Annotated in this window: 108 protein-coding genes and 1 riboswitch (1 of these 109 only partly in view); of the genes, 44 read left to right on the top strand and 64 right to left on the bottom strand. The window is 61.9% G+C overall.

The genetic code is table 11. The annotated features are described in order from the left end of the window. Positions 1-612 carry the 5' portion of a pca operon transcription factor PcaQ gene (gene pcaQ / locus GTW23_RS04880; protein WP_252914842.1) on the bottom strand. Its footprint begins 342 nt before the window's first position, so only the first 612 of its 954 coding nucleotides appear in the window; the start codon lies at positions 610-612; the stop codon falls past the left edge of the window. A gap of 55 nt (positions 613-667) precedes the next feature. On the opposite strand from pcaQ, the gene pcaC reads away from it, so the two are divergent. Genes pcaC through GTW23_RS04835 form a run of 9 tightly spaced genes read left to right on the top strand, consistent with a single transcriptional unit; the run spans position 668 to position 9,001 of the window. Continuing rightward, positions 668-1,063: a 4-carboxymuconolactone decarboxylase gene (gene pcaC, locus GTW23_RS04875; RefSeq protein WP_152008046.1), complete on the top strand. Its 396-nt coding sequence runs from the start codon at positions 668-670 to the stop codon at positions 1,061-1,063. After that, on the top strand, positions 1,060-1,800 hold the full coding sequence (gene pcaH, locus GTW23_RS04870; RefSeq protein ID WP_252914841.1) for a protocatechuate 3,4-dioxygenase subunit beta: 741 nt from the start codon (positions 1,060-1,062) through the stop codon (positions 1,798-1,800). Before pcaC ends, pcaH begins: the two co-directional genes overlap by 4 nt. A gap of 1 nt (position 1,801) precedes the next feature. Further along, the gene (gene pcaG, locus GTW23_RS04865) at positions 1,802-2,428 is read left to right on the top strand and encodes a protocatechuate 3,4-dioxygenase subunit alpha (protein ID WP_252914840.1); all 627 of its coding nucleotides are present in this window, start codon (positions 1,802-1,804) and stop codon (positions 2,426-2,428) included. A 14-nt stretch (positions 2,429-2,442) separates the two neighbouring features. After that, entirely contained in the window at positions 2,443-3,297 is an 855-nt protein-coding gene (locus tag GTW23_RS04860) for a CoA transferase subunit A (RefSeq protein ID WP_252914839.1), read from the top strand. After that, positions 3,294-4,088, top strand: coding sequence for a CoA-transferase subunit beta (locus tag GTW23_RS04855; protein ID WP_152008042.1), 795 nt, complete (start codon positions 3,294-3,296; stop codon positions 4,086-4,088). The genes GTW23_RS04860 and GTW23_RS04855 overlap by 4 nt, the downstream gene beginning before the upstream one ends. After that, a complete protein-coding gene (gene pcaF, locus GTW23_RS04850) occupies positions 4,088-5,293 on the top strand; it encodes a 3-oxoadipyl-CoA thiolase (protein ID WP_252914838.1) in 1,206 nt (401 codons plus the stop codon). Before GTW23_RS04855 ends, pcaF begins: the two co-directional genes overlap by 1 nt. 1 nt (position 5,294) lies before the next feature. Continuing rightward, a complete protein-coding gene (locus tag GTW23_RS04845) occupies positions 5,295-6,353 on the top strand; it encodes a 3-carboxy-cis,cis-muconate cycloisomerase (RefSeq protein ID WP_252914837.1) in 1,059 nt (352 codons plus the stop codon). 5 nt (positions 6,354-6,358) lie between these two features. Next, positions 6,359-7,531 (top strand): 4-hydroxybenzoate 3-monooxygenase, encoded by a 1,173-nt coding sequence (pobA, locus tag GTW23_RS04840; protein ID WP_252915568.1) that lies wholly within the window; start codon positions 6,359-6,361, stop codon positions 7,529-7,531. A gap of 48 nt (positions 7,532-7,579) precedes the next feature. Continuing rightward, positions 7,580-9,001 carry a L,D-transpeptidase gene (locus GTW23_RS04835; RefSeq protein ID WP_152008039.1) on the top strand — a complete coding sequence of 474 codons (1,422 nt, stop codon included), beginning with the start codon at positions 7,580-7,582 and terminating at the stop codon, positions 8,999-9,001. A 333-nt stretch (positions 9,002-9,334) separates the two neighbouring features. On the opposite strand, the gene GTW23_RS04830 is transcribed toward GTW23_RS04835, so the two are convergent. The 5 genes from GTW23_RS04830 to GTW23_RS04810 form a co-directional block, all read right to left on the bottom strand. Next, positions 9,335-9,706: a VOC family protein gene (locus tag GTW23_RS04830; RefSeq protein ID WP_252914836.1), complete on the bottom strand. Its 372-nt coding sequence runs from the start codon at positions 9,704-9,706 to the stop codon at positions 9,335-9,337. 123 nt (positions 9,707-9,829) lie between these two features. Next, positions 9,830-10,723 (bottom strand): alpha/beta fold hydrolase, encoded by an 894-nt coding sequence (locus GTW23_RS04825; RefSeq protein WP_252914835.1) that lies wholly within the window; start codon positions 10,721-10,723, stop codon positions 9,830-9,832. Between the two features lie 94 nt (positions 10,724-10,817). Continuing rightward, a complete protein-coding gene (gene glpK, locus GTW23_RS04820; RefSeq protein WP_252914834.1) occupies positions 10,818-12,308 on the bottom strand; it encodes a glycerol kinase GlpK in 1,491 nt (496 codons plus the stop codon). 74 nt (positions 12,309-12,382) lie between these two features. Continuing rightward, positions 12,383-13,888, bottom strand: a complete 1,506-nt coding sequence (gene glpD / locus GTW23_RS04815; RefSeq protein WP_252914833.1) for a glycerol-3-phosphate dehydrogenase — start codon at positions 13,886-13,888, stop codon at positions 12,383-12,385. Positions 13,889-14,003: 115 nt separating this feature from the next. Next, positions 14,004-14,960, bottom strand: coding sequence for an AEC family transporter (locus GTW23_RS04810; RefSeq protein ID WP_252914832.1), 957 nt, complete (start codon positions 14,958-14,960; stop codon positions 14,004-14,006). Between the two features lie 189 nt (positions 14,961-15,149). On the opposite strand from GTW23_RS04810, the gene GTW23_RS04805 reads away from it, so the two are divergent. Beyond that, positions 15,150-16,262 (top strand): pyridoxal phosphate-dependent aminotransferase, encoded by a 1,113-nt coding sequence (locus GTW23_RS04805; protein WP_252914831.1) that lies wholly within the window; start codon positions 15,150-15,152, stop codon positions 16,260-16,262. Between the two features lie 210 nt (positions 16,263-16,472). Here the strand turns inward: GTW23_RS04805 and GTW23_RS04800 are convergent, their stop codons facing one another. Further along, complete coding sequence (locus tag GTW23_RS04800; protein WP_152008033.1) at positions 16,473-16,739, bottom strand: sel1 repeat family protein; 267 nt, start codon at positions 16,737-16,739, stop codon at positions 16,473-16,475. A 466-nt stretch (positions 16,740-17,205) separates the two neighbouring features. Between GTW23_RS04800 and GTW23_RS04795 the strand changes: the two genes are divergently transcribed. Continuing rightward, complete coding sequence (locus GTW23_RS04795; protein ID WP_152008032.1) at positions 17,206-17,553, top strand: DUF2147 domain-containing protein; 348 nt, start codon at positions 17,206-17,208, stop codon at positions 17,551-17,553. Between the two features lie 75 nt (positions 17,554-17,628). Here the strand turns inward: GTW23_RS04795 and GTW23_RS04790 are convergent, their stop codons facing one another. Both GTW23_RS04790 and GTW23_RS04785 read right to left on the bottom strand, forming a co-directional pair. Further along, positions 17,629-18,330, bottom strand: a complete 702-nt coding sequence (locus GTW23_RS04790; protein ID WP_252914830.1) for a glutathione S-transferase family protein — start codon at positions 18,328-18,330, stop codon at positions 17,629-17,631. 113 nt (positions 18,331-18,443) lie between these two features. After that, entirely contained in the window at positions 18,444-19,664 is a 1,221-nt protein-coding gene (locus tag GTW23_RS04785) for a GGDEF domain-containing protein (RefSeq protein ID WP_252914829.1), read from the bottom strand. A gap of 309 nt (positions 19,665-19,973) precedes the next feature. Between GTW23_RS04785 and GTW23_RS04780 the strand changes: the two genes are divergently transcribed. From GTW23_RS04780 to GTW23_RS04765, 4 genes are all read left to right on the top strand, one after another. Beyond that, positions 19,974-20,144: a hypothetical protein gene (locus GTW23_RS04780; RefSeq protein ID WP_193217209.1), complete on the top strand. Its 171-nt coding sequence runs from the start codon at positions 19,974-19,976 to the stop codon at positions 20,142-20,144. A gap of 24 nt (positions 20,145-20,168) precedes the next feature. Next, positions 20,169-20,342 (top strand): hypothetical protein, encoded by a 174-nt coding sequence (locus GTW23_RS04775; RefSeq protein ID WP_193217208.1) that lies wholly within the window; start codon positions 20,169-20,171, stop codon positions 20,340-20,342. Between the two features lie 118 nt (positions 20,343-20,460). Continuing rightward, a complete protein-coding gene (locus GTW23_RS04770; RefSeq protein ID WP_252914828.1) occupies positions 20,461-21,960 on the top strand; it encodes an AMP nucleosidase in 1,500 nt (499 codons plus the stop codon). Positions 21,961-22,046: 86 nt separating this feature from the next. Then, positions 22,047-22,943, top strand: a complete 897-nt coding sequence (locus GTW23_RS04765) for a heme-dependent oxidative N-demethylase family protein (protein ID WP_252914827.1) — start codon at positions 22,047-22,049, stop codon at positions 22,941-22,943. Between the two features lie 90 nt (positions 22,944-23,033). Here the strand turns inward: GTW23_RS04765 and GTW23_RS04760 are convergent, their stop codons facing one another. The 3 genes from GTW23_RS04760 to GTW23_RS04750 all read right to left on the bottom strand — a co-directional run bounded on the left by GTW23_RS04760 (position 23,034) and on the right by GTW23_RS04750 (position 26,927). After that, entirely contained in the window at positions 23,034-24,698 is a 1,665-nt protein-coding gene (locus tag GTW23_RS04760; protein ID WP_252914826.1) for an electron transfer flavoprotein-ubiquinone oxidoreductase, read from the bottom strand. 358 nt (positions 24,699-25,056) lie between these two features. Next, the gene (locus GTW23_RS04755; RefSeq protein WP_252914825.1) at positions 25,057-25,755 is read right to left on the bottom strand and encodes a PAS domain-containing protein; all 699 of its coding nucleotides are present in this window, start codon (positions 25,753-25,755) and stop codon (positions 25,057-25,059) included. A 446-nt stretch (positions 25,756-26,201) separates the two neighbouring features. Further along, a complete protein-coding gene (locus GTW23_RS04750) occupies positions 26,202-26,927 on the bottom strand; it encodes a Crp/Fnr family transcriptional regulator (RefSeq protein WP_152008025.1) in 726 nt (241 codons plus the stop codon). Positions 26,928-27,094: 167 nt separating this feature from the next. Between GTW23_RS04750 and hemN the strand changes: the two genes are divergently transcribed. The 7 genes from hemN to GTW23_RS04715 all read left to right on the top strand — a co-directional run bounded on the left by hemN (position 27,095) and on the right by GTW23_RS04715 (position 33,992). After that, complete coding sequence (gene hemN, locus GTW23_RS04745) at positions 27,095-28,444, top strand: oxygen-independent coproporphyrinogen III oxidase (protein WP_252914824.1); 1,350 nt, start codon at positions 27,095-27,097, stop codon at positions 28,442-28,444. A gap of 120 nt (positions 28,445-28,564) precedes the next feature. Beyond that, a complete protein-coding gene (locus GTW23_RS04740) occupies positions 28,565-28,849 on the top strand; it encodes an acyl carrier protein (protein WP_252914823.1) in 285 nt (94 codons plus the stop codon). A gap of 23 nt (positions 28,850-28,872) precedes the next feature. Then, the gene (locus GTW23_RS04735; RefSeq protein WP_252914822.1) at positions 28,873-29,358 is read left to right on the top strand and encodes a 3-hydroxyacyl-ACP dehydratase FabZ family protein; all 486 of its coding nucleotides are present in this window, start codon (positions 28,873-28,875) and stop codon (positions 29,356-29,358) included. Beyond that, positions 29,355-30,557 carry a beta-ketoacyl-ACP synthase gene (locus GTW23_RS04730; protein ID WP_252914821.1) on the top strand — a complete coding sequence of 401 codons (1,203 nt, stop codon included), beginning with the start codon at positions 29,355-29,357 and terminating at the stop codon, positions 30,555-30,557. Before GTW23_RS04735 ends, GTW23_RS04730 begins: the two co-directional genes overlap by 4 nt. Next, positions 30,554-31,840 (top strand): beta-ketoacyl-ACP synthase, encoded by a 1,287-nt coding sequence (locus GTW23_RS04725; protein WP_252914820.1) that lies wholly within the window; start codon positions 30,554-30,556, stop codon positions 31,838-31,840. The genes GTW23_RS04730 and GTW23_RS04725 overlap by 4 nt, the downstream gene beginning before the upstream one ends. Before the next feature lie 160 nt (positions 31,841-32,000). Then, a complete protein-coding gene (locus GTW23_RS04720; RefSeq protein WP_252914819.1) occupies positions 32,001-33,029 on the top strand; it encodes a zinc-binding dehydrogenase in 1,029 nt (342 codons plus the stop codon). 33 nt (positions 33,030-33,062) lie between these two features. After that, on the top strand, positions 33,063-33,992 hold the full coding sequence (locus GTW23_RS04715) for a lipid A biosynthesis lauroyl acyltransferase (protein ID WP_252915567.1): 930 nt from the start codon (positions 33,063-33,065) through the stop codon (positions 33,990-33,992). Positions 33,993-34,055: 63 nt separating this feature from the next. On the opposite strand, the gene GTW23_RS04710 is transcribed toward GTW23_RS04715, so the two are convergent. The 5 genes from GTW23_RS04710 to cobA form a co-directional block, all read right to left on the bottom strand. Further along, the gene (locus GTW23_RS04710; RefSeq protein ID WP_152008018.1) at positions 34,056-34,487 is read right to left on the bottom strand and encodes a L,D-transpeptidase; all 432 of its coding nucleotides are present in this window, start codon (positions 34,485-34,487) and stop codon (positions 34,056-34,058) included. 131 nt (positions 34,488-34,618) lie between these two features. Further along, on the bottom strand, positions 34,619-35,590 hold the full coding sequence (cbiB, locus tag GTW23_RS04705; RefSeq protein ID WP_252914818.1) for an adenosylcobinamide-phosphate synthase CbiB: 972 nt from the start codon (positions 35,588-35,590) through the stop codon (positions 34,619-34,621). Further along, complete coding sequence (locus GTW23_RS04700; RefSeq protein ID WP_252914817.1) at positions 35,590-36,612, bottom strand: threonine-phosphate decarboxylase; 1,023 nt, start codon at positions 36,610-36,612, stop codon at positions 35,590-35,592. Before GTW23_RS04700 ends, cbiB begins: the two co-directional genes overlap by 1 nt. A gap of 2 nt (positions 36,613-36,614) precedes the next feature. Beyond that, positions 36,615-37,916: a cobyrinic acid a,c-diamide synthase CobB gene (locus GTW23_RS04695; protein WP_252914816.1), complete on the bottom strand. Its 1,302-nt coding sequence runs from the start codon at positions 37,914-37,916 to the stop codon at positions 36,615-36,617. Further along, positions 37,913-38,758, bottom strand: coding sequence for a uroporphyrinogen-III C-methyltransferase (gene cobA / locus GTW23_RS04690; protein WP_252914815.1), 846 nt, complete (start codon positions 38,756-38,758; stop codon positions 37,913-37,915). The genes GTW23_RS04695 and cobA overlap by 4 nt, the downstream gene beginning before the upstream one ends. A 109-nt stretch (positions 38,759-38,867) precedes the next feature. Between cobA and GTW23_RS04685 the strand changes: the two genes are divergently transcribed. The 3 genes from GTW23_RS04685 to GTW23_RS04675 are packed head-to-tail and all read left to right on the top strand — an operon-like array spanning position 38,868 to position 41,897. Beyond that, complete coding sequence (locus tag GTW23_RS04685) at positions 38,868-39,974, top strand: cobalt-precorrin-5B (C(1))-methyltransferase (protein ID WP_252914814.1); 1,107 nt, start codon at positions 38,868-38,870, stop codon at positions 39,972-39,974. After that, positions 39,964-40,692, top strand: coding sequence for a cobalt-precorrin-6A reductase (locus tag GTW23_RS04680; protein WP_252914813.1), 729 nt, complete (start codon positions 39,964-39,966; stop codon positions 40,690-40,692). Before GTW23_RS04685 ends, GTW23_RS04680 begins: the two co-directional genes overlap by 11 nt. Next, positions 40,689-41,897 carry a hypothetical protein gene (locus tag GTW23_RS04675; protein ID WP_252914812.1) on the top strand — a complete coding sequence of 403 codons (1,209 nt, stop codon included), beginning with the start codon at positions 40,689-40,691 and terminating at the stop codon, positions 41,895-41,897. The genes GTW23_RS04680 and GTW23_RS04675 overlap by 4 nt, the downstream gene beginning before the upstream one ends. A 3-nt stretch (positions 41,898-41,900) precedes the next feature. Here GTW23_RS04675 and cobM read toward each other — a convergent pair whose 3' ends face one another. From cobM to GTW23_RS04630, 9 genes are all read right to left on the bottom strand, one after another. Further along, positions 41,901-42,683, bottom strand: coding sequence for a precorrin-4 C(11)-methyltransferase (gene cobM, locus GTW23_RS04670; RefSeq protein ID WP_252914811.1), 783 nt, complete (start codon positions 42,681-42,683; stop codon positions 41,901-41,903). Next, positions 42,680-44,530: a precorrin-3B C(17)-methyltransferase gene (gene cobJ / locus GTW23_RS04665; RefSeq protein WP_252914810.1), complete on the bottom strand. Its 1,851-nt coding sequence runs from the start codon at positions 44,528-44,530 to the stop codon at positions 42,680-42,682. Before cobJ ends, cobM begins: the two co-directional genes overlap by 4 nt. Next, positions 44,527-45,255, bottom strand: a complete 729-nt coding sequence (gene cobI, locus GTW23_RS04660) for a precorrin-2 C(20)-methyltransferase (RefSeq protein WP_252914809.1) — start codon at positions 45,253-45,255, stop codon at positions 44,527-44,529. The genes cobJ and cobI overlap by 4 nt, the downstream gene beginning before the upstream one ends. Next, complete coding sequence (gene cbiE, locus GTW23_RS04655; protein WP_252914808.1) at positions 45,252-46,493, bottom strand: precorrin-6y C5,15-methyltransferase (decarboxylating) subunit CbiE; 1,242 nt, start codon at positions 46,491-46,493, stop codon at positions 45,252-45,254. The genes cobI and cbiE overlap by 4 nt, the downstream gene beginning before the upstream one ends. Continuing rightward, a complete protein-coding gene (locus tag GTW23_RS04650) occupies positions 46,486-47,127 on the bottom strand; it encodes a precorrin-8X methylmutase (protein ID WP_252914807.1) in 642 nt (213 codons plus the stop codon). Before GTW23_RS04650 ends, cbiE begins: the two co-directional genes overlap by 8 nt. A 3-nt stretch (positions 47,128-47,130) precedes the next feature. Then, positions 47,131-48,363 (bottom strand): sirohydrochlorin chelatase, encoded by a 1,233-nt coding sequence (locus GTW23_RS04645; protein WP_252914806.1) that lies wholly within the window; start codon positions 48,361-48,363, stop codon positions 47,131-47,133. 3 nt (positions 48,364-48,366) lie between these two features. Further along, positions 48,367-48,600, bottom strand: a complete 234-nt coding sequence (locus tag GTW23_RS04640; RefSeq protein WP_252914805.1) for a DUF6732 family protein — start codon at positions 48,598-48,600, stop codon at positions 48,367-48,369. Positions 48,601-48,874: 274 nt separating this feature from the next. Continuing rightward, positions 48,875-49,297, bottom strand: coding sequence for a TerB family tellurite resistance protein (locus tag GTW23_RS04635; RefSeq protein ID WP_152008002.1), 423 nt, complete (start codon positions 49,295-49,297; stop codon positions 48,875-48,877). Then, complete coding sequence (locus GTW23_RS04630) at positions 49,294-49,743, bottom strand: tellurite resistance TerB family protein (protein WP_252914804.1); 450 nt, start codon at positions 49,741-49,743, stop codon at positions 49,294-49,296. Before GTW23_RS04630 ends, GTW23_RS04635 begins: the two co-directional genes overlap by 4 nt. 140 nt (positions 49,744-49,883) lie before the next feature. On the opposite strand from GTW23_RS04630, the gene GTW23_RS04625 reads away from it, so the two are divergent. Next, the gene (locus GTW23_RS04625; protein WP_252914803.1) at positions 49,884-50,669 is read left to right on the top strand and encodes a TSUP family transporter; all 786 of its coding nucleotides are present in this window, start codon (positions 49,884-49,886) and stop codon (positions 50,667-50,669) included. A gap of 4 nt (positions 50,670-50,673) precedes the next feature. Here GTW23_RS04625 and GTW23_RS04620 read toward each other — a convergent pair whose 3' ends face one another. The 9 genes from GTW23_RS04620 to GTW23_RS04580 form a co-directional block, all read right to left on the bottom strand. Then, the gene (locus GTW23_RS04620; RefSeq protein ID WP_252915566.1) at positions 50,674-51,105 is read right to left on the bottom strand and encodes an EamA family transporter; all 432 of its coding nucleotides are present in this window, start codon (positions 51,103-51,105) and stop codon (positions 50,674-50,676) included. Positions 51,106-51,121: 16 nt separating this feature from the next. After that, on the bottom strand, positions 51,122-51,760 hold the full coding sequence (gene cobO / locus GTW23_RS04615; RefSeq protein ID WP_152007999.1) for a cob(I)yrinic acid a,c-diamide adenosyltransferase: 639 nt from the start codon (positions 51,758-51,760) through the stop codon (positions 51,122-51,124). 59 nt (positions 51,761-51,819) lie between these two features. After that, positions 51,820-52,266: a GNAT family N-acetyltransferase gene (locus GTW23_RS04610; RefSeq protein ID WP_152007998.1), complete on the bottom strand. Its 447-nt coding sequence runs from the start codon at positions 52,264-52,266 to the stop codon at positions 51,820-51,822. A 62-nt stretch (positions 52,267-52,328) separates the two neighbouring features. Then, positions 52,329-56,066: a cobaltochelatase subunit CobN gene (cobN, locus tag GTW23_RS04605; protein ID WP_252914802.1), complete on the bottom strand. Its 3,738-nt coding sequence runs from the start codon at positions 56,064-56,066 to the stop codon at positions 52,329-52,331. 5 nt (positions 56,067-56,071) lie between these two features. Next, the gene (gene cobW, locus GTW23_RS04600) at positions 56,072-57,130 is read right to left on the bottom strand and encodes a cobalamin biosynthesis protein CobW (RefSeq protein WP_252915565.1); all 1,059 of its coding nucleotides are present in this window, start codon (positions 57,128-57,130) and stop codon (positions 56,072-56,074) included. A gap of 7 nt (positions 57,131-57,137) precedes the next feature. Beyond that, positions 57,138-57,662 carry a bifunctional adenosylcobinamide kinase/adenosylcobinamide-phosphate guanylyltransferase gene (gene cobU, locus GTW23_RS04595; protein ID WP_252914801.1) on the bottom strand — a complete coding sequence of 175 codons (525 nt, stop codon included), beginning with the start codon at positions 57,660-57,662 and terminating at the stop codon, positions 57,138-57,140. Beyond that, positions 57,659-58,372, bottom strand: a complete 714-nt coding sequence (locus GTW23_RS04590) for a CbtA family protein (RefSeq protein ID WP_252914800.1) — start codon at positions 58,370-58,372, stop codon at positions 57,659-57,661. Before GTW23_RS04590 ends, cobU begins: the two co-directional genes overlap by 4 nt. A 12-nt stretch (positions 58,373-58,384) precedes the next feature. After that, positions 58,385-58,564 carry a CbtB domain-containing protein gene (locus tag GTW23_RS04585; protein ID WP_152007993.1) on the bottom strand — a complete coding sequence of 60 codons (180 nt, stop codon included), beginning with the start codon at positions 58,562-58,564 and terminating at the stop codon, positions 58,385-58,387. Between the two features lie 50 nt (positions 58,565-58,614). Beyond that, positions 58,615-58,988: riboswitch (cobalamin riboswitch) on the bottom strand. 50 nt (positions 58,989-59,038) lie between these two features. Further along, positions 59,039-60,505, bottom strand: a complete 1,467-nt coding sequence (locus tag GTW23_RS04580) for a cobyric acid synthase (protein ID WP_252914799.1) — start codon at positions 60,503-60,505, stop codon at positions 59,039-59,041. A 191-nt stretch (positions 60,506-60,696) separates the two neighbouring features. Between GTW23_RS04580 and GTW23_RS04575 the strand changes: the two genes are divergently transcribed. From GTW23_RS04575 to bmt, 5 genes are all read left to right on the top strand, one after another. After that, positions 60,697-60,867: a hypothetical protein gene (locus GTW23_RS04575; RefSeq protein WP_252914798.1), complete on the top strand. Its 171-nt coding sequence runs from the start codon at positions 60,697-60,699 to the stop codon at positions 60,865-60,867. 636 nt (positions 60,868-61,503) lie between these two features. Continuing rightward, positions 61,504-62,511: an ABC transporter substrate-binding protein gene (locus GTW23_RS04570; protein WP_152007991.1), complete on the top strand. Its 1,008-nt coding sequence runs from the start codon at positions 61,504-61,506 to the stop codon at positions 62,509-62,511. 100 nt (positions 62,512-62,611) lie between these two features. Then, positions 62,612-63,499 (top strand): ABC transporter permease, encoded by an 888-nt coding sequence (locus GTW23_RS04565; protein ID WP_152007990.1) that lies wholly within the window; start codon positions 62,612-62,614, stop codon positions 63,497-63,499. Further along, positions 63,492-64,544 carry a quaternary amine ABC transporter ATP-binding protein gene (locus tag GTW23_RS04560; protein WP_252914797.1) on the top strand — a complete coding sequence of 351 codons (1,053 nt, stop codon included), beginning with the start codon at positions 63,492-63,494 and terminating at the stop codon, positions 64,542-64,544. The genes GTW23_RS04565 and GTW23_RS04560 overlap by 8 nt, the downstream gene beginning before the upstream one ends. Positions 64,545-64,694: 150 nt before the next feature. Further along, positions 64,695-65,705, top strand: a complete 1,011-nt coding sequence (bmt, locus tag GTW23_RS04555; protein WP_152007988.1) for a betaine--homocysteine S-methyltransferase — start codon at positions 64,695-64,697, stop codon at positions 65,703-65,705. A 105-nt stretch (positions 65,706-65,810) separates the two neighbouring features. On the opposite strand, the gene GTW23_RS04550 is transcribed toward bmt, so the two are convergent. Both GTW23_RS04550 and GTW23_RS04545 read right to left on the bottom strand, forming a co-directional pair. Then, positions 65,811-66,524, bottom strand: coding sequence for a ferredoxin (locus tag GTW23_RS04550; RefSeq protein ID WP_252914796.1), 714 nt, complete (start codon positions 66,522-66,524; stop codon positions 65,811-65,813). Between the two features lie 88 nt (positions 66,525-66,612). After that, positions 66,613-68,202, bottom strand: a complete 1,590-nt coding sequence (locus GTW23_RS04545; protein WP_152007986.1) for a trimethylamine methyltransferase family protein — start codon at positions 68,200-68,202, stop codon at positions 66,613-66,615. A 270-nt stretch (positions 68,203-68,472) separates the two neighbouring features. Here GTW23_RS04545 and GTW23_RS04540 point away from each other — a divergent pair, with 270 nt between their 5' ends. From GTW23_RS04540 to GTW23_RS04495, 10 genes are all read left to right on the top strand, one after another. Further along, positions 68,473-69,174 carry a corrinoid protein gene (locus GTW23_RS04540; RefSeq protein ID WP_152007985.1) on the top strand — a complete coding sequence of 234 codons (702 nt, stop codon included), beginning with the start codon at positions 68,473-68,475 and terminating at the stop codon, positions 69,172-69,174. A 282-nt stretch (positions 69,175-69,456) separates the two neighbouring features. Further along, positions 69,457-70,095 (top strand): DUF1638 domain-containing protein, encoded by a 639-nt coding sequence (locus tag GTW23_RS04535; RefSeq protein ID WP_152007984.1) that lies wholly within the window; start codon positions 69,457-69,459, stop codon positions 70,093-70,095. 134 nt (positions 70,096-70,229) lie between these two features. Beyond that, positions 70,230-70,874, top strand: coding sequence for an exopolysaccharide biosynthesis protein (locus GTW23_RS04530; RefSeq protein WP_152007983.1), 645 nt, complete (start codon positions 70,230-70,232; stop codon positions 70,872-70,874). 114 nt (positions 70,875-70,988) lie between these two features. Continuing rightward, entirely contained in the window at positions 70,989-71,759 is a 771-nt protein-coding gene (locus tag GTW23_RS04525) for a formyl transferase (RefSeq protein WP_252914795.1), read from the top strand. A 142-nt stretch (positions 71,760-71,901) separates the two neighbouring features. Beyond that, complete coding sequence (locus GTW23_RS04520; RefSeq protein ID WP_252914794.1) at positions 71,902-72,207, top strand: virulence factor; 306 nt, start codon at positions 71,902-71,904, stop codon at positions 72,205-72,207. Next, positions 72,200-72,790, top strand: coding sequence for a methylenetetrahydrofolate reductase C-terminal domain-containing protein (locus GTW23_RS04515; protein ID WP_152007980.1), 591 nt, complete (start codon positions 72,200-72,202; stop codon positions 72,788-72,790). The genes GTW23_RS04520 and GTW23_RS04515 overlap by 8 nt, the downstream gene beginning before the upstream one ends. Next, the gene (locus GTW23_RS04510) at positions 72,787-73,887 is read left to right on the top strand and encodes a methylenetetrahydrofolate reductase (RefSeq protein WP_152007979.1); all 1,101 of its coding nucleotides are present in this window, start codon (positions 72,787-72,789) and stop codon (positions 73,885-73,887) included. Before GTW23_RS04515 ends, GTW23_RS04510 begins: the two co-directional genes overlap by 4 nt. A 78-nt stretch (positions 73,888-73,965) precedes the next feature. Beyond that, positions 73,966-74,928 (top strand): methyltetrahydrofolate cobalamin methyltransferase, encoded by a 963-nt coding sequence (locus GTW23_RS04505; RefSeq protein ID WP_252914793.1) that lies wholly within the window; start codon positions 73,966-73,968, stop codon positions 74,926-74,928. 7 nt (positions 74,929-74,935) lie between these two features. Further along, complete coding sequence (locus GTW23_RS04500; protein WP_252914792.1) at positions 74,936-76,975, top strand: ASKHA domain-containing protein; 2,040 nt, start codon at positions 74,936-74,938, stop codon at positions 76,973-76,975. A 45-nt stretch (positions 76,976-77,020) separates the two neighbouring features. Next, entirely contained in the window at positions 77,021-78,196 is a 1,176-nt protein-coding gene (locus tag GTW23_RS04495; RefSeq protein ID WP_252914791.1) for an MFS transporter, read from the top strand. Between the two features lie 26 nt (positions 78,197-78,222). On the opposite strand, the gene GTW23_RS04490 is transcribed toward GTW23_RS04495, so the two are convergent. Together GTW23_RS04490 and GTW23_RS04485 are read right to left on the bottom strand one after the other, a co-directional pair. After that, positions 78,223-78,588, bottom strand: a complete 366-nt coding sequence (locus GTW23_RS04490) for a hypothetical protein (RefSeq protein ID WP_252914790.1) — start codon at positions 78,586-78,588, stop codon at positions 78,223-78,225. Between the two features lie 119 nt (positions 78,589-78,707). After that, complete coding sequence (locus tag GTW23_RS04485; protein WP_252914789.1) at positions 78,708-79,622, bottom strand: LysR family transcriptional regulator; 915 nt, start codon at positions 79,620-79,622, stop codon at positions 78,708-78,710. A gap of 118 nt (positions 79,623-79,740) precedes the next feature. On the opposite strand from GTW23_RS04485, the gene GTW23_RS04480 reads away from it, so the two are divergent. After that, positions 79,741-79,932, top strand: a complete 192-nt coding sequence (locus GTW23_RS04480) for a hypothetical protein (protein ID WP_152007973.1) — start codon at positions 79,741-79,743, stop codon at positions 79,930-79,932. Positions 79,933-80,046: 114 nt separating this feature from the next. Beyond that, positions 80,047-81,048 (top strand): GlxA family transcriptional regulator, encoded by a 1,002-nt coding sequence (locus GTW23_RS04475; RefSeq protein ID WP_152007972.1) that lies wholly within the window; start codon positions 80,047-80,049, stop codon positions 81,046-81,048. A gap of 40 nt (positions 81,049-81,088) precedes the next feature. Here the strand turns inward: GTW23_RS04475 and GTW23_RS04470 are convergent, their stop codons facing one another. From GTW23_RS04470 to GTW23_RS04445, 6 genes are all read right to left on the bottom strand, one after another. Beyond that, positions 81,089-81,946 carry a response regulator gene (locus GTW23_RS04470; protein ID WP_152007971.1) on the bottom strand — a complete coding sequence of 286 codons (858 nt, stop codon included), beginning with the start codon at positions 81,944-81,946 and terminating at the stop codon, positions 81,089-81,091. A 54-nt stretch (positions 81,947-82,000) separates the two neighbouring features. Then, a complete protein-coding gene (locus GTW23_RS04465) occupies positions 82,001-82,825 on the bottom strand; it encodes a response regulator (RefSeq protein WP_193217206.1) in 825 nt (274 codons plus the stop codon). A 305-nt stretch (positions 82,826-83,130) separates the two neighbouring features. After that, positions 83,131-83,964, bottom strand: coding sequence for a DUF1194 domain-containing protein (locus GTW23_RS04460; RefSeq protein ID WP_252914788.1), 834 nt, complete (start codon positions 83,962-83,964; stop codon positions 83,131-83,133). Between the two features lie 210 nt (positions 83,965-84,174). Next, on the bottom strand, positions 84,175-86,736 hold the full coding sequence (locus GTW23_RS04455) for a GcvT family protein (protein WP_252914787.1): 2,562 nt from the start codon (positions 86,734-86,736) through the stop codon (positions 84,175-84,177). 367 nt (positions 86,737-87,103) lie between these two features. Next, positions 87,104-87,334 carry a hypothetical protein gene (locus tag GTW23_RS04450; protein WP_252914786.1) on the bottom strand — a complete coding sequence of 77 codons (231 nt, stop codon included), beginning with the start codon at positions 87,332-87,334 and terminating at the stop codon, positions 87,104-87,106. 149 nt (positions 87,335-87,483) lie between these two features. Beyond that, positions 87,484-89,859, bottom strand: a complete 2,376-nt coding sequence (locus GTW23_RS04445; RefSeq protein ID WP_252914785.1) for a DUF3772 domain-containing protein — start codon at positions 89,857-89,859, stop codon at positions 87,484-87,486. Between GTW23_RS04445 and GTW23_RS04440 the strand changes: the two genes are divergently transcribed. Continuing rightward, a complete protein-coding gene (locus tag GTW23_RS04440) occupies positions 89,858-90,013 on the top strand; it encodes a hypothetical protein (RefSeq protein WP_252914784.1) in 156 nt (51 codons plus the stop codon). The genes GTW23_RS04445 and GTW23_RS04440 overlap by 2 nt on opposite strands. Before the next feature lie 257 nt (positions 90,014-90,270). On the opposite strand, the gene GTW23_RS04435 is transcribed toward GTW23_RS04440, so the two are convergent. From GTW23_RS04435 to GTW23_RS23370, 19 genes are all read right to left on the bottom strand, one after another. Continuing rightward, positions 90,271-90,816, bottom strand: a complete 546-nt coding sequence (locus tag GTW23_RS04435; protein WP_252914783.1) for a DUF924 family protein — start codon at positions 90,814-90,816, stop codon at positions 90,271-90,273. Positions 90,817-90,942: 126 nt separating this feature from the next. Then, positions 90,943-92,949 carry an acetyl/propionyl/methylcrotonyl-CoA carboxylase subunit alpha gene (locus GTW23_RS04430; protein ID WP_252914782.1) on the bottom strand — a complete coding sequence of 669 codons (2,007 nt, stop codon included), beginning with the start codon at positions 92,947-92,949 and terminating at the stop codon, positions 90,943-90,945. Next, the gene (locus GTW23_RS04425; protein WP_252914781.1) at positions 92,946-93,377 is read right to left on the bottom strand and encodes an ASCH domain-containing protein; all 432 of its coding nucleotides are present in this window, start codon (positions 93,375-93,377) and stop codon (positions 92,946-92,948) included. The genes GTW23_RS04430 and GTW23_RS04425 overlap by 4 nt, the downstream gene beginning before the upstream one ends. A gap of 36 nt (positions 93,378-93,413) precedes the next feature. Further along, positions 93,414-94,241 (bottom strand): alpha/beta fold hydrolase, encoded by an 828-nt coding sequence (locus GTW23_RS04420; RefSeq protein WP_252914780.1) that lies wholly within the window; start codon positions 94,239-94,241, stop codon positions 93,414-93,416. 4 nt (positions 94,242-94,245) lie between these two features. Continuing rightward, a complete protein-coding gene (locus GTW23_RS04415; RefSeq protein ID WP_252914779.1) occupies positions 94,246-95,862 on the bottom strand; it encodes a carboxyl transferase domain-containing protein in 1,617 nt (538 codons plus the stop codon). Positions 95,863-95,871: 9 nt separating this feature from the next. Continuing rightward, positions 95,872-96,426, bottom strand: coding sequence for a hypothetical protein (locus GTW23_RS04410; RefSeq protein ID WP_252914778.1), 555 nt, complete (start codon positions 96,424-96,426; stop codon positions 95,872-95,874). Further along, complete coding sequence (locus GTW23_RS04405) at positions 96,426-97,574, bottom strand: isovaleryl-CoA dehydrogenase (RefSeq protein WP_290128900.1); 1,149 nt, start codon at positions 97,572-97,574, stop codon at positions 96,426-96,428. Before GTW23_RS04405 ends, GTW23_RS04410 begins: the two co-directional genes overlap by 1 nt. 16 nt (positions 97,575-97,590) lie before the next feature. Then, a complete protein-coding gene (locus GTW23_RS04400) occupies positions 97,591-98,193 on the bottom strand; it encodes a TetR/AcrR family transcriptional regulator (RefSeq protein ID WP_152007961.1) in 603 nt (200 codons plus the stop codon). Between the two features lie 117 nt (positions 98,194-98,310). After that, positions 98,311-99,147 (bottom strand): ABC transporter ATP-binding protein, encoded by an 837-nt coding sequence (locus GTW23_RS04395; RefSeq protein ID WP_193217410.1) that lies wholly within the window; start codon positions 99,145-99,147, stop codon positions 98,311-98,313. 92 nt (positions 99,148-99,239) lie between these two features. After that, positions 99,240-100,556 carry an ABC transporter substrate-binding protein gene (locus GTW23_RS04390; RefSeq protein ID WP_152007959.1) on the bottom strand — a complete coding sequence of 439 codons (1,317 nt, stop codon included), beginning with the start codon at positions 100,554-100,556 and terminating at the stop codon, positions 99,240-99,242. Between the two features lie 153 nt (positions 100,557-100,709). Then, positions 100,710-101,789, bottom strand: a complete 1,080-nt coding sequence (locus GTW23_RS04385) for a branched-chain amino acid ABC transporter permease (RefSeq protein WP_152007958.1) — start codon at positions 101,787-101,789, stop codon at positions 100,710-100,712. After that, positions 101,789-102,163, bottom strand: coding sequence for a VOC family protein (locus GTW23_RS04380; RefSeq protein WP_152007957.1), 375 nt, complete (start codon positions 102,161-102,163; stop codon positions 101,789-101,791). Before GTW23_RS04380 ends, GTW23_RS04385 begins: the two co-directional genes overlap by 1 nt. A gap of 3 nt (positions 102,164-102,166) precedes the next feature. Then, positions 102,167-103,126, bottom strand: a complete 960-nt coding sequence (locus tag GTW23_RS04375; RefSeq protein ID WP_152007956.1) for a branched-chain amino acid ABC transporter permease — start codon at positions 103,124-103,126, stop codon at positions 102,167-102,169. After that, positions 103,126-103,950 carry an ABC transporter ATP-binding protein gene (locus tag GTW23_RS04370; RefSeq protein ID WP_252914776.1) on the bottom strand — a complete coding sequence of 275 codons (825 nt, stop codon included), beginning with the start codon at positions 103,948-103,950 and terminating at the stop codon, positions 103,126-103,128. The genes GTW23_RS04375 and GTW23_RS04370 overlap by 1 nt, the downstream gene beginning before the upstream one ends. Further along, the gene (locus tag GTW23_RS04365; protein ID WP_252914775.1) at positions 103,947-105,932 is read right to left on the bottom strand and encodes an AMP-binding protein; all 1,986 of its coding nucleotides are present in this window, start codon (positions 105,930-105,932) and stop codon (positions 103,947-103,949) included. Before GTW23_RS04365 ends, GTW23_RS04370 begins: the two co-directional genes overlap by 4 nt. Before the next feature lie 238 nt (positions 105,933-106,170). Next, on the bottom strand, positions 106,171-107,184 hold the full coding sequence (dgcN, locus tag GTW23_RS04360) for an N-acetyltransferase DgcN (protein WP_252914774.1): 1,014 nt from the start codon (positions 107,182-107,184) through the stop codon (positions 106,171-106,173). A gap of 110 nt (positions 107,185-107,294) precedes the next feature. After that, positions 107,295-109,004: a hypothetical protein gene (locus tag GTW23_RS04355; RefSeq protein ID WP_252914773.1), complete on the bottom strand. Its 1,710-nt coding sequence runs from the start codon at positions 109,002-109,004 to the stop codon at positions 107,295-107,297. A 149-nt stretch (positions 109,005-109,153) separates the two neighbouring features. After that, the gene (locus GTW23_RS04350; protein WP_252914772.1) at positions 109,154-110,284 is read right to left on the bottom strand and encodes a type 1 periplasmic-binding domain-containing protein; all 1,131 of its coding nucleotides are present in this window, start codon (positions 110,282-110,284) and stop codon (positions 109,154-109,156) included. A 233-nt stretch (positions 110,285-110,517) separates the two neighbouring features. Further along, positions 110,518-114,406: beta strand repeat-containing protein (locus tag GTW23_RS23370; protein ID WP_290128862.1), on the bottom strand; the 3,889-nt coding region annotated here is incomplete at its 5' end.

The following is a 114,406-nucleotide window of genomic DNA, read 5'->3' as shown; positions in this document are numbered from 1 at the left end:
ATCCGCCGCCACCTGCCGCTGTCCCGCCAGCGGATGCCTGCTGGAAACAATGAACACCACCCGGTCGCGGTAAAGCTGCTCGAAGCGCAGACTTGCCATGTTTTCGGGCGCCGGCATCCGGCCCATCACCAAGTCGAGATCGCCCTTGCGCAACTGGTCAAGCAGAACCCGGTTTTCCCCGGTTGTCACCATCAGCGGACTTTTCAGGCCGGATGCCAGGAAATCAGCCACGGCCCCGGGCATGATGGTGGCGGACACGGTCGGCAACGCACCGATGCGCACCGGCGGCCCGGCCACCGTGGCCACATTGGCAAGCGCCGCGATGCCGCCGCGCACCGCCGCAAGCCCGGAACCGGCATGGGACAGGAAAACTTCCCCCTGATGCGACAGGCGGATGCCGCGGCCATCCCGCTCGATCAGCGGCGTGCCGACAATCTGCTCCAGTTCGCGAATGGTGCGCGTTACCGCCGGCTGCGTCAGCGACAGGGTGATCGCCGCCCGGCCGACGCTCTTCTGCCGGGCCACTTCGACGAAAGCCTCCAGATGGCGGATCTTGATGCGTCGCGAAATATCCATATCGATGTCGCTATAATTATTGCGATGAAAAATCATTATTCATTTCCATTCCAATATGTAAACCTGTTCATGGATTGGCGGGGAGGAACTCATGACGGAAACCAAGTCCAGTGGTGAACGCACACGCCGTGCGGTGCTGGGTGACGCCCATGTCGACCGTGCAATAGCGGCGAAGACCACCTTTGATGCTCCCTTTCAGGACCTGATCACCGCAAGCGCATGGGAAGGCCTGTGGTCGCGCCCCAATTGGAGCAAGCGCGACCGCTCGATTGTCACCATTGCGCTGCTGGCTGCCCTCGGCCATGAGGAAGAGGTCGCCATGCATGTCCGCGCCACGGCAAACACCGGCGCGACGGAAGAAGACATTTGCGAGGCGCTGATGCACGTGGCGATCTACGCCGGCGTGCCTGCGGCAAACACCGCTTTTCGCATTGCAAAGCGAACACTGGCGGAGATGAAATCGACATCGGGAGGATCCGGGGCATGAAAAACAGCAGGCCACAAGCAGCCAATTACTTCCCCAGGGACCGGGCATGGCATCCGCAAGCCTACGCACCGGGCTACAAATCGTCAGTGCTTCGCGCACCCCAACGGCCGCTGATCGCTTTCGCCAACACGCTGTCGGAAACCACCGGCCCTGCCTTCGGCCACGACCTGATCGGGCCGCTCGACAACGACCTGACGCTCAATTTCGCCCAGCCCGGCATGAGCGCCATCGGCGAACGCGTGGTCGTCCAGGGACGGGTGATGGATGAACGGGGGCAGCCTGTCCCCAATGTCCTGCTCGAATTCTGGCAGGCCAATGCCGGCGGCCGCTACCGGCACAAGAAGGACAATTATCTGGCACCGCTCGACCCCAATTTCGGCGGTTGCGGACGGACCGTGACCGGCGATGACGGCACCTATGCCTTCCGCACCGTGCGGCCCGGCCCCTACCCGTGGCCGAACGGTCCGAACGACTGGCGTCCGGCGCACATCCACATTTCGGTCTTCGGCCACGCCTTTGCCCAGAGACTGATCACGCAGATGTATTTCGAGGGCGATCCGCTGATCCCGCGCTGCCCGATCGTTCGCACCATCAATGATCCCGCGGCCATCGACATGCTGGTCGCCCGGCTCGACATGGATGCATCCGCGCCGATGGACTCGCTGACCTATCGCTTCGACATCATTCTGCGCGGCAGCCGCTCGACCCTGTTCGAAAACCGCTTGGAGGGCAACTGACATGACCAATGTGACACCGGGACCGCTCTACCCCTTCAAGGAATCGCCGTCGCAGACTGCTGGTCCGTACGTGCATATCGGCCTTACGCCGAACTTCTGTGGCATTGAGGGCGTCTACGACCAGGATCTCGGCATCGCCATGGTCTCCGACAAGACAAGGGGTGAGCGCATCACCGTTGAAGGCCGCGTCTTCGACGGTGCCGGCACACCGCTCAAGGACGTTCTGGTCGAGATCTGGCAGGCGGATACCGACGGCCTCTACAATTCGCCAGCCGAGCAACGCGGCACCGCCGACCCCGCCTTCACAGGCTGGGGACGCTGTGCGGCGGACCAGACCACCGGGCATTTCCGTTTCGAGACAATCAAGCCCGGCCGCGTTCCGTTTACCGATGGACGTCTGCAGGCGCCGCACATCAACATCTGGATTGTCGCACGCGGCATCAATCTTGGCCTCAACACCCGGATCTATTTCGAGGACGAGGCCGATGCAAACGCCGCCGACCCGGTGTTCGAGCGTTTCGAGCACAAGGACCGGGTGGCAACGCTGATCGCCAGGGGCGGCAATGGCAAATACAGCCACGACATCCACCTGCAGGGTCCGCAGGAAACCGTGTTCTTCGATATCTGAAAGAGAAGCAGGCCATGGCACAATTCATGACGCTGTCCGAGGCGGTAGCGCAAAACCTCAACTCCGGCGACACCGCCGCGTTCGAGGGGTTCACCCATCTTATTCCCCATGCCAGCGCCCATGAAGCGCTGCGCCAGGGGATCAAGGACCTCACCCTGGTCCGGATGACCCCCGATGTGGTCTACGACCAGCTGATCGGCATGGGCGCGGTCAAGAAGCTGATCTTCTCCTATGCCGGCAATCCCGGCGTCGGTCTGCTCAGGCGCTTGCGCGATTCGGTCGAAAACGGCTGGCCGCACGCAATCGAGATCGAGGAACATTCCCACGCTGCCATGGCCAATGCCTATGAGGCCGGTGCCGCAGGTCTGCCCTTTGCCGCCTTCCGCGGTTACAAGGGCGCGGAACTGGCCAAGGTCAACCCGAACATCCGCTCGGTAACCTGCCCGTTTACCGGTGAGGAACTGGCAGCCGCGCCGGCGATCCGGCCGGACGTGACTTTCATCCACGCCCAGAAAGCAGACCGCAAGGGCAATGTGCTAATCGAAGGCATTGTCGGCGTGCAGAAGGAAGCCGTGCTCGCGGCCAAGCGCTCGGTCGTCACTGTCGAGGAGATCGTCGACGATCTCCACGCCCACCCCAATGCCTGCGTGCTGCCCGGCTGGGCCGTCACCGCCATCTGCCTCGTCCCCGGCGGCGCCCATCCGTCCTACGCCCACGGCTACTATTCGCGCGACAATGCAAGCTACATCGCCTGGGACAAGATTGCCGCGGACCGCGATACGTTCCTCGCCTGGATGAAAGACAATGTTCTCGACGCAAGGCCCGAGGATTTCGCCGACCGGATCAAACATCTCAGGAGCGCGGCATGAGCGACACCGACTTCACCTCCAATGAAATGATGACGATTGCGGCGTCCCGCGCGCTCAAGAACACCGATGTCTGCTTCGTCGGCATCGGCGCACCGTCGGCGGCCTGCAACATCGCCCGCCTCACCCATGCGCCGGACGTGACGCTTATCTACGAGAGCGGCACCATCGGGACCGCGCCGCAGGTGCTGCCGCTGTCGATCGGCGACGGCGAACTTTGCGACACGGCGGTCACCACCGTCTCGGTGCCGGAAATGTTCCGCTACTGGCTTCAGGGCGGACGCGTCACCGTCGGCTTTCTCGGTGCCGCCCAGATCGACCGTTTCGGTAACATCAACACCACCGTCATCGGCGACTACGACCAACCCAAGACCCGCCTCCCCGGTGGCGGCGGCGCACCGGAGATCGCCTCCTCCTGCGGCGAGATCTTCATCACGCTCAAGCAGTCCAAGCGCGCCATGGTCGACAAGATCGACTTTTATACCAGCTTCGGCCACGGCGAAGGCGGCGACCATCGCCAGCGGCTGGGAATTGCCACCAAGGGGCCAACCCTAATGGTTACAGACCTTGCGGTCTGGAAGCCTGATCCTGTAACACGTGAGTTCACCGTGGTCTCGATGCACCCCGGCGTGACGCGCGAAATGGTTCAGGCGGAATGCGGCTGGACCGTGCGGTTCGCCGACAAGCTCGAGGAGACCCCGGCGCCAACCGGGATCGAGCTGTCGACGCTGCGCGATCTCAATGCACGCACCAAAGCCGCCCATTCCGGCGGCAAAACCGGAGAAGCCGCCTGATGGCCGAAGCATTCATCTGTGATTATGTCCGCACCCCGATTGGCCGTTTCGGCGGCGCCCTGTCCAGCGTTCGCGCCGATGATCTGGGCGCGATCCCGCTGCGCGCCCTGAAGGAGCGCAACGCCGGTGTCGACTGGGAAGTCATCGAGGAGGTCTACTACGGCTGCGCCAACCAGGCAGGCGAAGACAACCGCAACGTCGCCCGCATGGCAACGCTGCTGGCAGGACTGCCGGTCTCGGTTCCCGGCACCACGCTCAACCGGCTCTGCGGCTCGGGCATGGATGCGGTGCTGGCAGCCAGCCGCATCATCCGCTCCGGCGAGGCAGAGCTGGTGCTCGCCGGCGGCGTCGAAAGCATGTCGCGCGCGCCTTTCGTCATGCCCAAGGCCGACACGGCCTTTTCGCGCAATGCCGAAATCTATGACACCACCATCGGCTGGCGCTTTGTCAATCCGCTGCTCAAGTCCCAGTACGGCGTCGATTCGATGCCCGAGACCGGCGAAAATGTCGCCGAGGATTTCGGCATCAGCCGCGAGGACCAGGATAGCTTTGCGCTGCGCAGCCAGACCCGCGCCGGCAAGGCCCAGGCATCCGGCCGCTTCGACAAGGAAATCGTCGCGGTGGAAATTCCGCGCCGCAAGGGAGATCCGATCGTTGTCGACACCGACGAGCATCCACGCCCGGATACCACGCTCGAACAGCTGGCAAAGCTCAAGGCCCCGTTCCGCGCCGGCGGCTCGGTCACCGCAGGCAACGCTTCCGGCGTCAATGACGGCGCGGCAGCGCTGATAATCGCCAGCGAAGCGGCTGCGAAGAAGCACGGGCTGACCCCGATCGCCCGCATTCTCGGCGGCGCCACCGCCGGTGTCGAACCGCGGATCATGGGCATCGGCCCGGCCCCGGCAACCCAGAAACTTTGCACCCGGCTTGGCCTGAAACCATCCGACTTCGGCGTGATCGAACTCAACGAAGCCTTCGCCAGCCAGGGCATCGCCGTCCTGCGCCAGCTCGGGCTTCAGGAAGACGCCGAGCACATCAACCCCAATGGCGGTGCCATCGCGCTCGGCCACCCGCTCGGCATGTCCGGCGCCCGCATCACCGGCACCGCCGCACTCGAACTTGCGGTCCGCAACGAAAAGCTGGCGCTTGCCACCATGTGCATCGGCGTCGGTCAGGGCATCGCCATCGCCCTCGAGCGGGTCTGATATGGACGCTGGCGAACACCGATGGGCGGCGGGGCTCTACAGCGATCCCAAGATTGCTGAATTGTTCTCGGACGCCCCCCTGTTCGCCAGCTTCTCACGTTTCGAGCAGGCCCTGATCAAGGGACTTGCCAAGGCAGGGCTGGTCGCAGCGGCCGACGCTGAGGACCTGGCGCGCCAGATCGGCGACTTCGCACCCGATGGCGCGGCGATCGCTGAAGCCGGCATTCGCGACGGCGTTCCGGTTCCGGAATATGTGCGCCAGTTGCGCGCCCATGTTTCCGGCCCGGCAAAACCGATGCTGCATCATGGCGCTACCAGCCAGGACCTGATGGATACGGCGACGATCGAGGCGCTGATATCGGTCAATGTCATTTTTGCGGAACGGCTCGACGCGCTGTTGCAGCAGCTTGACGAACTGTCCACCCGGTGCGGAAAGAATGAGCTCCAGGCCATCACCAGGATGCAACCTGCCGTGTTGTTCCATGCCTCCGAACGGATCGCCACGTGGCGGCAGCCCTTGTCGGCCCTGCGCGAACGGCTACCCGCGCTGAGAGAGCAGACCGGCGTGCTGCAATTCGGAGGCGCCGTTGGCGATCTCCAGGCGCTGGGAGACAACGCAGCGACTGTAGCCCGCTCGATTGCAAGCGAATTGGGCCTTAGCTGGCCCGGGCACAGCTGGCATTCCGACCGTGGTCCTGTCATCGCACAGGCCAACTGGATGTCTGAACTCACCGGCACCCTGGGCAAGATCGGTCAGGATGTGGCGCTGATGGCGTTGCGGGGGGCTGATGACATCCGCATTTCGGGTGGCGGCTCGTCATCGGCCATGCCGCACAAGCAGAACCCGGTCACCGCCGAACGTCTGGTTACCATGGCCCGTTTCAACGCCACGCTGATCTCCGGCATGCACCAGGCCCAGATCCACGAACTGGAGCGTTCCGGGGCTGCCTGGATGCTGGAATGGATGATCCTGCCGCAGATCTGCGAGACCACCGGGACCAGCCTTTCAGCAGCTCTCGCTCTCATCCAGTCGATTGAACACATGGGGAAATCCGCATGAAGACCTTGTCCACTCAAGTCTGCATCATTGGCGCAGGCCCCTCCGGCCTGCTGCTCGGCCAGCTGCTGCATGACATCGGTATCGAGACGCTGATCCTGGAGCGCTCGAGCCTCGATCATGTGCTCTCGCGTGTTCGCGCCGGAGTGCTGGAGCAAGGGACCGTGAAGCTGCTCGAAGCTGCCGGTGCAGGCGGACGGATGCATGCAGAAGGCCTGCCGCATGACGGCTTTGCCATCACCTGCGAAAACGACACCCATCGCATCGACCTGGCCAAACTGACCGGCGGCAAGAGCGTCATGGTTTACGGCCAGACCGAGGTGACCCGCGATCTCGTCGAGCGCCGCAAGGACACCGGCGGCATCAGCCATTACGAGGTCGAAGACGTCCAGCTTCATGATTTCGACGGCGACAAGCCCCATGTCACATGCCGGATCGACGGCGAGGACGTCCGCATCAATTGCCGCTTCATAGCCGGCTGTGACGGGTTTCACGGCGCCAGCCGCCGCTCTGTTCCCGAAGACTCCATTCGAACCTTCGAAAAGGTCTATCCGTTCGGCTGGCTCGGCATTCTCGCCGATGTTCCGCCGGTGAGCCATGAACTCATCTATGCCAGCCATTCCCGCGGCTTCGCGCTCTGCTCGATGCGTTCGAACACGCGCAGCCGCTACTACATCCAGTGCAATGCCGGTGACAGCATCGAGGCCTGGTCGGACGATCAGTTCTGGGCCGAGCTGCGCCGCCGCCTGCCCCCCGAAACGGCGGAAACCATGATCACCGGGCCGTCATTTGAAAAGTCCATCGCGCCGCTCAGGTCCTTCGTTGCCGAACCGATGCACTTCGGCAGCCTGTTTCTCGTCGGCGATGCGGCACACATCGTGCCGCCCACCGGCGCCAAGGGTCTTAACCTGGCTGCCTCCGATGTCCATTACCTGTTCGAAGGTCTGCGCGGCCATTTCCTCGAGCGCGACACCGACTTGCTCGATGCCTATTCCAGCCTCGCACTCTCAAGGGTCTGGAAGGCGGTCCGGTTCTCCTGGTGGATGACCACCATGCTGCACCGTTTTCCCGAGCAGGCCCCGTTCGAAGCTCGCATTCTCGAAACCGAGCTCGCCTACACGCTTGACTCCGAGGCGATGAAAACGGCGCTTGCGGAAAACTACATCGGCCTGCCTTACTGAAGCCGGTTTTCCAACGTTTGTTCAGCTTGCATTCAGCAGACCATGGCAATGATGGACACATTATTGTCGCTCAAGCCGCAGGTTGACCACATGACGACCAAGATCCGCATCCGCCCCGCTGCAACCTTCCTCGCCGTGGCACTGATGAGTGCCGCGCCGATATTTGCTGCCCCGGCCTTTGCCGATCGGTACGGCGGTCAACGCATGGTCCTTGTAACGGTCGACGGCGAGTTGATGCGCAACATCCCCGAAGCCGGCTCCGTGCGGATCATCATTGACAACCAGGGCCGCAGGCTGCTCGTCGACAACTGGAACCAGGTGATCGGCTTCGAGATCCCGGCCTGGCAGTATCAGGAGCAGAACGGCGGCAGCCAGCGTGACACGCGACGTGGCATGGACAACCTCATCGATCAGTCCGGTTTTCCGGAACCGCCATCGGCTCGCGAGCAGGCCTCGCAGGACATCTTTCCCGATGCACCGCGCGCCCGCATAGAGCGCCGCGACCTCAACCCGATGACCGGAACCGTGCCGACGCGGCCGAAAATCATCGAAGTCCCGGCAGTCGAGGAACCCGCGCAACCGCGTGCCGAAAAACCGGCCAAGCCTGAAAAGAAGGCTCCCGCCCTGTCCAAGGCGCAGGTCTCCGCACTCCAGGTCTATCTTGACCGCAACGGCATTTCGCCCGGCGTCATCGACGGCCGCATGGGCTCCAATGTGGCAAAGGCGCTCGACGCCTGGTTCGAGGCCACCGGCGAACGGCTCGACCCCGCCGACACCGACCTGATCGTCAGCCGCCTGGCCGCTGAAGGCGGACTGGCTTTCACCACCTATGAAATCACCGCCGAGGACGCCGCCGGTCCGTTCATCGCCTCGGTCCCCACCGACTACGCCGAGAAGGCGCGGCTGGAACGTCTCGCTTTCACCTCCACATCGGAGATGCTTGCCGAACGGTTCCACATGGACGAAGCCTATCTCAAGGAACTCAACCCGGGTGTCGATTTCAGCCTTCCCGGCGTCCGGATAAAGGTTGTGGCAACAGGTCGGAAGAAGACCGGAAAGGTCACGCGCATCATTGCCGACAAGGCCCGCAAGCAGGTTCGCGCCTATGACGCCGGCGGCAAGCTGCTTGCGGCCTACCCGGCCACCATCGGTTCCAGCGACACGCCTTCGCCATCGGGTGACGTGACCATCGAACGTGTGGCCCACAATCCCGGCTACACCTACAATCCCAAGATCAATTTCAAGCAGGGCAACAACGACAAGATCCTGCAGGTTCCGCCAGGACCCAACGGCCCTGTCGGAACAGTCTGGATCGCGCTCTCCAAGCCGACCTACGGCATCCACGGCACACCGGAACCCTCGGCCATCGGCAAGACCCAGAGCAATGGATGTGTCCGGCTGACCAATTGGGACGCCGAGGAACTCGCCGGCATGGTCACACCCGGCGTCACCGTCAGTTTCATTGAGTAAAGCGAAGCACCGGCGCGAACGAATATTCGCACTCGCTTGAATGCCTTGAAAAGCAGATGCATGGGGCTCTGAACGGAATCAGGATGCGAGCAAGAGCGAGGCCGGCCGGTCAAATGCCTCTCGCCCGACCTGCCCAACCGATTATGGCCAGGAAACACTGATCTCAGTGCGGCCAAGCGATAAAGCGCGTGCGCACTCAACCGTCGCTACCATGAACCATTCGCAATCGCTTGTATGAGAGTAAAATCAGGCACTCGCCAAGCTTGTCGGAATCAACATCGCAAGAAACGCGAGGATACACTTCCCACCATCAGGAGTTGATGTCTGCACTCTTCAGCGGTGCTGATCGACCAGGATCGGGTTGCCGTCAGGATCCATGATCATGAAGCTTGCCGGCCCGGTGCTCGCCTCATCCGCCTCCGCCTTGAACGCGACGCCCTTGCTCTTGAGCTGCTTCTGCAACTCGCGGACGTCGGTGAACTCTTCGAGCGGCTCTGCCTTCTCGCGCCAGCCAGGATTGAAAGTAAGCATGTTCTTTTCGAACATGCCTTCAAACAGACCGATCACGCAGCCGCCATTGTGCAGGATCAGCCATCCCTGCGCGGCGTCCCCACCGAAGGCCTGGAATCCGAGTTTCTCGTAAAACGCTCTCGATGCCGCCAGGTTCTTGACGGCAAGGCTGAGGGAGAATGCACCAAGCTCCATTGCATCGTTCCTTCCTGAGATCTGCAATCGGGATCGTCTCGGTCAAAGTGTAGACGCATGACATATCAATCGGCAAACCGATTGATGGGACCGGACTGGCAGCGAGGGCATGAGGTCTGCGGTTTAGCCCGGCTGGCTCTCGAGCCATGACCGGATCAGCCCCGCCACCAGATCCGGCTTCTGGTGGCAGATCCAGTGATCGGCGTCCCCCACATGCTCGACCGTCAGATCTGCCGCGTACTCCTCGAGCCCTTCGATGCATTGCGGCAGCAGCGCGGTGTCATTGTCACCCCAGATCAGGAGATGCGGGCAGCGCACCTGCAGCCTGTCCTTGCGCAAAGCCGGAACATCGCTCAGTGCCTCGCCCGGAAGCGCGACCTTGAGCGGCGAAGCCCTGTACCAGTTGATCATCGCCTTCAGGCGCCCGGGGCGCGACCATTCCGCCTTGTAGAGTTCCAGCCTCTCCCCGCTCAGCCAGCTCAGGTCCATCTTCGCGGAAAACAGTTTCATCAGGCTTTCGAAGTCATTCGCGGACAGCTTGTCTTCAGAGCCTTCGGCGCGCAGGAAGCGAATGTACTGGGAGGCGCTGGTCTGAGCCCCGCCGGCAGCCAGTTCGCGCTGGAATGGCGCCGGGTGGACACCGTTGATGATGATCAGCCGCGATACCAGCTCCGGGCGGAACATCGCCAGCCCGTAAGCCGTCGCAGCACCCCAGTCGTGGCCGACCACCGTGACCTTCTGGTCCAGGGTGTCAATAAGCGCAGCCATGTCTCCGACCAGTTCGCGCATCTCGTAGGCCTCGACCTCGGGCGGAGCCCAGCTCTGGCCGAAACCGCGCTGGTCGGGAGCGATACAACTATAACTGTCGGCAAGCCGGGACGCGACCTCGCCCCATGCTCCGCTGTATTCGGGAAAACCGTGCAGGAACAGCAAGACCGGAGTCTCTTCCCTGCCCCACTCGAGATAGTGGAAAGGCTGGCCGTTCAAGTCGACAAAACGATGGCTGGCGTCCTGCATCACATCTCCTGACCTATTGCTCCGGTCGGGCGGAGGTTACCGGCATACCGACGGTCTTTAAAGCCGGCCTGGCCTCAACGCCCAGGAAACCGGACTATTGGCTCAGTGTCCGCCGCACTGCATCGCGCCAGCCTTTCAGCTTGGCGTTGCGGGTCTTGTCGTCCATCTCCGGCTTGAACTGGCGGTCACGCGCCCAGGCCTTGGCAAAGGCCTTCTGCTTGGGCCAGACCCCGGCCCGCTGGCCTGCAAGCCATGCGGCACCCAGCGCCGTCGTCTCCAGGATTGTCGGCCGGTCAACCGGCGCATCCAGAATGTCGGCGAGCCGCTGCATGGTCCAGTCGGATGCGACCATGCCGCCGTCGACACGCAGCACCGTCGTCGCGCCCGAGCTTTTCCAGTCCTTGCGCATCGCATCGAGCAGATCGCGGGTCTGGTAGCAGACCGCCTCCAGCGCCGCCCGGGCAAACTCGGCCGGGCCCGTGTTTCGTGTCATGCCGTAGATCGCGCCACGGGCCTCGGCATCCCAGTGCGGCGCGCCGAGCCCCGTGAATGCCGGCACAAGATAAACATCCTGGGTCGGATCAGCCTCCGCCGCGAGATCACCGCTGTGCTCGGCCTTCTTGATTACCTTGATGCCGTCGCGCAGCCACTGGACTGCTGCGCCCGCGATGAAGATAGAGCCTTCCAGCGCATAGGTCACCTTGCCGTCGAGCCGGTAGGCCACCGTGGTCAGGAGACGGTTCTTCGAACGAACCATGTCTTCGCCGGTATTGAGCAATGCAAAACAGCCGGTTCCATAGGTGGATTTCAGCATGCCCGGCTCGAAACAGGCCTGACCGATGGTAGCCGCCTGTTGATCGCCGGCCACGCCGAGGATCGGGATCTCCGCACCGAACAGCGACTTGTCGGTGACACCGAAATCCGCCGCACAGTCTTTCACTTCCGGCAGCATGTCAGCAGGAATCCGAAGGATCTTGAGAAGCTCGGCATCCCATTCCTGGGTTTCGATGTTGAACATCAGGGTTCGTGACGCGTTGGTGGCGTCGGTAACGAAGGCCTTGCCGCCGGTCAGCCGCCAGATCAGGAAAGTATCGATGGTGCCGAAGCACAATTCCCCGCGCGCCGCGCGTGTCCTTGTCCCCTTCACGTTGGCCAGCATCCACGACAGCTTGGTTCCGGAGAAATAGGGATCGAGCAGCAGCCCGGTCTTGCGGGTGAAAGTCTTCTCGAGATCCTGCCGCTTGAGCTTGTCGCAATAGGATGCGGTCCGGCGGTCCTGCCAGACGATTGCGTTGTGGATCGGCTTGCCGGTTTCGCGTTCCCACACCACCACCGTCTCGCGCTGGTTGGTGATGCCGATCGCGGAAATGTCCGCGGCCTCGACACCGGCATTCTTCAGCGCCTGCCTGACCGACCAGACGACCGTTTTCCAGATCTCCTCCGGATCATGCTCGACCCAGCCCGATTGCGGATAGAATTGCGTGAATTCCTTCTGACCGGTGCCGGCGATCCGCATGTCCGCGTCGAAGACGATGGCGCGGCTCGATGTGGTGCCCTGATCAATTGCGAGAATGTATCCGCTCATGTTGTCCTCCCATGCTGGTCTCATATGAGCCGGATTCGGGCCGGGGGAAAACCCCGCCAGGTCCGGCTTCAAAACTATGCAGCCTGCTTTTCTTCCATATAGGCATCAAGTGCTGCCACCTGGTCCCTGTCGAGGCGGAGCCCGCGCTTGGTGCGCCGCCAGATCACGTCGGCGGCCTCCACCGCCCATTCATGAGCTATCAGGTAGTCAACCTCCAGCGCATAGAGGCCGTAACCGAAATGCTGCCCGAGATCCTCGCGACGCTTGGCGTCGCCAAGCATGGCCCACGCTCTTGTACCGTATTGCCGGACATAGCGCCTTGCCTGTGCGGGATCGAGCAGCGGATAGTCCTGTTGCAGCCGCGAAACCTCCCGGTCGAAGCCATCCGCAGCGAAGTCTCCGCCCGGCAAAGCGGCCCGATGGGTCCAGCGCCCCGATTTTGTGCCGAGCCGCTCCTCGATCAGTTCCAGCATCGATTCCGACAATTTGCGATAGGTCGTGATCTTGCCGCCGAAGATGTTGATCAGCGGCGCGCCTTCTGCCGGATCGGGCTTGAGCACATAGTCGCGGGTGGCTTCCTGTGCCGCCGATGCGCCATCATCATAGAGCGGGCGCACGCCCGAGTAGGTCCAGACGATGGAGGATCGCTTCACTGGCGTGGCGAAATACTCGCTCGCCGCCGCGCACAGATATTCGATCTCCGCATCCGTGATGGCGACGTCTTTCGGATCGCCCGTATAGTCCTCGTCAGTGGTACCGATCAGGGTGAAATCCTCTTCGTAAGGCAGCGCGAAGATGATCCGTCCGTCGCCATTCTGGAAGATGTAGGCGCGGTCATGGTCGTGCAGCTTCGGCACCACGATATGGCTGCCCTGCACCAGCCGCACATTATGCGCGTCGTTGCGGCCGACGACGCCCGACAGGATCCGGTCGACCCATGGACCGCCGGCGTTGACAATCAGCCGCGCCCTGACGGTTTCCTGCGCACCAGTTGCCCGGTCGGCAATCGTGACTTCCCACACGCCATCCTTGCGCTCCGCCGAAATCACCTCGGTCCGGGTTCGGATCACGGCGCCCCGATCCGCCGCGTCGCGCGCATTGAGCACCACCAGCCGCGCGTCGTTGACCCAGCAGTCGGAATACTCGAAGCCCTTGGAGAACAGCGGCTTCAGCGGCTTGCCAATTATCGAAGTCTTGAGGTCCACCGTTTTCGTGCCCGGCAGCAGCTTGCGGGTTCCGATATGGTCGTAGAGAAACAGGCCCAGCCGGAGCAGCCACGCAGGCCGCATGTCGGTGTGATGCGGCAACACGAACCTGAGCGGCCAGATGATGTGCGGCGCATTGGCAAGCAGCACTTCGCGTTCGCTCAAGGCTTCACGCACAAGCCGGAATTCATAATATTCGAGATAGCGGAAACCACCGTGGATCAGCTTCGACGACCAGGACGAGGTACCCGAGGCCAAATCATTCATTTCGGCGAGAAACACGGAATACCCCCGGCCGATCGCATCCCGGGCAATGCCGCATCCATTGATGCCGCCGCCGATGACGAAAACGTCGTAGAGCCTGTCGTCCGCCATTGGGGTCCCCTGTCCCGCGCCTCCTGCTCAAATTTTCTAATTCGAAACAATTGCGAATGTCAAAAGAAAACAAACGAAAGCGCTTCAATCCAGAGCGCCCTAAATTAGTGGAGTTTCAGAGCAGGGTTTCCGCAATCAGCAGCCAGAGACCGGTCGAAACCGCGGCCAGGGCGGTTCCGATCGTCATGGAGGTCGAGGCCAGCCGCTGTCCGGTCCCCAACCGGCTGGCGATCAGCCACGAGTTGACCCCGGCAGGCAGCGAGGCAGCCGCGACCGCGACCTTTGCCTGCAGCTCCGGCAGACCCAGCAGCAGGGCCATGCCAAGCGCCACGGCCGGCATCAGCAACAGCTTCAGCGACACCAGCGCCAAAGCCTGCCGTACCTGTCCGCGAATCCCGTAGCCCCAGAGCGAAACACCCATTGCAAACAGCGCAAGCGGTCCGGCAACACCGGCAAGGGTCGCGATCACGCGATCGGCGATCGCGGGAATTTCCAGTTCGGAAAGCCGCGCCAAAAGGCCCGCGACAATCCCGATGATCAGCGGATTGGAGATGAGCTGGCGGAAAAAGCCGGTCACCAGCGTGACCACCGATTTCGATGCCACGCCTGCACCATCGCGCTTGAGCGCCCACTCGAACAGGATGATCGAGGCCGCCATCATCACCGGTAGGTGGATCGACACGATCTGCGACAGGATCGCCAGCCCGGCTTCACCGTAAACACCCGACATGAACGGAATGCCGAGCAGCACCAGATTGGAAAACCCCGCCGTCACCCCGGCGACGACCCCTGAACGCGCATCCCGGCCGAAGCCCGACCGGATGACCATATGCGCCGAACTCCAGGTCACGAAGATCGCGGTGAAATAGGTCACCCACAGCGCCCACGGCGCCCCATGGTCGAATGTCGCCGTGGCGATGGTGCGAAACAAGAGCAGCGGCACCGCGATGGTGAAGACGAAATCAGACAACCCGTCACCGGTCTCGGGCTTCAGCACCCGAAACGCCGCCGCACCATAGCCAATGGCAATCAGCGTAAAGACAACGAGGATGGTTTCGGCAAAGGGAGGCATTGCGGGGGGACTCAGAAGCGTGGCGGGAGTTCCGTCATAGACCGTGTGGACCGTTGACGCAAAACACCGTCCGGCAAACCGCGAAAGTCAAATGGTTCTCGAATGAGCCGGGCCAGGTTGGGCGCGACTTGAAGCACCGCCACATTGCCGCTAGGGCTTTCTCATCACTGACACAGGACAGATCTCGCCATGCCCGCCTTCTCCCATTTCACCGCTCTCGCCCAATCGCTGCCGCCCACCGTGCCGTTTGTTGGGCCGGAAACCCAGGAGCGCGCGCGTGGCGCGGAGTTCAAGGCCAGGCTTGGCGCCAATGAAAACGGTTTTGGCCCGGCGCCGTCGGTGATCGAGGCGATCGCCCGCCAGGCCGAGCTCAGCTGGCGATACGCCGATCCGGAGAATCACGATCTGCGCGTCGCACTCGGCACCCATCTTGGCCTTTCGCCTGAGCGGGTGGTTGTCGGCGAAGGCATCGACGGTCTGCTGGGCCTGATTGTCCGCCTGATCGTCGAGCCCGGAACCCCAGTGGTCACTTCGCTCGGCGCCTATCCGACCTTCAATTTCCACGTCGCGGGCTTTGGCGGCCGGCTGGTAACGGTGCCCTACAGGGATGACCGCGAGGATCTCGACGCGCTGCTTGACGCCGTGCGCCGCGAAAACGCGGCCCTGGTCTATCTCTCCAACCCCGACAACCCGATGGGGACCTGGCATTCCGCCGAGGCCGTGACAGAATTTGCCAAAGCTCTTCCCGAAACCACGATGCTGGTGCTCGACGAAGCCTATGGCGAAACAGCGCCGGCTTCAGCACTCCCGGCCATCGCCGCTCTGGCCGACCTGCCCAACGTGCTGCGCTTCCGCACTTTCTCGAAAGCCTACGGTCTGGCCGGTCAGCGTGTCGGCTACGTCTTCGGTGTGGAAGAGACGGTGTCGATGTTCCACCGCGTAAGGAACCATTTCGGCGTCAACAGACTGGGCCAGGCGGCAGCCCTTGCCGCGCTGAAGGACCAAAACTGGCTCGCTCACGTCATTGCCCAGGTCGAGACATCGCGTGACCGGATTGCGGCCATAGCAAGCCGCCAGGGTTTTGCGCCGATCGCTTCGGCCACGAATTTTGTTACCATAGATTGCGGTCGGGATTCGGGTTACGCCAAGGCAATCCTCGACGGCCTTGTCAGCCGCGGCATCTTCATCCGCATGCCCGGTGTCACACCGCTCAACCGCTGCATCCGCATATCCACCGGACCTGCAGCCGAGATCGACCTGTTCGAGGCTGAATTGAAGAACATTGTCGCGGATCTGGGCTGAACTGACCGCTGCGGTCAAAACAATAGGCCGCGACCGACCCTTTCCGGTCAATCGCGGCCTATCTGAAAGCCTCTCCGGTTTGTCCGAAGTGAAGGCTCCCGCCTCGTTCCCCTCGAGGTAAAGTCATTTCGCAGGCTGCTTTGTGCCGCCCGGCAAGGTGCCCTGCCCTGCAAAGGCCGTTCCGGCGCGATGCCGGGAACAAAGCCCCAATCAATGCATGGTCATCCATTCGCGAGCAGCACGCAGCGCCGCTGCCAGTTCGGCCTTGCTCATGCTTTCGGCGAGCTCGGCGCGCAGCGTGGCAGCCCGGTCCGAACCCTTGATGGCGGCAATGTTGAGCCACTTGTGCGCAGCAACGAAGTCGACTTCGCATTCGCGTCCGGTCGCATACATCAGACCCATTTCACAAAAGACGTCGGCCTTGGCTTCGCCGCCGATGATTGCCTGATCCTGATCGTGAATTTCGTAACGTGCCATTTTTCCAGTCCCCGTATTCGGTTTCGTTTCGTTGTCCCTGTCAGCTCTCAAGAGCCAGCATTTGATGCCTTTGTCCGGTTTGGCCCGGCGCTGTGTTGTTGGATTGAAGTGTGCCGCTATCGATTAAAAAGCGAGTTAAATTGCATGCTTAACTGGAAACGAACAAAGTCCGAAGGCTTGGTAAACTTGGGATTCTGTTAAACATCAAAGCCGTTGCGTTCCGGCCAGACTGAGCGGATTCGGTGTTTTCGGAACAGGCGGAAAAGTTACGGACGGCTAACCAAACATGCATCGCATTTTCTGAAAACGCGGCGGGACCAGGGATGAGGCAGGCAGAATTGCCATCCCGGAGAGATCATCGAGAACCGTTCTTCGCCCCTCAGAAATCCCAGTTTATCTTTACCTAAATCCGAGTTAAGTAAGAAATGCGCTTGAGGAAGCGCTTCATATTCCTGGGAGGAACACCATGATCCGCAAACTGATTGTAGCAGGCGCGCTTTTTGCAGCCCTGTCCGCTCCTGCACTGGCAGACCCTATCGAAGGCAACTGGAAGACTGAGAGTGGCGAGACCGCTGCGATTTCGTCCTGCGGCGGCGCTTATTGCGTGACGCTGAAAACCGGCAAGCATGCCGGCAAGAGAATCGGAAAGATGTCAGGCAGCAATGGAAACTACAGCGGTACCATGACGGATCCCGCCGATGACAAGACGTACAAGGGCGATGCAAAGATTACCGGGAACAAGATCAGGCTCCGCGGCTGCGTTCTTGTATGCACTCCGCTGACCAGCAAATCGCAAACGTGGGCCAAACTCTGATCCAGGTCTCCGTTGATCCTTTGGAACAAGGGCCCGCGCCGGCATTTCGGCGCGGGTCTTTGTTATTGACCGCGGCTATCGCGCCTTCTGACCGAAAAGCACTTTCTGCGCATCCTTGTCGTCAGCCAGGTTCCGGCGGTACTCGATACCGATATTGCATCCCTTCTCTACTGCCGGCCGTGCCATCAACGTTTCGAACCAGCGTTTCAGATTGGGAAAGTCCGCCAGGTCCTGTCCCTGGTTCCTGTAAGGCCTGACCCAGCCGATCGCCGCCATGTCGGCGATCGAATAGTCACCAGCAAGATAATCGCGGTCGGCAAGCCTCCGGTCCATCACGCCATAAAGCCGGTTGACCTCATTGGTGTAGCGCTCGATCGCGTAGGGAACCTGCTCAGGCGCATATTGACGGAAATGGTGCGCCTGTCCGGCCATCGGCCCCAGTCCGCCCATCTGCCAGAACAGCCATTGATCGACTTCCACACGCGCCCGTTCCTCCGACGGATAGAACCGTCCGAACTTGCGGCCGAGATATTGCAGGATCGCGCCTGATTCAAAAACCGGTATCGGCTCACCGTCCGGCCCCTCCGGATCGATAATCGCCGGCATCCGGTTGTTCGGCGCAATCGCCAGGAAAGACGGCTCGAACTGCTCACCCTTGCCGATATTGACGTATCGGACCTCGTAGGGAACGCCGAGTTCCTCCAGCATGATGGTAATTTTCCATCCGTTCGGCGTCGGCCAGTAATACAGTTCGATTGCTTTGGTCTGCGGGGTCATCGCCATTCCTTTGGTTGCGCGAGGCAGGATGTGGAATGGAGCGCCGTTTGGCAATCCCCGAACAGGAGGATGCTTCTTGCGCTGCCTATACGAGAGTTTTCAGGAGTTGAGTGTCAGGGACTGACCGCGATCCTCGGATCGACAACGTCGTTGCGCATGACGAACCGGTTTCGTCCCGCGCGCTTAGCCTGGTAGAGCGCCTCGTCCGCCTGTGACAGCATCTCGTGTTGCGAGACCGGCCCTGATAGCGGGTTGAGCGCCACACCGACACTGACGGTCACCACCTCGACCCCGTCGCTGCGTCCCGGATGGGGAATACCAAGAGCCTCGATGGCCCGGACCACAGCATTTGCAAGATGGCGGGCATGAACCTCTTCGGTCTCCCGGATCGCCAGAATGAATTCCTCGCCGCCAAAGCGCGCACAGAACGCATCCGGTTCAGAGAACGCGCTTCGGAAAGCGTCCGCGATCAGCTTGAGGCATTCATCCCCCGCCGGATGACCGAGCGTGTCATTGAACAGCTTGAAATGATCGATATCGATCATCATCACTGCCGCCGCCGATCCGTCACCGGTAAACCATTCACCAAGCCGCTCATCGAGAAAGCGACGGTTGGGCAAGCCTGTCAACGCGTCGGTTTTCGACATTTCCTGGAACTGCTTTTCCGATGTTTCAGCCATCTCGGCCCGCATCATTGCTTCGAGCGATGTGCGGTAGTCCCGGCAGCGCCGACGCTCGACCACGTAGTTCGAGTAGGTGGTCAGCAAGCAGACGCTCGTGAACTGAAAACACAGTGCAATCTTCAGTTCGAGAGCAACTCCCTGCTTCATCAGCACCGCGGAAGCGGCCCAAAGGAGCACCAGAGACGAGTAGACAAGGGCATGCCGGAACCTCAGCGCCATCACCATGTTGGCAAACACGATGCACAGGATCACTTCCGTATTCATGTGGGTGCTGTGTGGTGCATCCGAATAATACATCATGAAAATCGGCAAGGCGGTCGCGGTAAGTATTGCTCCCGTGGCCAAGAGTTCCCTCGGTCCGGCGGAAACCCTGGCCATCATATGGGCCACTGCAAGCGAACAGGGAACGATCACAAACAGGGTCGCGAGCACGATGATCCAGTAGTGGTCCGGCAGCAGCAGATAGGTCGAGATATCGTGCAGGACATAAAGCAGGACACCGAAGATGATGGTGTGGCGCAAATGCGCCGCCCGCCAGCGCCCATGCTCCGCTTCATACCGGGCTTCGGTGCTGCGATCGAACCGCAGCAGGCGGTCGAGCACCGGCCGCTGGATCGTGCCATCCGTGGGGTTGTCCGTAGGCCTTCTCATATTTCAAGCCCTTTGATTAGCAGGGCCGAATATGAAGACTGTAGTTTTATTTTCTAATAATCTGGCAACAAAGCGCCCGGGCTTTCCTCAGACAGCATGACCAATCCGTAAACATTTCCGCCGCCTTTCAGTTCAGCGCATTACCGCGAGCCCGCTGCAACAGTGCATTCGGAACGGCAATCCTCACCCTGCCCTCCCTGCCCGCTCTGCCTGTTCGGTTAATCACATTGAACGCCAGATGAACGCCTGTCTCAGGCAGCGTTCAGCAGGGCTATGCGAATGTCCTCCCACAAGAAGGGAACAAGACGCATGAGCACCATCGCACGCCGCTTCATCATCATCTGCCTGGTCTTTCTGATCTTTGCACTGCTGATGGCTGCAGCCGTCGCCAACAGCGACCGCCGCCGGAACGGTTGGCACAACGGCGCGATCGATGCCTGCGTTTTTCATCCCGCCCTGACCTGCACCGCTTCGCGCTGACGCCGACTTCAAAGGACCGATTTCATGAGAGCTCGTATTCATCACTCGATCACCACCCTGCTGCGCATCACTGCTCTGGTCAGCTTTTTGGTTGGTCCCGTCGGCGCTTTCGCCTACGCCCAGACCGGCGACAAGGGGCCGGGACTGTCAGGCGCCGGGTACGTCCTTTATGTCACCCTGCAACGCAACAGCAACTGACCCGGACGAGGCGACCCAAGCCAAAAGCAATTGGCATCGGATATCCATCCGCGGAGCTGAAAGTCCTTTCGGCTCCGGTCGTCTTTTCCTTGCAATCATTTCTCGTATATAACGATGCATGAACCAACGAATCTCTTCCCACATCGCCAACGGCTTCATTTCACCGGACCCGGTCGAACCGCAGGAATTTTCCGACGCGGCGAGCGCGGTTGCCGCGCTTGAAGCCATATATGATCGCAACACACGTTTTTTGTGCGAGGCCTTTCAGGGCCTTGCAACGGAAAAGCCGGCAGGCCGCTATCGCGCCTTCTATCCCCAGATCAGCCTGGAGACGACCTCCTTCGGCATGATCGATTCCCGACTATCCTACGGCCACGTGGTCTCACCGGGGCGCTATGCCGCGACTATCACAAGGCCCTCGCTGTTCCGCGCTTACCTGACAACACAGTTCGAACTGCTGTTGCGCAATCACGGCACACCGCTGACGGTTTCTGAATCGGAAACCCCGATCCCGCTGCATTTCGCCTTTGGCGAAGGCGCTTATGTCGAAGCGGCCGTCGCCGAAAAGCTCGACATGCCGTTGCGCGACCTGTTCGACACCCCCGATCTTGCCACCACCGATGATGAGATCGTCAACGGACTTTACGAGCCGGCGCCCGGTGAATCGCAGCCGCTCGCCCCGTTCAAGGCGCAGCGCATCGACTATTCGCTGGCGCGCCTGTCGCACTACACCGCAACCGCACCGGATCATTTCCAGAATTTCGTGCTGTTTACCAACTACCAGTTCTACATTGACGAATTCTGCGCCCACGCCCGCACCCTGATGTCCGAAGGCAATAGCGACTACGAGTTCTTCGTTGAGCCCGGCAATCTGATCACCCCGACAGGCCACGGCAGCCCGACCGAAGGTATTGCCCCCGCTCGCCTGCCGCAGATGCCTGCCTATCATCTGAAGCGCAAGGATCACGGCGGCATCACCATGGTCAATATCGGCGTCGGACCGTCCAATGCCAAGACCATTACCGATCATATCGCGGTGCTGCGCCCGCACGCATGGCTGATGCTCGGCCATTGCGCCGGCCTGCGCAACAGCCAGAATCTCGGCGATTACGTGCTGGCCCATGCCTATGTCCGCGAGGACCACGTGCTTGACGACGACCTGCCGGCCTGGGTGCCGATCCCGGCGCTGGCCGAGGTGCAGGTGGCGGTTCAGGACGCGGTCGCCGAAGTCACCGGGCTCGATGGCTACGATCTCAAGCGGATCATGCGCACCGGCACGGTGGCCACCATCGACAACCGCAACTGGGAACTCCGCGACCAGCGCGGCCCGGTGCAGCGGCTGTCGCAATCGCGCGCCATTGCACTCGACATGGAATCCGCCACCATCGCGGCCAACGGCTTCCGCTTCCGCGTCCCCTACGGCACGCTGCTCTGCGTCTCCGACAAGCCGCTGCATGGCGAACTCAAGCTGCCCGGCATGGCGTCGGCGTTTTACAAGACCCAGGTCAATCAGCACCTGCAGATCGGACTGCTGGCCATGCAGAAACTCGCCGCCATGCCTCCAGAACGGCTGCATTCACGCAAGCTGAGAAGTTTCTTCGAGACGGCATTCCAGTAGCGATATCCTGCTTCGGCCCGTGGCGATGCAAGCCAATGGACCGAAGCACCGGGATTCTCCACAAGACGCATGACAGACCGGGAAACATGACGGACAAGGCAGAGCTTCACACGCCCTATGACGGCTCGGCACCACCCTTCGCCATCGGGCTCTCGCGGCTTGATCCGGCAACCTGGATCGATGTTGACGACCACCATTCCGGCTACATCGCCGAAAAGCTCCGCCTGACCAATGATCGTTTCGAGGATGTCTTCGTGGCCGAACCCGGCACTGAAGATGCCCAGCGAGAGGTTTATGACCTCATCCACACCCATCTCGGCTTGCACTTTGAACCGGACGCACACGCCTCACCGGACCTCGCGTTTTCAGCACCGGATGGTGCACCGCTGCCGCTCCTGCACCAGGCCGCTCTTCGGGTGCAGGAAGATCTGGTGCTGATGCGCAAGGGCGAAGCGGGATGGCGGCTTGCCGCAGCTTCGGTGTGCTTTCCCTCATCGTGGAATCTGCGCGAGAAATTCCGCCGCCCGATGCATGAAATTCATGCGCCGGTCCCTGGTTTTGCGGAAGGCACCCGCAATGCCGGACTGATCGAGCGCATGTTCGACAACCTGCGTGTCGACATGCCCGTGGTGCGCTGGAACTGGTCGGTTTACGGCGATCCGGAGCTGTTTCATCCGAACACGCACGCAACCGGGGAAGGACGCTTCGGCCCGGGTCCGGTCGCCAGGAATGTCTATCTGCGGCTCGAACGCCAGACCCTGCGCAAACTGCCCGTAAGCGATGACATCCTGTTCACGATCCGGATCTACATCGATCCGCTGTCAGCTCTTGAAGCCGATCCCGAAGGCCCAAGACTGGCCTCGGCCATCGCCGCCCAGGTCAAGGCTCTCAGCCCCGCCCAACGGACCTACAAGGGCCTTGCCACCGAGCAGGATAAGCTGCTTGTGCGGCTGGCCAAGATCGGTGAGAACCAGACCGGCTGAGGACCACCGGGAACGCCTCAAACGGAAAACGGCCGCGCGAACACGGCCGTTTTCACATGCGGTCGAGGCCGCTGATTCTCAGTCCTGCAATTACATGTTCGTGTAGACAGGCCCCTCGCCGCCCTGCGGCGGCACCCAGTTGATGTTCTGGTTCGGATCCTTGATGTCGCAGGTCTTGCAGTGCACACAGTTCTGCGCGTTGATCACGAAGGTCGGCGAACCATCGGTTTCCACCCATTCGTAGACGCCTGCAGGGCAATAGCGGTTGGAAGGCCCGGCATAGACCTCGAGTTCGGAGGTTTTCTGCAGGGCCGGGTCCTTGAGCTGCAGGTGCACCGGCTGGTCTTCCTCGTGATTGGTGTTGGACAGGAACACCGACGACAGCTTGTCAAAGGTCAGCACGCCATCGGGCTTAGGGTACTCGATCTTCTTGTGCTTGGCGGCCGGCTCGAGCGCCGCGTAGTCCGCCTTGCCGTGAGCCATCGTGCCAAATGGCGAAACGCCGAAGAGGGTGTTGAGCCACATGTCGAGACCGCCAAGCGCCACGCCGCCGATGGTGCCGAGTTTCGACCACAACGGCTTGACGTTGCGCACCTTCTTGAGATCCTTGCCGATCTCGGATGCCCGCCAGGCCGCATCGTAGCCGTCAAGCGTGTCCTGCGCGCGGCCCGCAGCGATGGCTTCGGCGGCATGTTCCGCCGCCATCATTCCCGAAAGCACCGCATTGTGCGATCCCTTGATGCGGGCGACGTTGACGAAACCGGCCGAGCAGCCGATCAGCGCGCCGCCCGGGAAGACCAGCTTCGGCACCGACTGCCAGCCACCTTCGGAAATCGCCCGGGCGCCGTAGCCGATGCGCTTGGCGCCCTCGAACACCGGCGCGATGGCCGCGTGCGTCTTGAAGCGCTGGAACTCCTCGAACGGCGACAACCAGGGGTTCTTGTAGTTGAGGTGGACGACGAAGCCGACGGCCACCTGGTTGTCCTCGAGATGATACAGGAAGGAGCCGCCGCCGGTCTTCATGTCGAGCGGCCAGCCGAACGAATGCTGCACCAGGCCCGGCTTGTGATGCTCCGGCTTGACCTGCCACAGCTCCTTGAGACCAATTCCGTATTTCTGCGGCTCGCGCCCCTCGTCGAGCTTGAAGCGGGAGATCAGCTGTTTGGCAAGCGACCCGCGGACGCCCTCGCCGATCAGCACGTATTTGCCCAGAAGCGCCATGCCGCGCGCATAGTTGGGGCCAGGCTCGCCATTGCGCTCGACACCCATGTCGCCGGTGGCCACGCCGATCACCGCCCCGTTGTCATCGGTCAGCACTTCGCTGGCGGCAAATCCCGGATAAATCTCAACACCCAGCGCCTCGGCACGCTCGCCGAGCCACTTGGTCACGTTGGACAGCGACACGATGTAGTTGCCGTGATTGTTCATCAGCGGCGGCATCATGAAATTGGGCAGCCTGATCGAGCCGGCCGGCCCGAGCACCAGGAAGTGATCCGCCTTCACCGGCGTCTTGAACGGATGATCCGGATCGTCGCGCCAATCGGGAATGAGCTTGTCGATGCCGATCGGGTCTACCACGGCGCCCGAGAGAATGTGCGCACCGACTTCGCCGCCCTTCTCCAGAACGACCACCGTCAGTTCGGGATCGAGCTGCTTGAGCCGTATGGCGGCTGACAGACCTGCGGGGCCTGCTCCCACGATCACAACATCAAATTCCATGCTTTCGCGTTCGGGAAGCTCATTCACATCAGTCATCGGACGTCCTCGCCTCTGTGATCCGGCGACGCCCTGTCGGGGCAAACGCACCAAATCAATTCAACACCGGTCCGAGTGCGCGACCGGAGCATTGCTGCCCACCCTCCTCGCCCACAGGCCGTTTCATCCTGTTTGACAAATGACACGCGCGAAGTCGAGCCGGGATGCGACAGGATTTGCATTGTTCCCTAGCAAATTCTGACGTTCACGTAAACGTCAACAATTGAGAGCACCGATGTCCCCAGCGGCTTTCCGTTGGGCGCGGGTACCGGCGTACGATCGCAACGGTGAAGGAGACCGGGGCCAATCCCTCACCGGCGAAACAGATGGAAAAACACGAAGAAGCGAATGAACCTTGTCAGGCTGTCTTGGCGAAAATCGGCTGCATGTTGAGAACAAGCACCGCGCCGGCGATCGTTTTGTCAGGTGCCGTAAACGGGGTCATCCGGCATTGGATGTCGAAAAGCCGGCCGTGCGCGTCGGCTGCCTCGTAATTGTAGGAAATTCGCGCGCCGCCGAAACACTGGTCCATTCGGGGCTTGGCCCTGCTCTGGAAACGTTTGTGGTCGATCATGTCGAGCAGGTGCCTGCCGATGAAGTCCGACGGGCGCTTGTTATGGAACTCGGCATTGCGCTGGTTGCAGTAGATGTAGCGGTAATCAAGATCAAAAACAGCAACCCGCTCAGGGATTGAATCAAGCACAAGTTCATGCAGAGAGGGGTCGTACCCATCGATCAGCGCGGGTTGTTTGATCTTTGGTGAAAGCGAGTTGTGAGCGCCACCAGGTTCAAGATAGCGAACAAACAGGTTCGACATCATCGTGGTATAGCGCCTTACACTGCTGTCATCCTCGCAGTTTTTCATCGCAAGCCGATTGAAGAATGCGATCTGCGCCACCACCTCGCTGTGGTCCCTGGCTTCGAACTCAAAGATCCGGCAAGTAAGTGGCTGCAACTGGGCATCGATGCGATTGATCTCTGCCTCATCGCCACGCCCCACGGCAACGAGCAATTCGTTGCCAAGCTGGTCGAAATTCTGGATCAGAGCAGACAGCATCGAGCCCTCTATTATGCTTCCGGCCTTTTTTAGAATTATCTGTATAGTGGCAATTTTGCTGCTTCTGCAAGTCAGCTTTTACACGCATTCACACGCAACCGGTTCACTAAAAGCCCAAAATCGCCGAGCGCAGGTGGCCGATGCTGCGCAATACAGTTTGCATAAAGTCGGTATTTTCGGAAGAAGCACCCCAAAATACTGAAATTAATGAGAAAAAATATCACTAAAGGGTGATCATGTAACCTGCGCTCTCTGGTATACGCAGCCTCGACCGGCAGACAGGATGAACACTGCCTCAAAAACCGAGTTCTCAAGACCGGCCAGAATATCAGGCGCAGACAGTCATTTGGCAATGACAGTCACCTTACAGAATCAATACCGCAATGGACATCAACTGACTGATCGAAACTACATCGGCAGAGCCGAACAGAAAATCTCACAAGGCTCTAGGCGGAAGCTCTTTCAACCAGCCGCGCAAGGTCCGGCACTTCCACCATACGGTTGTTGCGGATCACGATCACGCCTTCCTTGCGGAGCTTTGTCATCTGGCGGCTCACCGTTTCGATCGTCAGCCCCAGGAAATCGGCAATATCGGAGCGGGTCAGCGGCAATTCGAAGCTCAGTGGCCCCGATTCCCATTCCGGGTTGATGTGGGTGGCAATGAGGGAAAGGAAGCTCGCGACTTTCTCTGACGCGGTCTTGCGGCCCAATGTCAGCATCCAGTCCCGCGCCTCGTCAAGTTCCTTGAGCGTTTGTTCAAGCAGCTTGTGCTCCAGTTCCGGAGTGTCCTTGATCATCCGGTCGATCATGGCCTTGGGGAAACTGCAGATATTCACTTCCGTCGCGGCATCGGCGGTAATTCCGCTGTCGGAACGAAACGGGCGCCCCAGAAAATCAGGTGCAAATTGCAAACCGACAATCTGCTGGCGGCCGTCGGCCATCATCTTGGTCAGCTTCACCACCCCGGAAATGATGTTGGCATAGCTGTCTGTTCGCTGGGTCTCGCCGATCAGTTCAACGCCGGAATTCACGCGTTTGCGGGTGGATTGCTTGTTCAGGGAAACGAGTTGGTCTGTTGACAGCGCGCCGCAAACGCCCTGGTGGCGAGCCTCACAGGCCCGGCAAAGCAACGGAATGTCGGAATTGTGGATGTCTTTGCGCTTTGCGTCCATCAAGTCCTCACTGGCGCACGGGATGACCACCCGCTTGCCTCCGAAAGGCGCCGTCCGTGCCGTGCCGGCGCATGAAGTTGTGCTCAAAGAACAGCGCAGTTTGATCAAAGTCAAGGCGGGATGGCGCATGTCAGGCAAAGTACGGCTTGCTAGGAAAGAGGCAGCAAATGCAAAAAGATTTCGTCCGCAAGCACGGTGGTCCGGCTCCCCGCTACACCAGCTACCCCACCGCCCCGCATTTTCACGCTGGCATCGACGGCGAAACTTATGCGCGCTGGCTGCGCGGCTTGAAGCCGGGCCAGACGCTGTCCCTGTACATCCACATTCCGTGGTGCGATCGGCTTTGCTGGTTCTGCGGCTGCAACACAAAGCAGACCCTGCGTTACGACCCGCTGAAGACCTACCTGTCCGCGCTCGAAAACGAGATGGAAACGATCTCGGGTCTGGTCGATCCCAAATGCCGGGTCACCGCACTGCACCTTGGTGGCGGTTCGCCGACAATGCTGCGGCCCGACGACATGGTGGCCTTGAACCAGATGCTGCGCAGCAGGTTCAGCTTCGATGCCAATGCGGAAATCAGCGTCGAGATGGACCCCAACGATCTGACAGCCGAGAAATACGACGCGCTCGCCGAGATCGGCATGACCCGCGCATCCATCGGGGTTCAGGATTTCGATGAGAAGGTCCAGAAGGCGATCAATCGCGAGCAGACCTTCGAGCAGACCCGGGATGTTGTCGAGCAGGTGCGCGCACGCGGCGTCAGGTCCGTCAACTGTGATGTGCTTTACGGCCTGCCGCATCAAACCCGTCAATCCGTCGATCAGACCATCAAGCAGGTGCTTTCGCTTGCGCCGGACCGGATCGCGCTTTTCGGATACGCCCATGTTCCCTGGATGAAGACACACCAGAAAATGATCGATGAAGCAGCGCTTCCGGACCTCACCGAACGATTCGCCCAGATGAACCGCGCTGCCTCGACGCTGACCTCTTCCGGTTACACCGCCATCGGCATCGATCATTTCGCCCTGCCCGGCGACAGCCTGGCGATTGCTGCAGCATCAGGCAGCATGCGCAGAAACTTCCAGGGCTACACCAGCGACACCGCCGACGCGCTGATCGGCATGGGCGCTTCCTCGATCGGTCAATTGCCGCAAGGCTATGTCCAGAACCAGCCTTCCACCGGCGAGTACCAGCGGCAGGTCAATCTGGGTCAGCTTCCGGTGGTGCGCGGCTTCGAGCTATCGGAAGAAGACCGCATCCGGGCGCGCATCATCGAGTTGCTGATGTGCGATTTCGCCTTCTCCTTCGCAACCATACGCCATGAGTTCGGCGGCGCTGCGGAAAGCATCCTGGATGAGGCGGAATACCTGGCGACGTCAGACACAGATGGCATGGTCGAGTTTTCCGGCGGCCTGTTCCAGATCACGCCAAAGGGACAACCCTTTGTCCGCTCGGTAGCATCGGCCTTCGACGGATACTTCGGCACCGGTGTCGCGCGTCATTCACTTGCGGTGTAAGCACAGCGAACCCATTTGATCGACGGAACCGGCCGCTTCGGAAAATGCCGGGCAAAGAAGCCATTGGCTTTTGCGCCGGATTTTTCTATAGCTTCCGCCAAACTGTGATCCAATGAGGAAATGAGCGTGACCGCAACATTCGACAAGGTCGCTGACATCATCGCCGAGACAAGCGAGATTGACCGCGATTCCATCACCCCTGAGAGCCACACCATCGACGATCTGGGAATCGACAGCCTCGATTTTCTCGACATCGTGTTTGCTGTCGACAAGGAATTCGGCATCAAGATTCCGCTTGAGCAGTGGACTCAGGAAGTCAATGACGGCAAGGCTTCGACGGAAGAATACTTTGTGCTTGGCAACCTCTGCACCAAGATCGACGAGCTGAGGGCCGCCAAGGGCTGAAGCCCGGCACGGCGAGGCGTCTCATGCAGCTTGAATACTTCCAGATGATTGACCGGATCGAGGCGCTTGACCTTGATGCCGCAACGCTGGTCGCAAGCTCCACGGTTCCCGATGCCAGTCCCGTTTTCGAAGGTCACTTTCCCGGCATGCCGCTTGTGCCAGGGGTCTTGCTGATTGAAACCATGGCCCAGGCCAGCGGCTTCATGATCCTGGCCAAGACCGGATTCGCGGCGATGCCGTTCCTGATGGCGGTCGACGGTGCCAAGATGCGTGATTTCGTCAAGCCGGGCACGCCGTTGGAGATTTCGGCGACACTTGAGCACGAAGGCTCGGGCTATGCCGTCACCAAGGCGCGCATCACAAGCGCCGGCAAGAAGGTCGCAGACAGCCAGCTCAAGTTCAGGACAGTCGCGTTCGATCAGGTTCCGCTTGCTGATATTGTTCGCAAGAGAGCCGAAGAGGTGGGGCTTTTGACCGCCTTGGCGAACGCTGCAGGAGAACCGCAATGACAGATACGCGCCACCAGGTGGTCGTTACCGGCATCGGACTTGTTACTTCGCTCGGAGTCGGGCGCCAGGCCCATCGCGAGCAGTTGATGACGGGTGGGACCCCGCAGAAGGTGACCGACAGCGAGCGGTTTGCGCCCTACACCGTCTATCCGCTTCCCGAGATCGACTGGTCCACGCAGATTCCCCGCCGGGGCGATCAGCGCCAGATGGAAAACTGGCAGCGGCTGGGCGTTTATGCAGCCGGCCTCGCCCTTGATGATGCAGGCCTGAAGGAAGACGCCGAGGCGTGTGCCTCGATGGACATGATCGTCTCCGCTGGCGGCGGCGAGCGCGACATCGCCGTGGACAGCCTCATCGTCGAGGAAAGCCGCAAGCGCAACGACCGTGAGCAATTGCTCAACGAGAAGCTGACCACCGAGTTGCGTCCGACCCTGTTTCTGGCGCAATTGTCCAACCTGCTGGCCGGCAACATTTCCATTGTCCACAAGGTGACCGGCTCGTCCCGCACCCTGATGGGCGAGGAAGGCGCCGGCATTTCGGCGATCGAGACCGGCCATGCCCGCATTGCCGCCGGACAATCGACCCACTGCCTGGTCGGCGGCGCCTTCGTTTCCGAACGGCTCGACATGCTGATGGTGATGGAAGCCGTCCAGGGCCTCGGCAAGGACCCTGAAGCAGCCTTCTGGAACAGCGACGGCACCGCCAATGGCATGAACCTGGGCACTGCCGGCGCGTTCCTCGTTCTCGAATCGCTTGAGCACGCCCAGGCCCGGGGGGCGCATATCTACGCCCGGCTCGATGCAGTGCTGGGTGACCGCGGGTCACGCGAAGGCGAGCGCATGGAACAGCGCCTTGCCGGCCTCGCCGATGAAACCGGTGCTTCCGACGACGGCGACACGGTGGTGTTTTCCGGCGCAAGCGGCTACCCGGATCTCAGCGCACGAGAGCGAGCTTTCCTGAAGTCTCGGTTTCCCTCCGCGCCCGTTCGCACGGTTGGCGCATTGTTCGGCCATTCCATTGAAGCCCATTTTCCAACCGCTGTGGCGCTGGCTTGCATGGCTCTCGATGATGACGCCCCGATCAGCCCGTTTGCTGCTGGCGAGGACGCGCCCGCATCGACAGCAGCCAACGCTGCGATCGTGACCAGTGTCGGTCATTTCCGCGGTGAGGGCATCGCCCGACTGACGAGGATGTCATGAGCAAAGCAGCCTACAAGGACCATCTTGGCCGTCCACTGGTCGCCGTCACCGGCATGGGGGTCGTCTCTTCCCTCGGCCAGGGCGTCACAGACAACTGGGCAGCCCTGACATCGGGAAAATCCGGCATCCACCCGATCACCCGTTTCCCGTCGGAAGGCTTGTCCACCCGCATTTGCGGCACCGTTGATTTCATCGACATCCCCGCACCCAACGCGGTCGAGCGGTCTTTTGCATTCGCCCGGGAGACCACCATCGAGGCGCTCGCACAGGCAGGTATTTCGGGCGACTTCGGTGGCCCCCTGTTTCTGGCTGCGCCACCGATCGAGCCCGAGTGGAACGACCGCTTTAACCTTGGAGACAGGGTCAAGCCCGAGCAGGTGACCGGAAACGCCTATGAGCAGTTCCTCGCGGTGCTGCGCGAAAAGGCAGATCCGACCTACCATGAAGCCATCCTGTTCGGCTCGATCTCCGAGCGACTGGCCGACAGCTTTGGAACCCGCGGCCTGCCCGTCACGCTGTCGACCGCCTGCGCTTCCGGCGCCACAGCGATCCAGCTTGGCGTCGAGGCAATCCGGCAGGGCCGCACCGACCGCGCCCTCAGTGTCGCCACCGACGGCTCGGTAAGCGCTGAATCCCTGATCCGGTTTTCGCTGCTGTCGGCCCTGTCGACCAACAACGACCCGCCGGAAAAAGCATCACGTCCCTTCACCAAGGATCGGGACGGCTTCGTCATCGCCGAAGGTTCCGCCACCCTGGTGCTGGAATCTCTCGAGGCCGCGATCAGCCGCGGCGCAAGGGTTCTGGGCATCATCAGCGGCTGCGGCGAGAAGGCCGACGACTTCCACCGCACGCGTTCTTCGCCCAGCGGCGCGCCGGCCATTGCCACCATTCGCGCAGCCCTCGAGGATGCCGGGCTGTCGGCCGACCAGATCGGTTACATCAATGCGCACGGCACCTCCACGCCGGAAAACGACAAGATGGAATATCTTTCCTTATCCACCGTCTTCGGCGAACGCATGCCGGAGGTTCCCGTCTCGTCCAACAAGTCGATGATCGGTCACACGCTGACCGCCGCCGGTGCGGTCGAAGCCGTCTTTTCGCTGCTGACGATCAGCACCGGCACCCTTCCGCCCACCATCAATTACGACAATCCGGACCCGTCCATACCGCTCGATGTTGTCCCCAACGTCAAGCGAGATGCCACGGTCACCAGCGTGCTTTCGAATTCGTTTGGATTTGGCGGACAGAACGCATGCCTTGTCATGTCGGCGGAACCCGCTTAAGTCATCACCCGCTCCGGCAGGACGGCCGGCTCCGGACTGATCATGCATCCTTGGACCGGTGAGCGCACAATCATGAGGCTGAGCGCGGGGTGCGCGCCATGCAGGGCAACCTGTAGAATTTCTGGTGGCTCACGCCACCGAGCCGAGAAGGACACTATCCATGCGGGCACTGCAACTGATCGAGGATCGCAAGCTTGAAACGGTCGATCTGCCGCCGCCGCCGCCGCCGGGCATCGGTGAAGTCACCGTTTCGGTCAAGGCTGTCGCACTCAACCATATCGATGTCTGGGGATGGCGCGGCATGGCCTTTGCCAAGCGCAAGATGCCGTTGGTCATCGGCGCAGAGGCTTCAGGCACCGTCGACGCCATCGGACAGGGTGTTGCGGGTCTGGTCCCGGGACAGCTGGTCTCGATCTACGGCGCACGCACCTGCGGTCTGTGCCGTCCCTGCCGGGAAGGCCGCGACAACCTGTGCGAACATGTCAGCGGCGTGCACGGCTTCCATCTCGACGGCTTCGCCCAGGAAAAGGTCAACCTGCCGGCCCGGCTTCTTGTTCCCGCACCGCCGGGCGTCACCCCGGTCGGCGCGGCCGTTGCTCCCGTCACCTTCGGTACGGTCGAACACATGCTGTTCGACAATGCCAGGCTGGAGCCGGGCGAGACCATCCTGATCCACGCGGGCGGCTCCGGCATCGGTTCGGCTGCAATCCAGCTTGCCAAGAAGATCGGCTGCACGGTCATTACCACCGTCGGCTCCGACGCCAAGATCGAGCCGGCGAAAGCGCTGGGCGCCGATCACGTCATCAATTACCGCGAGGACCGGTTTGAAGGCGTTGTCCGCAAGCTCACCAAGAAGCGCGGCGTCGATGTCGTCTTCGAACATGTGGGCGCGGACACCTGGGCCGGCTCCATGCTCTCGCTCAAGCGAGGCGGCCGGCTGGTGACCTGCGGATCAACCTCCGGAGTCTCGACACAAATGAACCTGATGATGCTGTTCCAGCAGCAGCTCAAGCTGTTCGGCTCCTTCGGCTGCCGGATGGAGAACATGGCGGACGCCATGCAGAAGATGGCTGCCGGTCTGGTCCATCCGGTCATCGACACCGAGGTCGGTTTCGACGATATCGACACCGCCCTGGCGCGCATGGAAGGCCGGGACGTGTTCGGCAAGATTATCCTCAGGATGGATTGAGCCCGGCGCAAAGCGATGTCGCACACATTCCGCATGGCGCTGACGCGCATTGTCATTGCACTCAGGCGTGTCCGGGACTGGCTGATCGCAAGAGCCATTTTCGGGTTGCTGCGGATCATTTCGCTTTTTCCTGCCGACGGGGCAATCAACTTTGTCGATTACATGGCCCGGCGCATCGGTCCCATCACCCCGCGTCACAATCTGGCCATGACCAATCTTGCCAGGGCCTTTCCGGATATGCCGGAAGCCGAGCGGCACAAGATCGCCATCGACATGTGGGGCAACATGTCCCGCCTGGCTGCCGAGTACGTGTTCCTCGACCAGCTGTTCGATTTCGATCCGGACGCCACCGAGCCCGGGCGCATCGAAGTCGGCGGTGCCGACACCTTTCTCAAGCTGCGCGACGAGAACAAACCCTTCATCGTCTTCACCGCCCATACCGGCAATTTCGAACTCCTGCCGATCGCCGCCGCCACGTTCGGCCTTGATGTGATGGTGCTGTTCCGCCCGCCCAACAATCCCTACATCGCCCGGCGGGTCCTGGCTGCGCGGCGCACGAAGATGGGGCACCTTGTCCCCTCGCGGGCCGGCGCCGCGTTCGCCCTTGCCCGCAGGCTGGAAAGCGGAGACGGTGTCGGCGTGCTGGTCGACCAGAAATTCCACAAGGGTGCCAAGACCTCGTTCTTCGGTTTGGAGGTCAACACCAACCCGCTGCTGGCAAAGCTGGTCCGCCAGTATGATTGCGAAGTCTACCCGGCACGCTCCATACGCCTGCCCGGCGGCAGGCACCGGCTGGAAGTCGAGCCGGCAATGGAGATCCCGCGCAACGCCGATGGCAGCGTCGACGTCGTGGCAACCGCCCAGAAACTGAACGACAAGGTTGAAAGCTGGGTGCGGGAATATCCCGGTCAGTGGCAGTGGTTCCATGATCGCTGGGCGATCAAGCATTCACTGAAGACGTAAGACGCCACTTCACCCTCATCGAAAAGGCCCGGCAGAACCGGGCCAGATCAGTGATGCGGTTGCTTAGTGATTGATCACGATGCGCGTGTTCTTGTTGCCGGCCTGCTGCACCAGCGCGAAGAACTTGGCTGCATTTTCCGGAGCCAGGCGAACGCAGCCATGCGAGGCGGGGCGTCCGAGACGCTTGGTGTCGTAGGTCGCGTGAACCGCGTAGCCGCGATGATAGAACACCGCATAAGGCATTGGCGCGTTGTTGTACTTGCGCGAACGGTGATGCCGCGACAGCCACTTGGCCGAATAGCTTCCGGTGGGAGTGGAATATCCCTTGCGCCCGGTGGATACTGGCCACGTGTACTTCACCTTGCCGTTGTGCTTGACCACCATTGTCTGGGACGAGATGTCCACGCTGGCAATAAGCTTGGCAGCGAACGCCGAAACGGATGAGAATGGAAGGAGCGAAAAGGCCAAAAGCCCGGCCATGATCAGTTTTTGCATGATAAGTTCCCCAGTTGCCCTGCTGCTGTTTAAGCAAGCCGACGACTACTTTAGACAGATGATTTTTCAAGTTAAAGTTAAAATACAATATAAAATTTTCGACACAGATCTAAAGTGTTGTTTTTAATTGCTTAAAAAACCACAAGAAAAAGCAGCACGACCAGCAGAGCAAGGCTGTCGCATGCTCTCCAAAAGATCCCCAGCGCAGCGACAATGTCCGCGGACCCAGCTTGCCTGCGGCCGGCGGCGTTGAGGCTGGCCTCCATCACCAGCTCTCCGCCGTACTGCCGCGGCCCGGCCAGTGCCAACCCGGTCGCGCCCGCCATCGCAGCCTCTGGCCATCCGGCATTGGGAGACCGGTGCAGGCCGGAATCCGTGAGTGTCGTTTCCGCTGCCCGCCGCATCGCCGGCACACCCCTGCTCAAGCCAGCCCCGGCAGCAATCAACAGTGCCGAGAGACGGGCGGCAGGCCAGTTTGCGAAGTCGTCCAGCCTGGCCGCCGCGCGCCCGAAATCCCGGTGCCGCTCATTGAGATGCCCGATCATGGAATCCGCGGTGTTGAGCATCTTGTAGGCCAACAGCCCGGGCAGCCCGAAAACCGCATACCAGAGCGCCGGCGCAACAATTCCGTCGGAGAAATTCTCCGCCAGGCTTTCAATCGCTGCACGCGAGACCCCGGATTGGTCGAGTGCTTCGGGATCGCGCCCGACGATCATTGAAACCGCGGCTCGTCCGCCCGCCAGGCCGCCTTCGCGCAAGCCATGCGCCACGGCTTCCACGTGGTCGGCAAGGCTCTTCTGCGCCAGAAAGACGGCAACGACGATTACTTCCAGTACGATGCCGACAAGCCCCAGACGACCGAACAGGCTGGCCAGCACGCCCCCAATGATGGCAGAACCGATCAACAGAACCGCGATTGTCACGTTCCCGTTGCGCCGCCGCTTGCCGGCCATATCCGCTGGGCGATTGAACTTTCTGTCGGCGAAGCCGATGGCATGGCCGAAAAGCACAACCGGATGGCTGATCCGGCGCCAGAGCCAATCGGGATCCCCGATGATGCGGTCGACAATCAGGGCGATCAGCAGAACCGCGAGATGACCCATTACGACGTCCGCGGCTCCATCAGCCGCAAGGTTTCGCGAAGCCGGACGGCGGAAAGCTCGTCCGGCGCCAGTCCGATGCGGATCCGCGACGGGCTGTGATCAAACGCGCGCACCAGCAGCTTGTGGCTGGCAAGCATGTCGCGAACCGCGGCACCGTCGCCGACCTCGCAATAGAAGAACAGCGCGGTTTCCCCGACAATCGGTACCCGCGCCATCTTCAGCGCCGAACGCGTCATGATGTGGGCCTTGTCGAGCTTGCTGCGGATCTCGTTGATAAGATCGAGCCTGCTGAAGGCGTGCGCTGCAATAGCCAGCGACGGACCGGAGACGGCCCAGGGCCCGAGCCGCTCGCTGAGGATCTTCGCAAGCCCCGCTTCAGCGAACACAAACCCGAGCCGCAGGCCGGCAAGACCGAAGAACTTGCCGAAAGAGCGCATGACCACCAGGTTTGGCTCCATCCCGGCAGCCCCCACCATCGACAGGTCCTGCCGCATGTCGGCGAACGCCTCGTCCACGATCACCAGGCGATGTCTCTGTGACCGCACGAAGCCGAAGACATCATCGCGCTGTGTCTCCCGGCCATCCGGATTGTTGGGATTTGCCAGAATTGCAACACCGGCACGCGTGGCGGCCGCGGCGTCAAGCGTGCCGACCGGATCGACCGTCATGTCCATCCGCTCATAGGCCCGCGCATACTCGCCATAGGTCGGCGAAACAATGGCGACCTCGGAGGCGTTCGGCGCCAGGAAAGGCAGCAACTGGATCGCTGCCTGCGTGCCTGGCACTGCGACCGGCACCACCGAGGCACCGTAGTGGCGCTTTGCCAGTTCGCAGACCCGTTGAACCTCAGCCTGCTCGGGCAGACACCGCCAGCAATCAGCCGGAAGCTCGGGCAACGGCAGGCTGAACGGACTGATCCCGGTTGAAAGATCGAGCCATTCGGAAGCCGTGCCGCCAAACCGGGCGATGGCTTCGGACAGCGCGCCGCCATGGGCAATCGGTGCGTGGATTTCCTGTGCCATCTCTAGTCGATCCGATCGATCACATGCATGAAGGATCCCGCCACATTGCCGCGGCGCAATCCCGCATGGCCAAGATCGGCGCCCAGCGCATCACGCGCTGCGAAAAGCCGCCCGTCCGCTTCGCCTTCCGAGATCACCGAGGCGTAGTGAAATTCGTGTGCGGAAAGTTCCATGTCCCAGAAGAAGCCACGCGTCGGCGTCAGCCGGCGATAGCCCAGGTGCCGTTTGGGAGCGGCAAAACTCGTTACCAGCGGCAGCGCACCGAGCATCTCGTGGCGGACACCCTCGGCATCGACCAGGCCCTCGCCAAGCACCATGTAGCCCCCGCACTCGCCATAGACCGGAATGCCACGTTCAATCGCCGCCTTCATACCCGCCTTGAAACCACTTGCACCGGCTATGATACCTGCATGAAGTTCGGGATAGCCGCCGGACAGCACCACCGCGTCGCAATCCGATCCTGGCCCCTCGTCGTCAAGTGGAGAGAAAAAGCTCAGTTCCGCCCCGCGCCGCCGCCAGCCCAGCAGCATGTGTTCATAGGCAAAGGCAAACGCCACGTCCCGCGCCACGGCAATCTTTTGCCCCGGCGGCGGCAGCCGCAGGATGTTGGCCGGTGCCGGCTTGGTGTGCGCCCGCTGTGCCAGCCTGGTCAGCTTGTCGAGATCGATCTGGTTTTCCATCACATCGGCGGCATCGTCAATCAGTTCGGCCAGCTTCTCGTTCTCGCTGGCCTGAACCAGGCCGAGATGACGCTCCGGAAGCTTGAGCTTCTCGTTGCGAGGCAACGCGCCAACCACTTCGACGCGGGCATTTTCCAGTGCCTGGCGCAGCATTCCCTCGTGCCGGGGACTTGCCACATGGTTCAGAATGACGCCCGGTACGAGCACGTCAGGATGAAAATTGGCAAACCCGCGGGCAAGGGCTGCCACCGAATGCGACATGCCCGAGCAATCGATTACCAGGATCACCGGCAGCCCGAGAAGACCGGCGAGGTCCCCTGCCGAGCCGGAGCCGTCCGCGGCCCCGTCAAACAACCCCATCATCGCCTCGATCACCAGCATCCGCCCGCCCTGCGATTGCAGCGAGGCATTGGCCAGGAGCAAATCGCTGCGCATCGCCCAAGGATCATAATTGAGGCAGGCCTGGCCGCTGGCGGCAGCATGAAACGCCGGATCGATGTAGTCCGGCCCCGCCTTGCCCGGTGCCAGCGCGACACCGCGGCGCTTGAGCGCCCTGAGCAGTCCGAGAGTTACGGTCGTTTTGCCCGAGCCCGAACGCGGCGCGGCAATCATCAGGCCTGTCATGCACTGTCTTTCTGCGCATCAGCGCGATTTCCCAGGGGATCGGCAACCAGCACCCTGCCAGCGGCGGCACCCATCCAGTCAAGCGCCGGACGAAGCCGCACCACCTCGCCTACAACAACGATCGCCGGAGGCTGCAGGCCAGATGCCTCAACATCGTCGGCTGCCCGGGCCAGCGTCGTTTCAAGCACCTGCTGCGTGGAGGTCGAGGCATCGGTGACGAAAGCCACCGGCTCATCGGGACTGCGCCCGGCACCAATCAGCCGCGAGGTGATCGTCAGGATATGTTTCATCGCCATGTACATGACGATCACCTGGCTGCCCCGGGCCACGCCGTCCCAATCGATCCTGTCGGGTACGACACCCGTCGAATCATGTCCGGTCAGGAAGGTTACGGTGTGGTTGGTGTCGCGATGGGTCACCGGGATACCGGCATAGGCGAGCCCGCCGATACCGGCGGTGACCCCGGGTACGATCCGGAAGGGAACATGATGTTCGACCAGCGTCAGCGCTTCCTCGCCGCCACGCCCGAACACGAACGGATCGCCGCCCTTGAGCCGCAAGACCCGGTGACCTTCGCGCGCCAGCTCGACCAGTCTCAATGAAATGTCGCGCTGCTTGGCCGAAGGCTTGCCGCCGCGCTTGCCGGCATATTCGAGGACCGCGCCGGTGCGCGCGAGCTTCAGGCAATCGGCATTGACCAGCGCGTCGTGAACGATCACATCGGCCTGGGCCAGCGCATTGGCGGCGTGCAGCGTCAACAGCCCGGGATCACCCGGACCTGCGCCCACCAGCCACACCTCTCCGGGCTTCATCTGCGGCAGATTCTGTTGCCAGTCAGTCATGCGTTTCCGTTCGATCTTTTCAGGCGATTTCGGCAAATCACCATGGGTTACACCCGTACCAATCGCACTCTATAACGGCAACAGGCAAGACACGACCGGGAACTGCGACATGGACGCTGGCGAAAACGAAATCCGGCTGGAAAAACCCGCCACGGCGCTGCGCCGCGGCTGGACCACCGGGGCCTGCGCCACGGCCGCAACCAAGGCTGCCCTGACGGCCCTGCTCACCGGCGAGTTCCCCGATCCGGTCCAGATCACCCTGCCCAAAGGCGAGATCCCGAGCTTTGCGCTTGCCCGCGAAACCCTCGGCGGCGATCATGCAATGGCCGGCATCGTAAAGGATGCCGGTGACGATCCGGACGTCACCCACGGCGCACTCGTGATGGCAACCGTCCGCCGCCTGCCCGCGGGTTCCGGTATCGTCTTCAAGGCAGGAGCAGGCGTCGGCACCGTTACCAAGGCCGGCCTTCCTGTCCCCGTCGGCGAGCCCGCAATCAACCCGGTCCCGCGCCAGATGATGACGCAGGTGGTGACAGACCTTTGCACCGAGAGCGGCATCGCGCCCGACATCGAGATCGAGATCGCCATCGAGAACGGCGCCGAACTGGCGCTGAAAACCTGGAACCCGCGGCTCGGCATCGTCGGCGGCCTGTCCGTGCTCGGCACCACCGGCATCGTGCATCCATTTTCCTGCGCCGCCTGGATCCACTCGATCCACCGCGGCATCGATGTCGCCCGCGCCGAAGGCCTCAAGCACGTGCTCGGCGCCACCGGTTCGACCTCGGAAAAGACGGCACAGGAATTCCACGACCTTCCAGACATCGCCTGCCTCGACATGGGTGATTTCGCCGGCGGACTGCTGAAATATCTCCGCGCCCATCCAGTGCCGCGCCTGACCATTGCCGGCGGCTTTGCCAAGCTGACCAAGCTCGCCCAGGGCGCGCTCGATCTGCATTCCGGCCGCAGCCAGGTCGACATGGGGTGGCTTGCAAGCCAGGCGGATGCGCTGGGTGGAAACCACTTGAGGGAGCGGATTCTGTCCGCCAACACCGCGCTCGAAGTGCTTGAAATGACTCGGCTCGAGGGGATCGACCTGCCGTCTGTCATCGCCGGGAAGGCCCGCGCCGTCGCACTCGCAACCCTGCGCGGCGCACCGGTTGAAGTCGATGTCATGATCATGGATCGTGCCGGAGTTCTGCTCGCCCATGCCGAATAGAACCGAAGCTCCAGAGACCATCCTGATCCTCGGCGGGACCAGGGAAGCGGCTCAACTCGCCAAGGAGCTGGTCGCAACCCATCCCGACGCCCGCATCATCACCTCGCTTGCCGGACGCACGAAGGAACCCGCGCCGCTCGCCGGCGAGGTCCGCACCGGCGGCTTCGGCGGTGCCGACGGGCTCTCGCGCTATCTCGTCGAAAATGCCGTCACCCGCCTGATCGACGCCACTCACCCCTTCGCCCGCCAGATCAGCGCCAACGCGGTGGAAGCTGCCAGCATCGTCGGTGTGCCGCTCGAGATCCGCACCCGCAAGCCATGGGCCCGGCAACCCGGCGACATCTGGATAGGAGTGGAAACGCTGGAGCAGGCCCGCGACGCTATCCCGCCCCGCGCCCGGGTGCTGCTGGCACTCGGCTCCCAGCATATCGGCCTGTTCGCCAGCCGCGACGACGTGCATTTCGTTGTCCGCATGATCGACCCCCCAGCAACGCCGCTCGACCTGCCCGATCACGCCCTCGTGCTCGGCCGCCCCGGCGACACCGCGGCGGTGGAAACAATGCTGCTGATCGCCCACGCGATCACCCACATCGTCTGCCGCAACTCCGGCGGCACAGCCGCCTACGCCAAGATCGAGGCCGCGCGGGATTTGGGGCTGCCGGTGATCATGGTTGGGCGCCAGACTGTCGCTGCAGAGCGGGATGAAGGGTTATCATGAAAAAATCCTTGGATACGATTTTTGGTTTTCAGAAGAGACACTTCAAGGAAATGATTACGATCGGGATAGGCGAAGCCGTATCCCTCTCAGGTATCCCGCTTGTGGGAACAGCCGCTGGATTGGTCGTCAAGTTCGCCCTGAAGGTGCTGGAGGATACAGCCGAGATACGGGTGCCCGGAGTGCAGCCAAGCAAACACGGCCGGTTCATATCGGAGGACAGTTTCTTCCTCGAAACCATCTATCGTCATGAAAGACCGGTCTGGCGAGGCATCCCCTACGTTGAAATGCACAGTTTTATAGACGAGATCATCACAACCAAGCGCGCCAATATCCGAATCCAGGCATCTCGCGATTTCTTCGATCTCGCGCCATTCGAGGATCCGGACACAGAATCACTGCGTGATGCGGCTGAACACGAATTCCGCAATCAGCGCCGCATGACCCATGACAGCGACGTCATTCGGCTAGACAGCGTTTCCAAGGAGGGAGACACTCTGGTCCTCGACATCCGCAGAACCAGATACTCGCGACAGGTTCGATCAAACCTTGTCCTCGATTTCGTGCCGGACGGCCGGGAGACTTCGCTCAGAAAAGCCCTGTCGGACGAGCGTTTTGGCCACCTTCCACACCTATCTGATACCCGCCTGGCCAACACCATCGGTTTGGCCATTCTTGTTTTCTACAAAGACAATGGCAGGCTGACACCATTCTTTGTCCCACGCACACGCGAAGTTGCGATCTTCAACAAAGGTGAATGGCATTGCACTGCCAGCGGTGCGGCTGAGTGGCCCGTTGATCCTGAGCGGACCCCTGAAACCTTTGAAGCCTACATCCTGGATGATCTCTACACCGAACTTCGCGAAGAGGTCGGACTGGAACAGGACGAGCTGACCAACATCCTACCTTTGGCCTTGTGTCGCGAAATGGCTAGAGGCGGCAAACCTCAGATGTTTTTCATAGGCTTTACCGACCTAAGCCACGCTGACCTTGTGGAGCGGATGGAGACGGCCAGAAAGACCGCCCTGCCCAGAACCGAACCAACCGAAGTGTATCGCATGCCATTCTTCCGTTTTCCGACGCAGTTCCCGGATGCTGAGTCGATCGCGCGCTCCTTTGAAGGCAGCGGCTTCACGTCAGAAGGAGCGGCCAATCTCTATTATGCCGTCAGGTTCCTGCAATCCGCGGAGAAGGATGCCGATGGCTGAAGCTCAGACCACCTTCGCCTTCTTCTTTTTGCCCACGTTCCTGAGCACATGCGAATACTCGGAATTGTACAGATCGCTGTCGCGAAAATTGTTCTCGCCGAACACCTTGCCCACCAGGATCAGCGCCGTGCGGGTGATCTTGTGGGCGCGGACCTCTTCCTTCATGCCCTCGAGCGTGGTGCGGATGTAGAGCTCGTCCGGCCAGGTGGCGCGGTAGGCGATCACCACCGGGCAATCGGCGCCGTAATGGGGCTCGAGCGCCCGCTTGATGTAATCGAGATTGCGGATCGAGAGATGGATGGCGAGTGTGGCGCGCGACTGGCCGAGGATTTCCAGCTGCTCGAATTCCGGCATCGACGACGCCTTCATACCGGTGCGGGTGATGATCACCGTCTGGGCAATTTCCGGCAGCGTCAGTTCGGTCGCGAGCTTTGCCGCGGCTCCGGCAAAGGCCGGCACGCCCGGAACCACCTCGTAGTCGATACCGAGCGCATCGAGCCTGCGCATCTGCTCGGCGACCGCGCCGTAGATCGCCGGATCGCCCGAATGCACCCGCGCCACGTCCTGGCCCGCCGCATGCGCGGTCTTCATCGCTTCGATGATCTCGTCGAGATGCATCGGCGCCGTGTCCCTGACCAGCGCATCGGCGGGCGCCGCGTGCACGATCTCCTCGGGCACCAGCGAACCGGCATAGAGACACACCGGGCAGCGCTGGATCAGCTTGAGGCCGCGCACGGTGATGAGGTCTGGTGCGCCGGGACCGGCGCCGATGAAATAGACGGTCATGCCGCGTCTCCTGCAATCGTGTTGGTCATGGCCGTGCCTTCCTTCCGCGCATAGCCGCGCGGCGTGTAGACCCAGGTCCGGCCGTCGCCGGTTGTTACCGTCGAGGAGTTGGACGAGCCGACGACGACTACCGTCAGCATGTCAACATCGTCGACATTGAGCGAGCCTAGGGCCGCGATGCGGATCAATTCGCCCTCGCGTCCCAGATTGGTGGCGAGGATCACCGGCGTCGAGGCCGGACGGTGCTTGAGCAGCTTGTCGCGCGCCCAGGCGAGCTGCGTCCGACGCTTCTTCGACACCGGATTGTAAAACGCGATAACGAAGTCGCCCTCGCCAGCCGCCGTTACCCGGCGCTTGATGTCTTCCCAAGGCGTCAACAGGTCCGACAGCGAGATGGTGCAGAAATCATGGCCCAGCGGCGCACCGGCGCGTGCGGCGGCGGCCTGCAGCGCCGAGATGCCGGGCGAGACCGCGATCTCGATCCGCCGCGCCGCGTCCGTCAGTCCCTCCGGCCCCTCGGCCTTGTCGAGCAATTCGAACACCAGCGTCGCCATCGCGTAGATCCCGGCATCGCCGGAACAGACCAGCGCCACCGATCTGCCCCCGCCCGCGAGCTCCATCGCATGGCGCACCCGCGCCTCTTCCTTGCCGAGATCGAAATCATGCCGCGCCTTGCCCTTGGCCAGCGGCCCGAGCAGATCGAGATAGAGCGAGTAGCCGACCAGATCCGTCGAGGCCGCGACCATGGAGGAAACCTCCGGCGAGCGCCAGCCGTCGGATCCAGGCCCGATGCCGACCACCATCAGCCTGCCCCGGGCCCGCCCCGGCAGGGTCGCCTCTGTGAACGGCTGCGGCGCCTGGGCAATGGCGCAAGTGGCGCGGCGGCTCTTGCGTTTCTCCGCGATAAGTTCACCGGACGCACCCACTGCCGCGAGCGCCGCACCCTCCGCCACTCCATGGCAACCGACCTCGGCAAAGACGATGTCGGACGGGTTCTTCAGCCGCGGCGTTTGAGCTTCCAGCGTCGCTGCGTCGAAGACCCGCACCGGGCAGCCGAAATGCCGCGCCACATGGTGCACCGCTGTCTCGTCGGCCTTCACGTCGATCGACGCCACCAGCCCGACGGAGCGAGGCGACAGACCCGCCTGAGCAAGCGTGTCGAGCGCCAGCGTCAGGGCTTCATCGCCCGCGGCGCCGCGCTCACAGCCGATCCCGAGGACGAGATCTTTCGGGTGGTACAGAAGCCCGTTTGCGGGCGGCGAAACAACCTTGTTCGAGACGGCCAGGACAACGTCACCATCAGCCGACAGCGGCAGCCCACTCCCGGTGAGCCATCCGGCCTCGCCGTCGATCCGCGCCGTTTTGCCGGCAACCAGATCGGCCATCACCTGCTTGGCGTCCTCACGGTTGGCCAGCGTCCAGCCTTCCGGCGGCTGATCCAGCGCAACGCCTAACTTGAGATCTCCCGCGGTCGTGATCGCCGCGAAGCCATCTACGATGGATGCTATCTCGCGCGCCAGATCATTGCCGCCATGATGTCCCCCGAGAAGCGGCACGACCGCCGAGCCGTCTTCCGCGACCGCAACCACAGGTGGTTCTGCATGCTTGTCGGCAAGCTGCGGAGCCAGAAGGCGGATCACCGCACCTGACGCCATCAGCGCGACAATCGTCCGCCCCGCGCCGAACAGGCCCCCCAGATGTTGACCTATGTCCGTAAAGGTTACGTCAACGGTTTCAGTGATACGCCGGGCAAGTCCGTGCACCTCGCCGCCGGTCGCCCGGGCAATGCGCCTCGCCATCGGTAAGGCCGCCTCGGAGAGAATGATGATTGCGGGAGATTGGGTCATGGCTTGCTCCCGGGCAGCTTCTGGATCCAGTCCTCGCCGCCCTTGTAAATGAGAATCATCGAAAAATACGGGGCCGTGTCTTCAGGCACATCGGCAAGCGGCATCAGCCGCTCCGCGTCGAGCGAAACCCGTTCCACATAGATTGCATGAGGCAGGAGATTCAACTTTTCAATCAGCGCCCTCAAGCGCTTGAAATGCCTGCCTATCTTAATGATCGCTAATGCATCCGCCGCGTTGAATCGATTTGTGAGCTCTTCATCGCCAAGTGGACCCGGCACGACGCTCAAGACATCGTTGCGCGCCGCCAGCGGACGGCCCGCGGCGCTTGCCGCCGCCATCATCGAGGAGACGCCCGGCACCACTTCCGTCGGGTACTGTCCGGCCAACCGCTCGAACACATACATGAACGAGCCATAGAAGAACGGATCGCCCTCGCACAGCACCGCCACGTCGCGCCCCGCATCGAGATGCGCCGCGATCTCGCCTGAAGCCTTGTCGTAGACATCGCGCGCCGGAAACCGTTCGGTCCGCATCGGCACCACGATGGGAATTTCCGTCTGCCCGCCGGGCAGGTGCGGGGCGGCAATCGCGCGCGCGAAACTCGGGCCCGTATCCGGCGCCGGCCAGGCGATCACCGGCACAACCCTGAGGATACGGTGCGCCTTCAGCGTGATCAGGTCCGGGTCGCCGGGACCAAGCCCCAGCCCGTAGAGTTTTCCGGTCATGCATCGAGCCCCTTTGTCACCGACCATATTGTCACCGGCATCAGTGGCTTCCATCCGAGATAGCGCCCGACAGGTTCGGCCCGGCTCACCTGCAAGCGCACCAACTCACCGCCATGAACGGATTGCAGAGCGAACAACCGCGCCTCGCCCTCCACTGTCACAGCGTTCGCGACCAGCCGCCCGAAGGGCTTGAGCGCGTCCCATACGGCTTCAAACACACCGTCATTGGAAACGCCGCCGCCGATGAAAACCGCGTCCGGCATCTCGAGATCCGCGAGCGCATCCGGCGCGGTTCCGGCGACAATGTCGAGACCAGGCGCACCCAGCGTCATCGCGTTGTGCGCCGCCATCTTCCTGCGAGCCTCGTTGACCTCAATGGCAATCGCCCTGGCCCCGCGCGCCGCGCGGATCCACTCGATGCCGATCGATCCGCACCCGGCGCCGACATCCCACATCAAACCGCCGGGCACCGGTCCAAGCCGCGACAGGGTCACCGCGCGCACCTCGCGCTTGGTCAGTTGCCCGTCATGCTCGAATGCATCGTCTGGCAACCCCGGAACCGATGGCAGCAGAACCGTTCCCGGCTGCGCCACGCAAGAAATTGCCAGGGTGTTGAAGTCGGCGAAATGCGGCCTGTCGGCGGCGATCCGGTCGGCGCGGATCACTTTCGTGCGTTCGTCCGGACCGCCGATGTGCTCGAGCACGTGCATCTCGGAGCGGCCATAGCCGCGGGCGCTGAGGATCTGCGATGCCTCGATCACCGTCTTCCCGGTCGAGGTCAGCGCGATGATCCGCGCATCCGGATGAACATGCGAGGCCAAGCCGTGCACCGAGCGTCCATGCAGCGAAATCATCGCCACGTCCTGCAGCGCCCAGCCGAGCCGGGCGGCAGCCAGCGAGAAGGCTGACGGCGACGGGATCACCCGCATTTCGCTGGCATCGAGCTGGCGCATCAAGGTCGCGCCGACGCCGAAGAACATCGGGTCGCCCGTCGCCAGAATGGTCACCGGCGTTCCCCGCCGCGCCATTACCAGTGCGATCGTTTCCTTGATCCCGAAGGTCCAGGGGATGGTTTCGCGCGCCCCGCAATCGAACCTTGCCAGCACGCGCTCGGGCGCAATGATGGTCTGGGCCGCATCGAACAGCAGCCGTGCCGGCGGGGTCAGGCTGTCGAGGCCGTTGTCGCCGATGCCGATGATGGTGAGCCAGGGCGTTCGGTTGGCGGCATCGTCAGCCATGACCTTCGAGCCCCCCGGCAATCGCGTTCACGGCCGCGCTCGCCAGCGCGCTGCCGCCACGACGGCCCCTGACCGTCAGGAACTCGACGCCGCGCGGATCGGCAGCCAACGCTTCCTTGCTTTCCGCAGCGCCGACAAAGCCAACCGGTATGCCGATGATGGCAGCCGGCCTGGACGCCCCGGCATCGATCAGCTCGAGCAGTCGGAACAGCGCCGTCGGCGCATTGCCGATGGCGATCACCGCTCCGCCCATCAACCCGGCCCAGAGATCAACCTGCGCCGCCGACCGCGTGGTCGCATCGCGCGCTGCGATCTCGCGCACCTGCGGATCATTGAGCAGGCAGATCACATCGTTGCCCGCCGGCATCAGCCGCGCAATCACGCCATGTCGCACCATCTCCGCGTCGCAAAGGACCGGCGCGCCCGCTTCCAGCGCCGCCCGCGCGCTCCGGGCAAAACCGTCCGACACGACAATGTCGTCAGCCAGATCGACCATGCCGCAGGCATGGATCATCCGCACCACGACCGACCTTGTGTCCGCGCCAAAACGCGCAAGATCCGCTTCCGCCTGGATGATGGCGAATGACCGCCGGTAGATTTCCGCCGGATCACGGATGGGCGTTGACGCGGTCAAGGTTCAGCTCTTCTTTTTTTCCATCGAGCGCGGCCCATGCGGATGGTCGGCATGCGGATAGGGATGGTGATGATGATCGTGCGCATGGCCATGGCTGTGATCGTGATCATGCGAGTGGCCGTGCCCGTGATCATGGTCATGCGAGTGACCATGGGCATGATCGTGTGAGTGATCATGCGGATGGCCGTGATCATGGGAATGGTCATGCACCGGTTCGAGCGGCGCCGGGCTTGCATGGCTGTGCACCGGCGTCCACGGCAAGCCGTGCGCCTTGCAGAAATCCTCGTCCCGGCAGGAGGCATCGCAATCGCCCTTGCAGGGGCAGTTTTCCAGCCCGCCGCCAATGCCCTCGACGTGGTGGTGATGGCTTTCCTGCGGCAGCCCGACCTCGGCCTCGAAGCCCAGCACCTGCTCGCGGTACTTGCACATCTGGCAGTTCATCAGGGCCTGGCCTTCGACAATCTCCTGCACCCGGTCCTGGAAGGTGTCGAGCACCAGCGGATGATCGCTAAGATAGGACGCCTTGATGAACTGGATCTCGGGATGGTTGGCCGCCACCGCGTCGGTCTCCGAATAGATCCGCTTGACCAGCACACCGGTGAACAGGAAGTAGGGAAACACGATGATGCGCTTGTAGCCGAGCTTCGCCGCATGGCTGAGCCCGGGGCCGACGAGCGGAAAGGTGACGCCGGAATAGCAGGTTTCGCCCCAGCCGAAGCCGAAGCCTTCCCACAGCATCCGCATCACTTTCGACACGTTCGAATTGGCGTCGGGATCGGATGATCCCCGGCCGACCACCATCAGAAGCGTGTCATGAAGCGCCACCTCGCCCTGCTCCCGGTTGGCGGTGTCCAGTGCCTCCTGGATCCGCGCGCCTGCAGCCCGGATCATCTTCAGGTCGATGCCGAGTTCGCGGCCGTAATTGATCACCGTTCCGGGGTTTTGCGCCTGGTAGGTGTTGAGCACGGACGGAATGTCGTTCTTCGCGTGACCTGCGGCAAACAGCATGCCGGGAACAGCCAGAACGCGAGTGACGCCCTTGGCGCGCAAGCGGTCGAGACCTTCGGAGATCACTGGGTTGCAGAATTCCAGATAGCCATATTCCACCGGAACATCCGGATAGCGCGCCTTCAGGCCTTCCGCGACCGTTGCAAACTCGCGGGCTGCATTTTGGTTGCGGCTGCCATGGCCACAAACCATGATGCCGGTCATTTCGGGGATCCCGTTCTTGCTCATGATTCAGGCTTCCGCAGTTTCGGTTTCTTTGCCGTTATCGGCCTTGTCTGATGTGTCCTCGCCGGCAGCCTTGCTCTTGCTGCCGCGCTTGATGGCCCAGGCCGCGATCGCTCCCGCAGCCGCCGCGGCGGCCCAACCGACCCAGTGCGAATGTCCGGCAAGGTCACCGACATGGCCGCCATGGGCAAACGCGGACTGCGCTGTCAGGACAGAAACAAGGGCGGATAATACAAGCATGCGCATCGGGGCCTCCGGACAACGTGACAAAAACAGCACGATACGCCGGATGAAGGGACGCAGACTCTGAAGCCGCATCCCGTCCTACCGAACCGGACAGCACCGGAGTTGGCCCTTGATTTAAGTCGGCCGCACCGGAATATCTCTCAGCCTGTCATCAGGCGCCGTCGCACATGGGGCGAGTCATAGGCGTTCGGGATTTCGAGGTCAAACTCCGAATGCGCCAGCCATTGCCTGATCTGCGTCAGACCACAAACACCGGCAGAAACCCGGTTCAGGCAAAGCCCAGGCGCCGGGCGGTAGCCTCAAGCAGACGCCGCTCGCGCGCATCCACCTCACCGTCGGCCTTGGCAATGATGGCCAGGTGATCAAGGATCTCGCGTTTGCGTGCTTCATCGAGACCGGCCAGCATGGAAGCGGCCTGCGCGTCCGTTGTTTCGTATCCGAAATCATTGAGATACTTGAGGATATCCTTGAGTTCGTCCGCATGGAGTCCCAGCAGCCGCGTGCAGATTGCCGCGAAGGCATCGGCCTCCTCCGGTTCGACGGACTTGTCGGCAAACGACATCCGGACCAGGAGAAGCAGTTCCGCCGTCAGCACCGGGTCGTGAGCCACCCGGCTGAGTGAAGCGTGGCTTTCAACAAAAGCTCTGACCCGCTCCGCAAATCCCGCGCTCTTGCCCGCTGCATCATTCATGACCTGTTCCTTTTTTCCGCTTCGGCGGCCGCCAGGTCCAGACCCAGCAAGCTGGCCGTTCTGCGGATCAGCCTGTCGTCCCGCTCATCCCTGACGATATTGGCGTCGGCGATCCGTATCATGTCATCAAGAAGGCTGGTTCGCGCTTCGGTGTCAAGCTGACCCAGCAGCGTGAAAGCCTGGGTGTCATAGGAGCGGGCCCTGGGCGAATCGAGAAGCGTGTGCAATTCCGGCATATCCCGCCGGCTGATGCCGAAATGCTGTTCGCAGATCCGCTCGAAGGTGGTCAGTTGAGACGGTTGCACAATCCCGTCGGCAAGAACCATCCGGAACAGCACCAGGATTTCCGCCAGTGCGACCGGATCCTCGGAGAGTTCACCGAGTTTGCCGGGCAAATGCGGTTTGCGCTCGAACAAACCGGCAATCGAAGCAAAAAGCCCCTTCATCACGTCAGCCCCCTCAGGCCCGGGTGATTCCCCCTCTTCCAAAAAAAGTACCTCACACCGGTCGATTGTCCATAGCCGCCCGGCATGCAATAGGTCGCGCCGCGTTCCTGCATCCAACTCCCCGCCAGACAGGCTTGTCCATGGAAGACCTGACGCTCACACTCACCCTGTTGCTGCTTGCTGCTGCATTCATGGCCGGCTTTGTCGATTCGATTGCCGGCGGCGGGGGCCTGATTGCAGTTCCCGCGCTTCTGCTGGCTGGCTTGAGCCCGGTCGAGGCACTCGGCACCAACAAGCTGCAGGGACTGTTCGGCTCCGCCTCGGCCACCCTCGCCTATGCCCGCAAGGGCCATGTCGATCTCAGGACCCAGCTTGCACCTGCGGCACTCGCCGCACTTGGGGCCGCGCTCGGCGCGCTGCTCGCCACGGTCATTCCCGGCGATGTGTTCCGCGCCTTCCTGCCGTTCCTGCTGGTCGCCATCGCACTTTACTTCGCACTCAAGCCAAACATGGACGACATTGATCGTGCCCGGCGCCTCTCACCCTTCCTGTTCGGATTGCTTGTCGTGCCGCTGATCGGTTTCTACGACGGCGTTTTCGGCCCCGGTACCGGCTCCTTCTTCATGCTCGCCTTTGTAGCCCTTGCAGGCTATGGCCTGCTCAAGGCCACCGCGCATACGAAGCTCCTGAACTTCGCCTCCAATCTCGGCGCCTTCGCCGTCTTCGCCTTTGTCGGCGTCATCTCCTGGAAAATCGGGCTGATGATGGGCGCCGCTCAGTTTCTGGGCGCGCAGACGGGATCCCGCCTTGCCATGAAGAACGGCGCCAGAATCATCAAGCCGTTGCTGGTCATCACCTGCGTGGCGCTGGCCGTCAAACTGATCAGCGATCCGGCAAACCCGGCGCGGGTCTGGTTCGGGATCTGACCGGTTAGAACACCGCCAGAAAAATCGCGCCCGTAGCAATCAGGGCGACGCCGAACCAGTTCATCATCGAAAGGTGTTCGCCCAGAAACAGCACGCCGAAGATCGCCACCAGCACGATCGATAACTTGTCGAGCGGGGCTACGCGGGCGGCATCACCGAGCTTGAGCGCGCGAAAATAGGCAAGCCATGACGCGCCGGTGGCAAGTCCAGACAGAGTAAGGAACACCCAGGTCTTGACGGGGATGGTCTGCGGCGCTCGCCATTTCCCCATCGCCGTCAGGATGGCGCCCAGAACCAGGACAATCACGCAGGTGCGGATGAAAGTGGCCAGATCGCTGTCGATTTCGCTGATGCCGACCTTGGCGAAGATCGCCGTGAGGGCGGCGAAAACCGCCGCCACCAGGGCCCAGAACTGCCAATTTGCCGTAAGCCCCATCATCTGCCCTCGCCTGTCAGAATTCCACGCCGATCTGCGCTTTCACACCGGAACGGAAAGGATGCTTCACCATCTCCATCTCTGTCACCAGGTCGGCAAATTCGATCAGCTCTTCCTTGGCGTTGCGGCCGGTGATGATCACATGTTTCATCTCCGGCTTGGCCTTGAGCGTCTCGATCACCTCGTTGACATCGAGATAATCGTAGCGAAGCACAATGTTGAGTTCGTCGCACAGCACCATGTCGATTTCCGGGTCCATGATCATCTCGCGTGCCTTGTCCCAGGCTTCGCGGGCTGCGGCGATGTCGCGATTGCGGTCCTGGGTCTCCCAGGTGAACCCCTCGCCCATGGTGGCCATGGTCACCTGCTCGGGAAACGCTTCGAGCACCTTGCGTTCGCCGGTCGACCACTTGCCCTTGACGAACTGGACCACGCCGACCTTCATGCCGTTGCCGATGGCACGGAAGATCATGCCGAAGGCAGCCGTCGACTTGCCCTTGCCCTTGCCGGTGTGAACGATCACCAGCCCTTTCTCGATCGTCTTGGTGGCGATGATCTTGTCGCGCGCCGCCTTCTTCTTCTTCATCTTCTCGGCGTGGCGGGCATTGAGTTCTTCCTCGCTCATGCCGTCGGTGATTTTCCCGCGTTCGCTCATCTCGTATCCATCCTGTCCATCATCTCACCCGGCGAGCAGCATAGCTGCGGCGGGGGCTTCTATTGCGTCTTGGCAGTCCCGCTGAGATCAAAGGTCTTGGCAAACCAGATCCGCTGCGGTGCACCGTCATGGGCGGGCAACCGGCCGCACTCGTTATAACCCAGGCTCTCATAAAACCGCGGCGCCTGAAACTCGAACGTGTCGAGATAGATGCCGACGAGGCCGCGCTGCCGGGCAATCTCTTCCGCCCTGGCAAGCAGCTTTCGTCCAATCCCGCTGCCCCGCTGCTCCTCGGCAACGCCAAGCAGCTTGACAAACAGCCAGCGCTGCACCGAATGCGCGGTCAACCCGCCCGCCAGCCGGCCACCGGCGTCGACTGCCTTGAGGTGCAGCGGCACCGGATCGAACGGATGGCCCAGCCGGGCAGCCGGCTCGTCTACAATCGCCTCGACCGTTGCGGCAAATTCGGCATCCCCGCTTTCGTCCACGGTGATTTCAATCGTCATGCACTGCCCTCATTCCCTTGCGCTGCCATCTTTTCCGCTGTCGACCGCTGGCCTCGCCGCGGTCATTGCTGACCGGACACCTGTCCGGCGAACTCGCCAAGCGCAAACTTGGCCGAATTGCTCTTCGGCGTCCACAGCCCGCGCTCGATCGCCTCCTCGAACTTCGCCGCCATTTCCTCAAGTGCATCGGGATTCTTGGCGCGCAGGAACGCGAGCGTTTCCTCATCCATCAGATAGGCCTGGTAGACCGCGTCGAAATGCGCGTCGCGAACGGCCCCCGTGGTCGCGGCGAAGGCGAACAGATAATCGACCGTCGCCGCCATCTCGAAGGCGCCCTTGTAACCGTGGCGCTTGACGCCCTCGATCCATTTCGGATTGGCGGCGCGTCCGCGCACCACCCGCGCAATCTCTTCCTCGAGTGAGCGGATCACCGGACGCTCGGGCCGTGAATGATCATTGTGATAGATCGCGGGCCGGCTGCCGCGTGCGGCCTCCACTGCTGCCGTCATGCCGCCCTCGAACTGGTAATAATCGTCGGAATCCAGAAGATCATGCTCGCGGTTGTCCTGGTTCTGCACCACCGCCTCCACGGTCGACAGCCGCTGCTCGAACAACTCCCGCGCAGGCTTGCCCTCTTCTCCCGCGCCATAGGCATAGCCGCCCCAGACGACAAAAGCCTCGGCCAGATCGCCACGGTCGGTCCAGCCCCCCTCATCGATAAGGGCCTGAAGGCCAGCGCCATAAGCGCCCGGCTTGGAACCGAACACACGGAATGAGGCCCGCCGGTTCGCTTCGGCATCGTCCATCCCTGTTTCGATCAACCGCACGCTCTCAGCCCGTGCCCGTGCCGCGAGCGGATTGTCCGCCTCATCCTCGTCAAGCGCCGCCACCGCGCGCACCGCCCGGTCGAACAAGGCGATCTGGTCAGGAAATGCATCGCGGAAAAAGCCCGAAATCCGCAAGGTCACGTCGACCCGCGGCCGGTTCATCATCGCCATGGGAATGATCTCGTAGCCGGTGACCCGCCGCGAGGCCGGGTCCCAGACGGGCCTCGCACCGATCAGCGCCAGCGCCTGGGCGATGTCGTCCCCGCCGGTGCGCATGTTGGACGTGCCCCAGGCGGTCAGCGCCATCGATGTCGGCCATTCACCGTGATCCTGAACATGGCGCATGACCAGCAGTTCCGCCGATTTCTGCCCAAGCTCCCAGGCCGCCGGCGTCGGCACCGCACGGCTGTCGACCGAATAGAAATTCCGCCCTGTCGGCAGCACGTCCGGCCGCCCCCGCGTCGGTGCACCGGAGGGTCCCGGCACCACAAAACGACCGTCGAGAGCAGTCAGAAGCCCGTCGATCTCCGCATCGCCGCAAGCCTCGACCGATGGCCTGATCCGGGCTTCGATCTCGTCCATCACCGCCCGCGTGTCGGCCCATGCGGCGGGCACCGGAGTGCGGCCCGAGACGAGTTCGATGGCCAGGAGTTCGATGCGTTCGACGGTGTCGCCATTGCTGCGCCAGGAGTCGGCGGAGACGTCTTGAAGCTCTTCTGGCCTTGGGCCGGCCCAAGGCTCGGCCATGGCGCAGTCAAGCGGATCGAAACCATCAAGCCGCAGATCCCGCGCAATCGCCCTATGCAGACTGTCCTCGCCCGGCGTCTCGCCACGCTTGATTCGTGCCAACGCGACCGTCAGATCGGTCAACAATCCGCCTTCGGGCGATTGTCCGAAGATGTGCAGCCCGTCACGAATCTGCATTTCCTTGAGATCACACAGCCAGGCATCGAGCTTTTCGAGCGCCAGATCGTCGTCATCACCCTCAGCAATACCCGCATCGTGATCGAGCCCGATATCGCGCACCAGATCGAGGATCTGGCCCTTGAGCAGTTTCAGCCTGCGCGGGTCGTGACCGGAGGCCTCGTAATATTCATCGACCAGCGCCTCGAGATCCTTGAGCGGACCGTAGCTCTCCGCCCGCGTCAGTGGCGGCGTCAGATGATCGATGATCACCGCCGATGTCCGCCTCTTGGCCTGCGTCCCCTCGCCCGGATCATTGACGATGAACGGGTAGACATGTGGCATAGGCCCGAGCACCGCCTCCGGATAACAGGCCCGCGACAGCGCCAGCGCCTTGCCCGGCAGCCATTCGAGATTGCCATGCTTGCCCATGTGGATGACCGCATGGGCGTCAAGACTTTCGCGCAGCCAGGCATAGAACGCCAGGTAGCCATGCGGCGGCACCAGATCCGGTGCATGGTAACTTGCCTTCGGATCGATGTTGTAGCCGCGCGCCGGCTGGATGCCGACAACCACATTGCCAAAACGCAGCAACGCCAGGCGAAATGCCCCTTCACGGAAAAACGGATCAGCCTCCGGCGCCCCCCAGCGTTCAGTCACGGCTGACTGGATCGAGGGATCGAGCCCGTCGAAAAACGCCCGGTAATCCTCAAGCCCCAAAGCAACACCGCCGCTGCGGTCTTCGCGCAAGGCATTGGTCGGCCCGGCTTTCAGCGCCGTCACCAGCGCATCACCATCGCCGGGAAGCTCATCGGTCTGATACCCGTCCGCCTTCATGGCGCGCAGCACTTCAATCGTGCCTGCAGGCGTGTCGAGCCCGACGCCATTGGCAATGCGGCCATCGCGGTTGGGATAGTTGGCAAGAACGATCGCCACCCGGCGATCCGCCGCTTGCGCCCGGCGCAACCGCGCCCAACGCGCGGCAAGTTCGGCAACGAATTCTACCCGGTCGGGCTCCGGTGCGTGAGTGACGATGTTGGCCTCGACCATCTCGTCGAACCGCGCCGCGGACTTGAACGACACTGCCCTGCTCAACACCCGTCCGTCAACTTCGGGCAATGCCACATGCATCGCCAGGTCGCGCGATGTGAGCCCCTGCTGCGATCCCGCCCAGGTCTCGCGACTGCCGCCGGCGAACACCGCCTGCAGCACAGGCGCGCCGGTGGATTCGAGCACCGTACCCTTCGTCTCCCCGCCCGGAGAAGACACCGCGAAGCCGGTGGCATTGATCACCACATCCGGCGCCGCCTCAGCAAAGATCGCTTCCACCGTCCCCACCGACACCGGGTCCTTGAGGCTTGAGACAAACACCGGCAGCGCGTTGACGCCTTCATCCGCCAGCGCCTCGCACAGGGCCGCGACCGGCGCGGTCTGCCCGCTCTGCACCAGCGCCCGGTAAAAACAGATTGCCACCACCGGCGCACCGTCCAGCCAGCTCTTGCGAAGTTCCGCCAGCGTCGGGTTGCTTGCAGCCGGATGCCACAGCCCGGCCTTGAGCAGCGGAGCAGCAGGCGCGGGCCGTTCCGCCTCGGTGATCAATGCTTCGGCGTAGTCGATGAGCCCGCGGGCGTTCTCTGCCCCGCCTTCGATCAGGTAGCCCCACAAGCGCTCCCGCTCTGCCGGCTCGAGCGTCGACAGCGGCTCCAGTCCCGGATCGGGCCGGTCGTCGCCGGGAAGGGCCGCAATCTTGAAGCCATGTGCTTGGGCTGCGGCGTGCAGGCTTTCAAGCGCGTAGGAGAAATAGCTGGCGCCACCGAGCGCGCGGACGATCACCAGCTTCGCGTGCCGTGCCATCTTCGCAACGAAGGTATCGACCGACATCGGGTGTTTGAGATCGGACAGGCTTGCAAGTCGCCATTTCAGGCTGCCCGCCATCTGCCGGGCCGCGGCAATGCTGGCAAGTTCCGTGTCCGCCGCACTGAGAAACAGCACGTCACCCGGCGACTGTCCCAGGTCGACGGCTTCGTCGCCATCGCTCAGGCTTCCCTTCTGTGCGACGAGGAGATGCATTGCGCCTACCCGGCCAACGTGGCCAGGCTCGCGCGGATCGCCGTTTCGTCGATATCATGCAGGCCGATGACCACCAGCCTGGTCTGGCGCACTTCCCCGCCACCCCACGGCCGGTCGAAATGCGTGTCGATGCGGCTGCCGACCGCCTGCACCACCATCCGCATCGGCTTGCCGGGAATGTCCGCGAAGCCCTTGAGCCGGAGAATGTCGTGGCTGACGATCAGCGTCTTCAGCCCATCCATGAAGCCCGCGGCGTCGCCGACCGGTCCAAGTTCGACCACGAAGCTTTCAAATTCATCGTGATCATGATCATGCTCATGGCCATCTTCATGGTGAAGCTCGTGATGCGATTTCCGGTTGGCAATATCGTCCTCGGTTCCGACCCCGAGACCGAGCAGCACTTCCGGCGCAACCTCGCCCTGCCGCGCTTCGACAAAGACCGGCTTGCGCGACATGTGTCCAAGTATGCCGGCGCGAACCCCCTCGAGATCGCCGGCGCTGATCAGGTCGGCCTTGTTGAGGATGATCAGGTCGGCGGCGGTCAACTGGTCCTCGAAAAGCTCCTCGAGCGGGCTTTCGTGATCAAGCCCTTCGTCCGCCAAACGTTGCGCGTCGAGCTTGTCATGGTCATGGGCAAAACGTCCCGCTGCAACGGCGGCGCTGTCAACCACGGTGACAACCCCGTCCACGGTCACCTGCGTCTTGATGCCGGGCCAGTTGAAGGCCGCGACCAGCGGCTGCGGCAGCGCCAGGCCGGAGGTCTCGATGACGATGTGATCGGGCCGGTCCTTGCGCGCCAGCAGTTTCTCCATGGTCGGAATGAAGTCGTCTGCCACCGTGCAGCAGATGCAGCCATTGTTGAGCTCGACGATGTCGTCCTCGCTGCACACCTCGTCGCCGCAGCCCTTCAGAACATCACCATCGACGCCGAGATCGCCGAACTCGTTGATGATCAGCGCGATCCGCTTGCCCTTGGCGTTGGCCAGCATGTGACGGATCAGCGTGGTCTTGCCCGCCCCGAGGAACCCGGTGATCACCGTGGCGGGAATTTTTGAACCATTCAACATCGGGTCAACCCTTCATCTTGAGCGGCAGGCCGGCGGCGACGAAATAGACTTCGTCGGCGAGGCTTGCGATTGTCTGGTGAAGCCGTCCGGCATGGTCGCGAAACGTCCGCGCCATGGCATTGTCGGGCACGATGCCCAGGCCGACTTCATTGGAAACGAACACAACCGGGCCCGTGAGCCCCGGCAGCGCCTTGGCGAGATTGGCAAAGGCGGCGTCGATATCATGATCACCGAGCATCAGGTTGGTCACCCAGAGCGACAGACAGTCGACCAGCACCGGCCGGTCCGGCCGCGCCCGGGCTTCAAGCGTCCCGGTGAGATCGATCGGCGTCTCGATCGTCTCCCAACCCTTCCCGCGCCGATCCTGGTGGGCTTCGATACGCACGCGCATCTCATCGTCCCAGGCCTGGCCGGTGGCCAGATAGAGCCGCGAGCTCGCCTCCGCCTCCAGCATGTGTTCTGCAAAGGCGGATTTGCCCGACCGGGCACCGCCCAGCACAAGCGTTACCGGCCGAAGCCCGGCTGTCATGCCGTCTGCTCCTCGTCCACACGCGAAAGGAAGTGACCGAGCAGGCCGCCAAGCAAGAGCCAGAAGAACAGCGTTGTCGCAAGTGAAGCGGCGGCATAGGCAGAGGCGATATAGGCCGGAATATTGCTCGTCAGATCTTCCGGAACCGGCGACCCCCAGAGATGCGGCGCGACGATGATCGCAAGTCCCAGAATCTTAAGGAGCCATTCCGGCCGCATCGCGATGCACCACAAGCCCACAGCCGAGGCCGCGATCGTGATCACCCACCACCCCTGGCGGTCGCCGAGGTCGGCATAGGGGAAACCAGGCACCGCCGGCGGCAGGCTCATCGCTGGCGCAAGCTGGACACAGAACCATGCAGCGGCACCAAACAGCAGCCCACGCGTGACCCCTGCCGTGCCGGTCGGGAATTCGACGCCCAGAAGCAGTGCCACTGCGGCCAGCATCAGCGCGAAACCGGCGCCGGCGACAAGATTGGCGACGATCGTGTCACCGAGCCGTCCGAAGCCGAACATCGACTGGTCCGCACCATGGTCATGCGCCGCCTCATCCGAGGCGGCGGCATCGCCATGATGATGCCCGGCCCCGCCGTTCTCATAGGCTTCGGCCTGCATGATCAGCGGAATCGTCTTGACATATTGAGCGGGCGTCATCGCCATACCAGCAATGAGCCCGGCGGCGAGAGCCGCCAGGAGCAACCTGACAATCATGAGATCAATCCCTTAGTGGCAGGGAAAGCCGTAGGAATGCCTTGTGTCGTGCGCCGCGTCGTGCAGCGCCTGCGAGTTGGCAAGCCCAACCCCGAACACCAGTATCGAGCCGACAACGAGTGCCATCAACCCGGCAACAGCGCGCGCGCCGATGCGGTCGGTGAGTGAAAGCGAAGCAGTTTTAACAGCCATGACAACCTCCGTGAATGGCTTCGGGAGCATACCTCTCCCAAAGGTCCGGCTCTCAACCGGTGCGAATGGCAGGTCTCCTGGCTCGCGGGTCCAGCACGATGTTTCCATCGCGCAACGGCAAATGCCCACCTTCCCGGCGCGTCTGGCGGTCATGAAAGCGGGACGATTCGTAGAAAAAGAGGCGTCCACGCCGGTTGATCATGCCGCCACGCCAGTGGCCAGCCCGGTCCGGAGTTTCGGATTTGCGGAAAACACCATTGTCCCCCGTCATCCGGGCCTCCCGGGCCGGTGACATTTGCCTTGCCGCTCTACAGTCGCGGGGTCGGCTGCGATAAAGATGCCCGGATTGGGTCCATCCCGTCGCATTCCCTTTTGATCCGGAAAACCAGGTTGGTTTTCTGGAACCATTCGAGGTTTAACTGATAGGGGCGGCGCGCCTGACTGTCAATCGCAGCCGCGTCCTGGATCGTCCCCTCAGCGACGGATCTGCACCGAGGCCTGCATCAGCCGCTCGAAGCCGACAAGCCGGTCAAGTTCTTCGGCGATTTCATCCAGCGCCGCATCGACATCGGCCCTGAAACTGGTCTGGCCTCCGCGAATGCCGAACTCGGCCAGCAGCCTGGCACGATAGGCATCCGCCCCGAACAATCCATGCAGATAGGTTCCCGACACCTTGCCGTCAGCAGAGACGGCTCCGTCCGGGCGCCCATCGAGAGTGGTCATAGGGCGAACGCAATCCGGCCCGCGGCTGATGCCCAGATGGATCTCGTAGCCTTCGAGCGGCAAGTCCCATTCCGCCGAACGCGCGGCGATGTTGCGCACGGTCTTTTCGGGCGCCATCACGGTCTCGATGTCGAGCAGGCCAAGCCCCTCGGCGACAGGCGCGCCCCCTTCAATCCCCAGGGGATCGCTCACAGTCCGACCCAGCATCTGGTAGCCCCCGCAGATGCCTATGATCCGCCCGCCGCGCCGGTGATGCGCCCGCAGATCCTCATCCCAGCCCTGCCGGCGGAAATCGGCGAGATCGGAAATCGTCGACTTCGAGCCCGGCAGGATCACCAGTCCGGCATCCCCGGGCAGGCGTTCGCCAGGGCGGACAAACACCAGATCCACCTCCGGCTCGGCTCTGAGCGGATCGAAATCATCGAAGTTCGCAATCCGGGAAAGCACAGGTATCGCAATCTTGAGTAAGCCCGCCCGTCCCTGGACCAGCCGTTCGAGTGCTACCGAATCCTCGGCTGGCAGCCGGTTTGCCGCCTTGAGCCAGGGAACGACACCCAGGCAGGACCAGCCGGTGAAACCCTCGATGGCTGAGATGCCATCGTCGAACAGGCTGACATCGCCGCGAAACTTGTTGATCAGGTAGCCTGAGATCGTCGACCGGTCCTCGTCGGGCAGGATCGTGTGCGTGCCGACAATCGATGCGATCACCCCGCCTCGGTCAATGTCGCCCACCAGCACGACCGGCACTCCGGCCAATGTCGCAAATCCCATGTTGGCTATGTCGCCGGAACGCAGGTTGATTTCCGCGGGAGACCCCGCGCCCTCGACCAGCACAAGGTCTGCCTGATCTGCGATCCGGCTGAAACTGTCCATCACAGCAGCCATCAGCTGGGGCTTGAGTTTCTGGTAATCGCGCCCCCGGGCATGGCCAAAAACCTTGCCCTGAACAACCACCTGCGATCCGGTCTCCGACTGCGGCTTGAGCAGCACCGGGTTCATGTGCACGCTGGCCGGAACCCGGCAGGCCAGCGCCTGCAGCCATTGCGCCCGCCCGATTTCGCCGCCGTCGTCGGCCACAGCGGCATTGTTGGACATGTTCTGTGGTTTGAAAGGCATCACCTTCAGTCCGCGATTGGCCGCCAGCCGGCAGAAGCCCGCCACCAGGACTGTCTTGCCGACATCCGACCCTGTTCCCTGAAACATCAACGCCCTTGTCATGGAGCCGTCGATAGCACTGCGGAAGGCGGATCAAAAGGCCTTTTGCCAGTTGCCTTTTCACCTTCGATTTACTGTCATTTCACACAGGCCGGATTTTCTTTGAGCGACATCTGAATTGCGACATGCGGTGACGGGAACAATGCATCCCGGCAGCCATGATAGGCATAGAGCAGCGTCAGATGGTTCACGCCATGAACCGCAGGGAAACCAAAGGCTGGAAGGACACCACCATGCTGTACGTATTCAATAACGCCGACACCGTCCAGATCGCCTGGAACAACGTGCTGCCGGTCCAGAAGACCAACGAAAAACCCCGCTTCGGCGGTCTGAGGAATTTCGTCCGCACCCTCTCTGCAGGCTGAGCGGACTGCGCGGACACCGCGCTGGAGCGATTGAAACAGATCTGGGCCGGGCGGCACACGCCCGGCCTTTTCTTTGCCGGCCCACTGATCTGATCGAAGCGCAATAGCGAAGGCCGCCGGGACCTTGCGATCCCGACGGCCTGCCAAAATACACTGGCGACCTCACAAAAACGCGCGAGGTTCGCGACATCCCGGTACGCAATACCTGATCCGGGATGGTCGGCGGTTGTCCCCCGCCGTGCGAACAGGTTTAACCCGGACATCGTTACCGGAGAGTTATTGAAACCCTAAGCATTGGTGAATCCGGCAATTTATTTGAACTGGCCGGAGCGGACAGCGTGACCTGCCAGCATCTGCGGCGCCAATGACGAATTCTCAAAGCTACGGTTGATTTCTGCTGCCAAGTCCTTACCCTGAAAAACGGTAATTCAAACGACCGCCCGCCCGCGACAGAGTTCCGCGGGCACTTTTGCGTCGGTTGAGGTCGCTTCTTGCGTCTTGATGACGCTTGGATTGGTCGTGACGGCCATGATGTGACATGCCTTCAATTCCATCGGCTCCCGGTAAAAAGCAGTGACCGGGCCTGTCGAGCTTTGGAACAACCACTGCACCAAATAAGACTGGGAGGTCTTACATATGAAGAAGCTTCTCGCTTCCACCGTCCTTGCCGCTGGCCTCATGGGCTTTGCTGGCGTTGCTCAGGCTGCATCTCATGGCGAATGCGGCCGTGTGACCGTGGCCAACATGAACTGGGCATCCGCCGAAGTTCTCGCCAACATCGACAACGTGATCCTCACTGAAGGTTACGGTTGTGACGTAGAGCTCGTTCCGGGCGACACCATGCCGACACTGACCTCGATGATGGAAAAGGGTGAGCCTGACGTCGCCCCCGAAGCCTGGATCAACGCGGTCCGCGAGCCGCTCGACAAGGCTGTCGAGGAAGGCCGCCTGGTCTATGCAGCGGAATCGCTGTCGGATGGCGGCGTTGAAGGCTGGTGGATCCCCAAATACATCGCTGACGCCAACCCCGACATCAAGACCATTGATGACGCGCTTGCCCGTCCCGATCTCTTCCCGGCTCCGGAAGACGCCTCCAAGGGCGCCGTCTACAACTGCCCGTCGGGATGGAACTGCCAGATCACGACCGCCAACTTCTTCCGCGCACACGACGCCGAGGAAAAAGGCTTTGTCCTGGTTGACTCCGGTTCGGCAGCAGGCCTCGATGGCTCGATCGCCAACGCCTACGGCAAGGAAGAAGGATGGCTCGGTTACTACTGGGCACCGACCGCCATTCTCGGCAACTATCCGATGACCCTGCTCGGCTTCAACGCCGAATTCGACAAGGACGCATGGGACAGCTGCATCGTCGACGCCGAATGCCCCGATCCAGAAAAGAACGCCTGGCCCAAGTCGGAAGTCTACACCGTGGTGACCGACGACTTTGCCAAGCGTGCTGGTCCTGCGATCGATTATCTCAAGAGCCGCGCCTGGTCCAACGAGACCGTCAACTCGCTGCTGGCCTGGAAGGACAAGAACCAGGCAACAGGTGAAGACACCGCCTACTACTTCCTGGAAAACCGGGAAGACATCTGGGGCAAGTGGGTTTCGCCTGAAGTGGCGGAAAAGATCAAGGCAGCCCTTTGATCCTTTGAATATCCAAGGGGCGGTTTCAGACCGCCCCTTCCTTTTCCGGCCACGCGCGCGCCGGCAAGACCAATGAAAAGAAATGACAGGGGGTGGGCCAATGGAATGGCTGACTGAGTTTCCCGACCTGGGAACAAGTACCTTGCGCAACATACGCCTGACGGTGGATGGCGCATTTCGCGATTTTACCCGTGCGTATGGAGAGTCGATCGAACTGCTGTTTGAACCGGTCAAATGGTTTCTGATCAATTCCGAGAATTTCATGACCGACATGCCCTGGCCGCTGATCCTCGGCATCGTTGCCGTTCTGGTCTGGATTGCCAGCCGTTCCTGGAAGATCACGCTGAGCTCGGTCGTCGTGCTCATCGTCATCGGTCTGTTCGGCATGTGGGAAGACACCATGAAGACGATCGCGATGACCTTCGTGGCAACCGTCCTGGCCATCATTTTCGGCATACCGATCGGCATTGGAATGTCGCGTTCGAACCGCGTTCAGAGCGTCGTCAACCCCATTCTCGACATCATGCAGACCATGCCGAGTTTCGTCTATCTCATCCCGGTGATCATGCTCTTCGGAATCGGCAAGGTTCCAGGCCTGATCGCCGTTATCATCTATGCCATCCCGCCGATTATCCGTCTGACCAATCTGGGCATTCGCCTGGTCGACAAGGATGTGCTTGAAGCCGCCGACGCCTTTGGCTCATCGAGCTGGCAGCGGCTCAAGAATGTCCAGATGCCGCTGGCTCTGCCGACCATCATGGCCGGCATCAACCAGACCATCATGATGGCACTCGCCATGGTCGTCGTCGCCTCGATGGTTGGCGTTCAGGGTCTGGGCCAGCAGGTGCTCCGGGCCATCAACAACCAGTACTTCACACTCGGTGTCCTCAACGGTCTCGCGATCGTCGGCGTTGCCATCATCTTCGACCGTGCCAGCCAGGCCTATGGCCAGCGGCTTCAGCGCCATACGGAGGTGGTCCATGGCTGAGCAACACACCGGGATCGGCATCTCGATCAAGAATCTCTACAAGATTTTCGGATCGAATCCGGAAGCCTACATCGATGCCGTCAAGGGCGGCATGACGAAGACCGAGCTCAACGAGAAGCACAATCATGTGCTCGGTCTCAAGGACATCAACATCGACATGCCCGGCGGCAGCATCCAGGTCGTCATGGGCCTGTCGGGCTCGGGCAAGTCGACACTGATCCGCCACATCAACCGGCTGATCGATCCGACAGCCGGCGAGGTCATCGTCGGCGACGAGGATGTGGTCAAGATGAACGAGACGGAACTGCGCGAGTTCCGCCGCCACCGGACCGCCATGGTGTTCCAGAAGTTTGCGCTTCTGCCGCATCGCACGGTGCTCGAGAACACGGTCTACGGCCTGGAAATCCAGGGCGTCCCGCGTGAGGAACAGGAAAAGCATGCCCGCCGCTGGATCTCCCGCGTCGGCCTCGATGGCTTTGAGGACAACTATCCCAACCAGCTGTCCGGCGGCATGCAGCAGCGCGTCGGCCTTGCCCGCGCGCTGACCAATGACGCGCCGATCCTGTTGATGGACGAGGCCTTCTCGGCCCTCGATCCGCTGATCCGCATGGACATGCAGTCTGTTCTGCTCGATCTGCAGAAGGAAATCCGGAAGACCGTGGTCTTCATCACCCATGATCTGGATGAAGCGCTTCGCCTGGGCGACCGGATTGCCATCCTGCGCGATGGCGAAGTGGTGCAGCAGGGCACCAAGCAGGAAATCGTGCTGCGTCCGGCAGACGAGTACATCTCGAGCTTCGTCCGCGAGGTCAATCGCGGCCGGGTGATCTCTGTCGATATGGTCATGACCCCGCTTTCGGGCGAGCCTCAGGGCATGCCGATCAGGTCCGGCACGGTGCTGGAAGTTTCTGCCAAGAAAATGACCGACAGCAATGCCTCCTTTGCCCATGTCACAGACGCTGATGGCAAGCCGATCGGCGCCCTGGACATCCAGGAAGTCATCTCGGCCATGGTCACGCCGGTCGATCACGAGACCGCCGCCTGAGCACCAAACGCCTTTCTGGCAGACGACGGCGCAAAGACTTGAACCCGCAGGCAGACAAGTGCCTGCGGGTTTTTCGTTTCAGGAGGCACGCGTCTATTGCAATGACATAAAGATATCTTTATACGATATGCAACTTTACAGGAGACCTGAATGTCCGCTTCCAACCCGCTTGCCGACCTGCTGTCCGAAAAAGGCGTGCTGCTCGCCGACGGCGCCACCGGAACCAACCTGTTTGCCATGGGACTGGAATCCGGCGAAGCGCCCGAGTTGTGGCTGGAATCGGCGCCGGAGAAGATCACCAAGCTGCATCAGGATTTCGTTGATGCCGGGTCCGACATCATCCTGACCAACAGTTTCGGCGGCACCCGCAACCGCCTCAAGCTTCACCACGCCGACGACCGGGTCTTTGCCCTCAACAAGAAGGCGGCCGAGATCGCCCGCGCTGTCGCCGACAAGGCGCCGCGCAAGGTCATCGTCGCCGGCTCAGTCGGCCCGACCGGTGATCTGCTGGTGCCCTTGGGTGCCATGACCTACGAATCCGCGGTCGAATCCTTCGTCGAGCAGATTGAGGGGCTGAAAGCCGGGGGTATCGACATCGTCTGGATCGAAACCATGTCGGCCAGGGACGAGATCCGCGCGGCCGCGGAAGCCGCCGTGCGCTGCGGCCTGCCCTACGTCTATACCGGCTCCTTCGACACCGCCGGCAAGACCATGATGGGTGTCCATCCGCGCGATATCCATTCCATCGCCAGCGATATCGGCGAAGGCCCTGTTGCCGTCGGCGCCAATTGCGGTGTCGGCGCATCCGACATCCTGTCGTCGCTGCTCGACATGACCGCTGCCAATCCGGAAGCCATCGTTGTGGTCAAGGGCAATTGCGGCATCCCGGAATTCAAGGGCACCGAGATCCATTACTCCGGCACGCCGCCACTGATGGCCGACTACGCCCGGCTGGCAGTGGATGCCGGCGCGCGCATCATCGGCGGTTGCTGCGGCACCTCCTGTGACCACCTGCGCGCCATGCGCGAAGCCGTCGACAGCCACATCAAGGCCCAGCGCCCGACGGTGGACACCATCGTCGACCGCATCGGCCCGATGCGCAACACGGTCGCCACCGACAATCCCGCGCCCACCCGCGAACGCCGCGGCCGCCGGGGCTGATTCCCAAGGCCGTTCCGGCGCAGGAAGAAACCGGTTTTGTTTCCGGAAGTGTGAATTGCAACAGGATAGAGCTTCTCCAGCGCTTCTGGCCTCACCGGAAATGCCTTAGCCGCCGAATGCCGCCATATGAAACCGCACCTGGTCGGCGCTGTAGCGATGCCTTCGCCCCACGGGACATGCATCCCGCGCCTGGCAGCCCACGTCCATGCAGGTGCTCAACCCTGCTTCGGAAGCCAGAAACCTCCGGCAATCCGCGGCGGCAAACCCGCTTCCGGTGAAGGCGTTTACCGGGCAGGCAGAAAGGCAAGGCTTCTCCGCGCATCCCTCGCAGGGATGCATAGCCACCGGTGGACCGCTCGGTGCCCGGTTACCCAGCCGCTCAAGCGCAAACTCATCCATGAGCATCGCCCCGCGATAGCCGTGCCAAAGCCCGAATTCGGGATGAACGAGCATGCCCAGCGGCGACGCCTTTAGCCCTTCGGCGGCCATCGCCCATTGCTGGAACGGATACCACGGCCGATCCGAAGGATAGACGGCCTCGCAGCCGAGCGTTGCCGTAACCGGATCGATCACCGCCCGGGACCAACTGTCTAGCGGCTCGGAGAGCCCCGGGTGGTTCTGCCACCATGCCTTGAAGACCGGCCAGAAACCGCCGCCGAAATGGCCGACCAGACAGATGGCTCGGGCGGATGCTCCATCTGACAGCAATGGTGCCAAGCCCGGTTCGGTCACAAACCACCCGCGCGGCACAAGACCGCTCGGCTCCAACGCCGCCGCAATGGCGGAGACCGGGTCAGCGTCAGCCACCAGTCCCCCCATCCTTGAACGCAGATCGCCAGACCTCCTTGTGAATGAGGCTGGTAACCTTGTCCTGTCCGCCTGTCTCCCTGGCTTTAGCGGGCTGTGTTCAGGTGAAAGCGTCGGGCATCGATTCCTTGCGGCCGGTGATATAGGCCAGCAGCGCCTCGTCGATCGCGGGATCGAGCTCTGGCGCCACGTAGCCGTCAAGCCATGAGCGGCACAGCGCGCGGGCGCGTTCCTCGATGCGCTTTTCGCCTTCAGCGAGCCACTGCTCGTAGGAATTGTTGTCGGCCAGCGACGAACGGTAGAACGCCTGCTGGAAATTGGCCTGGGTATGGGCGCAGCCGAGATAGTGGTTGCCGGGCCCGACTTCGGCAATGGCGTCCATAGCCTGGCCGGTTTCCGAAAGGTCGACGCCTTCAGCGAACCGTTGCTGCATGCCGAGCTGGTCGACATCGATCATGAACTTCTCGTAGGAGGAGACAAGTCCGCCCTCGAGCCATCCGGCAGAATGCAGCGCAAAATTGGTGCCTGCCAGAAGCGTCATGTTCAGCGTCGATGCGCTCTCGTGTGCTGCCTGTGCGTCCGGCACCTTCGAGCCGCACAGCGATCCGCCGGTGCGGAACGGGATCTTCAGGCGTCGCGCCAGCTGTGCTGCCCCATAGGACACCAGCGCAGGCTCCGGCGTGCCGAATGTGGGCGCTCCCGACTGCATCGAGATCGAGGCGGCAAACGTGCCGAACAGAACCGGCGCGCCGGGACGAATCAACTGAGTGAACGCAGCTCCCGCCAGCACTTCGGCCAGGATCTGCGTCAGCGTACCCGCCACCGTCACCGGGCTCATCGCGCCGGCGAGAATGAACGGCGAGACCACGCAAGCCTGATTATTGCGCGCATAGACCTTCAGTGCGCCAAGCATGGTCTCGTCAAACACCATCGGCGAGTTGGCGTTGATCAGGTTGAGGGTCACGCAGTTCTGGTCGACAAACTCCGCGCCGAACAGGATCTTGCACATCTCGATCGTGTCTTCAGCCCGCTCCGGCGCGGTCACCGAGCCCATGAACGGCTTGTCGCTGTACTTCATGTGGCTGTATACCATGTCGAAATGGCGCTTGTTGACGGGCACGTCGACCGGCTCGCAGACCGTACCGCCCGAATGGTGCAGGGCCGGCGCCATGTAGGCGAGCTTCACGAAATTGCGAAAATCCTCGATCGTGGCATAACGCCGCTCGCCATCGAGATCGCGCACGAAGGGCGGGCCGTAAACCGGGGCGAACACGGTGGCCTTGCCGCCGATCTGCACCGAACGCGCCGGATTGCGGGCATGCTGGGTGAACACCTCCGGTGCTGTCTTGAGCAATTCGCGGCACAGTCCCTTGGGAAAGCGCACCCGCTCGCCCTTGATGTCGGCGCCTGCCTCGCGCCACAGCGCAATGGCTTCTGCGTCATCACGGAACTCGATGCCGATTTCCTCGAGCACGGTGTCGGCATTGCGCTCGATCAGGCTGAGCCCTTCCTCGTCCAGCACTTCGTAGTTGCCGAGCTTTCGCAGAATGAACGGCATCGACTGACCGGGGCCGCCGCCCGATCGTTGCGCACGCCGCGCTGCAGCGCCCCTGCCGCGCCGTCCGCCACCCGCCTCGGGTGCTGCATCTTGAACCAGTTCAGGGGTGGAGAGCGTATCTGGATGAGCCATCGAATGCCTGCTTGTTTTTGAACGGCGCACCATCACGCCGGTTATCCCATGCTAGCCAAAACCATGCCCGGCACATTCCTCAAAGCGCCAAGCCTTGGCGCAGCAGGAATATCGGGCGCACAACGGAATACCGCGGAAACGGCATCCCGTCGCTTTTTCCGATATGCGCGTCGCTTTCAAGGAACTTTTTGCAAACAATCACCTATATCGCTATGCACGATGGGTCCGGTGCGTCGAACCACCTGACAGGTGCATTCAAGGGAGAATCCGATGTCTGACGAAGAAATCATCCTGTCCGAACTCTCTGATGATGAACTTGTCCAGCAGATGCATGACGATCTGTATGACGGGCTCAAGGAAGAAATCGAGGAAGGCACCAACATCCTGCTCGGTCGCGGCTGGACTCCTTACGACGTCCTCACCGAGGCTCTCGTTGAAGGCATGCGCATTGTCGGCGAAGATTTTCGCGACGGCATCCTTTTCGTTCCGGAAGTGCTGATGAGCGCCAACGCGATGAAGGCCGGCATGTTCATCCTGCGCCCGCTGCTCGTGGAAACCGGCGCTCCCAAGCTCGGCAAGATGGTCATCGGTACCGTCAAGGGCGACATTCACGACATCGGCAAGAACCTTGTCGGCATGATGATGGAAGGCGCAGGCTTCGATGTTATCGACCTGGGCATCAACAACCCGGTGGAAAACTACATCGAGGCCATCGAGCGCGAACAGCCCGACATTCTCGGCATGTCCGCCCTGCTGACCACCACCATGCCCTACATGAAGGTCGTCATCGACACCATGAAGGAAAAGGGTATCCGCGACGATTTCATCGTTCTGGTCGGCGGCGCGCCGCTCAACGAGGAGTTCGGCAAGGCCGTTGGTGCCGATGCCTATTGCCGCGATGCCGCTGTCGCGGTGGAAACAGCCAAGGAACTGATCAAGCGCCGGCACAACCGGCTTGCGGCAGGCGCCTGAACGCGCTCTGCCTCAGGCTCTGGACGAATGAAGCGGTGAACTGGCGGATCGCATTGCCTGGCTTGAACTGGCGGATCGCATTGCCTGGCTGAAGCCGGCGAGACGAGTGCACGTCCGTTCACCGCATGTGGCACGCTCCGTCCCGCACGACTTGTCCATGCCGCATCCGAAGCTTAGGTTCGGGCCGAATTGCCGGGAACTTCGATCCCCGGACACCTTGGCGCGCCGGTTCTGCAACAGCCAGTTGGGTGGCGGCTCCTTGCCCAGGCGAAAGGCACCATCATGACCGGACATACCGAATCAGACCGAAGCCCCAATGATCCAGGCACCCCGCAAGGCAAACGGGTACGGGTCATCGCCTGTGGCATGATTGGCCGCGAAGTCCTGGCGGTCAACCGGCAGCTCGGTCAAGACCATGTCGACCTCAAATGCATCGATGCCAATTATCATCATTATCCGGATCGCATCGCACCGGCGGTTGATCAGGCCATCCGCAAGGCGCGCGAGGAAGGGTTCGAACACATTTTCATCGGTTATGCCGACTGCGGAACCGGCGGCGAACTCGACAAGGTGTGCGAAAGCCATGGGGTCGAGCGGATCGAAGGCCCCCATTGCTTCTCGTTCTATGTCGGCAACCAGGCCTTTGAAGAGGCTGGCGATGACATGATAACAACCTTCTTCATCACCGATTTTCTCGCCCGGCATTTCGAGACATTCCTGGTCCGTCCGCTCGGGCTGGACCGCTTCCCGGAGCTGCGCGACACCTATTTCGCCCATTACGAGCGGGCGCTCTATCTGGCCCAGACCGATGATCCTGAGCTTGACGCAAAGGCGCGCGCCGCCGCTGAACGGCTGGGCTTGCGGTTCGAACGGCGCTTTACCGGCTATGGCGATCTTGAGAAGGCCCTTGCCCCGCTATGATCGCAAAGGCTTCCGGGCCTGCCCGAATTGCCAATGAAAAATATTCGGTATGCGCTGCCATTGAGATGTTTGTTGCCACAATTTTTAAGCAATCCATGCTTATATGAAATGCATCGTCATCCAGGGTTTTCCCAGTGAGTCACCAGTCCGCCGCCGCAACCGTTCCCGCCATCGCCGCAAGCTCGCACAAGCATCCTGAAAAGCTGTCCGAACTGCTTGAACGACTGGCCCGCGACGCCGGTGAACGCGTGAGCATGCGCGAAATCGCCACTGCACTCGATGACCGCTCTTTCGGGGCCTTCCTTCTGGTCTTTGCCGTTCCCAATCTGATTCCACTGCCGCCGGGCGCGACCATGGTCCTCGGCCTGCCGATGGTGTTTGTCGCCTGGCAGATGGTGATGGGGTACCACAAGGTCTGGCTGCCCCGCGCACTTGCCGACTACACCGTAGACCGGGCCACGTTCCAGCGCATGGTGACAAAGGTTTCGCCCTGGCTTCGGGGTGCCGAAAACTGGGTCCGGCCACGCAACTGGCCTCTGGGCGGCGCGATCCGCGAACGGCTGTTCGGCATCTTTGCCCTGCTTCTGGCGGTCACTTGCGTCTTGCCGATTCCCTTCGGCAACTGGTTGCCGGCCTTTGCCGTCGCCATCCTCGGCGTCGCCCACACCGAGCGTGACGGCAATTGCCTGGCTCTGGGTGTCCTTGCCGGTTTGATCTCGTTTGCTGTTGCCGGCTTTGTCGTTACAGCCACCGGCGCGTTTCTGCTGCACATATTCTGAGATCGGGTTTCCGGGCTATGGCCCGTGATCCGCGCAGCCATCAGAATTGAATTCGGCATAGCCGGATCTTAACCCCGCCATACTAGCCTGCGATTTCAACTCGGTGGGATCTTCATGGCAAGTCAGCAGAAAATCATCGTCATCACCGCAGGCGGCGCCTATGCCTGGGTCATTGTCAATGCTCTCGCCTCCCGCTTCGAGAACCTTGAAGTGGTCCTCGAACAGCCGGAATCAAAAAGCCTTTTCCTCAAGCGCAGGGCCCGCAAGATCGGCTGGCTCCAGACCGCCGGCCAGTTCGGCACGATGGTCATTTCACGTTTCGGCAAGCGCTTTGCCGGGAAACGGACGCGTGAAATCATTGCTTTGAGCGGCGCCCGGGCCGATCTCTCACCGGAGGTTACGGTCACCCATGTTTCCTCCGCCAATGGCAGCGATTGCCTTGAGCTGATAACCGCCCGCAAACCCGATGTGGTTTTTCTCGCGGGCTGCCGCATGCTGTCGAAAGCGACGCTGGCGGCAATCCCCTGCCCGGTGATCAACTATCACTCGGGCATCAATCCGAAGTACCGCGGCCTGGCCGGCGGCTGGTGGGCCCGCGCCACTGGCGATCACGAAAACTACGGCACCACGGTGCACCTGGTCGATGCCGGCGTCGATACCGGCGGCACACTTCATCAGGCCATTCTCACACCGCATCCGGACGAAACACTGCTGACCGATTCGCTGGCGATGGCGGCGGGCTCCCGCGAGATGGTGGTTCGTGCGGTGGAAGACACACTCAATGGGAACCTGCAGCCCGTGACAAGCGACCTGCCATCCGTCCAGCGGTTTCATCCTCCGATCTGGACCTACCTTGCGACAGGGCTTACCAAGCGCATCTGGTAGTTTTCCACGGTCCCGGTTTGACCCCGGGCATCATCGCAAATACCTCCATCTTCGCGCAGGTCGCTTTTGATGCGCCGCACGTCGTCGTGAGCGAAGCTGTGAAAAATTCCCATGCGCATTGTAACTTTCAAGGAGACCTCAAATGGCCAACCGCATCGTCGTCTACTGGCGTGACATTCCCGCCCAGGTGATCATCAAGAAGGGACGCGCGACCGCCAAGCGGGAGCTGTCGCTCCGCTTCACCGAAGCGATCGATATGTGCGCCATGCGGACCGGCGCCGCCGAGACCGACGACTATCTGGCCGAATGGCGCCGGGCCGATCCGGTTGAAGTCTCCGACGATCTTGAAGCCGAGGCCGACAGGGCGGCGGCAGAGCTTGAAGCAGCCTACGACAAGGAGCGCCTGGTGGCCCTGGTCAAGGGCGGAGGCAGGGAGAGCCATGGCTGACCAACCGACCAAACCGACACAGGCGAGCCTCAACAAGAAGGCGGCGCAGACGACGTCCTACAAGCCGTCGGGCGTCTCTGCCACCGGCCGCAAGGCCCGCAGCTTTGCCATCAGGCTCTGGTCGGTGCGCAACGCCCGCTTCCTGGAATGGTTCTACGCCCGCTTTGCCGACGCCTTCCTGATGCTGCATCCGATGTGGAAGGCCGTCGGCTACGAGCGTGCCGAGGCGCCGGTCAAGTTCGTCGAAAAACACGTCAAGGGCTTCCTTTTCGATTGCCGCATGTGCGGCCAGTGCGTGCTGTCGTCGACCGGCATGTCCTGCCCGATGAACTGCCCGAAACAGCTACGCAACGGCCCCTGCGGCGGCGTCCGCGCCAATGGCAACTGCGAAGTCGAACCCGACATGCCCTGCGTCTGGGTTCAGGCCTGGTCCGGCGCAAACAGGATGAAAGGCCGCGACAACATCCTCAACGTCCAGAAACCGGTCGATCAGTCGCTGCGCGAAACCTCGTCCTGGTTGCGGGTCACCGCCAACGCCGCCGCCGAACGTGAAGCCGCGGCCAACCCGGGAATGCCACAATGAGCCAGGCCGACAGCAACCCGCTTGATCCCAGCGCCCTGCTCGAACCGCTGCCCGGCCATTCGTCCCTCGGCCGGCTGGAGCGCATCCTGCGGCGCGGCGAATTCGCGGTCACCGCCGAGCTCAACCCGCCCGACAGTGCCAATCCGCACGATGTCTATGAGCGCGCCGCCATCTTCGACGGCTGGGTCGATGGCATCAACGCCGTCGATGCCTCGGGCGCCAATGCCCACATGTCCTCGGTCGGCATCTGCGCGCTGCTCACCCGCATGGGCTATGCCCCGATCATGCAGATTTCCTGCCGCGACAAGAACCGCATCGCCATTCAGGGCGACGTGCTCGGCGCCTCGGCCATGGGCGTGCAGAACATCCTGTGCCTGACCGGCGACGGCGTGCAGGCCGGCGACCAGCCCGGCGCCAAGCCGGTGTTCGATCTCGACTGCATGTCGCTGCTGGAAACCATCCGCATCATGCGCGACAACTCGAAGTTCCTGTCCGGCCGCAAGCTGACCAGCCCGCCGACCGTATTCCTCGGCGCCGCCATCAATCCCTTCGCGCCGCCGCATGATTTTCGCCCGCACCGGCTCGCCAAGAAAATCGCTGCAGGCGCCCAGTTCGTTCAGAGCCAGTACTGCTACGACGTGCCGATGTTTAAAAAATACATGCAGCAGGTGCGCGACATGGGGCTCGACAAGGAGTGCTTCATCATGTGCGGCGTCGGCCCGCTGGCCTCGGCGCGCACAGCCAAATGGATGCGCTCCAACGTACCCGGCGTGCATATTCCCGACGAGATCATCAAGCGCCTCGAAGGCGCCGAGGACCAGAAGAAGGAAGGCAAGCAGCTCTGCATCGACATCATCAACGAGGTCAAGGAGATCGAAGGTGTCTCCGGCATCCACGTCATGGCCTACCGCCAGGAGGAATTCGTGGCCGAGATCGTCCACGAATCGGGCGTCCTCAAGGGGCGCAGGCCCTGGCGCAAGGAACCCAACCCGGTCGATGAAATGGTTGCCGCCCGCATGGAGGAAATCCTCGAGGAGCCCAGGCAGGTGCCCCATGAACTGGCCGGCGTGGCTGGTGACACAGAGCCATCCGAATAGAGCCGAAGGCTTGCATCTCCAACCAATAACCTATAACGACATAAACAATTCTTTATGTCACTACCGCAAGGATCGAACATGACCCGCACCATCGTTGCCTCCGCGACCCGCGAAGTGATCATCGGCTTTGACCAGCCCTTCTGTGTGATCGGCGAACGCATCAACCCGACAGGGCGCAAGAAGCTTGCCGCCGAGATGATCGAGGGCAATTTCGACACCGTCATCAAGGACGCGCTGGAACAGGTCGCAGCCGGCGCCACCATGCTCGACGTCAATGCGGGCGTCACCTCGGTCAACCCGAACGAGACCGAGCCCGGACTGCTGGTGCAGACCATGGAAATCGTTCAGGGCCTGGTCGACGTGCCTCTGTCCATCGACAGTTCGGTGACAGCCGCAATCGAGGCCGCGCTGAAAATCGCCAAGGGCCGGCCGCTGGTCAATTCGGTCACCGGCGAATTGGAAAAACTCGAAGCCATCCTGCCGCTGTGCAAGAAGTACGACGTCCCGGTGGTCGCCATCTCCAACGATGAAACCGGCATTTCCGAAGATCCCGACGTGCGCTTTGCCGTTGCCAAGAAGATCGTCGAGCACGCCGCCGATTACGGCATCAAGCCGCATGACATCGTGGTCGACCCGCTGGTCATGCCGATCGGCGCCATGGGCACCGCCGGCCAGCAGGTCTTCGCGCTGCTGCACCGGCTGCGCAACGAGCTCAAGGTCAACACCACCTGCGGCCTGTCCAACATCTCCTTCGGCCTTCCCCACCGTCACGGCATCAATGCCGGCTTCATTCCGATGGTCATCGGAGCCGGCATGACCTCGGCGATCATGAACCCCTGTCGTCCGCAGGAGATGGAAATGGTGCGCGCCGCCAATGTGCTCAAGGGCAACGATGCCAATTGCATGAACTGGATCAAGACCTACAAGGACTACCAGCCGCATGTCGCCGGCTCCGCCCCTGCCCCACAGTCCGCAGCCCCCTCCGGCGATGGCGGCGGACGCCGCCGCGGCGGCCGCGCAGCCCGCGCCGGTGGAGCATAACCCACCCATGACCGACCATCTCGTCCTGTTCATGCCCTCGGGCAAGCGCGGCCGTTTCCCGACAGACACGCCGGTGCTCGATGCCGCGCGGCAATTGGGCGTGCATGTCGAGAGCGTCTGCGGCGGCCGCGGCATCTGCGGGCGCTGCCAGGTCGATGTGCAGGAAGGCGTCTTCGCCAAGCACGGCATCACCTCGTCGAAGGAGCATATCTCGCCTTTCGGCGGAAACGAGGTGCGCTACGCCGAAAAGCGTGACCTCAAAGCCGGTCGCAGACTGTCCTGCTCGGCCAAAATCCTCGGCGATCTGGTCATCGACATCCCGCAGGATGCCGTGGTCAATGCGCAGGTGGTTCGCAAGGATTCCGACGGGCGCGTCATCGAGCGCAATCCAGCCATTCACATGTGCTATGTCGAGGTCGAAGAGCCCGACATGCACAAGCCGCTCGGCGACCTTGACCGGCTGCTGATGGCCATCGAGGCCGACTGGGGCTTCAAGGGACTTGCGATCGACGCCTATCTTTATGGCCAGGTACAGCAGATTCTCCGAAAAGGTGACTGGAAGGTCACCGCCGCGGTTCACGAACCCGTCGATGGCGGGGCAGCGACACTGGTCGCGCTGTATCCCGGCCTGAAAAACGAAGCCTACGGCGTCGCCTGCGACATCGGCTCCACCACCATCGCCATGCATCTCTCATCGCTCTTGTCGGGCCGCACGCTGGCCTCGTCCGGCACATCCAACCCGCAGATCCGCTTCGGCGAGGACCTGATGAGCCGGGTCTCCTACGTGATGATGAACCCGGAAGGCCGCGAGGGCATGACAATTGCCGTGCGCGAGGCGATCAACGGACTGATCGACAAGGTCTGCAAGGAAGGCGAGATCGACCGCGGCGACATCCTCGACGCGGTCTTCGTCGGCAACCCGATCATGCATCACCTGTTTCTCGGCATCGACCCGACCGAGCTCGGCGGCGCACCTTTCGCGCTGGCCGTCTCCGGCGCGGTCAATGTCAAGTCCTCCGAGATCGACATCCCGCTCAACCCCGGCGCCCGGGTCTACATGCTGCCCTGCATAGCAGGCCATGTCGGCGCCGATGCGGCCGCAGCGACGCTGACCGAAGGCCCGCACCGCCAGGACGAGATGATGCTGCTCGTCGATGTCGGCACCAATGCCGAGATCGTGCTGGGCAACTCGGCCCGCACCGTCGCTGCCTCCTCGCCCACCGGCCCGGCCTTCGAGGGCGCGGAGATCTCCTGCGGCCAGCGCGCCGCCCCCGGCGCCATCGAGCGCATCCGCATCGATCCGGAAACGCTCGAACCACGCTACCGGGTCATCGGCATCGAGCCGTGGTCGGACGAACCGGGCTTTGACGAAGCGGCGAAGAAAGTCGGCGTTACCGGCGTCTGCGGCTCCGGTATCATCGAGATCATCGCCGAGATGTACCTCGCCGGCATCATCACCGAGGATGGCGTCATCAACGGCGATCTCGCAGCCCGCAGCCCGCGGATCACCGGCAACGGCCGCACCTTCTCTTACCTGCTGCGTGACGGCGAGCAGCGGCTGATGGTGACCCAGACCGATGTCCGCGCCATCCAGCTCGCAAAGGCGGCGCTCTATGCCGGCGTGAAGCTGCTGATGGACAAGCAGGGCATCGATCATGTCGACCGCATCGGGCTTGCCGGCGCCTTCGGCTCCTTCATCGATCCGAAATACGCTCTCGTCCTCGGCCTCGTTCCAGATTGCGATCTGGAGAAGGTCAAGGCGGTCGGCAACGCGGCAGGCACCGGAGCCCGCATGGCGCTCCTCAACCGCAGCCACCGCCGCGAGATCGAACAGACAGTGACGCGTATCGAGAAGATCGAGACCGCGCTTGAATCGAAATTCCAGGAGCATTTCGTCAACGCCATGGCCTTCCCCAACAAGGTCGACGCCTTCCCGCGGCTGACGGAAGTGGTCAAGCTGCCCGAGCGCTCGATGGACACCGATGCCGCCGACGGCATCGAACCCGGCGCCGGACGAAGGCGCGGCGGACGCCGCAACCGCGGCTAGAATTTAGGCTTTACCCGAATCGGCGTTCGGTCTACGGGCTTTCGGGTGTCCTCCATCCTCCGCTCACCGCTGTTCAAGGTTCTGGCCCTGTGGGCCGCAGGTCTCGGGGCTGCGGCGCAGTTTGCCAAGATCGTGGTCATCTTCCCCGAACTGCAGGCCTATTACGGAGAGACCGGAGCAGCCTCCGGCTATCTCGTCTCGCTGATCTCAGTCATGGGCATGGTGCTCGGACTGGTCGCAGGCCTCATTGCCATTCAGCTCGGCGTTCGCCGCCTGCTGATCTCGGGGCTGTATCTTGGAGCCGCCGTGTCCGCATGGCAGACCATGCTTCCCGGTTTCGAGTGGATGCTGGCAAGCCGCCTGCTTGAGGGCGTTTCCCACCTGGCGATCGTCGTCTCCGCGCCGACGCTGATCGCCCAGCTCTCGACACCCCGGCATCAGCCCAAGGCACTCACCTTGTGGGGCACCTATTTCGGCGTGGCCTTTGCCGGCATTGCGCTGGCCGCGCCATTCGTTCTGCAAACCGCCGGATTGGGCGGATTGCCGGCGATCCATGCCGTCTATATGGCGTTCTTCGCAGTGCTTCTGACCTTCGCGCTGCCTACCGAGGATCATCGGGCTGCCCCGCCCTGGCCATCGCCGGCAGATATCTTCCGCCGCCATGTGGCGGCCTATGCCTCGCCCTTCATCGCAGCACCCGCGCTGGGCTGGCTGTTCTACACGCTGACTTTCGTGTCGATGCTGACGGTCCTGCCGACCATGGTCGATCCATCACAGCGCGCCTTTGCCGCCGCCGCCATGCCTATGGCCAGCATCGTTTCCTCCATGACACTCGGCAATCTGCTTCTCGGGCCGTTCAGGGCCGTCACGGTGATCATCACCGGCTTTATCATCGCCATCGCACTGATCCTGGTCTTCCTGTTCACCGGACCGGGCGTCTGGCTGTTCATCGCCCTGTTTGCAGCATTGGGCCTGGTTCAGGGCGCGACCTTCGCCGCTGTCCCACAACTCAACATCTCGCTTGAAGATCGCGCACTGGCCAATGGCGGCATCGCCCAGACCGGCAATATCGGCAATGCGCTTGGCACACCGGCCCTGCTGGCGGTCGCCTCGACCGACCCTGCCATCGGGCTTCCTGCAATGCTGATCGGCTGCTACGTCATCGCCATTGCCGTTCACCTGTACCAGGCCCGTAGCCGGATCAGGGCCCAGAAGGCGTGAGCTGAGCAAGAAGTGCCGGTCGCGCGTCACTCTGGCCAGATGTACTTGCCCCGTGCCCAGCCGAGTTCGGCATCGTCGGTCATCACCTGGCACCATACGTGAGCCTTCTTCATCCGGGAGTAATTCCATCCGGCACTGCCTCCCTCGTCGATCCGGAAGGAGACATTGGTGATGATGTTCTTGCAGCGCCCGGTCATGCTGACCGGCCGGTTGAGCTCGTATGCATCGATGATCTGCGATTGCGCCGATGGCCATTTGCGGATGTTGAGCGCATCGTCCGGCGCGATGGCCGTGATGCTGCCGGCGGTAAAGGCCGACGACCAGGCCGGAGTGGATTGCAAACTGACGGCTGCAGCGGCAAGCGCCAGAATGATGCGGACGGATGGTTTCATGGTCTTACCTCCCCTTCAGCCGCTCCGGGTTGGAGCCGCCGTACAGGCAAACTGAACCATCACGGCTGACCCCATCCTGAACAGGGTGTTCAGGCGGCATTCACCCCCTTGCGCAGGCATTACAAGGCCTGCGCATCAAAGGATCCTGACTGGTTGTATCGTTCAAAGCCGGCACGGAAATGATCGCTGAGCGCGCAAACCTGGGGCGACGGATCGGCCGCGACCTTGAGCAGCAACTCGTATTGTCCCGGCGCAGGAAGCCCGCAATTTTCGTCAAGAATCTGGATATCCGGCCCCACGAAGTTACGCCCCATCGGCGCTATCGCAAGATCCGCCAGGATCGCCGCCCGTTGCCCCGCCATGTGCGAGGTCATGAACGCCACCCGGTAGGCCCGCCCGACCCTGTCGAGCGCTGAAAGCGCGCTTTCGCGCCAGACGCAGCCCTCGTCCCACATCGACACCGGCAGCGGATCCATCAGGCAGGCTTGCCCGCCCTTGGCACCGGCCCAGACGATCTCGTCGGTCATCACAACCTCTTCGGGGGTCGGTGTGTGGTTCTTCATGCAGCTGACCAGGGCGATGTCCAGGTGTCCCGAAGCAAACCGCTTCAACAGGCTCGAAGACTGGTCGATCACCACGTCGACAACCACCGAAGGGTGGGATTTTGCAAACAGTTTCAGAACCCCCGGCAACACCGCCTCGCCATAATCTGACGGCGATCCGATCCGCACCACGCCTGAGACTTCAGACGTCACAAAGCGCGAGATCGCTTCGCGATTGAGAGCGATCAGCCGCCGCGCATAGCCAAGAAGGACCTCGCCGTCATGGGTGAGCGAGACATTGCGCGCATCGCGCAGGAACACCGATACCCCCAGTTGCTCTTCAAGCCGCTTGATCTGCATCGAAACCGCCGAGGGGGTGCGATAGATCCTTGCGGCAGCGGCAGTGAAACTACCGGTCTCGGCAATGGCAACAAAGCTGCGCAGGACATCGGGATCGAGCATCAGCAGCGGATGATTGACGGGTGCGTTCATAACATTCAAATCCATTGATCATTGAAGTCAATTCATTTCGTTTGATTGAATCATGCATCGGAGAGATGCTGTTGTCAATCCAGCAGGTCTGGACAACACAGGTACAGGAGACAGTACAATGTTCGGATATTCCAGCATCACCCGGCAGATCCGCAAGTGGCGCGTTGAACGCGACCGAATCGCGATCGAGAACATGCTCTCCGAGCTTCCGCTCGAGCTGCAGAAAGACATCGGATGGCCCGCTGCAAGAGCACGGCAGCCCAGGAACGGACCGCTGTCTGGCATGCAAGCGCGTGCAACCCGGATGTAACCGGTGGCTCATGTCGCAGGCCAAAGATTTTCGCTGCCATGACCGTGACAAAGCGCGAAATTTATGGCCTGATCGCGACATGGGCCCCTCGGGGCGCGCAATACGGGTTCAGGCATGCCCTTACAGACCAAACACAAGCGTTCCATCGTCTTTTTCATGGTTCCCGACTTTTCGATGATCGCGTTCTCGATGGCGATCGAGCCATTGCGTCTGGCCAACCGCATGCTTGGCTACGAGTGCTACAAATGGCGCCTGACCTCGGCTGACGGCGAGCCGGTGAACGCATCCAATCAGGTCGTGGTCAACGTCAACACCTCGCTCGCCGACGAGCGGCGCAGCCTGTCGAGCGAAAACCGCCCATCCATGGTCTTTGTCTGCTCAGGCGTCAACGTCGAGCGGTTTCAGAACAAGTCGGTGCTGGCCTGGCTGCGCGAGGAACACAATCGTGGCGTCGCCGTTGGCGGCCTGTGCACCGGCGCTCACCTTCTTGCCCAGGCAGGGCTGCTTTCGGGACGGCGTTGCGCCATCCACTGGGAAAACCTGCCCGGCTTCGCCGAAGCCTTCCCCAAGGCCAATGTCTTTGCCGATCTTTACGAGATCGACGGCTTGATCCACACCTGTGCCGGCGGCACGGCGGCACTCGACATGATGCTCAGCCTGATCGGAGAGGATCACGACGACACGCTGGTCAACCGCATCTGCGAGATGGCTCTGACCGACCGGGTCCGCAACGCTCACGATCGCCAGCGGCTGCCGTTGCGCGCCCGTCTCGGCGTGCAGAACGCCAAGGTGCTCTCCATCATCGAGTTGATGGAAGCCAACCTGTCCGAACCGCTGTCGCTGATCGAGATCGCCGATGATGCCGGCCTGTCGCGGAGACAGATCGAGCGCCTGTTCCGCCAGGAAATGGGCCGCTCGCCGGCCCGCTACTATCTGGAAATCCGTCTCGACCGGGCCAGACACCTGCTCATCCAGTCACCGATGCCGGTGGTCGAGGTGGCCGTTGCCTGCGGCTTCGTTTCCGCTTCGCACTTTTCCAAGTGCTACCGCGAACTCTACAACCGCTCTCCGCAGCAGGAACGCGCCGAACGCAAGCAGTATCTCAGCGCAGCCTGAGTGACCGCATTGATGTCACGGTTCAGTTGAGTGCCTGGGATCAGGCCGGAACGGCAACGGCCGAGTACCGGGCCGCGGCCTTCTTCAGCGCTTCCATCTTCATCAGGATCCCGATGTTCTGTGCAATCCGGCACTGGAATTCTTCCTGAACGAAGGGGCGATAAAGAAAATCGCTGGCGCCGGCCTTGAGAAAGCTCGCTGAAAGTTCGGGATCGTTAGAGTTCGAGATGCCGATGATGCGCAGCATGTCGTCGGTGTAGTCGCGGCGCAGTTTGCGGGTCAGCTGGTAGCCGTCCATGTCGCCCATGTGATAATCGGTCAGCACCAGCTTGATGTCGGGGTTTTGCGCAATCGCCTGCAGAGCCTGCTGCCCGGAAGCCGCTTCCACCACCTCGAATTTCTGCGCCCGCAGCATGGCCGAGAGAATGCTGCGCTGGGTCTTGGTGTCATCGACCACCAGGATGCGGTAGTCTCGATTGGAAATGATCCGTTGCACGGCGGTGACGATTTCGTCAAACGCCCGGTCGGTATCCTTGATCACATAGTCGAGCACGTTCTTCTTCAAGATGCTGGCACGCGTGTTGAAGTCGAACTTGCCGGTGAAGACGATGGTTGGCAGGTCGATGTCGAGTGCATAGTCGAGCGCCTCGCAATGCGGCGAATCCGGCAGGTTGAGGTCTGTGACGGCGACGAAGAACCCGTGGTCCGCATCGCTCGCCGCATGCCTCATCTCCGCCAGGGAGCTGCATGTGACGACATCCACACCCAGATCGGTCTCGAACCGGAATTTCAGCGCGGAGGTGAACATCCGCGAATCTTCCACCAGCAGAACACGCAGCCGCTCACCTGTTGTTGACCGGTTGGCCTGCATTTCGAGTTCATTCGAAGCTCTCGGCATCAACTACTCCATTGGGTGCGCAGGCCAACCACTTGGTGACGCCATCGGACCGGGCTATGCGACTTTCGCCGCCACTTTGTTTCCAATCATCCGCCGTGCGGACTTGATCTGGTCGAGCGTGTCCAGGTTCTGGTTCACGCGGCAGTAGAATTCTTCATCGACGTAAGGCCGCAGCATGAAATCATTGCCGCCGGCCTTCAGGAACCGCGCCGACAACAGGCGGTTGTCGGAGGACGAGACGCCGATGATCCGCAGCTCGTGGCTTCCGCGAACCGCACGAAGGCGGCGGGTCAGCTCAAACCCATCGATATCGGGCATGTTGTAGTCGGTGATCACCAGACCGATATCCGGCGTCACCTTCAGCAGGCTGAGTGCTTCCGCGCCGCTTTCCGCGGCACTGACCTTGAAATTGAAGCGCTCAAGCCGGGTGCGCAGAAGTGCACGCGCCGTCGGGCTGTCATCAACGATAAGCACGTGATGACGATGATTGGTCAGAAACCGGCAGACCGATTCCTCGAGCATGTCGATCGCCAGCGGGCTGTCCTTGATCACGTAATCAACGATGTCGCGGGCAAGGATGCCTTCACGGGTCTTTTCATGAAAGCTCCCGGTGAAAACGATGATGGGAATCGACAGTCCGGCCAGGTAGGCCAGTGCCTCGCCGTTTTCCGCACCGGGCAGATTGATGTTGGAAATGGCCAGCGTGATCGGCCGCTCGTTGTAGTCATAGGCGAGCTGCAGGTCTTCGAATGAGCGGCAGATTTCGATGTCTATGTCGAAGCTTTCCTTCAGCTTCTGCCCAATCATCGAGGTGAAGACATTCGAATCTTCCGCCACGATGATGCGGTGGTCGCGAAGCGACCCTCCCGTATACTGCATTCCCGATAGACCGATAAACATACATGCACCCCTCTGTATGCTTCAGGCTAAACATGGTGGCATTGAATTTCGGTTAACAGCATTAGAAAAACGCAATGTTTGAATGAATTCCCGCCGGTTCGGAACACCGGTAATCTGCCCGTTTGCCTGCTTGCTTGCGCGCGTGCAGAGCAGCCAAGCAAAGCTGTCCGTGTTGCTTGGCGGATAGTGTGGGACGCCATGACCCTTGCCGGCCGCGCCGAGCACTTCTGGCTAAGCCGCTGTTCCGGAGTTTCAATCAGGAGCGCCGCTGCTCCCCATCCCTGTTAGGGGTCATCGAACATCCATCGCCGCTGGTCCCAGATCTTCTCCCCGATGAGGCAGTCATAAGGCTCGGAAGATGGCCGGAAACCCAACCCGGGCGAGACCTGTGCCGGGACGACCGATTGTTCCATGGCTGGCAGTCCGCCGATCTCGAGAATGAGCTTGCGCCGGATCGCCTCGGGAAACTGATCCCAGCTCGTCACCGGAACCAGGAAACTACCGGGCCCGCCGATCACGCACTCGCTGTAATAGGCGTCCAGGTCGGCGATGTTGAATCCGCTGCCTGGCCCATCACTGGTCATCAGCGGCAGCCCGTTGATGACGATGCGATTGGCGAGAGCGATCTCACGGGCCGCCAGTACCGGCTGCCCCTGATTGTTGGGCCCGTCGCCGGAGATATCGATCACCTTGCGGAAACCGTCGACGGGGGCCTCTTCGAGCCGCCTCAATGCATGCAGAATGGCGCCCGATATCGAAGTTCTGCGCATACCGACCGGTTGGGACTTGCCGACGATCGCCGAGAGACGATCCGCATCGGCACCCGTCTCCACAAGCGTCCAGTCAAAGACTTCGCGTATCGTGTTGTTGCCGGCCCACTCGAACATCGTCACCGCGATCCGGCCATAAGCGCCCTGGCCAATGGCGCGAATGACGTCGGGATGGTTGAGTGCAGCGGCGTAACCGTCCCGCTGGATCTCCAGTTCCATTGCCGACATGGAGCGCGAGACATCGACCGCAAGAACCAGCGCCACATCGACCTGCTCTCGGGCATGTCCGCCAGACGACGTCATCAGCAAAGTTGCGGCTGCAAGAGCAGCCCTGATCCATCCTGTCATGCCTCAGTCTACCATGGCCCCAGACAAGGCTGAACCGGATTTTGCGATCGCCGTGGCGCAGATCACGGGCAACCTGTGCCTGATCGCATGGAAACCACTCATGTCTTGCCGCATGCAGTCAGCCAGAAACCTCCGGTGTCACAGCACGAAAAAACGACCGCCCAGTCGGCCTTGACCGCGCGGTCGTTCGCTGGCGTGACGCGGTGACGATCAGCTCCGCGGCTTGAGGTTCTCGGGATCGTACAACGGCGTGTAGCCCACTGCCGCAACTTCGACCGGATAGGTTTCGCTGAAATACTCGATGTTGAGCTTGCGCCCCCCTTGGCAATACTCCCATGGCAGATAGGCCAGCGCGATGTTCTTGCCGATGGTCGGGCCGTAGGCGATCGACGTCGTGTAGGAGCGGCGGCCGAGTTCATCGACAAGCGTCTCCCCGGTCTCGGGATCCATCACCGGCAGGATGCCGACCGGGTAGCGGGCCACGCCCTTGGCGTCGACGTTCTCGGTCATCACCAGCGTGCACAGCATCGCCGGCTGATGCGCGCGCGCCTTGTATTCAAGGTGCTTTTGCTTGCCGCGGAAATCGGCCTCCTTGACCTTCGGACGCGCCAGATCCGATTCAATCAGGTTGTACTGGGTCAGAAGATCGGCGTTCTGCAGCCGCAGGCTCTTTTCCATGCGCCGCGAGTTCGCATAGGTCTCGACACCAACCGGCGTCACTCCGGTTGACCGCAGCGCGTCCCAGACGGCCAGGCCGTCCTCATATTTCATGTGCAGCTCCCATCCCTGCTCGCCGACATAGGAGAGGCGGAAAGCGGACACCGTCTTGCCGGCGATCTCGATCGGCTTGATCGCGGCGAACGGGAAGTTCTCGATGTCCAGACCCGCCGGATCGGACACCACCTTCTTCAGCGTCTCGCGCGCATTCGGGCCCCAGATGCCGATGGTGGTGAACTTCTCGGTCACATCGGTAATGGTGACGTCGTAGCCCTTGTCCTCGGCGACGCGGCGCATGTAGTGGAAATCGCGCGGCCCCGCATCGGCACCGTTGATCAGCCGGCAGCGGTCTTCCATGCGGATGACGGTGAAGTCGGCGCGGACCATGCCCTCGTCATCGAGGAAGTGGGTGTAGATGCCCTTGCCGATCATGTTGTCGCCGCCGATCTTGGCAGCACACAGCCATTCCATCATCGCCACATGGTCGGGCCCCTCGATGTCGACCATGTGGAAATGCGACAGGTTGATGATGCCGCAATCGTCAGACAGCTGCAGATGCTCGGCATTGGAGACCCGCCAGAAATGGCGGTTGTCCCACTCGTTCTCACGAACCGGAACCCGGTCGCCGAATTTCTCCAGCAGATGCGCATTGGACGCGTAGCCATGCGCACGCTCCCAGCCGCCAAGCTCCATGAAATGGCCGCCGAGCTCGACTTCACGCTCGTGGAACGGGGAGTGCTTGACACCGCGGCTGGTGGCATAGGGCTCACGCGGATGAATCGCCGGGAAATAGATTTTCTGGGCCGCCTCGTAGCAACGGCTTTCGATGAACTCCTCGGTCATCTGGTGCGGATAGAACCGGGCGTAATCGATCGAATTGTGATCGATCTCGGTGCGCCCATCGGTCATCCAGTCGGCAATCAGCTTGCCGTAGCCGGGACCGTCCTTGACCCAGATGGCAACGCAGTACCAAAGCCCGCGCACCTTCTGGCTCTCGCCACAGGAAGCCCCGCCGGCGGCTGACACCTGCAGCAGACCGTTGAAGGAATGGCTCTCATTGTAGCCAAGCTCGCCGAGAATGGGCGTGAGCTCCATGGCGCGTTCGAGCGGCTCCAGGATCTGCTCCATGTCGAGGTCGCGCTGCGAGGGCGAGAGCCGCGCTTGGTTCTTTTCAAGAATATCGCGCGGATGACACAGCCGCGGCTCGTCGGTCTCGTAGTAGCCCCACTCGATCTGCCCGCCCTCGGCGGTGGTCGGATCGCCGGTGTCGCGCATATAGGCCGAATTGCCCTGGTCGCGCATCAGCGGCCAGCCGATGTCCTTGCCGGTGCCTTCGAACTCCTTGTATGGGCCGAAAAAGGTCAGCGGGTGATCGACCGGCATCACCGGCAGGTCCTCGCCGACCATTTCGGCGATCTGGCGGCCCCATATGCCCGCGCAGACGACGACATGATCAGCCATGATCGTGCCACGATGCGTGACGACGCCCTTGATGCGGCCGCCCTCGACGATCAGCGACTGGGCCGGCGTGTTGGCGAAGACCTTCAGCTTCCCGGTCTTCTCGGCCGCATCGACCAGCTTGCCGGCCACCGTCTGCGAGCGCGGAATGACAAGTCCTGCATCCGGATCCCAGAGCGCGCCGGCAACCATGTCTTCCTCGACCAGCGGAAACTTCTCTTTCACCTCTGCCGGGCCGATGAAGCTGGCGCGTGTGCCGAAGGCCTTGCCGGAGGAAATCTTGCGCTTGACCTCTTCCATCCATGTCTCGTCGCCGGCACGGACAATCTCGAGGCCGCCAATGCGGGCGTAGTGGCCCATCCTCTCGAAGAAATCGATCGAATACTGCGTTGTCCAGACCGACAGATAGTCATGGCTGGTCGTGTAGCAGAAGTCCGAGGCATGCGCCGTCGAGCCGATATCGGTCGGCACGCCGGACTTGTCGATACCGACAATGTCGTCCCATCCGCGCTCGATCAGATGATGCGCAATGGAAGCACCCACAATGCCACCCACGCCAATAATCACGACCTTTGCCTGCTTCGGAAACTCTGCCATTTTGATCTGCCCTGATTGTGCTTCGAACAGAATTTAGAAGCTGCCGCCCCAAAATTAGAGCCTGTCTACGACATAATCACAATGCAGGACGACCAGTGACATCGGGAACGGCATCGCCATGCAGGCCTGCCGGCGGGCTCCGGTGCTCAAGGCGTTTCAGAGGGCATCACCGAGCGCTTTGGCAAGGCGTTCGATCTCGCGTTCGGAAAACACCGCAATGCCGTGCTCGGCAAGGGCAGGAACGTTTCCCTGGTGAACAAATCACGACAGATTTGGTGCAATGAAAACGAGGTGGCTGCGGGCCGGCCGGTGTTCAAACCGGCCGGCCCGGCGGGACTGCCTTCACCTTGCACAGACGCGCCGGCGATTACTTGATAACCGCTGCGCCGTTGATGATCTCGATGCTCTCGCTGCCGGCAAATGTTTCGCGGTCGCCCGAAGGCATGGTCACGAAACATCCGGCCGGGCAGAAACTCACCGTGGCGCCGGCTTCCACCACCATTTCGATCTTGTTGCCGGCTTCGGTCACGATAAGCACCTGCGGCTGCGCATCCTTGTTGGTGATGCTTGCAGCATTGGCACCCGCAATCATTGCCATGCTGGTCAAAAATCCGAGGATATGTGTTTTCATCAGTGTCCGGCGGAAACTATCCGCCGCTCCCTGTTGGAACTGTGTCGAGCCGGTTTTGGCCCGGTATGGATGCTTTATTGCATTGCGAGAATGAATGCAGCCTGAATGAACCGGGATCACCGGTCACCCCCCTCGCCTTCGGCACCGTCCTCAAACGAATCCGACTTGCTCTTGGGCACATCCTTTCTTCTGGAGCGCTTTGGCTTCGGCGGGTCCCCGGCGGCAGCAGCGGCCGCATCCCGGCTCGCAGCTCCCTTGAACTTCGCACCCATCAACTTCTCCGCAATCACAGTCACCGGCTCATTGTCGTCGCCGAGCTTGATATTGAGATCGCGCTGCGGGAACGGAATCTCGATATTTTCGGCTTTCAGCCGCTCGAAGATGCGCAGGCTCAACTCCGTCTTGACACCAATGCCGGTGAGAACGTCGGCGACGTGGCATTTCAGCACGAAGTCCAGCGAGGACTCGCCGAAACCGGAAAAATGCACAACCGGTTCCGGATTGCGCAGCACCAGTTCGTGGCCCTGAGCAACCTCGATCAGGAGGTCGATCAGCCGGCGCGGATCCGAATCGTAACTCACGCCCACCGGCACGTCGACTCGGCCGAGCTTGTTGCGGTGGGTCCAGTTGCCCACCGGCGAATTGATCAGCTCGGAATTGGGAACGATGATCGACTGGCGATTGAAGGTCTCTATCTCGGTGGCCCGCACGGAGATTTTCTTGACGAACCCCTCGGTCGAACTGGTCGACACCCAGTCACCAACCTTGAAGGGCCGCTCGGCCAGCAGGATCAGGCCAGAAACGAAATTGCTGACGATGTTCTGCAGACCAAAACCGATGCCGAGAGAGAGTGCACCCGCCACAAGCGCAAGACTGGACAGGTCAATCCCCGCCGCCGAAATGCCGATCAGGCCGGCCACCGCCACCCCGAGGTAACCCACCCCGGTCTTGATCGAATTGCGGACACCGGCATCCATGCGGCCCCGCGCCATGACGCTTCCATCGAGCCAGCGCTGGAACCAGCGGGTGACCACCAGCCCCAAAAGGAACAGCAGGATGCCGAACAGGATTCCGACTATCGAGATTGAGATCCCGCCAATGCGGATTTCTGTCAGGAAACGGTAGAACCACAGCTCGATGTCCTGGATCTGGAACCCCCAGAGCAACAGGATCAGCGGCACACCGAAGAGCAGCACAAGCAGGCTGATCAGCAGCCCCGCGCCCAGCCCGAACTGGTCGAGAGCCATGCTTCCCAGCTTGAAACGCTCCCCGACACGCCGCCCGATCGCCGTGTGGGCGAAAGCCTCGGGCTCGGAGATCGCCTTGCCCGAGAGATAGCCGATATACATGGTGGTCAGGATGGCGCCGGTCACGACGATCTGCGTCGCTGCAAATCGGGCAAAACCGACATAGCCCATGAGCGCGGTCGCCATCAAGCCGACCCCCGTCACCAGTAGCGCGACCGAAATGATACGCGGCCAGGGCTGTCCCTGGTCCGACGGGTCACCCGATGCTGCCACCATCGGCCTTCCGAGCGCCATCGCCATCAGGATCAGCGCCATCAGAAACACCGACAGCAGCCCCTTGAAGACTGTCAGCACCACGGGCGATCCGAGCGATTGGCTGATCTCGTCTCCAACGAAATCGATACCGTTGACGACCACCATGGCCACGACGAGATAATAGAGCGTCCGCGCGCCGCCATTGGACAGGTTGACCAGTCGCCAGGCCGATGTCCTGGGCGCAAGAATGCCGCGCGCCAGCTTGCTGACAAAGAAGATCGCGACGAGGGTCATCAAGACGCTGGCCACAACCGGCGCAACATCCGGCCTTAGCACCGAAAAGCTTTGCCCGAGCACATAGATCGTCGCCGCCAGCGCCGTCATTGCCGCCGTCGGTATTACCGTCGACCAGAACGCCACCGACAGCCGGCTCGTATAGGGTGGATCGTCGTCTGCGGGATCACGGTCGATAAGCCCGCCGAACACACGGTATGCCCCGGGCACGAACACCAGCGCTGCAAGTAGGGAGAAGAACAGCCACCCCAGCAAAGCCTGCCACTTGAAGGCGATGACGAAATTAGCCCAGGAGCCGTAGATGCGCACCACATCGCCGCTTTCCGCATAAAAGGCGCTGAGCGCCTGCGACAGCATTGCCGGCCCGATTTCGGTCCGTTTGAACAAGGTGGTGGTAAACAGCTCCCGCCGCGCTTCGGTGATGCTGTCGCCAAGCTGGTTGGCTCTCACCGAAACCGCCTCGGCGCGTCCGGTCAGGGCATTGATCTGTGCGCGTTCCGCGGCCAGCCTTGTCCGCTCCGCGATGACCGAATCCGGTTCGGCCGGCTCGCCCTCGGCTGGAGGCGGGCCCAGTTGCTCAAGCCGCGCCTTGACCTCTGTCAGTCTCGGGCGCAGAGACACCCCGATGTCGAGCATGCTGCGGGCAAGTTCCTCGACCTCGACCTTCAGATCGACCAACGAGCTGTCGTCGGTCATGTTCTCCTCAACCCGGCGGGTCAGCCGCGTGATGCTGGTTTCCGCCGCCGTCAGCTTCTCTTCTGCCTGGCTGATTGCCGGCGAGACTGTCGGCTCCGCCGGCGTGGCCGCGACAGAGGTTTGCGCCGGAGGAGACGCCGGGGGAACGGTTTGATCAGGTGCCTGATCCTGTCCATCCGTTTGCACGGTCCCGGAAGGGGATGACGTTTGAGACTGCGCTGACACAGCCTGACCTGCCAGCATGAAGGCAACCAGCAGTGCCGCGATCAACCGGTCAAAACGCATGAAGTTCCTGTCCATTCACAAAGTACCCGACCATCCATAGCAGGCTCGCAGCGGTTCTCAAACGATGACCGCTCTGTCACCGCCAATGGACCGGCGCTGTGACAAGAGTAAGGCTTGCCAGAAAACTCAGAAGCCTGCACCGGGCTCGGCCAGATAGGCTTTCTCCTCCGGCGTTGACGTCCGGCCGAGGATGGGATTGCGGTGCGGGAACCGGCGAAAGCGCTTGATCACATCAAGATGCTGGTGGGCGTAATCGAGGTAGTTCTCGTTGCCGAGCGCCTCGAACAGCGCCACGCAACGTTCCTGTTCGTCCATGTCCTCGGCGTGTTCGAAAGGCATGTAGAAAAACGCCCGTCGGTTTTCATCGATGCTCTTGTCCGCTCCCACCGCCAGTGCCGCCTTGGCTTCCTTCAGCGCAAGGCCATCGGTGGCGAAGGCCAGCGGCGAACCACGATAGATGTTGCGCGGAAACTGATCGAAGACGATGACAAGTGCCAGTCGGGCGTCCGGCGTTGCCCGCCAGGCCTCGCCGACCTCGCGTGACAGGGCAAGGTGCAGACCGGAAAATCGCTCGGCAATTCGCTTGTCCAGTTCCTCGTTCTTGACGAACCAGTCTTTCGGGACCAGATCGTTGAACCAGAAATCGAGGACTGTTTCGGGTGTCTCGGTCATGAAGGATTCCTGCTTTCGTGGGTGTGTTTCCGCAGATCGAATCTGGTGTCTGCAGCTTCGCTGTCAACCAGCCATGCCGCAAACCGCAGACGCGCATATGCGGCCGTCAGGCGGAGATCCTGCGCCTCAGCCCGCAGCCGCTTCGCTCTGCAGCATCACCAGGCTGACGCCGTCGGATACCTGCGCGCCTACACTTACCAGAACCTCCCCCACCACGCCATCGCGCGGCGCAGACAGCGTCATTTCCATCTTCATGGCTTCCATGATCACCATCGCCTCGCCGGACTTGACCTCCTGGCCCTGAGCCACGAGCACCTGCTTGATGATCCCTGGCATGGCCGAGACCACCTGGTCTCCGCCGGATGCCAGATCATCGGCGCGGCTGCCCTGCGGCTTGGCGAACCGGTGGGTCAGCCCCTCATGGAACACCGCCACTTCCGTGCTGCCTTGAACCAGCCGGCAGCGCTGTGTCACGCCACCAGCGCGGAAAGCCCACTCATCATGTTTGCATTCAACTGCGTTCAACAGCATGTCGGACGATTGGAGACCGCTCCCGGCTATCCGCCACGCAGAATCGCCCTCCCGCAAAACCCGGAAGCCATGCGCCGCTCCGTTGGCCTCAAGCGTCACCGACCGCATCGGAGATCCCCAGTTTTCGAAGGGACCGATCTCCGCGACCGAACCGGTATTTGACCTCTCCGGCGGAACCATCCCCGACGCTGCGAGCACCGCCAGCGCCACGATGGCGTCAGGCGCTGAAACCTGCTCGGTCAGGCTGGCGATATTGCGGTCGATCAGCCCGGTATCGAGCCGTCCCGCCGCAAAATCCGCGTCCCGGCACAGCCGCGCGAGGAATGCCGTGTTGGTCACGGTGCCGGCAATCTCGGTCCGGCCCAGCGCGCCCGCCAGTTTGCCCAGCGCTTCAGCCCGGGTCTTGCCATGCGCAATCACCTTGGCAATCATCGGATCGTAGAACGGCGTGATCTCGTCGCCTGCCCGCACTCCGGCATCGATCCGGATGTCGCCCTCGGGAAATCTCAGATGCATCAGCCGGCCGACGGCGGGCAGAAAGCCCTTCTCCGCGTCCTCGGCATAGATCCGCGCCTCGACCGCATGGCCGTTGATCGAGAGTTCGTCCTGGCCCATCGGCAGTGTCTCGCCGGCGGCCACGCGGATCTGCCATTCGACCAGGTCCAGCCCGGTGATCAGTTCCGTGACCGGATGCTCCACCTGCAGCCGCGTGTTCATCTCCATGAACCAGAACTTGTCAGCCTTGAGCCCGTTCGAAGCATCGACAATGAACTCGACCGTCCCCGCACCCGAATAGCTGATCGCCTTGGCCGCAGCCACGGCGGCAGCACCCATTGCAGCCCGCATATCCTCAGGCATGTCCGGCGCGGGCGCTTCCTCGATCACCTTCTGGTGCCGGCGCTGCGCCGAGCAGTCGCGCTCGAACAGATGCACCACGTTGCCATGATTGTCGCCAAACACCTGGATCTCGATGTGCCGCGGGGTTGCGACATATTTCTCGACGAGCACCCGGTCATCGCCGAACGAAGCCTTGGCCTCTCGCCGTGCCGAAGACAGCGCCGCCGGGAAATCAGCCTGGACGTCGACCTTGCGCATGCCCTTGCCGCCGCCGCCGGCGCGCGCCTTGATCAGCACCGGAAAACCAATCTCGTTTGCCTTGCCCGCCAGCACCACCAGGTCCTGCGCCTCGCCGTGATAGCCTGGAACAACAGGTACATCGGCCTTTTCCATCAGCGCTTTCGCCGCATCCTTGAGGCCCATGGCGCGGATTGCCTTGGCCGACGGCCCGATGAAGATCAGCCCTGCCTTCTCGACCTTTTCCACGAATTCGGGATTTTCCGACAGGAAACCGTAGCCCGGATGGATCGCATTGGCTCCGGTGCGCTTCGCGGCATCGAGGATCACGTCGACCTTGAGATAGCTCTCCGAGGCCGCGGCGCTGCCGATCAGCACCGCCTCATCGGCCATTTCGACATGCAGCGCGCCTGCGTCGGCTTCGGAGTAAACCGCGACCGTGGCGATACCCATTTTTCGCGCCGTGCGGATGATCCGGCAAGCAATCTCGCCCCGGTTGGCGATGAGGATTTTGCTGATCGTGTTCATGTCGGCTCCTCCGCGGCGAAATCTTCAACAACTTCGAACCGCTCGTAGATAAAGATCATCTCAGGATCGAATGAGCCCTGGCGCTGGTAGTAGGCACGGTAGCCCCTGCGCCAGTCCTCCAGATCCTCGAATTCGCCCTGCGCCGGGATCCGACTCTCGTCCATCTGCGCGTAACTGATTGTCTCAAGGCTCAGTGTGCGCGTCGCCAGCGCTGGGTCGCTGTTCCAGTCAAGCGCGATGTCGATGCGTCCGACCACGGGACAGGAATCCGGATCATCGGCGAACTCATCGGGCACCGCGCAGGTCGCCGTCTTCCGGCCCGCGCGCATCAGGTCGATGATCAGGCGATTCAGCTTTTCTCCGTCACCGGGTCTGTAGGTCTGTGCGCTCGGATAGCGTTCCAGAACGGATTTCAGGTCAGGCTTCACAGGTTTCTCCAACATATGCCGCGGATATGCCAACCATCATGCCCGTCCTCTTGTCCGGAGGAACCTTTGGAGATGGAAGGCGATCGCTTCAGAAGCATCCTCCTGCACCAGGTGACCGGCCCCGGGAACGGAAATGAACTGCGACCCCGGAATCATTGCATGCAGCTCCCGTCCGCGCTCGATCGGGATCCATTCATCGTCCTCGCCCCAAAGGATCATGACCGGACAACGGATTTCCGAATATCGATCCTGCACCTCATCGGTGAAGCGCTGATCCATCTGCGCGATCTGCCTGTAGAACGAGGCCTGCTGGCACCCGCCAATCCATTGCTCGGCATAAGGCGCCAGAACCTCGTCCGTCGCTTCCCGCTTCATTGCTGATTTCAGATAGGCAGGCAGGATCGCTTCATGCATGTAGCCAGGCATACCGGCGAACGCCGCCTCATGATGTCTGACGTGCTGCACCAGCGGCGACCCCCAGGGACGGATGGCCACAGGATCAATCAGGGTCAGGCTGTTGTAATCCACCCGGTTGATCAGATGCGCCCGCAAGGCCGTCGCCCCGCCGAAATCATGAGCAACGACATCCGGCGCGTTGAGGTGCCAGTGCTTCATCAGCGCCGCGAACACCCGGTTCTGGACACCCAGCGACACATCCGCATCCGGCCGGTCAGAATTGCCGTAGCCAAGCATGTCAAAGAAATAGACCTTGCGCTCAAGCGCCAGCAGTGGCGCCAGCCGGGCCCATTCGTAAGACCAGAACGGCGTCCCGTGCATCAGCACAACAGGTTCACCTTCGCCAAGCGCACCCCAGCAGATGCGATGGCCCTCGAACATGAATGTCTCCGGTGTTTCCCAATTCATGTCATCACATCCGGAACACGCCGAACTTCGTGTCCTCAACCGGTGCATTCAGCGCCGCCGACAGGCTCAGCGCCAGGATCTCGCGGGATTTCAGCGGGTTGATGATGCCGTCATCCCATAGCCGCGCCGAGGCATAGAGCGGGTGCGACTGCCGCTCGAACATCTCGATGGTCGGGCGCTTGAACTCGGCTTCATCCTCAGTCGACCACTCGCCACCCTTGCGTTCGATGGCGTCGCGCCGGACCGTGGCAAGCACGCCCGCCGCCTGTTCACCACCCATCACCGAGATGCGGCTGTTGGGCCAGGTCCACAGGAAGCGGGGCGAATAGGCCCGGCCGCACATGCCGTAATTGCCCGCGCCGAAGGAGCCGCCGACAATCATGGTGATCTTCGGCACCTTGGTGGTCGCCACAGCGGTCACCATTTTGGCGCCGTCCTTGGCAATGCCGCCAGCCTCATACTTCTGCCCGACCATGAAGCCGGTTATGTTCTGCAGGAAGACGAGCGGGATCTTGCGCTGCGAGCACAGTTCGACGAAATGCGCCGCCTTCACCGCGCTTTCGGAAAACAGCACTCCATTGTTGGCGACGATGCCGACCGGCATGCCCATCACATGGGCGAAGCCGCAGACAATAGTGGTGCCATAGCGCGCCTTGAACTCGTCGAACCGTGAGCCGTCGACGATGCGGGCAATCACCTCGCGGATATCGTAGGGCTGGCGGGTGTCGGCGGGAATGATGCCGGCGATTTCCGCCGGATCGTAGAGCGGATCTTCGGGTGGCAAACAGTCCATCTGGCAGAGCCCCACCCTGCCCCTTCCGTTGAGATTGGCCACCGCCTGGCGCGCCAGTTCCAGCGCATGCGCGTCATTGTCGGCGAGATGATCGGCGACGCCCGACAGCCGCGTGTGCACGTCGCCGCCGCCCAGATCCTCGGCGCTGACCACCTCGCCGGTGGCGGCCTTGACCAGCGGCGGACCGGCAAGAAAGATCGTGCCCTGATCGCGCACGATGATGGTCTCGTCGCTCATCGCCGGCACATAGGCGCCGCCCGCTGTGCAGGACCCCATCACCACGGCAATCTGTGCGATCCCCGCGGCACTCATGTTCGCCTGGTTGAAGAAGATCCGTCCGAAATGGTCCCGGTCGGGAAACACCTCGTCCTGGTTGGGCAGGTTGGCGCCGCCCGAATCGACCAGGTAAACGCACGGCAGATTGTTCTCGAGCGCAATTTCCTGGGCCCTGAGATGCTTCTTCACCGTCAGCGGGTAATAGGTGCCGCCCTTCACCGTGGCGTCGTTGCACACCACCATCACGTCGCGGCCCCTGACCCGACCGATGCCCGCGATCACGCCAGCCGAAGCGATGTCTCCGCCATAAAGGTCGTGCGCCGCGAAACGTCCGATCTCGAGAAACGGCGAATCCGGGTCCAGCAGTGTCGCCACCCGGTCGCGCGGCAACAATTTGCCGCGTCCGACATGACGCTCGCGCGAAGCCTCCGGCCCGCCCAGCCCGTGCAGAGCGGCCGCCGCTGCCGTCTCGGCAATTTGCGCAGCCATCCGCGCCGCGTTGTCCTTGAAGGCTTGCGAGCCGGTGGAGATTTTGGATTGCATGATGGTCATGAATAATACTCACTCGTACTCCGGTGCAGAAAATTTGATCTGTCGTCCAGGTGACCCAAACCAAACACAACGAGCATCAAGCTCATCCGAGTATGGGAAATCTATCAGATCAGGCCATTCAGAGTGAGGACGCCTTTTTCGAGGAGTTACGTAGTCTGTCTTCCACCACCGGTTCAAAACAGACACACTTCTTTTTGGAAGAGACTTCTTATTCGCATTGAGAGGAAGGTCTAGAAAATACGAGTGCAACCATTCGGCATTATCCAGAGTTGCTCGGGTAACTTTCATCTTCGGCCCGGATGGCTCGGCTGTAGCAGGCTCGCCCATCCAGAGTTGAAAGTCACGAGTAATATTAAACAGTTTATGATGTGCACTTCCAATACGAGAGCCGAGAGACTCGCTTATTCCGACATATTGCAAATTTGAATCGCGCTCATAAGGTTGCTTACCGATCCCCATATAGAGTCCGTACCCGTAGTCCTCTTTGGCCGCTTTTGACGCTTCCTCGACTGAGAAATATGGTCCGTACCAATTGATCGCTATCATCAAGTGTTTTTGCGCCATCACGCCGTTTCCGCCATCATTTCGCGCCCGATCAGCATGCGGCGCACCTCGGACGTTCCCGCGCCGATCTCGTAGAGCTTGGCGTCGCGCAACAGCCGGCCGGTCGAATAGTCGTTGATGTAGCCGTTTCCACCCAGCGCCTGGATCGCTTCCAGCGCCACCTGCGTCGCTTTCTCGGCCGCGTAGAGAATACAGCCCGCCGCATCCTTGCGGGTGGTTTCGCCACGGTCGCAGGCCTGCGCCACCGCATAGACATAGGCCCGGCAGGCGTTCATCGTCGTGTACATGTCTGCGAGCTTGCCCTGCATCAGCTGGAAATTGCCGATCGGCTCGCCGAACTGCTTGCGCTCATGGCAGTAAGGCACGACGACGTCCATGGCCGCGGCCATGATGCCGAGCGGTCCGCCGGCAAGCACCACCCGTTCGTAATCGAGCCCGGACATCAGGATCCTGGCGCCCTGGCCCTCCTCGCCGAGCACGCTCTCGAACGGCACTTCGCAGTCCTCGAACACCAGCTCGCAGGTGTTGGAGCCGCGCATTCCGAGCTTGTCGAGCTTCTGCGCGGTCGAGAACCCGGCCATGCCCTTCTCGATCAGGAATGCGGTGATGCCGCGCGATTTCGCGTCCGGGTCCGTCTTGGCATAGACCACCAGCGTGTTGGCATCGGGCCCGTTGGTGATCCACATCTTGCTGCCGTTGAGCACGTAGCGGTCATTGCGCTTCTCGGCGCGCAGCTTCATCGACACCACATCCGAGCCCGAGCCGGGCTCGCTCATCGCCAGCGCCCCGACATTCTCGCCGGAGCAGAGCTTGGGGAGATACTTCTGCTTCTGTGCCTCGTTGCCCCAGCGGTTGATCTGGTTGACGCACAGGTTGGAATGCGCGCCGTAGGACAGGCCGATCGAGGCGGATGCGCGGCTGATCTCCTCCATAGCCACCACATGGGCGAGATAGCTCATGCCGGTGCCGCCGAAATGCGGGTTCGCTGTCATGCCAAGCAGTCCGAGTGCACCCATCTCCTGCCACAGATGCATGGGAAACTGGTTGTCGCGGTCGGTCTCGTCGGCAACCGGCGCGATCCGGTCGGCGGCAAAGCGCGAAACCGTATCGCGGAGCGCATCGATCTCTTCGCCAAGCCCGAAATTCATGCTTGCTGTGAACACGTCAGTCTTCCTTCTTCTGCCCCACCAGTCGCGCCACCAGACGGACATAGAGCGCTTCGATTTCATCCAGCGACAGCCGGCCGTTTTCGCGGTACCAGGTGGTCATGCCGTTGAGCATGGCAATGATCGCCATGGTGGTCACTTGCGGGTCCACGATGTCGAAGGTCCCGTCGGCAGCACCACGGTCAAGAATGGCGCGCGGAACGCTCTCATATCTGCGCCGCAACCCCTCAATGGCGCTGAAGTTCGCCGCTTCGAGGTTGCGCAGCTCCATGTAGGAGATGAACACCTCGCGCGACTTGGCCAGGTGATAGCGGATGTGGAATCGGACAAAATGTTCGAGCGCCTGCGGTGGCGTCAAGCCGGGCTCTTCGGCCTCAGACCAGGCATTCAGCAGCGTTTCCATGTGAACCTGCAGCAACTCGTTGAGCAGATCCTGCTTGGTCGGGAAGTGATTGTAGATCGCCCCGGCCTGCACACCGGTTTCCGCTGCGATCTCGCGCATCGACACAGCGGCGTAGCCGGAACGTGCGAACAGTTCGAGCGCTGCATTGCGCAGCTTCTCCGCTGTCTCAGCCCCCGTTGATCCCGCCCGTCGCGCCATGGCCCACACAATTAAATGAACGTTTGTTTATTTTATCGTCTTCCGCATTGATCCGCAAGTCCTGCATCGCAACGGCTGGAAAGCCGCCGCTCTCATCCGCATCCGTGCAACCGGCTGTCAGGCCAGCCAGCGCTTGCGCCGCTTGTAGTGCTTGACGTTCTTGAAAGATCGCCGTCCTTCGCCGCCAACACCGAGGTAGAATTCCTTGACGTCCTCGTTTTCACGCAAGTCCTTCGCCACGCCATCCATGACGATACGGCCGGATTCGAGAATGTAGCCATAGGTGGCATAGCGCAGCGCAATATTGGTGTTCTGCTCGGCCAGCAGGAACGACACGCCTTCCTGCTCGTTGAGCTTCTTGATGATCTCGAAGATTTCTTCCTGCAGCTGCGGCGCCAGTCCCATCGACGGTTCGTCGAGCAGGATCATCTTTGGCCGGCTCATCAGCGCCCGCCCGATGGCCGTCATCTGCTGTTCGCCGCCGGATGTGTAGCCGGCCTGGCTGGTCCTGCGCTCTCTCAGTCGCGGAAAATAGTCATACACCATCTCGATATCGCGCTTGATCGCGGCATTGCCGTCACGTCGCGTGAACGCGCCTGTGAGCAGGTTTTCCTCAACGGTGAGATGGCCGAAGCAATGCCGGCCCTCCATCACCTGGATGCAACCGCGCCGCACCAGCTCATTGGCTGTCTGCGCCTCGACACGCTTGCCTTCAAATTCGATAGATCCCTTGGTCACCTCGCCGCGCTCGGAACGCAGCAGGTTGGAAATCGCTTTCAGCGTCGTCGACTTTCCCGCGCCATTGGCACCGAGCAACGCAACGATCCCGCCTTCCGGCACCACCAGCGACACGCCCTTGAGCACAAGGATCACGTGATCATAGATCACTTCGATATTGTTCACCGCCAGGATGTTCGGCTGTGCGGTCGCATCGGTTGATACGGACGTGGACATCGACATGGACCCTCTCCGGTCGGGAATGAAACTTGGGGCAGTTGCCTGCCGCGCGCAGCCAGGGCCCGCGCGGCAGGTTTTCGGTGTAGCTGTTAGTTCAGGCAGGCTTCCGTCCGCTCGGGCCACGGCGCATTGCTCGCGGCATAGTCTTCAGCGGCCTTCTTCAGCAGCGGCTTGACCACGTCGACATCCGGCGAGAACCAGTCGCCTGATTTCTGCCAGTCCTTGCCGTCCCATTCGACCACATAGACCTTGTGATGACCGGAATGGTCGTCGCACGACAGCTTCATCGGCAGCGCGAAGCCTTCCATGCCCATTTCCTTGAGGCGGGCCTCTGTGATGTCGAGGTTCTCAAGGCCATTGCGCATATCGGTCGCGTCGATCACGGTCTTGCCCGTGAGTTCCTGCGCACGACGGATGCCCTCGGCGATCAGCATCGAGTTGTAGACGCCGCGGTTGTAGAGGTTATCAGCGAACTTGGCCGGATCGACCTCGCTCTTGCCGGCATCCACGACGTACTTCTTGATGTCCTGGATCACGCCGAAGTCGGAACCGACGCCGTGGAAGTTGAGGGTGCGGTAACCCTTGGCGGCTTCACCGCCGGCTGCCGCATCATCATTGCCGCCCGACCACCAGATGCCGTAGAACTTGTCCATCGGGTAGCGGATCTTGGTGGCTTCCTTGACGGCCGTCGGGCTCATTGCGCCCCAGCCCCACATGATCATGTAGTCAGGCCGGTCGCGGCGGATGTTGAGCCACTGCGACGACTGGTTCTGCATTTCCTTGCCCGGAACCGGGTACTGCAGCAGCTCGAAGCCCATGTCGCTGGCCATCTGCTCCAGCAGCGGAATCGGCTCGCGGCCATAACCGGCGTCAAGGAAGATGTAACCGATCTTCTTGCCCTTGAGGGCCTCTGCGCCGCCTTCACGGCGGGCAATGTCGGTCACGATCGCCGAAGCACCGTCCCAATAGGTGTTGGGCGGGTTGAAGACCCAAGGGAAGGTGTTGCCTTCCGCGGCAGCCGAAAGACCATAGGCCATCGACAGCACCGGGATCTTGTCGACCGAGGCCTTCGGAATCACCTGCAGCGTGATGCCGGTCGAATAGGGGCTGATGACCAGCGCGCCTTCGCCCTTCACCTGCTCGTAGCACTCCACACCCTTCTGGGTGTCATAGCCGGTTTCGCATTCCGAGACGCGGATCTTGACACCGTTGATGCCGCCATCGCGCTCGTTGAGCATGGTGAGATAATCATGCATGCCGTTGGCAATCGGGATGCCCGAGCCGGCAAACGGGCCGGTCCGGTAGCTGAACAGCGGTACAAACAGCTCGTCGGCGAAGGCCGGCAGCGCTGCGCCCGCCAGGGTACCGGCCATGATGGTTCCGGCAATCAGACGTTTCAGTCGCATTGTATTCCTCCCATGTGGCGTGGGGATCACGCCAGTTCGGGGACCCAATTCCTCCCGACATTTTGGGTCCGGACGGGTCCCGTGCCCGGACAATGCCTTATGTTCAACGCTCCCGGACAGCCTCCTCTGGCCATCGCGGGAAACGTCAGCCGGTCAGCCGTAGGGGAACGGCCAGACACGCAATTTCTCCTTGCCGAGCGACCAGAGCCTTGCCAGCCCATGCGGTTCGACAATGAGAAAGAAGATGATCAATGCGCCCACAACCATGGTCGCAATGTGAAACACGGTTTCAGCACCGATATCGATGCCCATCGCAGGCAGCACCGCGCGCAGCACGATCGGCAGGCCCCAGATGAAGGCCGCGCCGAAATAGGAGCCGACCAGGCTTCCCAGGCCGCCCAGAATGACCATGAACAGGATCTGGAACGACAGCGTGATCGAGAACGCCGAAGGTTCGGCCGCACCGAGATAGAAGAAGATGAACATCGCGCCCGCGACACCGCACAGGTAGGACGACACGGCAAAGGCCGAGAGCTTGGCGGTCAGCGGCCTGACCCCCATCAGTTCGGCCGCGATATCCATGTCGCGGATCATCATCCATTGCCGCCCGATGCGCCCGCGCACGATGTTCTTCACCGCCAGCGTCACCACCACGACGATGCCGAGCACGACAAAATACTGGGTCATTGCACCGGCGGCCGGGCCGGTCAGGATGATGTCACCGAAGCCGCGGCGCTCCGGCACTTCGATCGCGCCGGAGGAATTGTAGTTGTAGAGCCACGGAATGCGGATGAAGCACCACTCCAGAAAGAACTGCGCGGCAAGCGTCGTCACCGCCAGGTAAAGCCCCTTGATCCGGAGTGAGGGCAGTCCGAAGATCACCCCGATGCCGGCCGAAAACAGGCCTGACAACAGAACCAGAATGATGATGTTCACATCCGGAAAGATCGTCGTCAGCTTGTAGCAGCTGTAGGCGCCCACGCCCATGAAGGCACCGGTGCCCAGCGACAGCTGCCCGGCATATCCGGTCAGGATATTGAGCCCGATCGCCGCCAGCGCCAGGATCAGGAACGGCGTCATGATCGCGTTGAGAAAAAAGTCGCTTGCCACGAACGGGATCACGATCGCAATCACGCCGATGATGGCAATGCCGATGCGATCTTCCCGGATCGGGAAGATCGACTGGTCGGAAATGTAGCTGGTCTTGTACTGGCCAGATTCGCGATACAGCATTACTCGTCTCCCCAGACATTCCCGCTCGACGGCAGTATGTGCGAATGTGGCCCCGTCAGCCGGAACCGGTGCCCGGTCGGCGCTTCCATGATCACGGTGTGATCAACCACGCTGACCTTGCGCCCGCCCAGCTGTTCGATGCGGTGGATCTCCGCCGCAAGATCGTCGGTCTCGATGTCAAAATGGATCCGCGCCTCGTCGTGCACCGCTTCGATAACCAGCGACACGCCCTTGTCTGCCGCCATGATGGTGGCGCGCTTGCCGTCATCAATGTGCGACGGCTGGCCCAGAAGCTGGGACCAGAAACTGGCTGCATGCTCGATATGGTCGGTGTGACAGTCGACGACGATGGCTGAAAGTCTGCTCTTGTGCATCGCTTACACCCTTTCGATGATACGTTCGCCGAACAGGCCCTGCGGCCGGAACAGCAGGAAGATCAGCGCGATCATGTAGGCAAGCCAGCTTTCGATGCCGCCTCCGATCAGCGGCCCCCAGTAGATCTCGCCGATCTTCTCGCCAATGCCGATGATCAGTCCACCGACGATTGCGCCCGGGATCGAGGTGAAGCCGCCCAGGATCAGCACCGGCAGCGCCTTGAGCGCGATGATTTCGAGCGCGAACGACACATCCGAGCGCGCCCCCCACATGATGCCCGTCGTCAGCGCCACGATGCCCGCGGCAAACCACACGATGGCCCAGATCTGGTTGAGCGAGATGCCGACCGAAAGTGCTGCCTGGTGATCATCGGCCACCGCGCGCAGCGCTCGTCCGATCCGGGTCTTGTTGAAGAACACCGCCAGGCATCCGACCATGATGATCGCGATTACGGCTGCGGCAATGTCGATATGCTGCAGGATCAGAAGCCCGCCGTCGCCGATTTCGAGCGCAGTCGATCCGGTCGGCAGCCCCAGCTCCTCGGTGATCATCTGCTTGGGTTCGCCGCCGAAGATGAACTCGCCAAAGCCGATCAGGAAGTAGGTCAGTCCGATGGTCGACATCAGCAGGATGATGTCGGGCTGGTTGACCAGCGGCCGCATCACGAAACGCTCGACCGCAAGTGCCAGAAGCCCCATCACCCCGATCGTCAGGATCAGCGCCAGGTAGGCGGGAACGCCCTTCTCATGCAGGCCGACCAGCGTCAGCCCGGCAAACACCACCATGATGCCCTGCGCGAAGTTGAACACGCCGGACGCCTTGAAGATCAGCACGAAGCCCAGCGCGATCAGCGCATAGAGAACGCCCGCCACGAACCCTTCCCACAGCACCTGCAGCAGGAAGTCGGGAAGCTCGACCATCTGGATAAAAGGGTCGATGAAGATTGCGTAGAGAAAGTCCATCAGTGCGACACTCCCAGATAGGCGTCGATGACATCCTGGTTGTTCTTGACGTCGTCGGGCGGCCCGTCACCGATCTTGCGCCCGTAGTCGAGCACCACCACCCGGTCGGAGATGTCCATGACCACGCCCATGTCGTGCTCGATCAGCGCGATAGTCGTGCCCATCTGGCTGTTTACGTCGAGGATGAAGCGGCTCATGTCCTCTTTTTCCTCGAGGTTCATGCCCGCCATCGGCTCGTCGAGCAGCAACAGGTCGGGCTCCATTGCCAACGCCCGTCCAAGTTCGACCCGCTTTTGCAGCCCGTAAGGCAGCTTGCCCACCGGGGTCTTGCGAATGTGCTGGATCTCGAGGAAATCAATGATCTCCTCGACCTTGAGCCGGTGCTCGATCTCCTCGTCGCGCGCCGGACCGACATTGAGCACCTGCCAGAAGAAGTTCTTGTGCATCTTCAGCGTCCGCCCCGACATGATGTTGTCGAGCGTCGACATGCCCTTGAACAGCGCCACGTTCTGGAAGGTCCGGGCAATCCCGGAAGCCGCCGCCTCATAGGGCTGCATCCGCGAGCGGGCCTGGCCACGAAATGTGATCACCCCTTCCTGCGGATGATAAAAGCCGTTGATCACGTTGAGCATCGAGGTCTTGCCGGCCCCGTTCGGACCGATGATGGCACGGATCTCGCCCTTGAGAATGTCAAAAGAGATGTCCGAGATCGCCTTCACGCCGCCGAATGACAGCGAGACATTGTCCACCTTGAGCATCACGTCGCCGGGGTTCAGCCCGTCATCCTCGGCATGCAGCTCGACATGTTGGATCCGCGCGTTCATTCGGCTGCCTCCGGCATTGTGTTCGACACCGGCAGCACTTCCGCATCCGCCACCTTCACGGTGGCCCGGATCACACCCTTGCGGCCATCCTCGAAGGTCATTTCGGTTTCGATGTATTTCTCCGCCGATCCGTCATAAAGCGCCTCGATCAGCGGGCCGTAGCGGTCCGCCAGGAAGCTGCGGCGCACCTTCTGGGTCCGGGTCAGCTCCCCGTCATCGGCATCGAGTTCCTTGTGCAGAACCAGAAAGCGCTTGATCTGCGCGCCGGCCATCATCGGTTCGGCGGCGAGGTCCCGGTTCACCTGGTTGATATGGCCGGTCATCATCTCGTAGACCTGTGGCAGACCCGCCAGTTCCTGGTAGGAGCCGTAGGAGATGTTGTTGCGCTCGGCCCAGTTGCCGACCGCCGTCAGGTCGATATTGAGGAACACGGCGACGAAGTCACGCCCGTCACCGAAGGCCACGGCCTCCTTGATGTTGGGGAAGAACTTGAGCTTGTTCTCGATATATTTCGGCGCATAGAGCGCTCCGGTCGTCAGCTTGCCGACATCCTTGGCCCGATCGATGATCTTGAGGTGACCCTGGGCATCGAAGATGCCCGCATCGCCGGTCATCACCCAGCCGTCAGGCGTCAGCGTTTCCCTGGTCTTTTCCTCGTCGCCGTAATAGCCGGCAAACATGCCCGGAGACTTGAACTGGACCTCACCATTCTCGGCAATGCGGATCTCCACGTCGGGCGCAGCCGGCCCCACCGTGTCCGGACGGACTTCGCCATCCTTTTGCGCGGTGACATAGAGGAACGCCTCGGTCTGCCCGTAGAGCTGCTTGAGATTGATCCCCAGCGAGCGGAAGAACGAAAACAGGTCCGGCCCGATCGCCTCGCCCGCCGTATAGGCAGTGCGGATCCGGGTGAAGCCGAGAACATTGCGCAACGGCCCGTAGATCAGCTTGTCGCCGATCCAGTAGGATATCCGCCCCGAAAGTGGCACCGACCGGCCTTCGAGAATTTTCTCGCCGTATCTCTTGGCAACACCGAGATAATGGTCGAACAGCCACTTCTTCAACCGGCTTGCATCCTCCATCCGGATCATCACGCTGGTCAACAGGCCTTCAAACACCCGTGGCGGAGCGAAATAGAAGGTAGGCCCGATTTCGCGCAGGTTCTGCGCAACCGTTTCGGGGCTCTCGGGGCAGCTCATGCACAGCCCGACAGCATAGCCCTGGGCGTAGTTGAGATAGTGATCGCCGACCCATGCCAGCGGCAGATAGGCCAGCACCTCGTCGTGTTCAGTCATGTTGTCGAATTTCGCGGTGTCTTCCGCAGCCTTGACCGAAGCTGCCGCCGTCAGCATCACACCCTTCGAACGGCCGGTGGTACCGGACGTGTAGAGAATTGCCGAAATTTCGCTGCCGTCCGACGCCCAGATTCCGGCCTCCCAGTCGGATATGGCCGACGGATTGGCGGAGGCTGCCGCCCGGCCCTTCTCCTGCACATCGGCGAAATCATGAAGGTGCGTGCGCTCGTAATCACGCAATCCACGCGGCTCGTCGAAAATGATGTCGGTCAGCGCCGGGATGTCGGCTGCGACCGACTGGATCTTGTCCACCTGCTCCTGATCCTGGACCACGGCGAACCGCACACCGGCATGATCGAGCACATAGGCCATCTCCTCGGCCACCGAGTCCGCATAGACGGGAACCGGAATCGCCTTGAGCGATTGCGCTGCGCAGAATGCCCAGTAAAGCCGCGGCCGGTTCGAGCCGACGATGGCGATGCGCTCGCCCTCGGCCAGGCCCATCGCCTTCAGGCCCAGCGCGAATGCGCGGATCTCGTCACGCTGCTCGCCCCAGGACCAGGTTTGCCAGATCCCGTAATCTTTGATTCGCATCGCAGGCCGCTCTGCAAAACGCTTGGCGTTCAACAGCATGTACTGCGGAAACGTAACCGGCTTGCCGCCGGCGGTCACGCCTGTGGCTTCCATTCCTCCACTCTCCTCCCTGTCCGGACGGCTTGTCGCAATGTCCGGGCGCATGGCTCTCACCCCATGCAACTGGCCGTTCCCACTGGCCACATTCCCACCGGTTTCAGCCGGCGTTTTCATTTGCGGGACCAGCCCCTGTCCTCTCAGAAGCCGATCCGCAAAGCGACCATCAATTAAATGAACGCTCGTTTACCTTATTCGCCTTTGCTGCCGTTGCAAGTCCTACTTTTGGTGTTTCTCACGCATTTGCCCTGATTATTTCCAGCTGGTCGACCAGAGCGGAAACGCCAAAACGGATCGGATCCGTGGCCGGCACACCATACTCGCTCTCAAGCCCGGCCAGCAGCGCCCTCGCCTCTTCCTCGCCGAGCTTCTGCGTGTTGACCGCTATTCCGGTGCAGCGAATCGCCGGGTTGGTCAGCTTTCCACAAGCGATGGTCATGTCGATCACTTCGCGGATGCTCGGCAGCCCGTGTTTGACGCCGCGCATCATTGTCCGCGTCGGCTCATGGCAGACAATAAAGGCATCTGCCTGCGCGCCGTGCAGAAGGCCAAGCGACACGCCGGCAAAGCTCGGATGAAACAGCGAGCCCTGTCCCTCGACCAGATCCCAGTGGTCCGGCTCGGCGGCAGGCGCGATCCATTCCACCGCGCCGGAAATGAAGTCCGCGGCCACCGCGTCGATCGCCGCACCACGGCCCGAAATAAACACCCCGGTCTGCCCGGTCGCTCGGAAATCCGCCTTCATGCCGCGGGCACGCATTTCGCGTTCCAGCGCGAGCGCCGTGTATTTCTTGCCGACCGAACAATCCGTGCCAACCGTCAGGCAGCGCAGGCCGGGACGCTTGGTTCCCTTGCCGGTGTCAAACCGCTGGTCCGAGAACCGCACGTCGTGCAGCTTGGCGCCGCTGCGCGCCGCGGCATCGCGGATCTCGTCAATCGAGGCAAGCCTTGTGTGCAGTCCGGTCGCCACGTTGAGCCCGGCGTCGAGTGCCGCGACGATCGAGGCAATCCAGTGCGCCGGCAGCACACCGCCGGCATTGACCGCGCCGACCACCATGGTCTTCACGCCTTGTGCCACGGCCTCTTCAATCGAAAGGTCGGGAATGTTTGCGTCCGCCTGGCATCCGTCGAGCCGCAACTGGCCGATGCACCATTCCGGCCGCCAGTCGACAATCCCCAGTCCCGTCTTCGCCGCAAGCGCATCCGGCACGTCGCCGAGAAAAATCAGATAGGGCGGATCGATGACCATCACATACTCCGGACGTTGGGACTGGCTTTAAGCCCCACTGTCCTGCGCCATGCCGGAGCCGTCAAGATGCCATTTGCCGTCTTTGCAGCTTTACCCGCAGCCAACGCTGCTCAAGGGGTGCGCGGCAGGATGAACGCGTCGTAGCAGGGTGTGAGCGTGATCCGCTCGTGTCCGCCCAGAGCCGGCGCATAATGCTCCAGCAGCACGTTCCTGGCATGATGCGTCGGACAGGTCGGCAGCAACACCAGATCGGTCTCGGCCACCGCGTCGCGCGCCTGCCCGTCAAGCTCCGGCACGGCCCTGTTCGGATCAGCGCCGATCGAGACATACCGGGTCCCCTTCCGGTTCAGGATATAGGGAAACGGATTGGCGAAATCGAGACTGAGGATGGTTTCGAACCGCCGCCGGTTTCTCAGCTCATAGGACTTGATCGCCTCGGTCACGCCCTGCATTTCCTGAAGCAGCAGGTACTGGTAGTCCGGGTCGGAAAACAACAGGAACGACGGCAGGATGCCTTTCTCCGCGATGTCCTCGAAGGTCTCGCGCCGGTCGATATAGACCTGCCGGATCCGCTCCGCCCGCGTGACGAAAACATCCTTGGCCGAGACCCGCCCCAGCGGGCCGAGATCGGGCGCATCAAGCGCGACATAGCCCGGCGCCACCGCCAGTGCCCGCGCCGCCTTGTGCAGCACCGTGCTGACATTGGGCAGCACGGTCAGCCCGACCAGCACCACGATGGCCGTGCCAAAGCGCCCGTAACCCGATCGCGGCCTGAGCAGGATTGCCAGCAGTGCCGGCCAGACCATCAGGAAGGCCTGGCTGCCCGTATTCTGCGTCTCGTAGAACAGGCCGCACAAAAGAAGCAGCCCAACCCAGAACCAGTCGGCATCGATCATCCGTGCAACCGGATTTCCATCGGCCCGGCCGCGGGCGGCCGCATGTCCGGCGAGAGCGGCAATCAGCAGCACGATCGCAAGCACCCCGCCGGCGCCGAACACGTTGAAGTGCAGCGATGCCGCCGTCAGGAAGCGCGGCAGCAGCGCATCGGTGTTCTGCGAGGCCAGCACGATGATGTCCTGAACGTAAGGCACGACCAGGCCCGTCGTCAGTTCCGCAATGCCGGTCACACCCACACAGACGAGTGCCGTGGTGACGGCTGTCGACAGCCGGATACGCCCGAGCACGAGGCCGAACAGCAGGATCGGCCCGGCAGCGAGAAACGCGGTGATCTTGCAGAACGCCAGCGCCAGCAGCAGCACGCTCAGCAGCACCGTCTGCAGCACCGGTCCGCGCACGAACAGCACCGTTACCGCCACCAGGTAGATCAGGTGCGCGCCGTGACGGTTGTAGATCCCGAAGGCGTCGGTGCCCGGATAGGGATAAAAATCGACCACATTGTAGGGCAGCGCCGTAAACAGCATCCACGGCGCGAGCAGCCAGAAGGCGGCCCTGCCGCCCTGGCGGCCCGCCACGTCCCAGAGAATCAGCGCCATGACCGGCACGGTCACCGGCAGCCAGATCCATTGCGTCAGCAGCACAGGGTTGGCTTGCGGGAACAGGAAGTCGGAAAAAGCTGCCAGGAAGTACTCGCCCGGCCCCACCGGTGCGAAGAAATCGATCGCCGGCCACTGGCCGTTGGCGATCCGGCCGATGGCGTCGTAATAGACCAGAACATCCCAGTACATCGGCCCGATCGGCAGCACCAGCGGCAGCGTCTGCAGCACGACAAGCACCAGCGTGAAGACGATGAGGACCGGGTAGAGCCATATCAGCGCGCGGTGGCCGCGGGCATCCCTACCATCCATCACATTCGTGCTCATGTCGCATCCCGCCCTGATTCTGTCTGCCCCGATACTCGGCGCAATCGAGCGGCAAGGTCAATCGCGCGACTGCCGCAACCGCTCTCCTGTCACGGGAAAGGCAAGAGCCCTGACGGCCCGGCCGGGGGCCGCGATCATGAGGAAAGAACCTAGAAGCCCTCGCCCTCTTCCTGAATGATTTTCAGGCTGCCGTTTTCGATCCGATGCACGATCATCCGCCGCTCGATCCGGCCATCGGGCCGGAACCGGAACAGGCCCGTGGCGGCGCGGAACCCCTGGCTCGAGGTCAGATTTTCGACCGTGATTGCATCAGGCCCTGCGGACCGAACCAGGCCCGCGGCGATAGCGATGGAATCATAACCGATCGCCGCGTCATAGCTCGGCGCACGCCCATACTTGGCCTTGAACCGCTCGGCGATCACGCTGACATCGGTGGTCGAGGGAACGGCCACCATCAGCCCCTGCGCCGAGGGCCGCTTGTAGATCTCTTCGGGAATAAGCGACGTGGCAATGGCGGTGGCGATCGACTGCCCGAACTCGCCCGCCGCAAGAATGTCGATCACCTCGCCGATGGCATCGCCGCCGCCCAGCAGCACGATCGTGTTGGCCTTGGCAAACACCAACTGCCCCTTGGCGAAGGCCGCGCGCAGGTTGATGCCGCTTGCGGGATAGGGCACGAAGCCGATGGTGGTTCCACCCTTGAGCTTGATCCCCTCGCGCAAACGCAGCAGGTTTTCCGCCGGGAACCCAGCCTCGTGCACCACCACGATGTTCTTCTGTTTGGCCGCGACCGCGACGCCGACGCCCTCGAGCGCGCTGTCGATGGCGTCGCCGTAGAGCGGCCAGATATGCGTGCCACCGGCCGAATTGTTCGGCACCAGCGCCAGGATCGGCGGCCGCGGCAGGCTGGTGCCGGAGATGATCCGCGACACTTCCCCGTTCGTCGCCGGCCCGATGATCAGCTTCGACCCCGCCGCGCTCGCCGCCTGGACCTTGCTCGCGGCCTGTCCGGAAGTGGACGCAGACGCCTGGAAATCGATCCTGAGCTGCCCCGCGCCAAGGTCGTCCAGCGCGAGCTTCGCGCCATCGGAGATATCGGCGGCCTTTCGTCTCAGCGAAGCGTCGGTCGGCAGCAGCATGGTCACCTGCACCGGCCCGTTGCCATAGGTTGAGTTCCCCAGCGCCGCGACACCCGAATTGGAGGCCGACAGGCCATCCCCGAGGTTCGACGCCTGGCACCCTGCAAGGCCGAGACAGGCCGCCAGGAAAACCGAGCGCACAGACCTTCTCAGCCAGCCCCGCCCGGCGCTCGCCGTACCGTTACTCGAAACGCTTGTCACTGCACCACCCCGACCAATCCGCATACCCGAAACAACCTGTATCATGGCACTACAGCGCCACCTCAATCATGACGCGACGCTGTAGCATTTTGAAACCCGCTGCGTAAGCCCGGCCCTGATCCGGCCCTGATCCGGCCCTGACCCGGTTCGGGTCAGGGCCGGATCATGCCGGATCAGATGGTCACCGTGGAGCCTGTGTCGTCATCCACGAGGATCTTGAGCGCTTCGGCACCCGGAGCGGCAGAGAACTGGGCGATCTCGACGAAGTTCTCACCGCCCGTTGTCCCATTAACATCGACCGTCAGGACATTGCCGTCCATTCTGACATAGTCGGTCTCATTGGTGTCATTGACGACCTGGCCGTCAAGCAGCGCCGAGAGATCCACGACATCGCCTTCGAGGATGTCGTAATCGGCGATGAGATCCTGGATGCCGTTGTTGACCGCATCCGAGAGCGCATCCGCATCGAAGACGAAGGTGTCGCCACCGTCCCCGCCAGTCAGGGTATCAAAGCCCAGACCGCCATTGAGGATGTCGTCGCCTTCACCGCCGAACAGCAGATCGTCGCCGCCCAGTCCGAGCAATGTGTTGTCACCACCATTGCCGGTAAGGGTGTTGGCAAGATCATTGCCCGTCCCGTCGGCACTGTTGTGAACCGACATCTGCAGGTCGTCGAACAGGAAGCCCTTGTTCTCGCCGCCGGGTCCGTCCACCGGTGCGCCACCGGCGCTCGGACGGAAGAAGATGCGGCTGGTCTGGTTGGCTTCCGCATTGTCCTCATGGGTCCCGCCGACAGTATCGCGATAGTTCTCGAAAGTCGTCGTTGTCCCGATGTGGGCGCCATCGAGGTAAACCTCGATCACGTCGTTGTCCGGGCCATCGGCATAGGTCAGATGGAGTTCGATGTCGTGCCAGTTGCCCAGGCTGACACCGTCCGCTAGCGTCACATTGCCGGTGAAGGCAGCGAAAGCATTGTTGGTCCAGTTGCCATCCAGGAGTGGCTCATTGACGGCAATCCGAATGCCTGCCGCTGTCGCCTCAAGAACCATGAAGTTGTTGCGGTCCGTGGCATTGGCCCGACCAAAATCCACTTCCAGGCGGGAATTGTCGCCTGCCGGATCAACCGGCTTGAAGCGGAACTTGATCGTATGACCATTGAAGTCTGCCGATGTTCCCGGTTCTCCCGCCGTCGCCGGCAGAGCCGCGGAATACGGCCCCGCGAAATCGGTGATCGATGGATCGCTCGACATCCGGAACACCTGGTTGCCGCCATCGTCGACAATGTTCTGATCGCGACCCGGGCCACCGGCCACTGCCCAACCATTCTCGCCATTGGCAATCGGGCCAAGATCGAAGCCTTCGAAATCCTCGAAGCTGCTGGCGCCGTCAAGCAGCGTCAGGGTCTCGACGTGATCCGGCAGGATGTAGCTGTCGGTGGTCCGGACCTCGTCCGTCCCCTCGCCAGCGGCTTCCACAACCGTGTCGTTGCCATCGACGAGATAGACGTCATCGCCATCCCCGCCAACCAGCGTGTTGCCGCCGATACGGCCCGATGCGGTGCTGTCGTCGCTTAGCGTGTCGTTGCCCGCCGTCCCGTTGAAGGTGTTGCCTTCAACCAGGTCGGTGGCAAGGGCCGGATCGTAATTGAACACCCCGGCGCCGTTGAAGGTATTGCCGGAAATGTCGCCGGCCCAGGAGGCGCCGCCCACGGATCCGATTCCCATGCCTTCGAGAACCTGGTCGGTAAAGGTGTTGCCATTGACCGCCAGGCCGGTTGCACCGGCATAGGCATCGAGCGACATCCCCACGAGATTGCCCTCGTAAAGGTTGTTCTCGACCGTCACATCGGTTCCGCCATTGACATAGGTGCCGGTGTGCCAGCCGGTAAACGCATTACCGCTCACCGTCAGACCGTCGCCCGAGCCCACCGAATGGGTTATACCGCGGGAGACGTCGGCATCGACCACACCGTCTCGGTAGAACACCGAGTTCTCGATGGTCACGTTTGCCGCCTGGACGTGGATGCCGGCATTTTCGAAAGCGCCGCCGGAATTGCCGTTGAGCACCCGGACACCGTCGATGGTGACATCATCGTGAAGAACGATGATCCGGCCATCGATGGTGCTTTCGCCTGCACCGCCAGTCAGATCGCGTGCTGCATCAGTACCGACCACGCCGCCATTGGCGCCAATGATCGTCACCAGCTTGCTGATCGTCAGGTCCTCGGTGAAGGTGCCTGCCCGCAGCATGATGGTGTCGCCGTCCGATGCATTGTCGATCGCTTCCTGGATCGACATGCCTTCGGCCACAATGAAGGTGGTGCCGAGTTCCGCATCGACATCGTCCGGACCAAGCGGACCGGTGATCACCGAGGCGGTGTTCCCGCCACCCAGAAGCTGCAGGTTCAGTGCAAAGGCAACCGCATCCGCTTCGGAGCCGAAGAAGAAGGTGAAGTCTTCGCCGCGGTTGTCTCCACCATCGCGATGCGCTTCGTTCTGCACCGCATAGACACCGCCGGGGAAGATGCCGCCAAAGTCGATGTTCCCGACCGAGGTGACACCCTCTTCGTCCGCGTAGATGCCGATCGGCTCACCATGGCTGTAGCTGCCATTGAAGGTGACGTCGTTGGTGCCGGGATCGTAGCTGCGGCCCGCCGAATAAAGACCGACCGAACCCCAGTTGTTGCCGGTGGTCGTGATATCGGTGAGCACGATACCGGTCGAGTCCGACAGGGCGATGCCGACGCCGGCAGTCCCCATGCCGTCAGCCGTCACATTGGTCAGGCTCGAGTTGTCAACGCCGTTCAGATCGATTTCGGACCGTCCCGCACCCTGAACCGTAACGTTTTCCAGCTGGAAGCCGGTCAGCGTGTCGGCTGGAATGCCGGTTCCCGGGTCAACCTTGAAGCCGTAATGCGTCGTCGCCGATGCATCCAGCGTCAGGTCGCTGATGTGGACATTGTCGGCAGTCACGTGAATGCCGTAGCCCGCAGTTGCGGTCTTGAGCGTCACCTCTCCTTCGCCGGCGCCGATGATGGTCAGCGACTTGGAGATGTTGAGCTGTCCTGCCAGCGTGTATTCGCCGGCCGCGATCCGCACGGTGTCACCCGATGTCGACGCGGCAATCGCCGCCTCGATCGTGGCATAGCTGGTCACTGCACCTGACGTGCCGTTGATCACCTGGATCGGATCGATGGTCACATCGCCATCCGCAAAGCGGACGGTCTCGACGCTGGTGGTGATGGTCGTCACGGCTCCGGTAGCAGGAACTGTTCCGCTACCCGTGTGGGTGATGGTGACGGTTCCGTCTCCGTTCACGACGCGTGTGTACTCGGCCTCATTGCCCGAAAGCACGACCCGGTCATTGCCAGCACCACCATCAAAGCTGTCGTTGCCGTCACCGGTGACAAAGACATCATCGCCCGCACCGCCGGAGAACTCATCATCGCCGCCACCCGAGGTGAACGTGTCGTTGCCGTCACCGCCGTTGAAGACGACGCGGTGCCCGCTGGTGATGCCCGAGGCATCGACCGTGTCGTTGCCGACACCGCCGTTCACGGTAATGGTGTTCACATTGAGCGCCGTCGTGCCAAGCGGTGTGGTTATGTTCACAAAGTCGCCGCCCGAGCCGAGATTGAGGACGATGTCCTCGATCTCGTCCATGCGGACGGAGCCGCCGCTGCTCACAGACACCTCGATGTCCGTGTTGTTGACGCCCGGCGCCTGCGGTGTGATTTCCGATCCGCCGGCAACCGCGCCGACCGTGAACGTCGCCGAAGCCCCCGTGTTGGTGAGAACCACCGTATCCGTGTCGGAATCGGGGCCTGCACCTGTACCGGCATTGCCGCCGTCAACGCGGTCAGTGCCGTCGCCGGTTGACCACAGGAACGTGTCGTCGCCTGCACCGCCGATCAGCGTGTCGCTGCCGGTACCGCCGCGGATCACGTCATTGCCGGAAGACCCGGTGATCGTGTCAGAGCCGCTCTCGCCGTCAATCCGCACGATGCCGCTCAGCATGGTCTGGCTGAAGTCCAGATTGTTGTTCGAATTGTCGCCGCGGATC

Origin of the sequence: Parahoeflea alexandrii (assembly GCF_024105735.1) — a bacterium.
GTDB classification, from domain to species: domain Bacteria; phylum Pseudomonadota; class Alphaproteobacteria; order Rhizobiales; family Rhizobiaceae; genus Hoeflea; species Hoeflea alexandrii.
The sequence above is the reverse complement of the archived record's forward strand: the minus strand, read 5'-3'. Positions and strand labels throughout refer to the sequence as shown.

Excerpts from the sequence above, each read along its gene's own strand:
- GTW23_RS04770 (WP_252914828.1), top strand. The coding sequence starts at position 20,461 with ATGAACCAACGAATCTCTTCCCACATCGCCAACGGCTTCATTTCACCG.
- GTW23_RS04775 (WP_193217208.1), top strand. The coding sequence starts at position 20,169 with ATGAGAGCTCGTATTCATCACTCGATCACCACCCTGCTGCGCATCACT.
- GTW23_RS04760 (WP_252914826.1), bottom strand. The coding sequence starts at position 24,698 with ATGACTGATGTGAATGAGCTTCCCGAACGCGAAAGCATGGAATTTGAT.
- GTW23_RS04525 (WP_252914795.1), top strand. The coding sequence starts at position 70,989 with ATGGCAAGTCAGCAGAAAATCATCGTCATCACCGCAGGCGGCGCCTAT.
- GTW23_RS04390 (WP_152007959.1), bottom strand. The coding sequence starts at position 100,556 with ATGCGACTGAAACGTCTGATTGCCGGAACCATCATGGCCGGTACCCTG.
- GTW23_RS04545 (WP_152007986.1), bottom strand. The coding sequence starts at position 68,202 with ATGGCTCATCCAGATACGCTCTCCACCCCTGAACTGGTTCAAGATGCA.
- GTW23_RS04535 (WP_152007984.1), top strand. The coding sequence starts at position 69,457 with ATGACCGGACATACCGAATCAGACCGAAGCCCCAATGATCCAGGCACC.
- GTW23_RS04830 (WP_252914836.1), bottom strand. The coding sequence starts at position 9,706 with ATGGAGCTTGGTGCATTCTCCCTCAGCCTTGCCGTCAAGAACCTGGCG.
- pcaF (WP_252914838.1), top strand. The coding sequence starts at position 4,088 with ATGGCCGAAGCATTCATCTGTGATTATGTCCGCACCCCGATTGGCCGT.
- GTW23_RS04695 (WP_252914816.1), bottom strand. The coding sequence starts at position 37,916 with ATGACAGGCCTGATGATTGCCGCGCCGCGTTCGGGCTCGGGCAAAACG.
- GTW23_RS04375 (WP_152007956.1), bottom strand. The coding sequence starts at position 103,126 with ATGGACTTTCTCTACGCAATCTTCATCGACCCTTTTATCCAGATGGTC.
- GTW23_RS04640 (WP_252914805.1), bottom strand. The coding sequence starts at position 48,600 with ATGCTTGTATTATCCGCCCTTGTTTCTGTCCTGACAGCGCAGTCCGCG.
- GTW23_RS04750 (WP_152008025.1), bottom strand. The coding sequence starts at position 26,927 with ATGGACGCAAAGCGCAAAGACATCCACAATTCCGACATTCCGTTGCTT.
- GTW23_RS04785 (WP_252914829.1), bottom strand. The coding sequence starts at position 19,664 with ATGAGAAGGCCTACGGACAACCCCACGGATGGCACGATCCAGCGGCCG.
- GTW23_RS04490 (WP_252914790.1), bottom strand. The coding sequence starts at position 78,588 with ATGAAACCATCCGTCCGCATCATTCTGGCGCTTGCCGCTGCAGCCGTC.
- GTW23_RS04835 (WP_152008039.1), top strand. The coding sequence starts at position 7,580 with ATGATGGACACATTATTGTCGCTCAAGCCGCAGGTTGACCACATGACG.
- GTW23_RS04440 (WP_252914784.1), top strand. The coding sequence starts at position 89,858 with ATGTTCTCCTCAACCCGGCGGGTCAGCCGCGTGATGCTGGTTTCCGCC.
- GTW23_RS04675 (WP_252914812.1), top strand. The coding sequence starts at position 40,689 with ATGAAAAAATCCTTGGATACGATTTTTGGTTTTCAGAAGAGACACTTC.
- GTW23_RS04765 (WP_252914827.1), top strand. The coding sequence starts at position 22,047 with ATGACGGACAAGGCAGAGCTTCACACGCCCTATGACGGCTCGGCACCA.
- pcaG (WP_252914840.1), top strand. The coding sequence starts at position 1,802 with ATGACCAATGTGACACCGGGACCGCTCTACCCCTTCAAGGAATCGCCG.
- cobO (WP_152007999.1), bottom strand. The coding sequence starts at position 51,760 with ATGAGCGAACGCGGGAAAATCACCGACGGCATGAGCGAGGAAGAACTC.
- GTW23_RS04795 (WP_152008032.1), top strand. The coding sequence starts at position 17,206 with ATGATCCGCAAACTGATTGTAGCAGGCGCGCTTTTTGCAGCCCTGTCC.
- GTW23_RS04395 (WP_193217410.1), bottom strand. The coding sequence starts at position 99,147 with ATGTCCACGTCCGTATCAACCGATGCGACCGCACAGCCGAACATCCTG.
- cbiB (WP_252914818.1), bottom strand. The coding sequence starts at position 35,590 with ATGGGTCATCTCGCGGTTCTGCTGATCGCCCTGATTGTCGACCGCATC.
- cobI (WP_252914809.1), bottom strand. The coding sequence starts at position 45,255 with ATGACCGGAAAACTCTACGGGCTGGGGCTTGGTCCCGGCGACCCGGAC.
- cobM (WP_252914811.1), bottom strand. The coding sequence starts at position 42,683 with ATGACCGTCTATTTCATCGGCGCCGGTCCCGGCGCACCAGACCTCATC.
- GTW23_RS04620 (WP_252915566.1), bottom strand. The coding sequence starts at position 51,105 with ATGGGGCTTACGGCAAATTGGCAGTTCTGGGCCCTGGTGGCGGCGGTT.
- GTW23_RS04460 (WP_252914788.1), bottom strand. The coding sequence starts at position 83,964 with ATGACAGGATGGATCAGGGCTGCTCTTGCAGCCGCAACTTTGCTGATG.
- GTW23_RS04805 (WP_252914831.1), top strand. The coding sequence starts at position 15,150 with ATGCCCGCCTTCTCCCATTTCACCGCTCTCGCCCAATCGCTGCCGCCC.
- GTW23_RS04575 (WP_252914798.1), top strand. The coding sequence starts at position 60,697 with ATGAACCGCAGGGAAACCAAAGGCTGGAAGGACACCACCATGCTGTAC.
- GTW23_RS04855 (WP_152008042.1), top strand. The coding sequence starts at position 3,294 with ATGAGCGACACCGACTTCACCTCCAATGAAATGATGACGATTGCGGCG.
- GTW23_RS04860 (WP_252914839.1), top strand. The coding sequence starts at position 2,443 with ATGGCACAATTCATGACGCTGTCCGAGGCGGTAGCGCAAAACCTCAAC.
- GTW23_RS04565 (WP_152007990.1), top strand. The coding sequence starts at position 62,612 with ATGGAATGGCTGACTGAGTTTCCCGACCTGGGAACAAGTACCTTGCGC.
- GTW23_RS04790 (WP_252914830.1), bottom strand. The coding sequence starts at position 18,330 with ATGACCCCGCAGACCAAAGCAATCGAACTGTATTACTGGCCGACGCCG.
- GTW23_RS04625 (WP_252914803.1), top strand. The coding sequence starts at position 49,884 with ATGGAAGACCTGACGCTCACACTCACCCTGTTGCTGCTTGCTGCTGCA.
- GTW23_RS04355 (WP_252914773.1), bottom strand. The coding sequence starts at position 109,004 with ATGAGCACGAATGTGATGGATGGTAGGGATGCCCGCGGCCACCGCGCG.
- GTW23_RS04400 (WP_152007961.1), bottom strand. The coding sequence starts at position 98,193 with ATGGCGCGACGGGCGGGATCAACGGGGGCTGAGACAGCGGAGAAGCTG.
- pcaC (WP_152008046.1), top strand. The coding sequence starts at position 668 with ATGACGGAAACCAAGTCCAGTGGTGAACGCACACGCCGTGCGGTGCTG.
- GTW23_RS04570 (WP_152007991.1), top strand. The coding sequence starts at position 61,504 with ATGAAGAAGCTTCTCGCTTCCACCGTCCTTGCCGCTGGCCTCATGGGC.
- GTW23_RS04455 (WP_252914787.1), bottom strand. The coding sequence starts at position 86,736 with ATGGCAGAGTTTCCGAAGCAGGCAAAGGTCGTGATTATTGGCGTGGGT.
- GTW23_RS04725 (WP_252914820.1), top strand. The coding sequence starts at position 30,554 with ATGAGCAAAGCAGCCTACAAGGACCATCTTGGCCGTCCACTGGTCGCC.
- pcaH (WP_252914841.1), top strand. The coding sequence starts at position 1,060 with ATGAAAAACAGCAGGCCACAAGCAGCCAATTACTTCCCCAGGGACCGG.
- hemN (WP_252914824.1), top strand. The coding sequence starts at position 27,095 with ATGCAAAAAGATTTCGTCCGCAAGCACGGTGGTCCGGCTCCCCGCTAC.
- GTW23_RS04380 (WP_152007957.1), bottom strand. The coding sequence starts at position 102,163 with ATGCACAAGAGCAGACTTTCAGCCATCGTCGTCGACTGTCACACCGAC.
- GTW23_RS04845 (WP_252914837.1), top strand. The coding sequence starts at position 5,295 with ATGGACGCTGGCGAACACCGATGGGCGGCGGGGCTCTACAGCGATCCC.
- GTW23_RS04710 (WP_152008018.1), bottom strand. The coding sequence starts at position 34,487 with ATGCAAAAACTGATCATGGCCGGGCTTTTGGCCTTTTCGCTCCTTCCA.
- GTW23_RS04505 (WP_252914793.1), top strand. The coding sequence starts at position 73,966 with ATGACCCGCACCATCGTTGCCTCCGCGACCCGCGAAGTGATCATCGGC.
- glpD (WP_252914833.1), bottom strand. The coding sequence starts at position 13,888 with ATGGCGGACGACAGGCTCTACGACGTTTTCGTCATCGGCGGCGGCATC.
- GTW23_RS04450 (WP_252914786.1), bottom strand. The coding sequence starts at position 87,334 with ATGGCAATGATTGCGGGTGCCAATGCTGCAAGCATCACCAACAAGGAT.
- GTW23_RS04415 (WP_252914779.1), bottom strand. The coding sequence starts at position 95,862 with ATGACCATCATGCAATCCAAAATCTCCACCGGCTCGCAAGCCTTCAAG.
- cobU (WP_252914801.1), bottom strand. The coding sequence starts at position 57,662 with ATGACAGCCGGGCTTCGGCCGGTAACGCTTGTGCTGGGCGGTGCCCGG.
- GTW23_RS04550 (WP_252914796.1), bottom strand. The coding sequence starts at position 66,524 with ATGGGGGGACTGGTGGCTGACGCTGACCCGGTCTCCGCCATTGCGGCG.
- GTW23_RS04635 (WP_152008002.1), bottom strand. The coding sequence starts at position 49,297 with ATGAATGATGCAGCGGGCAAGAGCGCGGGATTTGCGGAGCGGGTCAGA.
- GTW23_RS04800 (WP_152008033.1), bottom strand. The coding sequence starts at position 16,739 with ATGGCACGTTACGAAATTCACGATCAGGATCAGGCAATCATCGGCGGC.
- GTW23_RS04470 (WP_152007971.1), bottom strand. The coding sequence starts at position 81,946 with ATGCCGAGAGCTTCGAATGAACTCGAAATGCAGGCCAACCGGTCAACA.
- GTW23_RS04610 (WP_152007998.1), bottom strand. The coding sequence starts at position 52,266 with ATGACGATTGAAATCACCGTGGACGAAAGCGGGGATGCCGAATTTGCC.
- GTW23_RS04485 (WP_252914789.1), bottom strand. The coding sequence starts at position 79,622 with ATGAACGCACCCGTCAATCATCCGCTGCTGATGCTCGATCCCGATGTC.
- GTW23_RS04365 (WP_252914775.1), bottom strand. The coding sequence starts at position 105,932 with ATGGAAGCCACAGGCGTGACCGCCGGCGGCAAGCCGGTTACGTTTCCG.
- GTW23_RS04515 (WP_152007980.1), top strand. The coding sequence starts at position 72,200 with ATGGCTGACCAACCGACCAAACCGACACAGGCGAGCCTCAACAAGAAG.
- GTW23_RS04825 (WP_252914835.1), bottom strand. The coding sequence starts at position 10,723 with ATGCAGGACGCCAGCCATCGTTTTGTCGACTTGAACGGCCAGCCTTTC.
- GTW23_RS04500 (WP_252914792.1), top strand. The coding sequence starts at position 74,936 with ATGACCGACCATCTCGTCCTGTTCATGCCCTCGGGCAAGCGCGGCCGT.
- GTW23_RS04685 (WP_252914814.1), top strand. The coding sequence starts at position 38,868 with ATGGACGCTGGCGAAAACGAAATCCGGCTGGAAAAACCCGCCACGGCG.
- GTW23_RS04385 (WP_152007958.1), bottom strand. The coding sequence starts at position 101,789 with ATGCTGTATCGCGAATCTGGCCAGTACAAGACCAGCTACATTTCCGAC.
- GTW23_RS04480 (WP_152007973.1), top strand. The coding sequence starts at position 79,741 with ATGTTCGGATATTCCAGCATCACCCGGCAGATCCGCAAGTGGCGCGTT.
- GTW23_RS04465 (WP_193217206.1), bottom strand. The coding sequence starts at position 82,825 with ATGCAGTATACGGGAGGGTCGCTTCGCGACCACCGCATCATCGTGGCG.
- GTW23_RS04560 (WP_252914797.1), top strand. The coding sequence starts at position 63,492 with ATGGCTGAGCAACACACCGGGATCGGCATCTCGATCAAGAATCTCTAC.
- GTW23_RS04520 (WP_252914794.1), top strand. The coding sequence starts at position 71,902 with ATGGCCAACCGCATCGTCGTCTACTGGCGTGACATTCCCGCCCAGGTG.
- GTW23_RS04410 (WP_252914778.1), bottom strand. The coding sequence starts at position 96,426 with ATGGCGCAAAAACACTTGATGATAGCGATCAATTGGTACGGACCATAT.
- cobJ (WP_252914810.1), bottom strand. The coding sequence starts at position 44,530 with ATGACCCAATCTCCCGCAATCATCATTCTCTCCGAGGCGGCCTTACCG.
- GTW23_RS04720 (WP_252914819.1), top strand. The coding sequence starts at position 32,001 with ATGCGGGCACTGCAACTGATCGAGGATCGCAAGCTTGAAACGGTCGAT.
- dgcN (WP_252914774.1), bottom strand. The coding sequence starts at position 107,184 with ATGGTCATCGATCCGCCCTATCTGATTTTTCTCGGCGACGTGCCGGAT.
- GTW23_RS04735 (WP_252914822.1), top strand. The coding sequence starts at position 28,873 with ATGCAGCTTGAATACTTCCAGATGATTGACCGGATCGAGGCGCTTGAC.
- GTW23_RS04435 (WP_252914783.1), bottom strand. The coding sequence starts at position 90,816 with ATGACCGAGACACCCGAAACAGTCCTCGATTTCTGGTTCAACGATCTG.
- GTW23_RS04755 (WP_252914825.1), bottom strand. The coding sequence starts at position 25,755 with ATGCTGTCTGCTCTGATCCAGAATTTCGACCAGCTTGGCAACGAATTG.
- cobA (WP_252914815.1), bottom strand. The coding sequence starts at position 38,758 with ATGACTGACTGGCAACAGAATCTGCCGCAGATGAAGCCCGGAGAGGTG.
- GTW23_RS04590 (WP_252914800.1), bottom strand. The coding sequence starts at position 58,372 with ATGATTGTCAGGTTGCTCCTGGCGGCTCTCGCCGCCGGGCTCATTGCT.
- cobN (WP_252914802.1), bottom strand. The coding sequence starts at position 56,066 with ATGCATCTCCTCGTCGCACAGAAGGGAAGCCTGAGCGATGGCGACGAA.
- GTW23_RS04510 (WP_152007979.1), top strand. The coding sequence starts at position 72,787 with ATGAGCCAGGCCGACAGCAACCCGCTTGATCCCAGCGCCCTGCTCGAA.
- GTW23_RS04580 (WP_252914799.1), bottom strand. The coding sequence starts at position 60,505 with ATGACAAGGGCGTTGATGTTTCAGGGAACAGGGTCGGATGTCGGCAAG.
- GTW23_RS04715 (WP_252915567.1), top strand. The coding sequence starts at position 33,063 with ATGGCGCTGACGCGCATTGTCATTGCACTCAGGCGTGTCCGGGACTGG.
- GTW23_RS04430 (WP_252914782.1), bottom strand. The coding sequence starts at position 92,949 with ATGAACACGATCAGCAAAATCCTCATCGCCAACCGGGGCGAGATTGCT.
- GTW23_RS04730 (WP_252914821.1), top strand. The coding sequence starts at position 29,355 with ATGACAGATACGCGCCACCAGGTGGTCGTTACCGGCATCGGACTTGTT.
- GTW23_RS04540 (WP_152007985.1), top strand. The coding sequence starts at position 68,473 with ATGTCTGACGAAGAAATCATCCTGTCCGAACTCTCTGATGATGAACTT.
- GTW23_RS04475 (WP_152007972.1), top strand. The coding sequence starts at position 80,047 with ATGCCCTTACAGACCAAACACAAGCGTTCCATCGTCTTTTTCATGGTT.
- GTW23_RS04585 (WP_152007993.1), bottom strand. The coding sequence starts at position 58,564 with ATGGCTGTTAAAACTGCTTCGCTTTCACTCACCGACCGCATCGGCGCG.
- bmt (WP_152007988.1), top strand. The coding sequence starts at position 64,695 with ATGTCCGCTTCCAACCCGCTTGCCGACCTGCTGTCCGAAAAAGGCGTG.
- GTW23_RS04680 (WP_252914813.1), top strand. The coding sequence starts at position 39,964 with ATGCCGAATAGAACCGAAGCTCCAGAGACCATCCTGATCCTCGGCGGG.
- glpK (WP_252914834.1), bottom strand. The coding sequence starts at position 12,308 with ATGAGCGGATACATTCTCGCAATTGATCAGGGCACCACATCGAGCCGC.
- GTW23_RS04445 (WP_252914785.1), bottom strand. The coding sequence starts at position 89,859 with ATGACCGACGACAGCTCGTTGGTCGATCTGAAGGTCGAGGTCGAGGAA.
- cbiE (WP_252914808.1), bottom strand. The coding sequence starts at position 46,493 with ATGGCTGACGATGCCGCCAACCGAACGCCCTGGCTCACCATCATCGGC.
- GTW23_RS04645 (WP_252914806.1), bottom strand. The coding sequence starts at position 48,363 with ATGAGCAAGAACGGGATCCCCGAAATGACCGGCATCATGGTTTGTGGC.
- GTW23_RS04405 (WP_290128900.1), bottom strand. The coding sequence starts at position 97,574 with ATGAATTTCGGGCTTGGCGAAGAGATCGATGCGCTCCGCGATACGGTT.
- GTW23_RS04810 (WP_252914832.1), bottom strand. The coding sequence starts at position 14,960 with ATGCCTCCCTTTGCCGAAACCATCCTCGTTGTCTTTACGCTGATTGCC.
- GTW23_RS04780 (WP_193217209.1), top strand. The coding sequence starts at position 19,974 with ATGAGCACCATCGCACGCCGCTTCATCATCATCTGCCTGGTCTTTCTG.
- GTW23_RS04420 (WP_252914780.1), bottom strand. The coding sequence starts at position 94,241 with ATGAATTGGGAAACACCGGAGACATTCATGTTCGAGGGCCATCGCATC.
- GTW23_RS04700 (WP_252914817.1), bottom strand. The coding sequence starts at position 36,612 with ATGGCACAGGAAATCCACGCACCGATTGCCCATGGCGGCGCGCTGTCC.
- GTW23_RS04370 (WP_252914776.1), bottom strand. The coding sequence starts at position 103,950 with ATGAACGCGCGGATCCAACATGTCGAGCTGCATGCCGAGGATGACGGG.
- GTW23_RS04740 (WP_252914823.1), top strand. The coding sequence starts at position 28,565 with ATGAGCGTGACCGCAACATTCGACAAGGTCGCTGACATCATCGCCGAG.
- GTW23_RS04630 (WP_252914804.1), bottom strand. The coding sequence starts at position 49,743 with ATGAAGGGGCTTTTTGCTTCGATTGCCGGTTTGTTCGAGCGCAAACCG.